105 protein-coding genes and 3 pseudogenes (1 of these 108 only partly in view) are annotated in these 115,343 nt (G+C 46.2%); 81 read left to right on the plus strand and 27 right to left on the minus strand.

The features are described 5' to 3' along the window. Window positions 1-105: 105 nt before the first annotated feature. From AC0LWF_RS13960 to AC0LWF_RS13985, 6 genes are all read left to right on the plus strand, one after another. Window positions 106-462, plus strand: a complete 357-nt coding sequence (locus tag AC0LWF_RS13960; protein ID WP_474652133.1) for a TIM-barrel domain-containing protein — start codon at window positions 106-108, stop codon at window positions 460-462. Further along, window positions 459-1,142 carry a hypothetical protein gene (locus AC0LWF_RS13965; protein ID WP_474652134.1) on the plus strand — a complete coding sequence of 228 codons (684 nt, stop codon included), beginning with the start codon at window positions 459-461 and terminating at the stop codon, window positions 1,140-1,142. The genes AC0LWF_RS13960 and AC0LWF_RS13965 overlap by 4 nt, the downstream gene beginning before the upstream one ends. 157 nt (window positions 1,143-1,299) lie before the next feature. Then, window positions 1,300-3,432 carry a GMC family oxidoreductase gene (locus AC0LWF_RS13970; RefSeq protein ID WP_474652135.1) on the plus strand — a complete coding sequence of 711 codons (2,133 nt, stop codon included), beginning with the start codon at window positions 1,300-1,302 and terminating at the stop codon, window positions 3,430-3,432. A gap of 249 nt (window positions 3,433-3,681) precedes the next feature. After that, on the plus strand, window positions 3,682-5,772 hold the full coding sequence (locus tag AC0LWF_RS13975; protein ID WP_474652136.1) for a catalase: 2,091 nt from the start codon (window positions 3,682-3,684) through the stop codon (window positions 5,770-5,772). Between the two features lie 145 nt (window positions 5,773-5,917). After that, window positions 5,918-6,103, plus strand: coding sequence for an amidohydrolase family protein (locus AC0LWF_RS13980; RefSeq protein ID WP_474652137.1), 186 nt, complete (start codon window positions 5,918-5,920; stop codon window positions 6,101-6,103). Between the two features lie 11 nt (window positions 6,104-6,114). Then, window positions 6,115-6,405 carry a Rieske (2Fe-2S) protein gene (locus tag AC0LWF_RS13985; RefSeq protein WP_474652251.1) on the plus strand — a complete coding sequence of 97 codons (291 nt, stop codon included), beginning with the start codon at window positions 6,115-6,117 and terminating at the stop codon, window positions 6,403-6,405. Between the two features lie 420 nt (window positions 6,406-6,825). Here AC0LWF_RS13985 and AC0LWF_RS13990 read toward each other — a convergent pair whose 3' ends face one another. Both AC0LWF_RS13990 and AC0LWF_RS13995 read right to left on the minus strand, forming a co-directional pair. After that, entirely contained in the window at window positions 6,826-7,320 is a 495-nt protein-coding gene (locus AC0LWF_RS13990) for a ferritin-like domain-containing protein (RefSeq protein ID WP_474652138.1), read from the minus strand. A gap of 119 nt (window positions 7,321-7,439) precedes the next feature. Further along, entirely contained in the window at window positions 7,440-8,060 is a 621-nt protein-coding gene (locus AC0LWF_RS13995; protein WP_474652139.1) for a TetR/AcrR family transcriptional regulator, read from the minus strand. 181 nt (window positions 8,061-8,241) lie between these two features. On the opposite strand from AC0LWF_RS13995, the gene AC0LWF_RS14000 reads away from it, so the two are divergent. Next, entirely contained in the window at window positions 8,242-10,482 is a 2,241-nt protein-coding gene (locus tag AC0LWF_RS14000) for an MMPL family transporter (protein ID WP_474652140.1), read from the plus strand. A gap of 403 nt (window positions 10,483-10,885) precedes the next feature. Further along, window positions 10,886-12,607, plus strand: coding sequence for a P-loop domain-containing protein (locus tag AC0LWF_RS14005; protein ID WP_474652141.1), 1,722 nt, complete (start codon window positions 10,886-10,888; stop codon window positions 12,605-12,607). 408 nt (window positions 12,608-13,015) lie between these two features. On the opposite strand, the gene AC0LWF_RS14010 is transcribed toward AC0LWF_RS14005, so the two are convergent. Together AC0LWF_RS14010 and AC0LWF_RS14015 are read right to left on the minus strand one after the other, a co-directional pair. Next, on the minus strand, window positions 13,016-14,275 hold the full coding sequence (locus AC0LWF_RS14010) for a sensor histidine kinase (RefSeq protein ID WP_474652142.1): 1,260 nt from the start codon (window positions 14,273-14,275) through the stop codon (window positions 13,016-13,018). Next, window positions 14,268-14,951, minus strand: coding sequence for a response regulator transcription factor (locus AC0LWF_RS14015; protein ID WP_474652143.1), 684 nt, complete (start codon window positions 14,949-14,951; stop codon window positions 14,268-14,270). Before AC0LWF_RS14015 ends, AC0LWF_RS14010 begins: the two co-directional genes overlap by 8 nt. Window positions 14,952-15,094: 143 nt before the next feature. On the opposite strand from AC0LWF_RS14015, the gene AC0LWF_RS14020 reads away from it, so the two are divergent. The 7 genes from AC0LWF_RS14020 to AC0LWF_RS14050 all read left to right on the plus strand — a co-directional run bounded on the left by AC0LWF_RS14020 (window position 15,095) and on the right by AC0LWF_RS14050 (window position 19,689). After that, complete coding sequence (locus tag AC0LWF_RS14020; protein ID WP_474652144.1) at window positions 15,095-15,559, plus strand: FMN-binding protein; 465 nt, start codon at window positions 15,095-15,097, stop codon at window positions 15,557-15,559. Window positions 15,560-15,566: 7 nt separating this feature from the next. Beyond that, window positions 15,567-16,151 (plus strand): FAD:protein FMN transferase, encoded by a 585-nt coding sequence (locus AC0LWF_RS14025; protein ID WP_474652145.1) that lies wholly within the window; start codon window positions 15,567-15,569, stop codon window positions 16,149-16,151. After that, complete coding sequence (locus tag AC0LWF_RS14030) at window positions 16,085-16,453, plus strand: FAD:protein FMN transferase (protein ID WP_474652146.1); 369 nt, start codon at window positions 16,085-16,087, stop codon at window positions 16,451-16,453. Before AC0LWF_RS14025 ends, AC0LWF_RS14030 begins: the two co-directional genes overlap by 67 nt. 1 nt (window position 16,454) lies before the next feature. Next, window positions 16,455-17,300 carry an RnfABCDGE type electron transport complex subunit D gene (locus AC0LWF_RS14035; protein ID WP_474652147.1) on the plus strand — a complete coding sequence of 282 codons (846 nt, stop codon included), beginning with the start codon at window positions 16,455-16,457 and terminating at the stop codon, window positions 17,298-17,300. 5 nt (window positions 17,301-17,305) lie between these two features. Next, the gene (locus AC0LWF_RS14040) at window positions 17,306-17,965 is read left to right on the plus strand and encodes a hypothetical protein (RefSeq protein WP_474652148.1); all 660 of its coding nucleotides are present in this window, start codon (window positions 17,306-17,308) and stop codon (window positions 17,963-17,965) included. A 72-nt stretch (window positions 17,966-18,037) separates the two neighbouring features. Continuing rightward, complete coding sequence (locus AC0LWF_RS14045) at window positions 18,038-18,742, plus strand: VIT1/CCC1 transporter family protein (RefSeq protein WP_474652149.1); 705 nt, start codon at window positions 18,038-18,040, stop codon at window positions 18,740-18,742. A 212-nt stretch (window positions 18,743-18,954) separates the two neighbouring features. Then, entirely contained in the window at window positions 18,955-19,689 is a 735-nt protein-coding gene (locus AC0LWF_RS14050) for a YheC/YheD family protein (protein WP_474652150.1), read from the plus strand. 107 nt (window positions 19,690-19,796) lie between these two features. Here the strand turns inward: AC0LWF_RS14050 and AC0LWF_RS14055 are convergent, their stop codons facing one another. From AC0LWF_RS14055 to AC0LWF_RS14070, 4 genes are read right to left on the minus strand one after another with little or no spacing between them, the layout of a single operon-like run. Next, window positions 19,797-20,909: a GerAB/ArcD/ProY family transporter gene (locus tag AC0LWF_RS14055; protein WP_474652151.1), complete on the minus strand. Its 1,113-nt coding sequence runs from the start codon at window positions 20,907-20,909 to the stop codon at window positions 19,797-19,799. A 16-nt stretch (window positions 20,910-20,925) separates the two neighbouring features. Continuing rightward, the gene (locus AC0LWF_RS14060; RefSeq protein WP_474652152.1) at window positions 20,926-21,147 is read right to left on the minus strand and encodes a hypothetical protein; all 222 of its coding nucleotides are present in this window, start codon (window positions 21,145-21,147) and stop codon (window positions 20,926-20,928) included. After that, window positions 21,144-22,346, minus strand: a complete 1,203-nt coding sequence (locus AC0LWF_RS14065; RefSeq protein ID WP_474652153.1) for a Ger(x)C family spore germination protein — start codon at window positions 22,344-22,346, stop codon at window positions 21,144-21,146. Before AC0LWF_RS14065 ends, AC0LWF_RS14060 begins: the two co-directional genes overlap by 4 nt. Before the next feature lie 5 nt (window positions 22,347-22,351). Further along, window positions 22,352-23,962, minus strand: a complete 1,611-nt coding sequence (locus AC0LWF_RS14070; protein ID WP_474652154.1) for a spore germination protein — start codon at window positions 23,960-23,962, stop codon at window positions 22,352-22,354. A gap of 246 nt (window positions 23,963-24,208) precedes the next feature. Between AC0LWF_RS14070 and AC0LWF_RS14075 the strand changes: the two genes are divergently transcribed. Next, window positions 24,209-25,312 (plus strand): ATP-binding protein, encoded by a 1,104-nt coding sequence (locus tag AC0LWF_RS14075; RefSeq protein ID WP_474652155.1) that lies wholly within the window; start codon window positions 24,209-24,211, stop codon window positions 25,310-25,312. Window positions 25,313-25,349: 37 nt separating this feature from the next. On the opposite strand, the gene AC0LWF_RS14080 is transcribed toward AC0LWF_RS14075, so the two are convergent. The 4 genes from AC0LWF_RS14080 to mprF all read right to left on the minus strand — a co-directional run bounded on the left by AC0LWF_RS14080 (window position 25,350) and on the right by mprF (window position 32,018). Continuing rightward, window positions 25,350-26,351, minus strand: coding sequence for a Ger(x)C family spore germination protein (locus AC0LWF_RS14080; protein ID WP_474652156.1), 1,002 nt, complete (start codon window positions 26,349-26,351; stop codon window positions 25,350-25,352). A gap of 86 nt (window positions 26,352-26,437) precedes the next feature. Beyond that, a complete protein-coding gene (locus AC0LWF_RS14085) occupies window positions 26,438-27,568 on the minus strand; it encodes a GerAB/ArcD/ProY family transporter (protein ID WP_474652157.1) in 1,131 nt (376 codons plus the stop codon). Between the two features lie 4 nt (window positions 27,569-27,572). Further along, on the minus strand, window positions 27,573-28,997 hold the full coding sequence (locus tag AC0LWF_RS14090; RefSeq protein WP_474652158.1) for a spore germination protein: 1,425 nt from the start codon (window positions 28,995-28,997) through the stop codon (window positions 27,573-27,575). A gap of 372 nt (window positions 28,998-29,369) precedes the next feature. After that, window positions 29,370-32,018 (minus strand): bifunctional lysylphosphatidylglycerol flippase/synthetase MprF, encoded by a 2,649-nt coding sequence (gene mprF, locus AC0LWF_RS14095; RefSeq protein ID WP_474652159.1) that lies wholly within the window; start codon window positions 32,016-32,018, stop codon window positions 29,370-29,372. A 177-nt stretch (window positions 32,019-32,195) separates the two neighbouring features. On the opposite strand from mprF, the gene AC0LWF_RS14100 reads away from it, so the two are divergent. From AC0LWF_RS14100 to AC0LWF_RS14135, 8 genes are all read left to right on the plus strand, one after another. Continuing rightward, a complete protein-coding gene (locus AC0LWF_RS14100) occupies window positions 32,196-35,279 on the plus strand; it encodes an efflux RND transporter permease subunit (RefSeq protein ID WP_474652252.1) in 3,084 nt (1,027 codons plus the stop codon). Window positions 35,280-35,318: 39 nt separating this feature from the next. Further along, complete coding sequence (locus AC0LWF_RS14105) at window positions 35,319-36,620, plus strand: VTT domain-containing protein (protein WP_474652160.1); 1,302 nt, start codon at window positions 35,319-35,321, stop codon at window positions 36,618-36,620. Between the two features lie 44 nt (window positions 36,621-36,664). Then, window positions 36,665-37,198 carry an RNA polymerase sigma factor gene (locus AC0LWF_RS14110; RefSeq protein ID WP_474652161.1) on the plus strand — a complete coding sequence of 178 codons (534 nt, stop codon included), beginning with the start codon at window positions 36,665-36,667 and terminating at the stop codon, window positions 37,196-37,198. A 6-nt stretch (window positions 37,199-37,204) separates the two neighbouring features. After that, window positions 37,205-37,690 carry an anti-sigma factor family protein gene (locus tag AC0LWF_RS14115; RefSeq protein ID WP_474652162.1) on the plus strand — a complete coding sequence of 162 codons (486 nt, stop codon included), beginning with the start codon at window positions 37,205-37,207 and terminating at the stop codon, window positions 37,688-37,690. Between the two features lie 14 nt (window positions 37,691-37,704). Continuing rightward, window positions 37,705-38,538 (plus strand): hypothetical protein, encoded by an 834-nt coding sequence (locus AC0LWF_RS14120; protein ID WP_474652163.1) that lies wholly within the window; start codon window positions 37,705-37,707, stop codon window positions 38,536-38,538. Between the two features lie 396 nt (window positions 38,539-38,934). Next, entirely contained in the window at window positions 38,935-40,041 is a 1,107-nt protein-coding gene (locus tag AC0LWF_RS14125; RefSeq protein WP_474652164.1) for a GerAB/ArcD/ProY family transporter, read from the plus strand. A 12-nt stretch (window positions 40,042-40,053) separates the two neighbouring features. After that, window positions 40,054-41,658, plus strand: a complete 1,605-nt coding sequence (locus AC0LWF_RS14130; RefSeq protein ID WP_474652165.1) for a spore germination protein — start codon at window positions 40,054-40,056, stop codon at window positions 41,656-41,658. Window positions 41,659-41,672: 14 nt separating this feature from the next. Next, window positions 41,673-42,893, plus strand: coding sequence for a Ger(x)C family spore germination protein (locus AC0LWF_RS14135; RefSeq protein WP_474652166.1), 1,221 nt, complete (start codon window positions 41,673-41,675; stop codon window positions 42,891-42,893). Between the two features lie 284 nt (window positions 42,894-43,177). On the opposite strand, the gene AC0LWF_RS14140 is transcribed toward AC0LWF_RS14135, so the two are convergent. From AC0LWF_RS14140 to sigV, 6 genes are all read right to left on the minus strand, one after another. Continuing rightward, on the minus strand, window positions 43,178-44,320 hold the full coding sequence (locus AC0LWF_RS14140; protein ID WP_474652167.1) for a DHHW family protein: 1,143 nt from the start codon (window positions 44,318-44,320) through the stop codon (window positions 43,178-43,180). Between the two features lie 21 nt (window positions 44,321-44,341). After that, window positions 44,342-45,724, minus strand: coding sequence for an MBOAT family O-acyltransferase (locus tag AC0LWF_RS14145; protein ID WP_474652168.1), 1,383 nt, complete (start codon window positions 45,722-45,724; stop codon window positions 44,342-44,344). Between the two features lie 7 nt (window positions 45,725-45,731). Beyond that, window positions 45,732-46,670, minus strand: a complete 939-nt coding sequence (locus AC0LWF_RS14150; protein ID WP_474652169.1) for a DUF4358 domain-containing protein — start codon at window positions 46,668-46,670, stop codon at window positions 45,732-45,734. Between the two features lie 176 nt (window positions 46,671-46,846). Beyond that, entirely contained in the window at window positions 46,847-47,818 is a 972-nt protein-coding gene (locus AC0LWF_RS14155; protein WP_474652170.1) for a stalk domain-containing protein, read from the minus strand. A gap of 90 nt (window positions 47,819-47,908) precedes the next feature. Next, entirely contained in the window at window positions 47,909-48,787 is an 879-nt protein-coding gene (gene rsiV / locus AC0LWF_RS14160) for an anti-sigma-V factor RsiV (protein ID WP_474652171.1), read from the minus strand. Beyond that, window positions 48,780-49,295, minus strand: a complete 516-nt coding sequence (gene sigV / locus AC0LWF_RS14165) for an RNA polymerase sigma factor SigV (protein ID WP_474652172.1) — start codon at window positions 49,293-49,295, stop codon at window positions 48,780-48,782. Before sigV ends, rsiV begins: the two co-directional genes overlap by 8 nt. Before the next feature lie 384 nt (window positions 49,296-49,679). Here sigV and AC0LWF_RS14170 point away from each other — a divergent pair, with 384 nt between their 5' ends. The 10 genes from AC0LWF_RS14170 to AC0LWF_RS14215 all read left to right on the plus strand — a co-directional run bounded on the left by AC0LWF_RS14170 (window position 49,680) and on the right by AC0LWF_RS14215 (window position 58,435). After that, entirely contained in the window at window positions 49,680-49,868 is a 189-nt protein-coding gene (locus tag AC0LWF_RS14170; protein ID WP_474652173.1) for a hypothetical protein, read from the plus strand. Between the two features lie 173 nt (window positions 49,869-50,041). Next, window positions 50,042-51,058: an SDR family oxidoreductase gene (locus AC0LWF_RS14175; RefSeq protein ID WP_474652174.1), complete on the plus strand. Its 1,017-nt coding sequence runs from the start codon at window positions 50,042-50,044 to the stop codon at window positions 51,056-51,058. Window positions 51,059-51,161: 103 nt separating this feature from the next. Further along, the gene (locus AC0LWF_RS14180; RefSeq protein WP_474652175.1) at window positions 51,162-51,905 is read left to right on the plus strand and encodes a histidine phosphatase family protein; all 744 of its coding nucleotides are present in this window, start codon (window positions 51,162-51,164) and stop codon (window positions 51,903-51,905) included. 39 nt (window positions 51,906-51,944) lie between these two features. After that, window positions 51,945-52,790, plus strand: coding sequence for a phytanoyl-CoA dioxygenase family protein (locus tag AC0LWF_RS14185; RefSeq protein ID WP_474652176.1), 846 nt, complete (start codon window positions 51,945-51,947; stop codon window positions 52,788-52,790). Between the two features lie 537 nt (window positions 52,791-53,327). Beyond that, window positions 53,328-54,188, plus strand: a complete 861-nt coding sequence (locus AC0LWF_RS14190) for a DUF6454 family protein (RefSeq protein WP_474652177.1) — start codon at window positions 53,328-53,330, stop codon at window positions 54,186-54,188. Window positions 54,189-54,327: 139 nt separating this feature from the next. After that, window positions 54,328-54,540, plus strand: a complete 213-nt coding sequence (locus AC0LWF_RS14195) for a CDGSH iron-sulfur domain-containing protein (RefSeq protein WP_474652178.1) — start codon at window positions 54,328-54,330, stop codon at window positions 54,538-54,540. Window positions 54,541-54,646: 106 nt separating this feature from the next. Further along, window positions 54,647-54,916, plus strand: coding sequence for a DUF2642 domain-containing protein (locus tag AC0LWF_RS14200; RefSeq protein WP_474652179.1), 270 nt, complete (start codon window positions 54,647-54,649; stop codon window positions 54,914-54,916). Between the two features lie 70 nt (window positions 54,917-54,986). Further along, the gene (locus AC0LWF_RS14205; RefSeq protein WP_474652253.1) at window positions 54,987-55,184 is read left to right on the plus strand and encodes a stalk domain-containing protein; all 198 of its coding nucleotides are present in this window, start codon (window positions 54,987-54,989) and stop codon (window positions 55,182-55,184) included. Between the two features lie 272 nt (window positions 55,185-55,456). After that, window positions 55,457-56,551: an L-dopachrome tautomerase-related protein gene (locus AC0LWF_RS14210; protein WP_474652254.1), complete on the plus strand. Its 1,095-nt coding sequence runs from the start codon at window positions 55,457-55,459 to the stop codon at window positions 56,549-56,551. A 741-nt stretch (window positions 56,552-57,292) separates the two neighbouring features. After that, window positions 57,293-58,435, plus strand: coding sequence for a zinc-dependent alcohol dehydrogenase (locus AC0LWF_RS14215; RefSeq protein WP_474652180.1), 1,143 nt, complete (start codon window positions 57,293-57,295; stop codon window positions 58,433-58,435). Here AC0LWF_RS14215 and AC0LWF_RS14220 read toward each other — a convergent pair. Continuing rightward, window positions 58,389-58,856, minus strand: a pseudogene (locus AC0LWF_RS14220) (transposase); the annotation flags it as partial. The gene AC0LWF_RS14215 and the pseudogene AC0LWF_RS14220 sit on opposite strands and share 47 nt — an antisense overlap. A 300-nt stretch (window positions 58,857-59,156) precedes the next feature. On the opposite strand from AC0LWF_RS14220, the gene AC0LWF_RS14225 reads away from it, so the two are divergent. Further along, window positions 59,157-59,414, plus strand: coding sequence for an ATP-binding cassette domain-containing protein (locus AC0LWF_RS14225; RefSeq protein ID WP_474652181.1), 258 nt, complete (start codon window positions 59,157-59,159; stop codon window positions 59,412-59,414). Window positions 59,415-59,531: 117 nt separating this feature from the next. On the opposite strand, the gene AC0LWF_RS14230 is transcribed toward AC0LWF_RS14225, so the two are convergent. Then, a complete protein-coding gene (locus AC0LWF_RS14230; RefSeq protein WP_474652182.1) occupies window positions 59,532-60,191 on the minus strand; it encodes a C40 family peptidase in 660 nt (219 codons plus the stop codon). 310 nt (window positions 60,192-60,501) lie between these two features. Between AC0LWF_RS14230 and AC0LWF_RS14235 the strand changes: the two genes are divergently transcribed. From AC0LWF_RS14235 to AC0LWF_RS14310, 16 genes are all read left to right on the plus strand, one after another. Continuing rightward, window positions 60,502-61,704: a COG4705 family protein gene (locus AC0LWF_RS14235; RefSeq protein WP_474652183.1), complete on the plus strand. Its 1,203-nt coding sequence runs from the start codon at window positions 60,502-60,504 to the stop codon at window positions 61,702-61,704. A gap of 117 nt (window positions 61,705-61,821) precedes the next feature. Further along, entirely contained in the window at window positions 61,822-63,510 is a 1,689-nt protein-coding gene (locus tag AC0LWF_RS14240; RefSeq protein WP_474652184.1) for a DUF6044 family protein, read from the plus strand. Window positions 63,511-63,598: 88 nt separating this feature from the next. Next, window positions 63,599-64,564 carry a glycosyltransferase family 2 protein gene (locus AC0LWF_RS14245; protein WP_474652185.1) on the plus strand — a complete coding sequence of 322 codons (966 nt, stop codon included), beginning with the start codon at window positions 63,599-63,601 and terminating at the stop codon, window positions 64,562-64,564. Then, on the plus strand, window positions 64,545-64,997 hold the full coding sequence (locus AC0LWF_RS14250; RefSeq protein ID WP_474652186.1) for a GtrA family protein: 453 nt from the start codon (window positions 64,545-64,547) through the stop codon (window positions 64,995-64,997). The genes AC0LWF_RS14245 and AC0LWF_RS14250 overlap by 20 nt, the downstream gene beginning before the upstream one ends. Beyond that, the gene (locus AC0LWF_RS14255; RefSeq protein ID WP_474652187.1) at window positions 64,981-66,429 is read left to right on the plus strand and encodes a hypothetical protein; all 1,449 of its coding nucleotides are present in this window, start codon (window positions 64,981-64,983) and stop codon (window positions 66,427-66,429) included. Before AC0LWF_RS14250 ends, AC0LWF_RS14255 begins: the two co-directional genes overlap by 17 nt. A gap of 245 nt (window positions 66,430-66,674) precedes the next feature. Further along, window positions 66,675-68,033: a sensor histidine kinase gene (locus tag AC0LWF_RS14260; RefSeq protein WP_474652188.1), complete on the plus strand. Its 1,359-nt coding sequence runs from the start codon at window positions 66,675-66,677 to the stop codon at window positions 68,031-68,033. Then, on the plus strand, window positions 68,030-68,716 hold the full coding sequence (locus AC0LWF_RS14265; RefSeq protein ID WP_474652189.1) for a response regulator transcription factor: 687 nt from the start codon (window positions 68,030-68,032) through the stop codon (window positions 68,714-68,716). Before AC0LWF_RS14260 ends, AC0LWF_RS14265 begins: the two co-directional genes overlap by 4 nt. Window positions 68,717-69,063: 347 nt before the next feature. Next, window positions 69,064-69,894, plus strand: coding sequence for an undecaprenyl-diphosphate phosphatase (bacA, locus tag AC0LWF_RS14270; RefSeq protein WP_474652190.1), 831 nt, complete (start codon window positions 69,064-69,066; stop codon window positions 69,892-69,894). A 19-nt stretch (window positions 69,895-69,913) separates the two neighbouring features. Continuing rightward, window positions 69,914-70,708 (plus strand): COG4705 family protein, encoded by a 795-nt coding sequence (locus AC0LWF_RS14275; RefSeq protein WP_474652191.1) that lies wholly within the window; start codon window positions 69,914-69,916, stop codon window positions 70,706-70,708. Window positions 70,709-70,875: 167 nt separating this feature from the next. Continuing rightward, window positions 70,876-71,967, plus strand: a complete 1,092-nt coding sequence (locus AC0LWF_RS14280) for a glycosyltransferase family 4 protein (protein WP_474652192.1) — start codon at window positions 70,876-70,878, stop codon at window positions 71,965-71,967. A gap of 15 nt (window positions 71,968-71,982) precedes the next feature. Next, complete coding sequence (locus AC0LWF_RS14285) at window positions 71,983-72,723, plus strand: YheC/YheD family protein (protein WP_474652193.1); 741 nt, start codon at window positions 71,983-71,985, stop codon at window positions 72,721-72,723. Between the two features lie 109 nt (window positions 72,724-72,832). Beyond that, window positions 72,833-73,189 carry a DedA family protein gene (locus AC0LWF_RS14290; RefSeq protein ID WP_474652255.1) on the plus strand — a complete coding sequence of 119 codons (357 nt, stop codon included), beginning with the start codon at window positions 72,833-72,835 and terminating at the stop codon, window positions 73,187-73,189. Window positions 73,190-73,281: 92 nt separating this feature from the next. Continuing rightward, on the plus strand, window positions 73,282-73,701 hold the full coding sequence (locus tag AC0LWF_RS14295) for a divergent PAP2 family protein (RefSeq protein WP_474652256.1): 420 nt from the start codon (window positions 73,282-73,284) through the stop codon (window positions 73,699-73,701). 27 nt (window positions 73,702-73,728) lie between these two features. Next, window positions 73,729-74,637, plus strand: coding sequence for an alkaline phosphatase family protein (locus AC0LWF_RS14300; RefSeq protein WP_474652194.1), 909 nt, complete (start codon window positions 73,729-73,731; stop codon window positions 74,635-74,637). 30 nt (window positions 74,638-74,667) lie between these two features. Continuing rightward, entirely contained in the window at window positions 74,668-75,585 is a 918-nt protein-coding gene (locus tag AC0LWF_RS14305) for an ABC transporter ATP-binding protein (protein ID WP_474652195.1), read from the plus strand. After that, window positions 75,582-76,796 carry a DUF2705 family protein gene (locus AC0LWF_RS14310; protein ID WP_474652196.1) on the plus strand — a complete coding sequence of 405 codons (1,215 nt, stop codon included), beginning with the start codon at window positions 75,582-75,584 and terminating at the stop codon, window positions 76,794-76,796. The genes AC0LWF_RS14305 and AC0LWF_RS14310 overlap by 4 nt, the downstream gene beginning before the upstream one ends. A gap of 38 nt (window positions 76,797-76,834) precedes the next feature. On the opposite strand, the pseudogene AC0LWF_RS14315 reads toward AC0LWF_RS14310, so the two are convergent. Next, window positions 76,835-77,008 (minus strand): annotated as a pseudogene (locus tag AC0LWF_RS14315) (ATP-binding protein); the annotation flags it as partial. 67 nt (window positions 77,009-77,075) lie between these two features. Continuing rightward, entirely contained in the window at window positions 77,076-77,732 is a 657-nt protein-coding gene (locus AC0LWF_RS14320) for a phosphatase PAP2 family protein (RefSeq protein ID WP_474652197.1), read from the minus strand. 243 nt (window positions 77,733-77,975) lie between these two features. On the opposite strand from AC0LWF_RS14320, the gene AC0LWF_RS14325 reads away from it, so the two are divergent. The 6 genes from AC0LWF_RS14325 (at window position 77,976) to AC0LWF_RS14350 (ending at window position 82,049) form a co-directional block, all read left to right on the plus strand. Next, complete coding sequence (locus AC0LWF_RS14325) at window positions 77,976-78,260, plus strand: stalk domain-containing protein (protein WP_474652198.1); 285 nt, start codon at window positions 77,976-77,978, stop codon at window positions 78,258-78,260. After that, window positions 78,218-78,373, plus strand: a complete 156-nt coding sequence (locus AC0LWF_RS14330) for a hypothetical protein (RefSeq protein ID WP_474652199.1) — start codon at window positions 78,218-78,220, stop codon at window positions 78,371-78,373. The genes AC0LWF_RS14325 and AC0LWF_RS14330 overlap by 43 nt, the downstream gene beginning before the upstream one ends. A 179-nt stretch (window positions 78,374-78,552) precedes the next feature. Then, window positions 78,553-78,996: an ASCH domain-containing protein gene (locus AC0LWF_RS14335; protein ID WP_474652200.1), complete on the plus strand. Its 444-nt coding sequence runs from the start codon at window positions 78,553-78,555 to the stop codon at window positions 78,994-78,996. 682 nt (window positions 78,997-79,678) lie between these two features. Then, window positions 79,679-80,668 carry a tRNA dihydrouridine synthase gene (locus AC0LWF_RS14340; RefSeq protein ID WP_474652257.1) on the plus strand — a complete coding sequence of 330 codons (990 nt, stop codon included), beginning with the start codon at window positions 79,679-79,681 and terminating at the stop codon, window positions 80,666-80,668. Between the two features lie 272 nt (window positions 80,669-80,940). Next, window positions 80,941-81,831 carry a hypothetical protein gene (locus tag AC0LWF_RS14345; protein WP_474652201.1) on the plus strand — a complete coding sequence of 297 codons (891 nt, stop codon included), beginning with the start codon at window positions 80,941-80,943 and terminating at the stop codon, window positions 81,829-81,831. 92 nt (window positions 81,832-81,923) lie between these two features. After that, window positions 81,924-82,049: a hypothetical protein gene (locus AC0LWF_RS14350; protein WP_474652202.1), complete on the plus strand. Its 126-nt coding sequence runs from the start codon at window positions 81,924-81,926 to the stop codon at window positions 82,047-82,049. A gap of 348 nt (window positions 82,050-82,397) precedes the next feature. Here the strand turns inward: AC0LWF_RS14350 and AC0LWF_RS14355 are convergent, their stop codons facing one another. After that, window positions 82,398-83,168, minus strand: coding sequence for a glycosyltransferase family A protein (locus AC0LWF_RS14355; protein WP_474652203.1), 771 nt, complete (start codon window positions 83,166-83,168; stop codon window positions 82,398-82,400). Between the two features lie 18 nt (window positions 83,169-83,186). Further along, the gene (locus AC0LWF_RS14360) at window positions 83,187-83,954 is read right to left on the minus strand and encodes a glycosyltransferase family protein (protein WP_474652204.1); all 768 of its coding nucleotides are present in this window, start codon (window positions 83,952-83,954) and stop codon (window positions 83,187-83,189) included. A 148-nt stretch (window positions 83,955-84,102) separates the two neighbouring features. On the opposite strand from AC0LWF_RS14360, the gene AC0LWF_RS14365 reads away from it, so the two are divergent. The 5 genes from AC0LWF_RS14365 (at window position 84,103) to AC0LWF_RS14385 (ending at window position 89,616) form a co-directional block, all read left to right on the plus strand. Further along, entirely contained in the window at window positions 84,103-84,870 is a 768-nt protein-coding gene (locus AC0LWF_RS14365; protein ID WP_474652205.1) for a hypothetical protein, read from the plus strand. Between the two features lie 207 nt (window positions 84,871-85,077). Next, entirely contained in the window at window positions 85,078-85,686 is a 609-nt protein-coding gene (locus AC0LWF_RS14370; protein WP_474652206.1) for an SDR family oxidoreductase, read from the plus strand. Between the two features lie 18 nt (window positions 85,687-85,704). Continuing rightward, window positions 85,705-86,709, plus strand: coding sequence for a glycosyltransferase family 61 protein (locus AC0LWF_RS14375; protein WP_474652207.1), 1,005 nt, complete (start codon window positions 85,705-85,707; stop codon window positions 86,707-86,709). A 31-nt stretch (window positions 86,710-86,740) separates the two neighbouring features. Continuing rightward, window positions 86,741-87,991: a glycosyltransferase family 4 protein gene (locus AC0LWF_RS14380; RefSeq protein ID WP_474652208.1), complete on the plus strand. Its 1,251-nt coding sequence runs from the start codon at window positions 86,741-86,743 to the stop codon at window positions 87,989-87,991. Further along, window positions 87,988-89,616 carry a glycosyltransferase gene (locus AC0LWF_RS14385; protein WP_474652209.1) on the plus strand — a complete coding sequence of 543 codons (1,629 nt, stop codon included), beginning with the start codon at window positions 87,988-87,990 and terminating at the stop codon, window positions 89,614-89,616. Before AC0LWF_RS14380 ends, AC0LWF_RS14385 begins: the two co-directional genes overlap by 4 nt. A 451-nt stretch (window positions 89,617-90,067) precedes the next feature. On the opposite strand, the gene AC0LWF_RS14390 is transcribed toward AC0LWF_RS14385, so the two are convergent. After that, on the minus strand, window positions 90,068-91,300 hold the full coding sequence (locus tag AC0LWF_RS14390) for a glycosyltransferase family 4 protein (protein WP_474652210.1): 1,233 nt from the start codon (window positions 91,298-91,300) through the stop codon (window positions 90,068-90,070). 202 nt (window positions 91,301-91,502) lie between these two features. On the opposite strand from AC0LWF_RS14390, the gene AC0LWF_RS14395 reads away from it, so the two are divergent. From AC0LWF_RS14395 to AC0LWF_RS14475, 17 genes are all read left to right on the plus strand, one after another. Beyond that, entirely contained in the window at window positions 91,503-92,780 is a 1,278-nt protein-coding gene (locus AC0LWF_RS14395; protein WP_474652211.1) for a nucleotide sugar dehydrogenase, read from the plus strand. 32 nt (window positions 92,781-92,812) lie between these two features. Then, entirely contained in the window at window positions 92,813-93,781 is a 969-nt protein-coding gene (locus tag AC0LWF_RS14400) for an NAD-dependent epimerase/dehydratase family protein (RefSeq protein ID WP_474652212.1), read from the plus strand. A gap of 42 nt (window positions 93,782-93,823) precedes the next feature. Then, complete coding sequence (locus tag AC0LWF_RS14405) at window positions 93,824-94,990, plus strand: glycosyltransferase family 2 protein (protein WP_474652213.1); 1,167 nt, start codon at window positions 93,824-93,826, stop codon at window positions 94,988-94,990. A 13-nt stretch (window positions 94,991-95,003) separates the two neighbouring features. Beyond that, window positions 95,004-95,732, plus strand: a complete 729-nt coding sequence (locus AC0LWF_RS14410; RefSeq protein ID WP_474652214.1) for a GT-D fold domain-containing protein — start codon at window positions 95,004-95,006, stop codon at window positions 95,730-95,732. Between the two features lie 17 nt (window positions 95,733-95,749). Continuing rightward, a complete protein-coding gene (locus tag AC0LWF_RS14415; protein WP_474652215.1) occupies window positions 95,750-96,532 on the plus strand; it encodes a glycosyltransferase family 2 protein in 783 nt (260 codons plus the stop codon). 20 nt (window positions 96,533-96,552) lie between these two features. After that, entirely contained in the window at window positions 96,553-97,566 is a 1,014-nt protein-coding gene (galE, locus tag AC0LWF_RS14420; protein WP_474652216.1) for a UDP-glucose 4-epimerase GalE, read from the plus strand. A 13-nt stretch (window positions 97,567-97,579) separates the two neighbouring features. Beyond that, window positions 97,580-98,347 carry a GT-D fold domain-containing glycosyltransferase gene (locus AC0LWF_RS14425; protein ID WP_474652217.1) on the plus strand — a complete coding sequence of 256 codons (768 nt, stop codon included), beginning with the start codon at window positions 97,580-97,582 and terminating at the stop codon, window positions 98,345-98,347. 147 nt (window positions 98,348-98,494) lie between these two features. Then, window positions 98,495-99,154: a hypothetical protein gene (locus tag AC0LWF_RS14430; RefSeq protein WP_474652218.1), complete on the plus strand. Its 660-nt coding sequence runs from the start codon at window positions 98,495-98,497 to the stop codon at window positions 99,152-99,154. A gap of 35 nt (window positions 99,155-99,189) precedes the next feature. After that, window positions 99,190-100,047 carry a hypothetical protein gene (locus tag AC0LWF_RS14435; protein WP_474652219.1) on the plus strand — a complete coding sequence of 286 codons (858 nt, stop codon included), beginning with the start codon at window positions 99,190-99,192 and terminating at the stop codon, window positions 100,045-100,047. Between the two features lie 23 nt (window positions 100,048-100,070). After that, window positions 100,071-102,383, plus strand: coding sequence for a sensor histidine kinase (locus tag AC0LWF_RS14440; RefSeq protein ID WP_474652258.1), 2,313 nt, complete (start codon window positions 100,071-100,073; stop codon window positions 102,381-102,383). A gap of 55 nt (window positions 102,384-102,438) precedes the next feature. Next, window positions 102,439-103,098, plus strand: a complete 660-nt coding sequence (locus AC0LWF_RS14445; RefSeq protein WP_474652220.1) for a response regulator — start codon at window positions 102,439-102,441, stop codon at window positions 103,096-103,098. 151 nt (window positions 103,099-103,249) lie between these two features. Then, window positions 103,250-104,047, plus strand: a complete 798-nt coding sequence (cas6, locus tag AC0LWF_RS14450; RefSeq protein ID WP_474652221.1) for a CRISPR system precrRNA processing endoribonuclease RAMP protein Cas6 — start codon at window positions 103,250-103,252, stop codon at window positions 104,045-104,047. Further along, window positions 104,044-104,805: a hypothetical protein gene (locus AC0LWF_RS14455; protein WP_474652222.1), complete on the plus strand. Its 762-nt coding sequence runs from the start codon at window positions 104,044-104,046 to the stop codon at window positions 104,803-104,805. The genes cas6 and AC0LWF_RS14455 overlap by 4 nt, the downstream gene beginning before the upstream one ends. Next, window positions 104,802-106,940 carry an AAA family ATPase gene (locus AC0LWF_RS14460; RefSeq protein ID WP_474652223.1) on the plus strand — a complete coding sequence of 713 codons (2,139 nt, stop codon included), beginning with the start codon at window positions 104,802-104,804 and terminating at the stop codon, window positions 106,938-106,940. The genes AC0LWF_RS14455 and AC0LWF_RS14460 overlap by 4 nt, the downstream gene beginning before the upstream one ends. A gap of 899 nt (window positions 106,941-107,839) precedes the next feature. Then, window positions 107,840-108,478 (plus strand): NAD(P)H-dependent oxidoreductase, encoded by a 639-nt coding sequence (locus tag AC0LWF_RS14465; RefSeq protein ID WP_474652224.1) that lies wholly within the window; start codon window positions 107,840-107,842, stop codon window positions 108,476-108,478. Between the two features lie 22 nt (window positions 108,479-108,500). Continuing rightward, window positions 108,501-109,184 carry an NAD(P)H-dependent oxidoreductase gene (locus tag AC0LWF_RS14470; protein ID WP_474652225.1) on the plus strand — a complete coding sequence of 228 codons (684 nt, stop codon included), beginning with the start codon at window positions 108,501-108,503 and terminating at the stop codon, window positions 109,182-109,184. Between the two features lie 698 nt (window positions 109,185-109,882). Then, complete coding sequence (locus AC0LWF_RS14475; RefSeq protein ID WP_474652226.1) at window positions 109,883-111,022, plus strand: zinc-dependent alcohol dehydrogenase; 1,140 nt, start codon at window positions 109,883-109,885, stop codon at window positions 111,020-111,022. 126 nt (window positions 111,023-111,148) lie between these two features. Here the strand turns inward: AC0LWF_RS14475 and AC0LWF_RS14480 are convergent, their stop codons facing one another. Next, on the minus strand, window positions 111,149-111,337 hold the full coding sequence (locus tag AC0LWF_RS14480) for a heme-binding protein (RefSeq protein WP_474652259.1): 189 nt from the start codon (window positions 111,335-111,337) through the stop codon (window positions 111,149-111,151). A 38-nt stretch (window positions 111,338-111,375) separates the two neighbouring features. Here AC0LWF_RS14480 and AC0LWF_RS14485 point away from each other — a divergent pair, with 38 nt between their 5' ends. Then, window positions 111,376-111,921 carry an NUDIX hydrolase gene (locus AC0LWF_RS14485; RefSeq protein ID WP_474652260.1) on the plus strand — a complete coding sequence of 182 codons (546 nt, stop codon included), beginning with the start codon at window positions 111,376-111,378 and terminating at the stop codon, window positions 111,919-111,921. Between the two features lie 312 nt (window positions 111,922-112,233). On the opposite strand, the pseudogene AC0LWF_RS14490 reads toward AC0LWF_RS14485, so the two are convergent. After that, window positions 112,234-113,335 (minus strand): annotated as a pseudogene (locus tag AC0LWF_RS14490) (IS110 family RNA-guided transposase); the annotation flags it as partial. A gap of 767 nt (window positions 113,336-114,102) precedes the next feature. On the opposite strand from AC0LWF_RS14490, the gene AC0LWF_RS14495 reads away from it, so the two are divergent. Beyond that, window positions 114,103-115,343: the 5' portion of a fibronectin type III domain-containing protein gene (locus AC0LWF_RS14495; protein ID WP_474652227.1), read on the plus strand. Its footprint extends 202 nt past the window's final position; only the first 1,241 of its 1,443 coding nucleotides appear in the window; it begins with the start codon at window positions 114,103-114,105; its stop codon lies off the right edge, out of view.

Below are 115,343 nucleotides of genomic sequence, written 5' to 3' on the forward strand. Positions count from 1 at the left end.
AGCAAATCAAGATCAAGTGGAATGTCTGCTGGAAGAAATTCAGAAAGAACAAATGCCTTTTTCAATGTTAGGATTGGAACCTGGCTGGCAGAGTCGCGCATATTCGTGTTCATTAAGTGGGATTCGAATCGCTTCCCAGACCCGGAGCGCCTAGTACAGAACGTAAAACGTGCAGGTCTGGAGCTGAATCTCTGGGAGCAGGCGTACGTTCATAAGACTGCCGACTTCTATGAGGAACTGCGTCAGTATTCCGGTGACTATGAGGTGTGGGAAGGGCTTGTCCCAGATTTTGCTTTTCCAGAGGCAAGGAAGATTTATGGGAACCGGCAAGACGAGCTGATTGATACTGGAATCGGTGCAGTCAAATTGGATGAATGCGATGGGTCCAGCAACAATTCGAACAGCGGAATCTACGTTCCTATTCTCAGGTTCGAGCCGGGTGGAGCTATGGGTCGCCAATGAGTTTTGTATTATATAGTGATTTATATGATTACGGGCATTTTGTACGCGGTATTCTGAACGCCGGATTCTCAGGGCTACTATGGTCTCCTGAGGTTCGACAATGTGGCAGCGGGGAAGAATTTATCCGTAGGATGCATACCGTCGTGTTTTCGCCGCTTTCAATCATCAATGCTTGGATGGTGCCAAATCCGCCTTGGAAGCAGTATGACATTGATCAAAATGCACAGGGAATTCTGCTTGAGAACAGTGTACTTCAGGATCGATGCCGTGAGCTGCTGCAACTGCGAAATGCGTTCATTCCTTACTTGTATGAAGCGTATGCCCGTTATGAGAGATATGGGACCCCGCCTTTTCGGGCACTGGTGCTTGATTATCCCGATGATACACAGGTGCATACCATTGATGATGCGTATATGATGGGGGACAACCTGCTCGTGGCTCCTATTTTGAATGAAGGTACGGGGAGAACCGTATACTTGCCGGAAGGCGGCTGGTATGATTTCTGGAGTGGTACACGGTATATAGGCAAGCAGCGCATCATTGTCGAGACAACTCGGATCCCTCTCTTTATCAAGGAGGGAACGATTTTACCATTAGCGATCAACCAAAGTATTACGAAGGATACGATATTTGACCTTGAAATCCGCATATATGGCAGCCAGCCTCGCAAACCTACCTAATCGAGGATGATTGGATCAGTCTGAGTTATAAGAACGGTGAACAGAACTGCTACGAATTAGAGGTGGTTGATGGTGAATTAATTATTCCGAAGATGGAGCGCTACCTTATTCATTCTCAATCGAGCTTTTAATAATTTCACTGGGCGGTGTATATAGAATGAAGCCTCGCTGGCAGAAGTCTTTTTCATTAGAGTTAAGGGTAGTTTTGGAAGCGGTTTCCGATCGTATGATTCCGGAAGATGCATGGCCGTCAGCGACAAAAGCTGGTGTACTTACATACTTGGAGCGTCACATACACGAGGATCCTGGTACTTGGACGGACCTTTTGGAGCCAGGCCTACTCGCGCTAAATGCAGAAGCGATAAAGCGTGATGGCAGGTCTTTCACCGATCTGTCTGCAGACGAGAAGGACAGTCTGCTCCATAAAGTCCAGCAAGATCATGTTCAAGACTGGCCCGTTCAGTCTAAGCTATTTTTCGAAACGTTATTGAGCTTGGTCATCGAAGGTTACTATGGAAATCCTGAATCTGGAGGGAATCACGGGAATAAATCTTGGGATATGATCGGCTTCCGGCCTGGACCGGTATCGGGAACGAAGTCGCCAGTCGAAGAATTCGATTTGCCGCAGCGGTCATTTGATGGGCTTCGCGACCGCTATGATGTTGTCGTGATTGGAGCAGGCGCCGGCGGTTCCGTAGCTGCTGGCATTCTTGCTGAAGCGGGACTTGACGTGCTCGTCATAGAGCGTGGAAGCTGGCTCCGATATGGAGAGGTTGGCAGCGATCACTTACGGAACCACCGTTTGAGTAAATATGGTCATAACACTGGCCCTTCGCCCAAAGGCAACCCTCGGACGATACTTTTGCCAGGTAGAGAAGAGCGGGTCACCGCGCCTTTCGAGGGTGACTATCATAATAACGCAATGACTGTGGGCGGAGGAACAAGGGTATACGGGGCGCAGGCATGGAGATTCCATCCGGATGATTTTCGCATGGCAACACGCTATGGCATCCCTGACGGAAGTTCGCTAAGCGATTGGCCGATTCGTTATCAAGACCTTGAGCCCTATTACGAGCGCGCCGAGTGGGAAATCGGTGTTTCGGGGGATGGGAACGCCCACTCCGGACGCGGCATAAGTAAATATGCCTATCCAATGCCAGCTTTGCCAAGGACCAGGGAAGCCAATCGTTTGGCCCAAGCAGCGGAGAAACTAGGATGGATTGCGGGGCCAGTACCTCTTCTAATTAATTCCGTGGAACGCGACAACCGGCCAGCCTGCGGACGATGCGGTCAGTGTGTCGGATTCGCGTGCCCTACTAATAGTAAAAATGGCGGTCACAACACGATGCTAGTAAGGGCTATCTCTTCCGGCAACTGTGAGCTGATCTGCGATACCATAGTAGAGCGTATTGAAACAGAAGGCGGGAAGCGTGCCACCGGAGTACATCTAGTACGAGAAATAGACGGAAGGATCGATCGTCTCTATGTGAAGGCAGGGCATGTGGTGGTCGCCGCCGGAGCTATTGAGAGTGCGCGCCTTCTTCTTAACTCGGCATGCGATTCAGAACCGAGCGGGATCGGCAATCGGTATGGTCAGGTTGGTCGACATCTTCAAGGACATGTTTATTCCGGTGCATACGGCCTTTTCGATGAACCGATTCAAGACGGTCTTGGCCCTGGGGTAAGCATTGCTACTTTCCGTTTCGAACATAGCAGCGAAGCAGCAGTTATCGGGGGAGGATTGCTGGCTAACGAATTTACCAGGCTGCCGCTCGTTCACTGGTATCGCGCACTTGCGCCAGATGCTGCGCGTTGGGGAATCGCAGGAAAAGAAACCATGCGCGAAACCTATCTGAGGACAAGCCACATTCAAGGCCCTATCCAAGAGATCCCGACTTCCGAATCCAGAATAAGGCTCTCTTCCTCAGTAAAAGATCGCTACGGGATTCCCGTTGCACAGCTCTCCGGAAGCGTCCATCCTGAGTCTCTTCGAGCATCTGCAATGCTGGCAGAGCAAGCAGAGAAGTGGCTTTGGGCAGCAGGAGCTCATCAGGTTTGGCGAACAAAGGCCGGCAATGGACTAAGTGGCGGGCAACACCAATCAGGGACACTGCGCATGGGCAGCGACCCATCCGCATCCGTCACCGATCCGAGTGGCCGCGTGCATGGATATGATAATCTCTGGGTAAGTGATGGTGCTGTGCATGTAACCAATGGCGGAGTTAATCCCGTGTTAACCATTATGGCTCTAGCATTCCGCACAGCAGAGAACTTAGTGAAACAAGGGTAAAGAAGTACTTATTAGCTATAACAATTTATTTTATGAGTATCAGGCTCTTGTCCAATCTGTAGGATAAGAGCCTGATTTTGTAAGAGACAAGAATAAGTGCGGTAACATTGCGATAGAAACTTTCATATTGAGGCGCATCGTTAATCCGATTTGTTGCTGCTGTAAATGTACCCGATGAGTAAACTCTACTGGATAATTAGGGATGAAACAACGGATACTATCCCAAATCTTGAAGTGGAGGTATAGCAGATGAACGAGAAGGATAACGTCAAGCAGAAGCAGTTGGATGCTTATCGCGTAATAGATAAAGGCGAGTTTCTAACGACGAATCAGGGCTTGCGGGTCGAGGATGATGAACACTCCCTGAAGGTTGGTCCCCGTGGTCCGACTATAATGGAAGACTTCCACTTCCGGGAGAAGATGACTCACTTTGATCATGAGCGTATTCCCGAACGTGTCGTACATGCGAGAGGCTTTGGTGCGCATGGCGAATTTGAGCTGTACGAATCGCTCGCCCAGTACACAAAGGCAAAGTTTTTAAACGATACGTCGGTGCGAACTCCGTTGTTTGTTAGATTCTCCACTGTGGCAGGGTCACGGGGCTCAAGCGATACGGTAAGGGACGTACGCGGTTTTGCTGTTAAGTTTTATACAGAGGAAGGGAACTATGATCTCGTTGGCAATAATATGCCGGTATTCTTCATTCAAGATGCGGTTAAGTTCCCCGACTTTATACATGCTGTTAAGCCCGAGCCGCCCAACGAGATTCCGCAAGCTTCATCGGCACACGATACGTTTTGGGATTTCGTAGGAACGAATACGGAAACCGCCCATATGATTATGTGGGTCATGTCGGGACGAGCCCTGCCTCGCAGCTTTCGCATGATGGAAGGCTTCGGTGTCCATACCTTCCGTTTCATTAATGAGGAAGGTAAGTCCCATTTCGTCAAATTCCACTGGAAGCCGAAACTAGGCGTGCACTCGTTGGTATGGGATGAGACGCAGAAGGTAGCCGGTAAGGATCCGGACTTCAACCGCCGCGATTTGTGGAATGCAATCGAGCAGGGCAACTACCCTGAATTCGAGCTCGGCGTTCAAATCCTGAAGGAGGAGGATGAATTCAGCTTCGACTTCGATATATTGGACGCGACTAAATTATGGCCGGAAGAAATTGTTCCGGTGCAAATCGTAGGAAAAATGACTCTGAACCGAAACACGGATAATTTCTTCGCGGAGACGGAGCAGGTGGCATTCCACGTAGGCCATCTTGTTCCAGGTATCGACTTCACGAACGATCCATTGCTGCAAGGAAGGTTATTCTCGTATACCGATACGCAGCTACTTCGCCTCGGAGGCCCTAATTTTGCAGAAATTCCGATTAATCGTCCGATCGCGCCCGTACATAACAATCAACGAGACGGCATGCACCGGATGGCAATCAATCCGGGACAGACAAGCTATCATAAGAACAGCTTGGAAAATAATGATCCGGCGCAGGTACCGCCGAGCGAGGGCGGTTATCGCCATTACGAGGAGAAATTAGAAGGGCGAAAGATCAAGGCTAGAAGCCATAGTTTTGATGATCATTTTAGCCAAGCGTCGATGTTCTGGCATAGTATGTCTCCGATTGAGCAAGGTCAGATCGTAGACGCATTCCGTTTCGAGCTAGGCAAAGTGATGTCAACACAAGTTAGGCAACGCGTGGTTGATGTGTTCAGCCATGTGGCAGAGGAACTCGCGGAGCGGATAGCCGAAAGCATCGGAGCAACTCCAACCAAAGGCGTCGCGGCAGCACCGACAGCAATATCTCCTTCGCTTAGCATGATGACAAAGACCAAGACAGCTGCTACACGCAAGGTTGCGGTGATCCTCGGGACGGGTTACCACACGGCAGAGATTCAAGCACTGTTAAAAGCGTTGACCGAAGCGAAAGTAACAGCGGACATTGTGGCTAAAAATCACGTACCGGTAAGAGGCGATGATGGTACGCTTATCGAGCCACAGCAATCTCTGCTTACGGCTGCGTCAGTGTTGTATGACGCTGTCTATGTTTCCGGCGGAACGCAAGGCGTGGACGAATTGCTCAACGACATTGCATCAGCGGGATTTGTTCGGGAAGCGTTTCAGCATTATAAGACTATTGCTGCTACTGGAGATGGCATGCGTCTGCTTACTGCGGCAAACGCAGTATATGCTGCAGGAGGCGATGGGGCGCAGCCTATTGGCGTTTTGCTTACCGCGCAAGAAAACGTTGACGCTTCATTCTTCACGTCATTTATTGAAGCGATCGCGCAGCATCGTCATTGGGATCGAATATTGCAGAATTATCTGGTGAAGTAAGAGGTTAAACCAGAAAAGGAACAATACTGCGAAAGTCCTCGCCTACAGAGATCACTGAAAAAGTTGAAGAAGGAGTAAGCTCTCCATTTTTTAGAGGAGCTTGCTCCTTCTTTGTTAATAATTAAATCAACATGAGAGAGTGCAGGTGACGAGCGGTTCCTTTTTGCTCAAGCGAGGCGCTGGGCTGTTCGACGCCGAGCATATTCTTATGTTCTCCAGCGATTATCCGCACTTGGATTTCGATTCCCCGACCCGCGCTTTCCCGAAGCTGCCGGAGTCGCTGCACCGCCGGATATTTTTCGATAATGCGAAAGAGTTTTATAAGCTTTAGTAAAGGAGGCAATCGCCCTCAAAAACAGCTGCCCGCATCAAGGAGCGCCTCTTTGCGTCGGTACCGTAACCGGTATGACACTTCCATCTGCCCCAGGGGTATATTTATACGGCCGGGAGGGCGAGATCGTACGCTGCCCATGGCATGGCTGGGAATTTGACATCACCACCGGCAAATCGATTTTCGACCCGCACGAATGTCTGGTCAAGACATATGATGTGACGGTTGAAGTGGAGGAAGTCCCGGAAATGGAGACCTATCCTGTCACCGTGGAATCCGGAACGATCGTTGTGCATTTGTAAAAGGGCAAGAACATATATATTACATGCAGCGTTCTTGGTATTATCCCCTTCAAGTAGGCACTCAAAAAAAACCGTCATGTTGTTATCATGGAGGTTTGAGTGAAACATTAGAGGGGATATTTATATTTTTATGGCTATAATGGGACAAACATTTCATTCGTATTCGGATGAATTCAAAATGGGGATTCGTAACTGTTCACAACTGAAGGGGTGGGTGAAGAAATGGCAAAATAGCGAGCTGCAAAGCTACAGAGCGAGGCGAGACAAGACCGCGATCACAAGCTGTGGAAGATTACATCTCCCCTTACAACTACCGTCTCTTTCAAGCCAAATTAAAACAACGCGCACCGGTTGAATACCGGTGCGCGTTGGCAGCTTAGCTTTTTCAATTGTCCGGGTTTTGTTCTGAGCACCGATATTTTATGACCACGTACTATGATAGTGCCTAATACTCATATTACGAATTAGCAAGTTATTATACTTAGCAGCATGCTTCTGTTCATCCACGATGATGCCGTACAAGGTATCTTTATAGATACCGTTCGGGAGAGCAAACCAGATCTTTCTATATTTCTCAACCGCGGCTAATTCGCCGTCGAATGCTTGTTGCAAGCCGTCCATGTAAGAGTTCACGATAGGAGTTTCTTCGTTCAATGTCCCTGTGACTTCATAGCCAGTTAAGTCCTTGTACATTTGCCTGAACATACGATTATGACCCCGTTCATCGTCTCTTATCGAGGCGATGATGGCAGCTTGTTGCGCATTCGGTGCCAGCCTGATCAACTGATCGTAAAATAGCTCGTCACTTCGTTCTCCTTGCACAGACTCCTTAATCAGTTCAACTGCTTGCTGGGGGGTGGTGAGCCAGACGGGAACAAGAGAAGGGGCTCTCCAATAAGGATTCACATCATTCATAACTTTCCTCCAAGGTGGGCAAATAATAGGCACATGTCATCATATTCACTACACCATAAATAGGTGAGAATAACCGAATAGCTAATGTGCAAAATATGGATATACTGAGATGAAGCCATTTATTTAGGATACAATCCGTACCAGAGCAAGGAAATCACCTGTTGTGCCGCTTCTTCTTTACTTTGGAAAAGAGACGTCCCACTCGCGTTCTTCGCCTGCCCCAGCATGAGAAGACTCATGTAGGCATGAGAAGCAATTATTGGATCAATATGGCCGATTTCTCCGGCATCCGACGATTTCTTAAATTCATCAGCTAACGTAAGAGCAATTGCTTCTTCAGCTTTGCGCATAGCTAATATTTGTTCCTTTGTGAGGATACCTTCTAATTTACGCATAACCGTCTCAAAATCGAAGGAGGTCACTCGCAAATGAATGGTTGTGATTTCTAACAGTCTTGCATCCAAAGATACTGGCTTTTGTAGAATGGCATAGGTTGCATTACGAATATTCTCCATCATCGACAGCAATGCCGCAGCCACAAGCTCTGCTTTCGTGGGGTAGTAATAATAGACAGATGCTTTTGTAATCCCGCACGCTTTTGCGATCTCATCCATGCTCACATTTTCATATCCTCGTTCAAGAAACAGTTTATTAGTAGCTGATAAAATTTTTTCCGTAATTGGTGTTTGCGATTCGGAAAGGGGAGGTCTTCCCAAACGTCTGCTGCCTGAGTTCTTCATAGATAACAACCTTTCATGACTTTTGTTCCTTGTAAATCCATTCTCCAATATATTTAACATTTTAACTAAATAACGATGGAAATAGTACATGAAATTCGGAATAAAGCATTGATTAATTAACTATCCAGTATATATAATTAAAGTGCAAGGAACAGATTTTTTGGGAGGGGTTTTTTTAACTATGCACGAGAGCTCTCTATTCAACAAACTTGGGGGATTTGTAGCTGGACGCCGAGGCAAGTGGATTACCTTATTGGTATGGGTGATGTTGACAGTCATAGCATCTGTTTTTTTGCCAAGCGTCAACTCTCAGGAAAATAACGCAGCGCAGCAATTACCAAGTAATTCCTGGTCATTGCAGGCGAGTCAGACCGTTCATGAGTATTTTCCAAACGAAGAGGGAGTCCCCGCACTCGTTGTTTGGTACCGAAGTCAAGGATTAACTGAGCAAGACTTGATTTCCGTTCAAAAGGTGACAAAGCAGCTTTCGGATACACCGCTTCCAGCTCAACAAGCGCTGCCGCCTTTTCATGAGATGCCTTTATTATCAATAAAATCTATGATTTCCAAGGACGGGAAGCTATTTATTTTGCCTATTGCCTTCGAGGAAGGAACGGAAACAGAAATTCTTCAATCCAGTATGACGAAATTAAAGCAAATGGTTGCTAAACAATTGGGCAATGATCCGTTCTCGGAAGTGAATCTTGAGGACGCTAAGCTGCATTTAAGAATTACGGGTCCTGTCGGAATCGAAACCGATGCGACAGAATTATTCAAAGGCGCGGACTTTGCACTGCTGATGGCTACGGTATTGCTTGTACTGGTTCTTCTTATTTTGCTTTATCAATCTCCAATTTTAGCGATTGTACCTTTAATCGGCGTTGGATTTGCGTATGGGATTATTTCGCCGTTGCTGGGTTTGCTTGCGCAGCAGGGATTAATTGTAGTAGATGCTCAATCGATATCTATCATGACCGTATTGCTATTTGGCGCAGGTACGGATTATTGTCTTTTCCTTGTGGCTAGATATAGACAAACGTTGTTGGAGACACAGGATAAGCATCAAGCATTAAGAATAGCGATTGGCGGCTCTGCTGGAGCTATCGGAATGAGCGGACTCACCGTCATTGTCTCGCTACTTGGGCTATTGTTTGCTCATTACGGTTCAAATCACCGATTTGCGATTCCCTTCAGTCTGGCAATTCTTATTATGGCGCTGGCCAGTTTGACTCTCATTCCTTCACTACTTGCAATCCTTGGTCGCAAATCCTTCTTTCCGTTTATCCCGCTAACACCTGAGATGAGAGTGAAGAAGGAAGCGCGCAAGGGAAGACGGATAAGAGAGCAAAAGAAGATTGGAAAAGTAAGCTCTGCATTAGGACGCCTTGTTATAGCGAAACCACGGATTGTTTTATTGGTTAGTTTTATCGTTCTCATCGGGCTCACGGCTTTTGTTCCTCAAATCAAGTTCACCTATAATTTGCTGGAGTCATTTCCATCATCAATGGCTTCTCGAGAAGGTTTCTCTATCATATCCAGCCACGTTTCGCCTGGTTCACTCGCACCTGTGAAACTCGTGATTGATACAGACGGGAAAGACATGAATCTGAAGCCCCGGCTCTCAAAGCTTACGTACTTAGCTGAAGTTTCGGAGCCCGCAACAAGCAAGCAAAATTCAAAGTACCAAGCTTATGAACTCGTTTTCAATCAAGATCCATATGCGATGGATTCTATTCGGCGCATTCCCGAGATTCGGACATTCGTTGAACACGAGTTGTTTCAAGCCGGCATTGACAAGCCAAGCGTGTGGGTCGGGGGAGAAACAGCTGCTCAATATGATACAAAAACAATTGTTGACCGCGACACGCGAATTGTAATTCCTGTGGTTATAGGCGTCATCGCACTATTGTTACTTCTATACCTGAGATCGATAGTAGCGACCGTCTATCTGATAGCGACGGTACTGTTATCTTACTTTTCCGCGCTTGGGGCTGGATGGTTCATTCTCCATTATTTTATGGGGACAACCGCGATCCAAGGACTGATCCCGCTTTATGCTTTTGTATTTCTTGTTGCGCTTGGTGAAGATTACAATATTTTCATGGTATCTAGTATTTGGCAGGAGAGGAACCGTCTAGATCTAAAGAATGCGATTCGATTAGGAGTCAGTCAAACGAGCAATGTCATTACTTCAGCAGGTTTGATTCTCGCAGGCACATTTGCCGTTCTGGCAACATTGCCTATACAAGTATTGGTGCAGTTTGGTGTTATCTGCGCGATTGGTGTTCTTTTGGATACTTTTATTGTGCGGCCTTTCCTTGTTCCAGCAATTACGTTGCTGCTGGGAAAATTGGCCTTCTGGCCAGGGCGTATTTTAGTTCAGGAACAACAGCTGCAAGTTCGAGATTTAGAGAACAAATAAAATCAGGGTTCATAACCGGTTAATCGACTAAAGACAGATAAGGTGCAATGGCGAATAGAGTAGCCACTGCACCTTTTTCAATTACGGCGGTCCTTCCGGCGGTAAAATCTTGGCGTAATGCCGGTTAACTTCTTGAATTCTTGATAAAAATGCGGAAGACCCTGGAACCGCAAATTTGTGCGATCTGAAGAACCGTGCCTTTGGCACGGTTCTTTTTCTATTTATCTCTCGATACACTCTGCTATGAAAATTGGGCATGGTCTCTTCAGGGTTTTCTTACATGCTCGACTAGCTTTCTGAGTCTCGGAAGGAACATGATGATAAAAAACGGTTAAATAAAAAAGTTACTTTGTAATGAAATGGGGGAAATGTCACAATTATAGCCATAAACAACAGGAGGCGAATGGCTATTAACAGACTCATCAAATTATTAAGCTCATGTGATCTCTCCGATGTGACTTCATTAAGAGCCTTATATAAAAACGATAACGTTTATTCATACAATGGAGTCACGATAGTTTGCAATGAAACGCATAAATCAAAACCTGAATTTGTAAAGTTTACGCTTCAGATTCCCGCCCAGATGTTAAGCCTAGAACGCCGCGACAGAACTTTAGATGCATCAACGGCCGACTTTTGTTTGCGGGCTTTTGTTTCTCTTATCGAAAAGATAGATTTGGCACAAGAGCATAAGACGGGGAAAGAGAAATTTACGGGCAAAATATACGTTCATGAACCTAACCAAAAAGTAATTGTCCGCAACAGCTGTTTTTTTAAAGATGACATGCTGAATCTCGCGATGGTCATCCGTTTCCCTGTGCACATGATGGAGAAACGGAATGTTGTTGCAGGCAAATTATCCGTGAAGATCGCGAGAAAGGAATTAGGAAAGGCGATCAGAGATTTTGTTGACTTTTTCGACAATGATGCCTGCGCTCAATTTAATACCGTGTATAGAAGACAGATAGAGATCAGAGGTTTATTGCAGGAGCGGAAGCTGACATGCTTTATAGCCAATAACAGCGTTCTCCCACGGGGGCAAGGAGACAAACCGCTAGGCGAGGCTGTTCCATTTATTTCCCCGACTGAAGATGAAATCGAATTTACATTATCGGACGGCTTTGTTATTAAAGGAATGGGGATCGCCGAAGGCGTTACCGTTATAACTGGAGGAGGTTATTCAGGGAAAAGCACTCTGTTAGACAGTATGCTATCGGGCATTTACAATCATGTTCCTGGGGATGGGCGCGAATACTGCATAACCGAAGAGAGAAGCTGCAAAATCATTGCGGAGGATGGTCGCAGTGTAACTTCCCTGGACATTACGCCTTTTATACGGGATATTCCGCATTCCAATACCAAGGCTTTTAGTTCCAAGCATGCCAGCGGAAGCACCTCGCAAGCGGCCAATATTATCGAGGCCGTATCCTTCGGATGCAAAGCATTGCTGATTGATGAAGACCGAACAGCTACCAACTTTATGATACGCGATTCCCGAATGAAGCAAATTATTCAAGATGATCCCATCGTCCCTTTTACGGATCGCGTCCGTCATTTGTATGACAAAGCGGGGGTTTCGACCATTCTTATTATTGGCGGAACCAGTGAATATCTGGATTTGGCTGATAATGTGTACATGATGAAAAACTATACCCTGCATAACTTTAATAGCGAATTAAAGCCATTCAAGCAACATTCATATGAATTCTACGAAAGAGAAGATGAACATGAGGTGCAGTGGAAGCTGGAGAGATGGGTGAAAACGGACTCTCTTTCCACCTTCAAAAGGGATGCGGAGAGTAATCGGATCTTCGAATATGTGAATGTCGGCGGTAATACGATTCATCTGGGCAAAGATACGGTGGATGTTTCTCGCTTGGATACGATCATTTCACAGCAGCAATTAGCGACAATTGCATATATAATCCGATATTTGGCCAACCGGACGAGGGAACCGAAGTTTAATCTATATCGTTCCGTTCAAGAAGTATTCGCCCTTCTCTTCGAACAAGGCCTTGATGCCATATATTCAAACAGCTTTGACATTCCTCATGACCTGGAATTACCCGCATTGCACGATGTTTTGTTTTCTTTCTCCAGAATGAGTTCGCCGGTATATGAGTAAGCAGAGGGTGTCTGGTTAAAATATCCGAAAAAGGAGAATTGTTACCCATGTGCTTGCGATCTTGATGAATGTGCAAAGAATTAATCATATTCTCCTTAATTCAGATTATGCCCCTTCGGTAAAAACAAATCGGTGTTGGCAGCACACTAGAAGAATTGAAACGGACATATAGACAATATCAAAGACCGCGAAATCGCCGCTTTTTTAATTATGGGATCAAGTTCTTGTCAAAACCAAATGACAAGAACTTGATCCCATTTCCTAAATTGACAACAACTTGATCTCGTTCCCGACGAAAGGTAGGGAATCGCATACTGATGACATCCAGATGTTAGATTCGGCTCTTGAAAACAATTCTAGTCAATATACATTAAAGATTTCAAGGAAAACCACAAGGCAATCTTGGATTTACAAGACTGCCTTATTTTTGCGAGGAAATCGCAATTCAAATCGCGTACCCTTGCCAGTTCGGGAATCGGCACGGATGGTACCTCCGTGGGCATCGACAATCCATTTGGCTATGGAAAGCCCAAGCCCGGTGCCGCCTTCTTTTCGTGAACGTGCCTTGTCCCCTCGGTAAAATCGCTCGAACAGATAGGGGAGCTCTTCCTTCGGTATACCTCTGCCGCTATCTGAAACGGTAACCGTTACGTGATGAGCGGAAGATTTGCCGGTCACCTCGATTTTTCCGTTAGACGGCGTATATTTCAGTGCATTGTCCAAGAGGATGACTAGGAGTTGCCGGATGCGACCTTCGTCCCCAAAAAACGGTAGCGGCTCCTTGAGCGATACATCGATACCGATCTCTTTGGTGATCGCGAGCAACTGGAATTGCTTCGTCAAATCCAGCAGCACACGGTCCAACGAGAACATCGAGCATTCTAGTTCTAACTGATTGGAATCGGACCTAGCTAAAGTCAGCAAGTCTTCGAGCAGCTTACTCATGCGGGTGCTTTCTTTCAGAATGACGGCAATATTGTCGCTTTCCCTCTCGATCGAGTGAGCTGGGTAACGGAGCAACAGCTCGGCCTGTGCACGAATGACTGAAACCGGCGTGCGGAGCTCATGGGACGCATCCGCAACGAATCGCTGCTGCTTGTCCCAGGCTTTTCGAATCGGAATCCATGCTCGGCCCGCAAGGAAAAAACCAGCGAAAATCGAAATTAGGACTCCAGAGCCTACGCCCGTGATGATGTCGAGCAGCAGGGAATGGAGCGTGCTATCGTCGTCCTCGAGACTCGTGAGAACTGTGAGCGACTCGATTTCACCTCGAGGCGCTTGAGGAAAGGGTGTGAGAAAACCGCGATAACGGTCTCCACCGACTTTGAGCGTTTCATATGAGAAAGTACCTTTATGATAGAGAAGAGTGTCGATCTGTGCTTGCGTGAAAGTTTGGGTGGGTGACTGGCCTTGAATTTGACCCTCAGCATCCCGGAAGATGTATGTTATTCGGTCATCTTGCTCCAGTACACGGTGCTCCTTTCTCAGAATCGCTTCCGCATCACGAGCAGAGTCGATCTGTTCAGCTGCGTTCCGCAGCACCTCATCTGTTTCCTTATACAATCTGTACCGCATGTGTAAATAGAGGGTGGAACTGAGCACAACCAGGATGATAAAGAGTACAGCTGCATTCAGAACGACTAATCGTACGCGGACGTTATTAAACATCAACTTCTCCTTTCAGCATGAACCCGATTCCCCGTATGGTTCGTAAACAGTGCTCGGCTCCAGCGGCAGCCAGTTTTTTGCGGAGGTGGTGGACGTAGACATCGACCGCTGAGATGCCCGCTCTCGATTCAAATCCCCACACTCGGTCAAATATCTGTTCGCGTGTAAGAATTCGGTCTATATTGCAAACCATAAATTCCAACAACTCATATTCGGTTGAGGTGAGGGCGAGTAGAGTTTGACCGATAAAAGCTTCGCGCGAAGCCGGCGAAAGACGGTACGGACCGTAAGTAAGATTCCCCTCCGCTCCAAGAGTGCCACGACGTCGCAGAACGGCTCTAGAACGGGCGAGCAGCTCTTCTACGGCGAAAGGCTTCGTGATATAGTCGTCTGCGCCTGCGTCTAATCCGGCCACGCGATCTTTCACAGCGTCTTTGGCAGTCAGTAAGATGATTGGAACCGTATGACCATTGCTTTGAAGACTACGAACGATGTCAACGCCACTCATTCCTGGAAGCATGACATCAAGCACAATAAGATCGTAGATGGCTTGCTGCGCCATGAAATAGCCGTCGTCGCCCGTTTCCGCTGTATCGGTTTGAAACAATTCGCTTTCGAATACGCCTCGTATTATACCGAGTAGGGATGGATCATCTTCCACCACGAGAACTCTCATGCAACTATCAGCTTCCTTTTTATGGGTATTTGCTTATCCGTATGCGGCTGTTTTTTAAAATTAATTTAAGCTTGCAGTATTATAATAAGTCTTACATTAATCAATGTGAAGTTAAGAAACCTTGTCCGAACGGAGGCCATACGATGGCGAGAATGAACAAAAAGTGGGTGGTACTGTGCTCAACAGCTATTGCCGCTGTCTATGCCGGTGGTTATTGGACGACGGAGATTGATAAGTCTAACATGCTGGTCAACACGGTTTATAGCGGTCCGTCGGTATCAAGCAGCACCTTGGAAAGCGACTCTGCACAGGTGTCCGATTCCCAAAGCCAGATAACCACGAAGTACAACAATGGAGCTTACATCGGAATGGGGAGCAATCGACGCGGCACAATCCAAGTGACAGTTGCCATAAAGAATGATCGGATCACAGACGTTGAGATCAGTGATTTCGCTATGCACTATTCCATCGACGACGTTGTCGGAATGCCGGAAGAGGTATTGAAGATTCAAAGCGCGAACGTAGATAACGTCTCAGGCGCGACATACAGCACTCGCGCGTTCTCGGACGCCGTACAGGATGCTCTGAATCAGGCGCTTCGAGCTTGAGGCACCGATGAAGAAAGCCAAATTATTCATGGATACGATTGTCCAGATCGAAGCCCGCATCGGAAACGAGATGTCGGAGGAAGAGCTCGATTCCTGCATTAACAAAGCATTTGATGCCTTTCGGCAAGTTGAAAGGGCGTGCAGCCGTTTCAGTCCAGAGAGCGAGTTGATGCAAGCATGCCGCAGGATCGGAGAAGCGACAGCGATCAGCCCGTATTTGTTCGAGCCGCTTAAGTTTGCACTGGAAATGGCAGAATGGACGGATGGCTCATTCGATCCCACCATCGGTCGGCTATTGGAGTCGAAAGGGTTCAACCGCCATTATTTGACGGGTGAAAGGACGAACAGCAATGTCGACGGCTCTGCCACTTACCGGGACATTGAGCTGAGTGAAGCGAATCGTACTTTATGCTTGCATCAACCACTCATTCTGGATTTAGGCGCCACTGCCAAAGGGTTCGCATCGACTTGGCAGCTAGAGAACTCAGCGGATGTGCCGGATTCGTCGTTAACGCTGGAGGCGATTTGTATGCGGGTGGTACTAACGAACAAGATGACAAGTGGACCATCGGCATCCGCAATCCCACGATAGCAAACGGCATTCTGCAGTCGCTCTTCATTACCGACGCCGCAGTATGTACCTCTGGAAGCTATGAGAGAAGAAGCGAAGTAGATGCAGGTGAACATCACATCGTTCGCCCCGATACAGGACAATCGCCAAACGAATGGATTAGTTGCAGCGTAATTGCTCCTTACGCTATGATGGCGGATGCATTTTCTACCGCGGCATTTGCGATAGGTGGAGAAGAAGGGATCGCTCTGATTGCGGATGCTGGCTTGCAAGGACTGATCCTGACGTCGGATTTACGAATCAAGAGGATCGGAGGAATTTAGAATGAAAACGGCCCAATGGATCAAAACGCCTAAAGCTTATGTCCTTATTGCCATCGTGGTCTATCTCTCGATCGCTTCTTGGGCGACGCACAGCCTGATCGGTATTGAAAATGGAGGAATAGCAGCTGGTACAGCAGTAGTCGTTGACGTCATATTCGCACTCATCAAGAAGCGGAAACGCATCATACCAGACGGCGCTGCAATTACAGGACTCATCGTCGCGATGATATTAAGCCTGAATACCGCTTGGCCAATTATTGCAAGCACGGCAGGCCTTTCGATTATTTCTAAACATCTTCTTGTATCTAAGAAGAAACCGATATTTAATCCAGCCGCATTCGGACTTTTCTTGTCTATTCCCATCTTTCACGCCGAACAGAGCTGGTGGGGCGCCTTCGGGGACCTTCCCGGCTGGTATATTCCGCTGTTGCTGATCGGAGGATATGTAGTAACGAATCGCGTGAATAAGTATCCCCAAGTATTCGTGTTCTTCATGACCTCATTCACGATGCTGCTGGCAATGGCGTATTTTCATAAAGGAGATGCTTTTGATGCGCTTCGACCGCCGTTCATCAATGCGTCCTTATTCTTCGGTTGCTTCATGCTGACTGATCCTCCGACATCACCGGCCAAGATCAGGGATCAAGTCGTGTTCGGTGTAATTGCTGCCTTTACCGGATCAGTCATATATGCGCTTTATGGAGGCTTAATGTATCTCTTTATCGGGCTGCTAGCCGGAAATCTATTTCATTTGCTGATGCAGCGCTTAACCGCGAACCGACCGAAGTCGACCTCGAAACCATCATCAAAACAGAAATCGAAACCATTATCTACTGTACAGAGGTGACTGCCATGAGCAAAAGCAAAAAAGTTTGGATTCCTGCGGCCATTGCCCTCGTCGCAGCGGTAATTCTTGTCGTGTGCTATTACGTTTACGCTCCATCTAGGGAAGAGCTCCATCAGCGCTTTTCGCAAGGTGTTAAAGGGGGGCAACCTCTTGCTGGAGGCCATCGGCCAGAAAGAGGAGATGAAGGCGCATTTGACGGTTATTTTTCGACTTTCGGCACGATAGCTTTATTTGTTGGAGCTGCAAGCTTCTCCTGGTTCTGGTTTAAGAAAAAGCGGAAGTCTCCGTCGATGCTTGTCCGAAAGGCTGGTAAGCTGTTTTACTCACTCCATAAGCTGCTTGGCTGGGGAACGTTCATCCTGGTTGCGGCCCATGGCATCTATTTCTTATTTACAAAAATAAACGATGAGCATATTTATACGGGTCTTGCTGGCTTTGCAATTTTGATCGCATTGGCAGGTTACGGGTATCTTATCAATAAGATACGAAATAAATGGATGCGAACCGTACACCGTACGCTCGGGGTTCTTTGGGTTCCGGTGCTCTGGCTGCATGCCGGAGGCTCCGCTTTCCTGGCCACGGCGGCAACCCTCGCCGTCGGCGGTCTCGTTTATCTAATGGATAAATCTGCTAGTCGTGCCAACCAGACCGTGCAAGAGCATTAAAAAACAACTATTAAACAGCGTAAACGTGGTGAGATTGGAACGACGGCGCGCTAGTGTAAGGAGAGAATCGTTTTGAATCATTTGGAAAATTCAACGCATCGTGAACAACACTTCACCGCATCAGATGCGATTCGAGATATCGTGATTGGAATGTCGGATGGGCTGACGGTTCCGTTTGCACTTGCCGCCGGACTTTCCGGCTCGGTGTCTGGTACAAATATCGTCGTCATAGCGGGTCTTGCCGAGATCGCAGCAGGTTCTATCGCCATGGGACTAGGCGGGTATTTGGCTGCAAGAACGGACCGAGAGCATTACTTGAACGAATTGGAGAGAGAAAAACGAGAAATCATTGAAGTTCCGGAACGTGAAAGGGAAGAAGTGGCCGAGGTTCTGAGGGGCTGGGGTCTACAGGAGCAAAATGTTGAACAAGCGGTAAAAGAGATAAGCGCTGATCCGAATCTATGGGTTGCATTCATGATGAAACTCGAGCTAGGACTTGAAAAGCCCGAGCCCAAGAGAGCTCGGAACAGTTCCTTGACGATCGGTTTATCTTACATTGTGGGTGGAATTATTCCGTTAATTCCATATATGCTCATCCATCGCGCCATTTCAGCTTTATTAGTCTCCGTTGTCGCAACCTTAATGGCTTTGTTTATATTTGGTTACGTCAAAGGGAAATTTACGGGTTCAAAACCACTCAAAAGTGCCATTCAAACCGCACTAGTCGGAGGAGTTGCGGCGGGAATCGCCTTTTTGGTTGCCAAGATCATTTCGTGAATAAATTTCAATATTAAATGCCGTCATGAATGAAATCATTCAATCGGCATTTTTTGCTTTTCTTCGATAAAAAGATCGTCCGATTTTCTTAAATTTTTATTTTTATGCAAATAGTCCAGTTCTCGAATTACTAAGGTGAATAAATTGTTGCAGGAATTCAGTCACCTAATAACAAGTCAGGAGCATGACATGTCATAGAAAGGAGATAAGAAATGCCACGACACGTATATAGTAAGTGGGTAAAAACCAACGCAATACGCAAACATGCAGCAATCGAAGCTCATGTGCCTGATACGCGCAGAATGACTAAGTCATCGTTATTCAATAAGTTGAAACGCTATAATATGGTATATGTTAAGCCCGACGTTGGAACGTTCGGAAATGGTGTTATGCGGGTTGAGCGTAGATCAGGTGGTTATAAGTTTCAAAAAGGGGCAAAGATCCATACATTCGTAAGCTACGATGCTATGTATAAATCCCTTTTACGTCACACTGGCGGAAAACGGTATTTGGTGCAGAAGGGCATTCATCTACTCAAGCATCAAGGGGGGAGATTTGACCTTCGTGTCATGGTTCAATATTCTCCAGATCGTAGGTGGAAGACAACGGGGATTATTGGAAGGGTTGCAGCCAAAAATAAAATCGTGACTAATTTCCATAATGGCGGAAGGTTAGTCCAGGCAAAACGGCTATTGACTCCGCATACGAGTAAAGCAAAAAGCTTGTTGAAATCACTCTCCAAACTAGGCGTTCGAGTCGGGAGAGCGATGAAATCTGCATTTCCGGGCGTTTACGTTGTCGGACTTGATGTGGCGCTGGATAAAACCTTGCATCCCTGGATCCTTGAAGTGAATACTAGTCCTGATCCGTATATCTTCAAGAAACATGAGGATCCAAAAGTGTTTAAGACTATCATGAGATATGCACGATCCTATCCTCGGGCGTAATTCTCCCCACAACTTCATACCCGTTGCCAAAAAAATAATATCAGCAGCAGCTAGTTTTTTGACACAACTCGTATTCGGTCGAGGCGAGGGCGAGGCTATTGTGCCAACTAGCTCAATAACTTGTCTACTTTATCAATCTTTCTCCCCTTCCTGGAGCGCAGCCAGTCTACGAGAAAGTAAAGCGTTGGCAGCGACCCCTTCAGAATAAGAATGGCGGATTCGCTGTGATTCGTGATCCTCTCGATATCGGCCATCGAATCAAAGAGCAGGATGGAGAGGAAAATCATGGCGCCGGCCATGCCGAAGGAAAAGGGCTTATGGTCTTTCAGGCCGAATACGTGGGCGAGCAGCATGGTGCCGATTAGCAGGAACAGTCCGATCTTCAGCAGCATGCTGAACAGCCAGAAGACGATCAGCATCGGATCGAGATTTTCCAGAAAAGAGCCTGCTCTCATGTACCGAATCAATTCAAGCGTTGGATACGTCATGCCGGCCGTAAGATCGGAACCGAACAAGAGAAGTACGGCAATCATATTCGCAATCGTGACGATTGCGGCAGTCAAGCCAGCCCACATGAGCGTCCGAAACGTATTTTCCTTGTGTTCAAAGCAAGGCACCAAATAGATAAAAACCGTCATTTCGCTGAAGAGTGCGCCCGACAGAATCGCAGCTTCCCATATCCCATGCGGCTGGAAATCCGTCAGTAATGCCGCGAGCTTGTTATTATCGAGTTGGGTGATCGAGAACAGCGGGAACGAAAAGACGGCAATGACACTGAAGAGGAATAGTCCCTGCGCACCACGAAAGAAGCTGACCGGGCCCGAACGCGTGCCGCGAGCGATGCAGATGCCGAATAATAAAGCGACCGCCCAGCCCGGCGTCCCTGGCAAATAAATTTGCACGATGAAATCGGTCAGCTCGCGAAGAATAAGCGCGGCCATAAACAGATTAATCAGGATGGCGATGCCGACGATGAGATAATGAGGCCATTTGCCAATGATCTCTTTGCCGTATGTGCCGAGAAACTCATCGGGTCTCTTCAGAAGAAGCCGATACGTGAAGAACCCGAATAGCAAACCGATCCCGAAGCCGATGATGACGCTGATCCATGACATGAAACCAGCCGTCCGGACGATCGGACCGATGAAGAAGCCGATCGCCGTCGAGAAGAGAAACTGCGTGAACAACGTATAGACTTGGAGCTGCGTAATGGTCTTCATTGTCCAGCCTCCTTCATCAAGTTATGAATAGCAACCGCTGCAACGGCTCGAACAGGCTTGCGATCGCCGGACCCAGCAAGAAACGGCTCCGCGCCATAGCGACTGCAAACACGATCACCCACAGTAGCGAGAGCATGCCGAAGACAATGCGAATCGTGCGCTTGCTCCGATGATGCTGACGGAGGTACCGCCATTCGAAATACGCGATGCAACCAAAGACGACGGTAACGGCGATCATCCGCTCACCTCTTTGTCGGATAGATCGATATTCCAGATCGGTTTCTGCGCGCCGCCGAACCATTTGATTTTGATCGCGACATTGGCATCGACGGCAACTTGTTTCTGATAAATGTCCCGCCAGTTACCTTTGATCCGATTCCAAGTTCTCGGCTGCCGCCACCGAATCAGCTGTCCGAATCCGAAAGCATCCGATCGCTCAGATTGCGTTTGCGAAACGGTACGGAGAATACGCTCCTTCAATGTCTGATTGACCCGCTGCTCAAGCGTCGCTAGGTTCTTCCGGTCGGTGACATCCAATGCAGATTCGCTGGCAATGATTTTCGCCGAACCTTTGCAGGAGATAACGAACCGTATCCGGTTTCCTTTCAAAACCGGTTTAACACGCGATTCATTGCTAAACAGCAGAAAGCTGATTATCTTGCCGTCCGATGGAGATTTGACCCGCATAACTCCCTTCCCAATTTCATCCATGATCCACAAGGCCGCCCTCGTTTCTTGGGAATCGAGCTGCGCCACGAACTTCCCCTGCCGGAACAGTGCAGCCCCATCCGTTCCCATCCAATGCTGTCCCCCGCGCTCCGACTCCGCGCCAAATTGGCCGAATACGAGCATAGGAAGCACGAAATCCCCGCCTATCGTCGTGGTCATTAATACGTCTTTAACGGTTGTCCTCAACGTAGTTTGCTGTTTCGCATAGGCGGTCAAGATATCGGTAAGAAACCGCTCGAAGGTGAGCGGAATACGGCCGATTTGCTTCGCGGGACCGTCTGTCACATACATGTTGGCGTTAATGTGAATGCTCGTATCGCGCATCAGGAAATCGACGATCGGATATATCCCGTCTTGCGCGAATGCTTTGCTGATCAGAATGTTCCGCAGCTGGCCATAGGTGATCTGACGCGACAAATCGGCCTGAATGAGCCGGTAAGCTTCTCCGAGGTCGCGGCCAATCTTCGTAACGAGCGCGAACGGCGGCTCCGTCGATGCTGAAGATCCGCTTGTAATGCCTCCGCTTATGCGGTTAGGCAGCGGGAAGCCGAGAGTAAGTTCAATACCGTCCTTGGATTTGTCCAAAATCATGACTCGAGCAAACGCCCGTTCGTTGAGTTCGACGCTTGACCAGCAGCCGCACAACGCTGCGGCCATTGCGATAACGAGAACACCGGTGCTGAGTATGCGAATCGTCGATTTCTTCATCGCCCTCATTCCTCCTCTTCATTGCCCGAAGCCCAGTTCCGGCCGCCGGTGCGCTGCCCGTTCTTGTACGCGCCTGAGAATGACGGATTTGACTTCATGGCCCACCATGGCGCCCGGACGAACACGTCTTTCAGGTCGCCCTTATTGCGCGGCGTGAGCGGATCCAGATAAGGAAGGCCGAACGACCGCAGCTCGATGAGGTGGAAGTACAGCAGGATCATGCCGCAGGCGATGCCGAACAAGCCGAATAACCCGGCAAGCAACATAATCGGGAAACGTATCAGCCGAAAAGCGAGCCCTAGATCGTAGTGCGGGATAATGAATGAAGCCATGCCGGTCATGGAGACGATGATGACCATGCTGGCGGAGACGATGCCGGCTTGCACCGCAGCGGTTCCGATGATCAGCGCGCCGATGATCGAGACGGCTTGACCGATTACCTTCGGTATGCGCAATGACGCTTCACGCAAAGCTTCGAAGGACAATTCCATGATGAACGCCTCCAATAAGGCGGGGAAAGGAACGCTTTCCCTTGCGGCGGAGACTGTTACCAAGAGACGCTCCGGAATAATATCGGGGTGAAACGTCGTGATCGCTATGTAAAAGGATGGCAGCAGTATCGAAATCAGCAGGAAGACATAGCGGATCAACCGAATCCAGGATGCCGCGATATAACGCTGATAGTAATCTTCGGCGGACTGCATCAGCATGAACATCGTTACCGGAGCCAGAATAATAATCGGCGTGCCGTCGACGATCAGCGCGAAGCGCCCTTCCAGCAGCGCGGCGCAGGCGACGTCCGGGCGTTCGGTATATTGCAATTGAGGGAAAGGCGAATACGGATTGTCCTCGATGTATTCTTCAAGATAACTGGAACCGAGCACGCCGTCGATTTCGATGGAGGAAAGCCGTTTCTTCGCTTCGTCGACAAGCTCCCGCTTGCATACGCCGGACAGATAGACGAGCGCGACGGCCGTGTGCGTCTCCTTGCCGAAATGCATCGTTTCGATCGTAAAGCGATTCGTCTTCAGCCGCTTTCGGATCAGGGTGATATTCGTCTCGAGGTCCTCGATGAACGCTTCGCGCGGCCCTCGAATGACCGATTCATTCGGCGGCTCGTCGATGGAACGCTGCTTGGACGAGCCTATGGAAAGGCTGAGCATTCTCGGCTCGCCGTCTGCCATCAGCACGGGATTCCCGTCCAGAATGCTCCTCTCCGCATCGGTCATCGAATTGCAAATCGTCTGCTTCGCGATCGGCAATTGCTTGCTGGCGAATAGCATGGCGTACAGCTCTTCGTCCTTCATCCCGGGATCGATGCCAACCAACGCTTGAAGCACGGTTTGTTCCACCGTTAATTGATCGATCATGCCTTTAATATAAATAAGAGCACAGGACAAGCCGGATGGCGTTATTAACGTATGGTAGACAACATCCGAGCTCTCCGAGAATCTGCATCGCAAATAGGCGATCCGGGATCCGATGTCAGAGCCGGTTTCGGCCTGTGCTCCGGTCTGTTCGTCGCTCAGTTCGTTGCTCTGCTGCGTTCTGACGAGCGTTTTGTTATGGGGTATAGGGATTACCATCGATTTGCGGAGCCACTTGAATCTGGGCACTTGCGGTCCTCCCGACCTTCTTTCTGCTTAGTGTGCCGCCTCTGCATAGGAGTATGTATAACACTGGAAAAAAAGGCAAACCAAACGCCAAATTATTCGTTTTACAGGAATTCTAACGGGGCAGTTGAACGCAACCTTTCTCTCTCCTCAATGGATTTGATGATACAATAGAGCGAAGATAGATAAAGCGCTGGCAGAGCCAGGTCTACTCGCGCTAAATGAAATGTTCTATAGGAGGAGAAAGGTGTGACCAAACCATTATTTGACCCAATGAAACATCCCGATTGGACCCCGCCACAAACGGCTGAGAAGTATCGTTTTGTTGCCGAATATACCCAGGATTTAGTCGGTATCGTGGATATGGAAGGTATAGTTCTATACGCCTCGCCGTCCCATGAATTGGTCTTGGGGTTTCCGTCCAGCGAATTTGAAGGAAATACTGCTTTTAATTTCGTTCATCCTGATGATCTTGCGTACGTTAAAAGGCAATTCGATGACATGGTTACATTAGAATCAACGTTCGATTTTGAGTGGAGGTGTAAAAAAGCAGATGGCAGTTGGGTATATATCGAGACCAGGGGCACTCCTATATTTGATGAAAATCGCAAAGTAGTGCAATGCGTGTACGGGTCTCGTGATATTTCGGAACGAAAGAAGGCAGAAGAACTCCTTCTACGAACTGAAAAGCTTTCGATTGTAGGTCAAATGGCGGCAGGAGTTGCACATGAGTTTAGAAATCCTCTAACCTCGATCAAGGGATTCGCCCAGCTGTTACACCAAGGCAACGAAAAACCCGAGTATATTGAATTGATTCTATCTGAGGTTCGGAGATTGGAAGCCATATTATGGGGATTTTTAACACTTGCCAAACCTCAAACTCCGAAAATGCAGGAAGTTGATGCGGCGGTTGTTTTACAACGGGTGGTGTTGATATTCAGTACACAATCCATATTAAACAACATTGAAATTATTGAAGAACACGACTCGGGAGTACCACGTATCTACTGCGATGAGAATCAAATCAAGCACGTGTTCATTAACATTCTCCAGAATGCGGTTGACGCTATGCCAAACGGTGGAATCATCAAAACACAGATTCTATGCCATGATTCAGAGTTTATCAAAATTCGATTTATAGACCAAGGAGGTGGCATTTCGGCGGAACGAATTAAATCCATCGGAGAACCCTTTTATAGTTCCAAAGAAAAGGGGACGGGATTAGGCCTAATGGTCAGCAACAAGATTGTCCACGAACACGGAGGGAGTATTCACATCGAAAGCACGCTCAACGAAGGAACCATTGTTGATGTGATTTTACCCATCTACTCGCCATTCCTCAAAAGGGATTAGAAGTTGAAACTATTTTGAGGGCAAAGATTCCAACTTCCTATTTCACCTTCGTCAGAGGCTCTAGATGTAGCCGCACTTTTACATTAATCTTCATAGTAGACCAATGGCGATCCCATGTATCTCTGGTTATTGGTTTGGAGAACGGTTTAGCAGTCAACGCCCCGATTTGGAGGGGGTCAATCTGCAATTTTTGCATTCGGGATAGCAAACGGGTTACATTCTCCTCCAAGTACCGTTCGATTTTTTGTGTGAGAGCGGCATATTGGAAGTTATCCTCGATTCTTGCGAGCGAATCCAATTCATCAATTCTTCCCTTCACGTCGACTTCGATGGTCAGGGATGATAAATCCGGGGCTAGTTTCTTACGGGTATGCGCGCGAATATGGCCTAGCGTAACCGCGAGGTCAGGAAGGACTAAATATCGTACGTATCTGTCCCTATATAACAATTGGTTGATTTGATCGTTCTTTCCTCGTATCTCCGCAACCATACTGTCCCGGTCGAAAAATGCTGTTCCTTCGTACAGGAACTGTTCGCCCTCCGCACGAAATACTGGTAGCTGGGGATCGGAAACATGAGAGTACAGCATTTTCATAAACTGGTGCAAATTGACGACAGTAATTTCGCCTTGTTTTTTCTTCTCGTAATGTTTGAACATGCGATAAAGGTAATAATCGATATTATCTGTTTCACCCAAGTGCTTGGCGAGGAATTCATTAAAGTTGCCTTTCGTAATGACTAAGTACAGCCGTTGCGAAATGTTCGGATCGGTCAGGACGGTATTGATAAGACGGGTCAGTCCCCGTTTCGCATAAGCTTCGTCCACGAACAGCAAGCGGATTTGACCGGCTTTCAGTTCGTTATAATAGGTCAAATTAAACCCCTTATTGCCTTCATTCAATAGCGAGACCTTAAGGGTAAGGACTCGCTTCTTCTCCTTGATAAGAGGAGGGACGAGCGTGCTGATTGTTATCTTTCCGTCTTCTTCTCCTCCACCTTGTACGGACCAGAAAATAATCGGCGTGATTTCTTCGATCATATTGTTTTCTGCTAAGGGTACGCAACCGCATGCGAATGTCAACAAAGAAAACGATAGCAGCACAAGCGTTGCTCGTACGAAGCGTTTCATGACGTTGTCCTGGCTTTGCGCTTGATCGCGATCCAGATGAGGAGAGGTGATAACAAATAAGTGGCGGATCCTGCCCACATCTGCAGGTCGAGCCAAAAGGCCTGTTCGAGCCCAGGCTCCCAAAACCATTTACTGATCGGAAGAGTGACGGCCATCGCCGCACAGCCGCTAACGATCAGCCCAATACGCGTAGTGCTTGTCTTCGTCTTGCCTAGCTTGCCTAGCAAACGAAAAACGCCATATAGCATTAACATGAACAAGGCGATCGAGTAAAGAAAGCTGAACATATATGCCGAGATCAGGATAATATCGACCCTTTCGAATATAGGAGATTGCAGATATCGCCCCATCTCCACGTTCGGATATTTGATGGTTGGCAAGTATTTGGAGCCGTAGAAGAGCAAGGACGCAATGGAAATAAAGAGATACTCGCCGACCGAGATGGCGTTAGCGATCGTCAAATATTTTAGCATTTTCCGTTGCGGATTCAGCCAGTACGAAATAGCGATTAAAAATTCAGGTCCGGAGAACGACGAAAAAACGAGCAGTAGGGATTTCCATGCAAATGGCTCTGGACCAATCGGAATGAGAGGGTATAGATCGTGAATCGAATTTGATTGCACCAAAAAAAACGGAATATACAAAAAGAAGATCCAAATCGTTCCAAAGAACACGACCGTTACGAAACGAACCATGTTTTCCATTCCAAACAGCGCCAAATAGCAGCTAAGGATAAAAGGAAACACGATGTGCCATTCTCGGTCCATAGAAGGAAAAACAAATTTCTGCATGATATCGGCATAACTGACTGAAATGAAAGAGATCTTGAGCAAAAGGAGCGGCAAGCTTGCCAAAGCTAAAATTTTGATGCCTGTTTTTCCGAATAATCTTTCAAAACCCTGGTACCCTTGGGCAGAGTAGGGGGTTGCGAACCACTTGGACAGCATATATAGGCAAGATTGGGAGGCTATGCCCATTGCTACAATCGCCAACAACATATACGGTTGAACGAGGGCTGAGGGCATGACAATCATGTAATAAAGCATTTGAATCCTATTGGTGAGGAAGAGCGCGTAAAAACCGCTTTCTTGATGTGAGGTTTTTCGAAACAGCGATACAGCTTGCATGGGTTCATTTACTCCTTCGGCTAATACGATATTTGTTCAAAGGACGCAATGCTTCAGGACGATTGCGCATAGCGTGTAACGGCCCTCGGACGAAAAGATCGACCCAATCTCTCCAATAAAACGGAGATACCGGCGCCAAGTAGGGCTGATTCAAGGACGTAAGCCCGTTCAGATGGGCAAACATGCCGATGAGTCCAAGCAAGATACCGGGAACGCCCAAATAGGACGCGAGAATCAAGAATATGAATTGAAGCACTAAACTGGATTTGGTGACCAGATAGTTTGGAACGAGAAAAGTGGAAATCGCCGAAATGCCTGCCAATACGATTAGCACTTTGCTTGCGAATCCGGCTTCTACCGCTGCTTGTCCTATAACGATTCCTCCAATTACCCCCAAGTTTTGGCTCGTTTTGGTCGGCATTCTTAGGCTGGCTTCCTTGATAATTTCTAGCGTAATAAGAATAATTAACGCTTCCCAGAAAGGGGATAGCGGTAGTTTGCTTCGAGACTCGATGATTACATATAAAATTTGCAGGGGAAGCATTTGATAATGATGAGTCGTTAGTGCCACGTAAATTGGAATTAAAGTAATGGAAAGAAAGAAACTGAGATAGCGTAACGGCCTCAAAAAGCTAGCTACCAACCATCGGTTAATATAATCCTCCGGCGACTGAAACAAGTGAAACAGCGTAATCGGAGCGACTAACGCGAAAGGAGTATTATTGACGAGAATGACCAATTTTCCGATGCCTAGCGAATACGCGCAGGAATCCGGTCGATCGGTCTGAAGATATTGAGGAAAGATGCTGTGATAATGGTCTTCCATAAACGCTGCAACATGTGAAGAGTCCAAAAATATATCGAAGTCTATGCTGGAAAGCTTTTTTTTCGCGACCGCTACAAATTCTGGATTGGTTAACCCGTCGATGTACATAAGGACTACGGTTGTTTGGGTTAAGGAGCCGACGGAGTATCTCTCTGTTTTGAGCGCTGTTAAAGGCAGCCTTCTTCTAATCAGCAAGATGTTTTGCTCCAGCTGCTCGCTGAAACTGTCTTTTGGGCCGAACATTATTGTTTCCGTCTCTGAGGTTTCGATGGGCCGGCTGAGCGATTTGGGGAGCATAATAGCGTGCCATCGCCCGCTGGATGAGTCGTGAATTAGCACTGAACCCTTCATGAGATACTGGATGGCTTGCTCCAAATTGGATAAACGCGTAATTTTTGCGGTGGTCAAGCTCTTTTCCACCGAACTTTGAAATGATCGAACGAGAGGCACAAGAATCGATTCGTTAAGACGCTCCTGATCGATTAAGGTTCCAAAATAAATAAATGTCAAGCGAAGTCCGTCGGTAGTCTCTCGATCAATTATCTCCGCGTCCTCCATTAGGGCGAGGCGCTGCTTTAAAGCTTCTAAAGAAATTGCTGTCATCGTTTCACCCCCTGAATCAGCGCGCGCTGAGATCTCCTTTATTATGCCTTTCTGTATCGCGATTTAAACTAACAATCGGAAACCTTGCCGCGACCACTAGACAAACAATTAACTGCTGCAATCGAACCTATTAAAGAAGATGAAAAATTCGAACCAAAAAACAAAATCAGATAAAGATTGGAATTGGTTGATCCAAAATAATGAAGAATTTAAAATCAGGTCACCCTTGAATTCGAATCTTATCTAACGTAAAAGGAAATGCTCCCTCAGGAAGCATTTCCTTTTACGTTAGAATCAGCTTTAGATTTTGTGAGAGGATTATGGACCATAAATTGCTTCATCTAAGTCTTCAGTAATCTTAATATATTTATTTCACCCTTTTTTTGGTCGGCGCGCAATAAGCCGAACTAGTTCAAGCAAGAGTATCGGCAATGATACCGAGCGCGGATAAGCAAGATAACGGGGCTCCCAGACCGGATAGAATTTTTCTTTGTATTTCCGAAGCCCCTTGAATCCATACCAATAACCACCATGCTTAAAGACAAAATGCGCAAGCTTTTCTTCCCGGATGGCCGCCTGAGCTTGACCAACGCTTGAGAGCGGAGCCATGCCCAAATTAAAAGTTTCATACCCTGCCGTTTTAGCCCACTCCAACAGACAGACGAACAATTGATCCATCGTTCCGTTCGGCGTATTCGGAAGATGTCGCATGAGGTCGACAGAAATACTTTTGCCACTGTCATAGCTGGGTGCGAGCGTTGCGAAAGCGATAATCTCATTCTGGGGATCGATCAAACGAACTATTGGAGACAACTGCAAGTAGGACTCGTCGAACCAGCCAAGCGAGAAGCTCTTCTCTTTTTTGCCATGTAGCCATTTCTGCGAAATCGGGCGAAGCTTCTCCAGCAATTGCATGTCATGGGGCGGCGTTGACACCTCGAAGCGGAACCCTTCACGCTCAAATCTGTTTTTGACGGTTCGTAAGTTGGTCATTCGTTTCCCGCTTAGAGTAAACGCTTCTAATGGAACCAATGCCTCTTCACCCAATTTAAAGAAACGATACCCGTTTTCATGATAAATCGGAAGGTAACTCGGAGAAACCTGATAGAAGACAACCGATAAGTCATACAGATCCGCAAAGCGCTGACATTCCTGGATGGCTTCGCTAATCTTTTCTATTGGACCTATGGGGTCGCCGAGGACGACGAGTTTATTTCTAATCATGGCATAAGGAATCAAGACGCTGTCGTTACTCGCCCAGAAGAAGTTCTTGTCGCCGGTAAATAATACATGCGTCAATAAGTTCCCTTGCTCGTGTTCCAAGAACAAGCGCAATTTCGCTGCTTCTTCTTGGGATGACCCCCTATTCACCAAGCGACTTGGCCGTAGCAACAGGATTAGCGAAAGCAATAACCATGTGAACACAATTCCGGTGATCGCAACAAAGCCGTTCAACTTCGGGTTAATTAACCACGTTAATTTAGTTGCCGAATGCGATGGATTCAGGAGAGCAGGGTGGATCCCCGTTGCAATGAGATCGTACACATAGCCGAGCACAAGCGTAAGACTCCCCCACAAAGCTGCCCTTTCCCTGCTGAAACTTGCGGATATTCTGTAAAACCGGTCCCGGGATATCCAGAGCAACAAGGCAACAACAAGCAGGAATAAGGCTTCTTCGATATCGAATGCCTTGCTGAATGTAAATAAAGCACCCGCGCACAGAAGAAAGAGCGTCAATTGATACGCACGCTTTACACGATGAGAGATCCCCCAGGAAAGTACGATCAACAAGAAACCGATGACGACGCTTAATTGATGAGACAATTTCATAAGCGGAGCGGCCATCAGCTCCTTTGAAAGATGTAACCGAAATAACAAGCCGGGCAAAGCTGCGGAGAGCAACAGAACAAATCCGCTTGCGAAGACTAGCTTGCCGAGCGACCATACGCCAAGCTCGCCTACTAATTTGAACTGGTTAGGGAAGTGCCATATTCTTTGCCAGCTATTCAAGCCGTTCTCGAAATGCTCGTCATCCGGATCAATCGTTTTGTCGCGATCCATGGCGACGTCGGACGCGGCGATAACGAGACCGATCATCCAGGGAAACAGATAGTACATCAGACGGAAGAGAACGAGGACTGCTGCTGTTGTATCCGCAGGATAGCCCAGCTGTTGCAGCCCGAGCAGTGCGGTCAGGTCGAAACCTCCTATACCTCCGGGAGCCATCGTGACAAGTCCAGTAATCGCCGAGACGGTGTAGATCCCCAACGCATTTGCCAGTGAAAGACCGGGAAGTAGACAGGTACCGATGAGCCAGAAGCAAATTCCTGCGCAAAGCCATTCCAGCAAGGACGCGCCGATCGAGGCTGCGATGATAGCTCCGTTCATCCGAGGCAAATTACGATTCAGCCATTTTGAATAGAACGAGGTTCGCTGCAGAAATACGTATCCAGGCAAATACAAAGCAGTTGCCCAAACCGCAATTAACGTCCAAGGATGGATATGTACAATCGTATGTACCGGTAAAATACCGAATATGCCTGCCCATGAGAGTATGGAGAGGCCGGTAATCGTAATCGTGGACAGGAAGACGATCGAAGCCGTAATCGTCTGATTCGGAATTTTGCGCTTCCGGTAAAAGAAGGTCCGGAAAGCCGCGCCTGCGATGCCGGAGAAACCGATTACGCTATTCGACGTGTTTGCGACCCATGCATAACGGAAAGTATCCCAGAGACTGATGGGGATTTTGAAATGACGCCGGAGCACGAAGTCATATAAACTAACCGCAGAGACCGCGATCAGTGCAGTCCCGAGCAAAAGAAGCACCGTCGCCGGCTTCATATGGTGAAGCTCGTGAACGGTACCGGTCCAATCGATTCGTCGAAACTCGTTTTTACCTTCCCAGTAAATGAACGCAATCACAGCTGCCGGAATCAAGATTTGCAAGAGCTTGTAACGATGAAGCGCCTTGATCAATTGGCCGATCTTTATGCGGTGAAGAACTTCCTGGAGACGTATCATTCGTAATTCAGAACTCCCTTAGACGAAAAATCAATATATGGCTGTTAGTCAACTCATGATAGTATTCCCAAATTTTATTTTTCAGTGTCGATGAACAATCCAGCCCAGAACGAAGTCTTTCCCTATATAGACAGGAGAGAGGAGACTTCAATCATGAAACGGATTATCGAATCAGTTATGCAAAGATCGACCATCATTTTAGTCTGCGTTGTGCTTATATTGGGATGGGGGGCAGTCTCGGCCTTGCAAATGCAGAGAGACTACCTGCCTGGCATCAATAACACCACATTAATGGTGTCGCTACGTGCTTCATCATATCAGGCGGATCAAGTTAAGAAGGATATTACGGCACCGCTCGAGGATGCCATCCGCAAGACCAACGGAATAACCAACCTGGAAACGACCTCCTACGACGGCGGGGTATTGATGAATATCTACTACCCCATGGATTACGATATGAACAAAGCGGAAAGCGCGCTTAAACAGGCATTGAATGATGCCGCATTGCCAGATGGGGTCAACAAACCGGCCGTAACCCGATTAACGTCGAGCACGTTTCCAGTCTTGAGCTACAGCCTAACGGCCAATACCGACAAAGTAGACGATCTAACACTGCAATCCACGTTGCAAACCGACATCGTCAAGCAATTGAAATCCGTACCCGGCGTCTCGGATGTCCAGACCGTCGGCGGAGCAAACCGAGGCTATGTTGTCGTCCTGCGCATGAAAGATCTCGTGGCGAATAACTTGACGCTGGACGACTTCAATAAATCCATCACGGCAGACGTACCCAGCCTGCAAGGAAGCATTGCAAATGTGAAAGCTTCGTTCCCGATCCGAGTCGAAGGATGGGATCTCACGGAACAGCAGCTGAACAATCTTGCGATTAAGAACAAAGACGGCAGCAGTATCCCATTGTCGGCCGTTGCTTCGGTTGTTCAATCCCTTACCGATGTGAAAACAGTCTCAAGAACGAATGGCAAAGCAAGCGTGATGATCAATGTGATCAAGACGCCAACGGCAACGATCACGGATGTAGCCAAACATGTGAAAGAACGCGTAGCCGGCATTTCTGCCGTCCAAAGCGGCGATGTCGCAATGTCGCTTCAAACCGACCGTGCGCAAGATCTGAACGGATCGTTAATGGGTCTGGTTCGTGAAGGTTTGTTGGGCTGTCTATTCTCCATGCTCTGCGTATTGTTCTTCTTCAGAAATGTACGTTCTACGCTATTGATTGCGATCACACTGCCGATTTCGCTGCTTGCTACGACAGCGATCTTGAAATCCATGGGCGTTACGCTGAACATCTTGACCGTATCCGGACTGATTGTCGCAATGGGACGTATCGTCGACGATGCGATCGTGATTTTGGACAACATGTATCGACGCGTTCAGCAAAACAAAGACAAGCCAGTTCTGAGCGTATTATCTTCTTCGGTGGTCGAGATGCTTCCAGCCATCTTCGCTTCTACCGCCACAACGGTAGCCGTATATGTACCGATTGCCTTAGTCGGCGGTATCATCGGTGCATCTTACTCCGGCTTTGCCTGGTCGGTCGTCATTGCCTTAGCCGTATCCTTCCTTGTCGCCATGCTGGTGATTCCTGCATTCGCCTATGTGGGATGGAGATCATCGAAGACGGAAGCGGTCACGCTCGAACCGCTCATGAAGCCGCTGCTGCAATCTGCGTTGAAGCACAAGAAAACCGTGATTAGCATCTCGTTGCTTCTGTTTATTACCGCGGGGATCTTCGCATCGCAGCTTCCGTTCAGCCTGTTGCCAAGCACGGCAAGCGGCCAGGTCGCCGTCAAAGTGGAGCTGCCGAAAGGAACGCCGTTGTCCGAAGTGGATAAAGAAGTCAAGCAGGTGGAGAGCGTCTTGCATAACAATGCTCAGATCGCTTCCTATTCAGCAACGTTTGGATCGACTTTCACGCCGACGGCAGATGACGTGTTTGACCAAGGCGGAGGTTTCATTCAACAACCGAACGTGGGTAATCTGTCCATCCAGCTGAAAAACAACAAGGATGTCACTACCATCATTCCGGCATTGCAGGCCGATTTGAATCAAGTGGCCAATAATTCGGCGATTACGGTAACGAATCAGAATATCGCCGGCGATGATTCCACAATCAATATCATGTTAAGCGGCGCCGATCAAATCACGCTTGAAAACACGGCTCAGCAAGTCCGCACGAAACTGGTGACTATTCAAGGTCTGAGCGTGACAGGGAAAACGGATCTCACGAACGGGATACCGAAATATGCGATCACGATTGATAAAACAAAGGCGCTACAGGCTGGCATTACTCCTGACGCTATCAATAAACTGTTGGCGCGTTACACGTCCAAAGCGAAAGACTTTGACATTTCGACGTCGACCGGCACGATTCCAGTCGACGTGTATATCGATTCCGTTAAGACAGGCGTTTCGAACGAAAATGCAGTACCCGTGTATACGCCCGAACAAGTATTGGCATCGATGGCTGCCGAAACGGTTACCGGAAGTAACGGACAGACTTATCGTCTTGACCAATTCGTATCGATTCAGAAGAGCGACGCCGTTTCTTCCATTCAAGAACGCGACGGTCAACCATTCTCCGTCGTGCAAGTGCAGATTACGTCAAGCGACATGAGCAAGGTGTCGAAAGAAGTTTCTCGGACCTTGAAAGAAATGAAGCTCCCGAATGGAGTCACGTATTCGCTTGGCGGCATTACGCAGCAAGTGACGCAAATGATCATTGAAATTACGGTCGCCCTCATTATTTCCATTTTGCTCGTGTTGCTCATCACCAGTTTTGTTTTCAAAGGTTGGAAAGCACCGCTCGCTGTATTGATCAGTATTCCGCTTGCATTGTCAGGTGTCATACTCGCCTTGTACGCCATTCATGGCCAATGGAATCTCGCCGCATTTATCGGCGTATTGATGCTTACGGGAATCGTGGTTACGAACGGAATTGTCCTGATCGATAAAATCGAACGAAATCGCAAAGAAGGCATGGGACTTCGAGAAGCCGTCATGCAAGGCAGCCTCTCCAGAGTTCGTCCGATATTCATGACTGCGGGCACGACCGTTCTTACTTTGATCCCGTTGGCGTTATCGCATAGCTCAGATACCGTCATTTCGCAAGTGCTTGGCATTGTGGTCATTGGCGGTATGATTACGTCCACGCTCAACAGCTTTATCGTGATTCCGATTCTATACGAATGGATGCAGGGCAAGGTTGTACGGAACGCGGATGCAGACAACCGGATGAACTGACAATCTCGGGTTAAAACTACAGGAAGAGGAGGGGTAACAATGTGGGATTGGACAACTTGGCTCGAACAATATGGATACGGACTGATTGGATTAGCAATATTCCTTGAAGTACTCGCTTTACCTCTTCCTGGCGATATGATGTTGAGTTATACCGGACTTTATGTGTATGAAGGGAAAATGAACTGGATTCTGAGCATTCTATCAGCGGGTGCTGGCGCAGCAGCCAGCATCTCGCTATCCTATTGGATCGGATCCCGTCTAGGTAAACCGTTCATTGTCAAGTATGGACATCGCATCCACTTGGGTGAAGAACAATTGTCACGAATTACGGTCTGGTTCGAGAAATACGGAGCAAAGTTATTGTTCATAGCTTATTTCATTCCTGGATTAAAGCATATTACCGGTTATTTTTGTGGGGTAACGAGAATGCCATTTCGTCGTTACGCCATCTTTGCTTATACAGGAGGACTGTTCTGGGTCAGTTTATTCATCTCGCTCGGTCGAGTGTTAGGCCCGAAATGGGAGGCCTATCATTCAACGGTTAATCGATATATGATTATGTTTGGCATTGCCTCAGCATTGTTGGCGCTGGCGATTTATTTTTACCGTAAATATAAACGACGCGTGCTTGCTTCAGTTATGGAATTGCTTATCAAGGGAGTACGCCACTTCAATTCGCTGGGTAAAGTAAAATTTCTAGTGCTAGCTTCATTCGCATTACTGATGCTGTTTGTCTCTTTGATGCTGGGGATGATTCAGGATTTTCTTGCGCATGAATTTAGTCAATTCGATGAAGTGACCTCTTACGTGGTACGAACGGTATTTGGTCCCGAGTGGCATGATCAAATGCAGCTCTTCGCGAAACTGGGAACCTTGTATCTGTACGGGCCGCTTATTCTTATTACATCGATGTGGATTATATTCAGAGGCCGTAACAAGGTCTTAGAGCTTCTATTTCTTCTCTGGGTCGTATTTGGCGGGGAATTGCTTGATGACGCCTTGCGAATCCTGTTTCACCGTCCTGGACCGTTGGTAATCGGAATCGAGCTCACCAATACTTTTCCAAGTGAAGAAACGCTTACGTCGATCACGATATGCGGATTCTCAGCCTTTTTATTGCTTAGACACTACAGCCAGAGCTTGATCCGAATTTTTGTCTTTCTGTTTGTTATTCTTGTTTGCCTTCTGGTCGGCATTAGCCGTATTTATTTCAATGTGCAGTTTCCAAGCGATGTCGCTGCCGGTTACGTTTTCGGCGGTGTATGGATAACTTTGAACGTCATTTTTCTTGAAGTCCTGAGGAAGCTTCAAGATAATGGAGCAGCGATATTAGCGAATTAACGTGAATCCTCCTGGTTCCGTTTCGGTAGGAGTTGAATACGCGAGTGGTGGATGAGGAACTAAAGCATATCATTCATCGAGCCAAACGTGGCGACCGGGAAGCATTTGCGAATCTAGTCCAACGTTTTAAAGGCCATGTCTATCGATATGCAGCGGGGATGTTAGGCGATCGAATGGATGCAGAAGACGTTTCGCAAGAGGCATTTATTAAAGCCTATTACTCCTTCTCAAGTTTGGATAACGAGTATGCGTTTTCTTCTTGGATCATTCGAATTACTGCTAATCTCTGCAAAGACCGATTAAAAAAACGCACGAAAACGCCAGAGCAAGAAATTCATGAGGAACAGAACGAGTGGATATCGCATCAACATGCAGCCGACCCGTTAGAGAAGTTATCCATTGAAGAAGGACTAAGCAGACTCTCAGTAGGTCATCGGGAAGTTCTATTATTACATGAAATCCAAGGCTATAATTATGAAGAAATCGCCGAAATTATCGATGTTCCTCTTGGAACGGTGAAGTCAAGGCTGTTCGCAGCCAGGATTAATTTGCGGAACGAATTAAGAAGGGAGGACTGACTGGGAATGACCAAACATCAAGAGGAACTGTTGTCGGCCTACCTCGATGACGAGCTGACTCAAGAGGAAAGAATAGAAATTGAAGAGCATCTTGAGTCATGCCAGTCCTGTCAGGCGTTGCTGGAAGACATGTCAAAGCATAACTATGACCTCGTACAGATATTCGGCCTCATCGAAGCACCTAAGGATTTTGAGGTTCGGGTTATGAAATCCATCGGAACGGAAGAAGTAAGACAATTCGCAGGCAAGGAGCGGATTATTGCTTTTCTATTAGGTTTATTGACACTTGGAGTAATTTATCTGCTGACAGGAGCGGTTATCGGTAAGCTCATTCATGGATGGTCTAAATTGGTGATCACACTGATTTATGCAAGTTCGCATTTCATTCTCAGTGTACCTGTCTTAACTGGAGGGACGATTGTCCTTTCGTTAATTATCCTCGTGACCTCCTTAATTTCACTCAAGCGGCTGCTTCAAACCTCAGCGAGCTGAAAGGGAGGGTCACTTTGAAAAAACTAACATACACCATTTGCTTCGTTATGCTGTTCATGCTGCTCATCCCTGGCATGGCATCGGCAAAGAGTATTTTTGAGCATCAGAACACCACTGTGCCTGCAGGCCAGACTGTTGACGACGTGTATGTTGTTGGAGGCGATGCTGATATCTCTGGCCAAGTACAAGGTATTGTCGTCGTCATTAACGGCAACCTGCATCTGAACCGCACGGCCAAGATTGCCGGTGTTATTGTCGTGATCGGAGGAAAGGTAGACCAAGATCCGGGGGTAACTTTAGGGGACGATATCTACGACATTTCGCTGGATAACGCTACGCAAAATAGTTTCCTGATTGGCGGCGGACTCGTTCTGAGCTTATGGGTGCTGCAGCTGGCTGGAAGCCTGCTTATGGTTCTTGTACCTGTCCTGATTAGGGTTCTCGGTAAGAAAAAAATAATCACTTTTACCGAACGTTATCAACGGGAATCCGCAGGTCGGCTCTTATATGCCGGTTTTCTAAGCGGCTTGCTTATCGTTGCGTTAAGCGTACTACTGCTCGTAACCGTTATAGGCATTCCGATTCTTATTCTGATTCTACTAGCGATACTCGTTGCATTTGCTATGGGAATGACTGTAATTAGCTACCGAATTGGCGATATGATTAAAGGTGCTGAACAAATGCCTGATTGGTTAAAAGTGCTTATCGGCGCCAGCATTTTAACTGCGTTTTCGAGTATACCTCTTATTGGGTGGATTCTCTTGTTGGTCTCTGGATTTGTCTCTTTTGGAATATGCACACAATGGATTGCAGAGAAAAGCAAGAAAAAACGAAAGTCTAACAGTTAACTAGATAGCTCGACGTAAAGAAACCGTGATCAAAAAGATGTCGGGTGACAAGAACATGATCTCTTTGAAGGGCGAGGGAGCGTGCCTTGATGCAACATGTGGTAACTAATATCCAAGCGGATGTCATTTGAGTGCCGCGGCAGATGTAAGAGGACAAGAACATATATCCATTAGATTCCGCGTAAAACGCGGTTTTTTTTATTTTATGGATACAACTTCTAAGCTGCTACAGTTGCTTGTAATTTTAAGTGGATACTGAAACCGCCTGCGATAACGGGAGGTTTCTTTTCTTTTTTGCGACAGCTGAATTCGTCTTTTCGTGACTGTGAGGTAGCGACATACATATCATCTGGAAAATCGGGGAAATTAATACAATCCTATTAAGATTGCAGGTGAATGATGGAGAAAATATCACAATCTCAGCTTTCAGCGCTCATTATTATGCTCCAGATCGGAAGCTCCCCATTGTTCCTACTTGGAAAAGAGGCCGGAGCGGACGCTTGGATCGCTATACTTATCGCCATGTTGACTGGTCTTATGTTATTGCTGTTGATATTGCTTATACACCGTCTGGAGCCAGACAAGGAACTCATGGAGATTATTACAGGCTATTTCGGCAAGTATCTCGGTTACGTGATTGGCATTGCTTATTTCGTCTATTTCTCCTATGAATCTGTACGGAATGTACGGGAATTCGGGGATCTCATCGGCATATTTCTGCTTCCCAAAACACCATTATGGGTTTTGGTCGGGAGTATTGTGCTTATATCAACTTATGCGGTTTGTCATGGCTTGGAGGTATTTGCAAGGGTGGTACAGATTATTGTACCTGCAATTGTTTTAGCCTATATTGGTTTTCTCGTCTTAATCTATGTATCAGGATTAATTGACCTGCACCGGATAGAGCCGGTTTTGAGTAACGGGTTGACTAAGGTAACAGATGCTGCTTTACCTGAATTGGTGTCATTCCCATTCGGTGAGATGGTGCTTTTTCTGATGTTCTGGAAATTCGTCACTCCGAAAAAGAAAATAGTTCGGACTACTCTCCGCTGGTACATATGCACGGGACTGTTCATTACACTGTCCAACATGATCATTTTGACCAGCTTAGGTCCGCTCTCTCAGATGAGTGTCGTTCCATTTATTCAGATGACGAGCCTAATCAGTTTCGGCTTCCTCGAACGACTTGATCCAATCGCTGCAGGTTTACTATTTGCAGGTGTCTTCATCAAAATGACGCTGTACTTCTTTGGTGCGTCCTTCGTCGGCAAGCATCTTGTGAAAACGAATCAGCGATATATTATCGTTGGTGTTGGCTGCATCATAATCATCGGTGCGCTTCTTTTCAAAAGCTACATGCAGCTTCTTTGGTTCGGTTTTGTATACAATGTGAATAACTTTTTCCCTGTTTTTCAAGTATATATTCCAGCACTGCTTCTCTTCGTAATGCTGGTCAGAAGCAGCTTGCGCCGCCCGGATACCGGTAATTCTAAACATGGATAGGGAGGGCTTAATATGACATTGTTCTGGGGCAGAAGGAAGGCGAGCAAGGTTCGCCAAGGCACGAAAGAGAAGAAACAGCTCATTTCCTCCCAGATGAAGTCCAATTTAGGATGGCTTAACACCAAACTCGGTGCTAGCTCTGATATCGTCATGCGCAACTTTTCTGATCAAGGAGAAGGTACGGAAGGGGTTCTTATCTACATCGACCACTTGGTAGATCAACAAACGGTCAACCAGATGATCGTACAACCGATTCTAACCGAAATCGGTACGAATTCGGGCGTATCGCCAACAGACTGGTTGAGGCAGTTGAAGAATAAGGCGTTGTTCGTAGGTAAAGTTACTGAAGTTCATACTTTAGACGACGCGCTCACACAGCTCCTTGAAGGCAATACAGTCATTCTCCTCCAAGGCTGCCATTTTGCGCTGTCCGCTAGTTCTTCTGGCGGGGAGAAACGAAGCGTGGAAGAGCCGTCGTCGCAGACCGTCATTCGGGGACCCAAGGAAAGCTTCACAGAGAATATCGATACCAACCTGTCATTAATTCGTCGTCGACTTAAATCTCCGATGCTTAGAATTGAGTCTCTGCAAATCGGCAAGCATACCATGACGCGAGTAGCGGTCATGTACATGAATGGAATCGCCAAGGAAAGTATCGTGAAGGAAGTTATGACAAGGCTGGAACGAATTGAAACGGACAGTATATTGGACAGCGAATATATCGAGGAATTCATTCAAGACGCTACCTTCACACCATTTCCGACAATGATGAACACAGAGCGCCCTGATGCAGCTGCATCGAGCCTTCTCGAAGGTCAGTTCGTGATCATCGTGGATGGATCACCCTTCGTACTGATCGCTCCAGTCGTGTTTACCGAGTTCTTCCAGTCCAGTGAAGATTACTATCAGCGATACGATATCGCTACATTCCTTCGTATCCTTCGATTTGCTGCATTCTTTATTTCGTTGACGGTTCCTTCGCTGTTTATAGCCCTAACGACCTTTCATCAGGAGATGCTGCCTTCGCCACTATTAATTAGTCTGGCTGCTCAACGCGAAGGCGTGCCTTTCCCTGCAATCATCGAGGCGCTATTGATGGAGCTTACCTTTGAAGTGCTCCGAGAAGCGGGCATCCGAATGCCGCGAGCAATAGGTCCTGCTATATCAATTGTAGGTGCACTTGTACTTGGGCAGGCAGCCGTTCAAGCAGGCATCGTTTCCGCTGCGCTTGTCATTGTTGTCTCTATTACGGCAATCGCTAATTTCGTTATGCCGTACACCAATATGTCCAATGCGGTAAGGTTGATCCGTTTTGTCATCATGCTGCTCGCTGCTACTCTTGGTCTGTACGGTATTTTATGCGGACTGATGGTGATTCTCATCCACTTGGCGAGCTTGCGATCGTTCGGAGTCGCCTATCTTAGGCCCCTCTCGCCGCTCAACTTTTCTTATTGGAAAGATGTTTTCATTCGTGTACCTCGGTGGAATATGAACAAGAGACCCGTCGCCGTGACATCAAGCGGCAATCGATCGAGACAACGAAGTAATCAAGGGCCACAGGTACCGCAATTTCCAGGTCACGAGCAAGAACCAGATCCTGATGATTCGAACGGATAGGGGGCAATAAGGAGATGACAATCGGTTCAAAACAATCAGTCTTATCGCGTCTCTTCCTGTGCATGATCATCTTCAGTCTGTTAACGGGGTGCTGGGATAGTATTGAACTGGATCGGCTGGCGATTACGGCAGCGACTGCCATCGATTATAAAGACGGCCAATGGACGGTCTCCTACCAAGTTGTCATCCCGGCAGCCATTTCGCCTACTTCAGTGGGAGGGCAGGGAAGACTGCCAATCGCCGTTTATTCAACGCAAGGCAAGACGATTAAAGAAGCCGTCTGGAAAGGTCAGCTCGAAAGTACGAGACGACTATACTTTGCACATACGCGGGCTATTATCGTCAGCGAATCGGCTACAAAGCAGGGGCTATCACCGCTATTAGATATTTATTTACGCAATCTCGATTCCAGAGAGACGGTGAGTGTGCTGATTTCCTCAGGAGAAGCACGCAAGATATTGGATCAGCTGATACAGCTTGAAATATTACCGGGAGAAGGAATTCAAGACATGATAGCTGGCGAATCAAGCGAACTGTCGATCCTTTCCAATGTCACGATGTATAAGCTTGGATTATCCTTATTGGGGACTGCCAAAAGCGGTTTCCTGCCGGAGATTATCGTTTCCGGTTCACCTGCTGTGACGAAATTAGATGATATCAATCAAACAGATCTGGGGTCTAAACTTAAACTCGGACGATTAGCCGTACTTAGTCATAACAAGCAGGTAGGTTGGCTGCCGCAAAAGCATGCGCTCGGGGTAAGTTTCATTCGAAATGAAATTCACCAAACGACTCTCGCATTCCGATGTACAGAGCAGTCGAAGGAATTAGACTCCACATTTCGATTCATGCATAGTAAAACACATTTAACTCCACATCGGGCCGGCGATCATTATGTGATCAATATCGATGTGAGAGGTGATGGTGTATTGGAAGAGACGAATTGCTCAATTGACTTTAATAAGCCGAATGCTGAGCTTGAGATGGAGCGACAACTGGAGAAAGAAGTTACGGAGAAGATCAATGAATCGTGGGTGGCTGTCAAACAGCTCGAAACAGACATACTCGGCTACGCCGATCTTATTCATCGGAAATACCCACACGATGCAAAACCGCTAAGCCGTGGTTGGAAGAATGAATTCGTTAAGATTGAGATCCATCCAAAGGTGGACATAAAGATTAAAAAGACGGGTTTGATCATGAAATCGTACACCAAGCAAGCCGAGGAAGAATAGCGGTCCAACTGAAAAATGAATCAGTCCAATAGTGTAAGACGACAAGAACATAAATACAACGGAAGTCGCATATACTGCGGCTTTTTTATTTATTGTATAAAAGTTCTTGTCGTTTGGCCAAGACAAGAACTTCTATACAAAGCCGTGGATGCCTCAAAGTAATCAAAGATAAAAATGTAATTACGGGAGGGCACAATGAGAATACTCGTCCCTGACTGCCGCTATTTCTTTACGAAGTTCATTCTAAACGTTCGATCCCAGTCTAAAATGTAAACGATTCGATTCTACCGAAGCTTGAGCAAATCGGCGCCGTTCTGAACGAGCGTCTCCACATTATAGAGCAACAGAACCTCTTTAATACCATTCTGCTTCATATAGCTTCCAACTCTGCCGTTAAAGTAGCGCAAATCGATGACATGGATCTCGGCTACATGTGCAGTTAGAAACGGAATGAAACAGTGTGCATACGAATCCTTTATGACAAGCATCTTGTCTAGCTTCTTATCTCCTGGTGCCGGTTCGGTCTTGATAATACTTAATGCATGCACGCCGCCGAGGAAATAGGAGTACTGATCCTTCTTCTGCAGAAATTCAGGCGCGTACAAGCTGGAGTACGTCTTATCTGTATCCAAGACATACATCGAGGATTTTACCGGTTTCTTCGGCGTAAACACCTCGATCTTATCCGGCTGTATCCCTGCAAATTGGCTTTTGGTATGATAGCTGCCGAGGAACGAATCGGTTACGATCGATTTGTCGAACGCCGATTCGGGCAATGGTTCCCATCCCATACGCTGCGCATAGGCTTGATAAGCCAAGAAAGCGCCGTAAGTCGTCCAGTGGTGATCCGTGCGGTAATAGATGTCCTCGTCTCTGTACGGGGTCAGAATCTCCAGTCCACTCAAGAAGGAGATCTCTACGTTATACCGCTTCTCCACTTGGGAGATCGCTTTATCCTGTGATCCTGTAGGTGCCTTCCAAGGAAGGAGGTCAGGGTATACACCTATCGAAGTTGGAGCAAGCAAGAACGAAACATTCGTACTGGGATGGGACAGAGCAAATTTCTTGACTGCATCAGCATGCGATGCTAACTTCGCGTAATCGGGTTCATCGAACTTTTTGAGCAAGTAGCCTTCTTTTCCTTTGTAAATCCCATTGTTCTCTTGCTTCAGCCGCAGCTGCTCGATCGTTGATTTCACCCATACCCAACGGTCCCGGAAAGGGAAGTGGTCAATGACATAATCTTCGGCTTCTTGTGTCACTTTCTTCGACCAGAGGCGATTCCAAGACAGCATCGGAAGCTTCTGCAAATTCCGATTCTCTGTCTCCGAGAAAGCAGATTTCGGCAGGACAACGAACAGAATGGATGCCACGAACAAGACGGACACGAAACCGACGACGAGCATTTTATCCACTTTACCTTTCATATGTTGACACTCCTTGCATGATTAGAACCGGAAGTATAGGAACGGGTTGAACGTAGCATCCACCAAATAAGCGACACTCAGGAAGAACAGCACAGCCAGGCCGATCAATCGAATCGGTGCGGCATACTCGCGCCGCCAAACGCCGCCAGGGACAGACGCCATGATTAGAATCATAATCAGAACCGCGTTCGAGTAGAGCATGTAGATTGTCATATCGGTCCAAGCCGGTTGCCCGTTAGCCCCGAATAATGCTTGAAAATAGTGCCCCACAAGTGGCAGCTGGTCGAAAGCAAACAGCACCCAGCCGAATAGAATGAGCAGAATAGCATAGGCGTGTCTGAACACGCGAGGCCAGCGGCTAAGCTGCTTAAGCAGCCACATTTTCTCTACAATCAGCACGACTCCGAAGTAGAGTCCCCACAAAAGGAAGTTCCAGCTCGCCCCGTGCCATAGTCCCGTCAACAGCCAAACGATCATAATGTTACGAAGCTGCTTATAGAGTCCGTACCGGTTACCGCCGAGCGGAATATAGACATAATCGCGGAACCAGCTGCTGAGCGAGATGTGCCATCTGCGCCAGAAATCTGTAATGCTTTGCGCTGCGTAAGGCTTATTGAAATTCTCGTTGAATCGGAAGCCGAACATGAGACCAAGTCCGATAGCCATGTCGGAATAACCGCTGAAATCAAAATAAATTTGGAACGCGAATGCGATAAGACCAAGCCACGCCGTTAACGCGGGAAGTGATTGAATGTCAGAAGCAGTCACCGCATCCCAAACGAGCCCGACGTTATTGGCGAGCAGCACCTTCTTGGCGAGTCCAATGATAAATCGCTGAATGCCTTCCGAGAAGCCCGCTATCGTGACTTGCCTATTCTTCAACTGTTCGGCAATCGCGTTGTACTGCACGATAGGACCAGCAACTAGCTGCGGGAATAAGGCGACAAACGTTCCGAAGTCGATCCAGTTACGCTGTGCTTCTGTACGCCCTTTGTAGACGTCAATAATATAGGACATCGATTGGAACGTATAGAACGATATACCGATCGGAAGCGCGAGCTCGGTTAGGGGGATGGACGTCCCCAGCAAGTCGTTCACGTTATGAATGATAAAGTCCGCGTATTTGAAATACGAGAGCAGGCCAAGGTTGACGACGACCGATAAGGCAACAATCGCTTTGCGCGCGGCTGCGCCTCTGTTTCGGTTCCCGAGTAGGAGGCCGAAGCTATAATCGGTCACTGTTGACAGAAGCATAATGCAAATATAGACCGGCTCACCCCAAGCATAAAAAATAAGGCTAGTCAGGAACAAGACGAGGTTGCGCGCTCTCTTCGGAGATCCGAAGTAGAGCGCGAGCACTGCCGGAAGGAACAGAAAAAGAAAGAACAGGCTGCTGAATACCATAAGCTGTTTATTTATCCAAAGCGCTGTTGAACGCTTTTATGATAGCGTCAGCTTGATCCGAAATGACGAATAACACATAATTCCCTTTAACAACGATCTTGTAGTTCTTAGCGATTTCGTATTGGTCCGGCAAATAGTGCTCGAATGACGACATTACGAAAGCTGCGCGTTTCTCGATGCCTGCTTTGACCATATCGATGTCTTTCGCGTTCTTTACTTTGAAGATACCGATCTCATTCACTTTGATGTTAATCATCGGCGCGTGCACGATGAATTCAGCGAGCTGGCTTGCGTCGAGCTCATAAGCTGCTTTAAGATCATCCGCTGTAAACTCCATCGTCATCGACTGCTCAATTCCGCTCGTAATTTTCGCATAAAGATCAGATACCTTCGGTGCTGGCGCTTCCGGTATCGGAGTCGGTTTTGTTACAGGCTTTTCCGGCTTCGGCTTCGGGGTCGGTCTCGGCTTCGGGGTCGGCGTTGGTTTCACCGTAGGTTTCTCATTTGGTTTAGGAGCTGGTTTACTCTCAGGATCTGGCTCTGGCTTCACAGTAGGTTTCTCGGTAGGCTTGGGAGCTGGTTTTGCTGCAGGTTTCGAAGCGGGCTTCGAGCTGGATTGGTCATCTGGCTTGTCCGTTGTCGGGGTAGATGGTTTCGCTTCTTCAGGCTGAGAAGGGGCAGAATCGCCAGCAGGTGTTTCATTGGCATTAGAGGATGCATCTGAACCGGTTTCGGGAGATGTATTCTGAGACTCATCCGCAGCTGCATTCTGAGTTTCATCTGCAGGATCTTGGGCGGATGTTCCAGTATCCGTTGATTCGGCGCTGTTGCTCACATTCGAGGTTGATTGGTTTGCTTCGTTCGAATTACTGCTGCAGCCTGCTAACAGGCCTCCAATAATTGCGCTTGCAAGAATAAGGCTGAGAAGACGTTTCTTGTTGGTCATGATCATGTACGCTCCTAGATGTAAGGTAATAGTTGTTCGCAATAGACTAAGACGCGGGGTTCCCAAGAAAGGTTGCACGGTGCTGCGCGCGCACGGAGACTTAATCCCACGCTTGACATGACTAAGGGAAGGGTGCCGATTCCATTAGAATTAAGCACCCTTCTTGTTATGGATTTCTATTTATTTCGAGTGAACGTTTGACCGGCCAACTTCAGTGTATCTCCGTTTACAACAAATTCGACCGTACTATCAGACATGTCCGCTACGATACGGATATGCGAAGAGTCAACGATTAAGTAATTTCCCACCGCTTGACCAGCGCGATAGAAGACGCCATCCGCGGTCAGCTCCATTACCGTTCCTTTGCGTGATTCGGTCCAAGAGCCGACCAGCTTGGATACGATATCCGCGCTTGCCGAAACGGCAGGGGAGAGAACAAGATCATAGCCTCTCGCTGTCAAATGATCGACGATTGCCTTGTAGCTGGCGTTGTCCGGTGTGCCTGCTCCGAACGGATTTTCCTTCGCATCTCGGAGAACGTACACATACTCGCCTTTGGTTCCCAACACCGAGTCTTTAACATCGTGGGTCTCCGCGCTCCATTTTGCCTGATCCATAACCTCTACGGTAGCAACAACTCGTGCTTCAGGTGATGCTGCATCTTGTGGTAAGTAAAGTAAGTCGATCGCGCTAAGTGCTCCCGCTGACAATGCTCCGGATTTAATTCCGTCCGCGACCGATTCCGCTGGCCATACAGTCGGGCGAAGCTTGCCGCCAAACGATGCTGGAATCTGCAAGGAGTAACCGTATTTGTCCAATATCAATTGCTCATCTGCTCGATACTCGAGATACTCGCTTTTTTGGGTGAAATATGCCGTCTGTGACGAGCCTTCCCAATATACGTCATATCCGAGTTGTCCGGCTACGCTGCGAACGGGCAAATACGTATGGTTGTTATAAACGAGAGGCGTTACTGCCGAGCCATCTTCATCCTTTAATTCGACTTGGCTGCCGCCTACATGGACGTGTACGGAAGGATTTAAGAAAGCCTTCACTTGGGTCAATTGCCCAGATGCGTAAACACCAACCGCGAGCCCTAACGTCATGGTTGCGGTTAACCCAGCAGCAATAACGGTTTTTTTCTTCATGGAAGTTACCTCCGTAAACTTATTGTGGTTTGCACATAGCTATGACGGGCAACCACATCAGAAAGTTTGGAAGAATTCTTCGAGACTGAATTATTTTACGTATTCATGATTAACAAGATCATGAACTAATAGCTCCGTTGGTATAACGAATTCGACAATGCCCATTGATCCGGGAGCGACAGCGTACTTATCGAAGGAAATGACCAGTTTGCTTTCCTGATTAATATAGAAGTTTTGATCCTTCTCAATCGTTCTGAAATTCATGTCCGACTCTTGCTGACCATTTCCGGAAACCCAGAAGAATGCGTTCTTGTCTTGTTTCATTCTCGATAGCATCTGCTCCTTAATGTTATTGCTGATGATCTCGATATACCGGTCGTCTGTAAATAGACTCGGCAGCTTAATGAGTACATGGTTCACTTTGTCGACTGTATCGTATTTGAATGTGGTGGAGGAGGAACCCACAGTATTCGTGACATAGCGCCCAACGGATAACAGGCGATCCGTATCCGTTTTGACAACATAACCGCTTTCCACCCCAGCTTCTCCACCGCCGGCTTTCTTCAGATCTTCCACTTCCGCCATAAATTCAACGTAAAGCCGTTTGCTCTCTGCAGAATATTTGACGTTCAACTGTTGTTCTAAGAACTTGTCGCCTAGATCGGTAATTGCCGGCACTTGAATATGGGCTTTATAGGTTGGTTCTTCAACCTTGTATTCGCGGATAGTAAGCACTTTAGCAAGAGGGCCGATTACTGGCCACTTCGAAGATGCATTCGCAAACGAAGGACTTATGTTTAACGCGGAAATAAACAAGGTAACAATTGCTGCCGCAGCAGCGATCCATCGAATTCTCAGCGCCTTCTTATGAAGATGATTACGAAATGCTTCATCCACAATAATGTCCAGACCCTCGGGGACAGGTATTTCTCTATATTGTCGCTTCAGTTCGGTCATCTTGTTAACCATTGCCATCCACCTTATTCAAGTTTTCATCGTTCATGAACAAGCGCAATTTTCGAATAGCTTCGTATAATCGCGTCTTGATCGTATTGACATTTTCGTTTAAGACCTGGGCGATTTCTTCAATTTTCATGTCTTCGAAGTAGCGCAGCACGACAACGCTTCGATAGAGAGGAGGGAGCAAATTCATTGCAGACTCCAAATCAAAGTCCATATAAGCATCATTTGAGCTGAGCCCAAAGGTTTCGAGCGTCTCCTCGTCTAGCGTAACAACGTTTTTCTTCTTTCTCAAAAAGTCTAACGCAGCGTTTATGACGATGCGATAAAACCAGCTCTTCGCCTGGGAAACATCTTTGAGTGACTTTGAAGCGGCTAGAGCTTTCTGAATGGCTTCTTGAATAATGTCCAGCGCGTCATCGGGATTTCTGACGTATGTATATGCCAAACGATAAGCGTTATCTTTGTGTTGTAAGATGCATTGCAGCACTTCCTTTGAAGAAGGGGAAGCAAACATGATGAATTAACTCTCCTTTACGATAAGGGCCGTAATTCTAAGACGTACACGGCTAGCAAAAAGTTTGGCGTGGATGTATTTACCTTGAGTTTGTGCTTAAGCCCAAATAGAGACTGACAGAGACTAAAATTTCTAACGTTGCAATTGCTATTTCTAAAGAGTTCTCATGGGTTATAGATGAGGACCGGGGATTGAACTAACGGGTAACGATAATTCAGATGAAACCGCCCCCTACGGCGGTTATTTTGTTATTTCCAGCCGGTTCATAATGCCCAACTGTCAACCCGATGCTAATGTTGGTATTGGTGGAAGATAAACCAATGCTTTTTCATAAAGCCGAGGAAGTTCCTGTTAGAGATCGATAGAATCGATGGAGGCTACAAAATGAAGATGTTCCTGTTATGGTTGGCGCTTCTTGTGATTGGTGCTTGTTTATGTGGAGGCGCTGAAGTCCTTCACGCAAAAACAAAAGGTAGAAAGGGCGGCATTTCCTGGCTCGGAAGATTTGTAGCGAGGTTATTTAGGGCTTTAGCAAAAATCGTCAGCGCCATTTTATATGCATTTTCTCCATGAACAGTTGCTTTAAGAAAGAGGCTTATATAAGAATCCGCCGAAGGAATACGATAAGTAATGGCAAGTTTTATTCACGCTAAAGGAGTAATGAATCCAAAAGAGAATACTAGTAATGTCTAACTATGTACGATAAGGTCATGAGCGATACTTTTCATAATTTGCGGAGGTGTGATATGAAAGCATTATTTATTGGAGGTACGGGAACGATTAGTTCGGCAATTACAAAGCAGTTATCGGATGAAGGGTGTGAACTGTATCTCCTGAATAGAGGCAATCGAAACGAGGACCTTCCGGCTAACGTAAATATCCTTCAAGCGGATATCAACGACGAAGATACAGTATCGCAGCTAATCAGTAACTTGAACTTTGATGTCGTGGCGGATTTTATCGCGTTTCATCCCGCGCAGTTGGAGAGAGACTTCCGTTTGTTCCACGGTAAGACGAAGCAGTTTATTTTTATTAGTTCCGCTTCTGCTTACCAAAAGCCTCTATCAGATTATCGCATTACAGAAAGCACTCCACTTTCTAATCCCTATTGGGAATATTCCAGAAACAAGATCGCTTGCGAAGACTTTTTGATGAAGAAATACCGGGATGTTGGGTTTCCCGTTACAATCGTAAGGCCTAGTCACACCTATGATGAACGGTCCATACCACTTGGCGTGCATGGAAAAAATGGAAGTTGGCAGGTAGCCAAACGCATGCTGGAAAACAAACCTGTTATTATCCATGGTGACGGAACTTCCCTTTGGACGATGACTCACAATAGCGATTTTGCAAAAGGCTTTATCGGTTTAATGGGTAATATTCATGCAATTGGGGAATCCGTTCACATCACTTCCGATGAAACGGTTACTTGGAATCAAATCTACGGGGCAATAGCCGATGCTCTTGGGGTAAAGCTTCAAGCGGTCCATGTTTCATCTGAGTTTCTGGCAGCCTGCAGTAAACAGGATTATCGTGGCGGGTTAATTGGAGATAAGGCTAACTCCGTTGTCTTTGATAATTCTAAGCTGAAAAGACTAGTTCCAGGTTTTGCAGCAACAATACGCTTTGACCAAGGAATTAAGCGTACTGTGGATTACATAATAGCCCATCCTGAACATCAGAAAGAAGATAATGAATTCGATATTTGGTGCGATAAGGTGATTCATGTGTTGCAGAAGGCTGCAGCATCCATGTCAGAATAGCTCCTTCATCAAAGCGGAATAAATATCTCAAGTTCAAAGTAGCGCGTACGATAGCAAACCATACCGAGGCACTCTATAACCAATAGGAGGTCTACGAACACCAATGTCGATGCGGCTCTATTTAGTCAGACATGCCCAGCCTGCGGATCAAGAACCGAATTATCCCGGCCATCCGAACTCTCCGCTTGGGCAACGCGGTCTAGCTCAGGCAGCATTTGCGGGGGAGCAATTTGCAAACTGGGGACGCTTGGATGCGATCTACTCCAGTTCTTTACAGCGGGCGCTGCAAACGGCGGAAGCGATTTACAAAAGGCAACCAGAGGTTCCTTGGCATGTGTGGCCAATCCTGTGTGAAACAGATCGTAGAGGCTGGCCAGCGATGCGTCAATTGGAGCTGGAAGGGACATACAAGGCCCACTTAGATCATGCAACTGCAATAAAAGAGGCTCAAAGTGAGCATTATCCAAGGCTGTCGCAACTGGGAAACGTATATCAAGGGGCTCAGGCAAGCCAGCTATTTGATTGGCCGGACGTATGGCAGGGAAGATTGGAAGCAGACACACGGGAGAAAACCTATGAACGGGCTAGACTGTCGATAGAGGCTCTACGTAAGACATACGAAGGGGAGGATGCCCGCATCGCCGTTGTATGTCACGCTGCATTTGGTTCCGTCTTTCTCAACGTACTACTGGGATGCGAGCCGTGTGACCATAACCGTTTCGCCTTCTCGCATGCTTCAATTGCGCGGGTCGATGTTGAGGATGATGGAGCGGTAAGCCTTCGAATGGTTAACTACGTGGGCCATTTACCGCATGACATGATTACTGAAGGCATTGAAGATTTGTAGAAGACACTTGAGGCCGCAAAAGGGGAAGGAAGAGGACTCATGACAACAATTATTTCGAAGGAAAAACGTGAACAATTACTCACACAAGGGTATTGTATCATCCCCGATGTGCTCGATCCGTCCTTGCTTCATACAATCCGGCAAGTAACAGAAGAATTGCTTGCTCAACAATCGGCGGAGGAAAGTAAACGACAGCGTTCGACGGGCAGTATGATAAGTGTAAGTGTGGATCCTGTTTTCGCAGAATTAATTGCGTGGCCGAAAGCTTTAGAAGGACTGGCGTCTCTAGGGTATGACGACCCCAAATTCACAAGTGGGTATGTAATCAGTAAACCGCCGCAAAGTCCCCGATTATTCTGGCATTATGACTATGCATGTTGGGATGATCCAAACGGATTCGGTGAAGTGCCCCAGCAATTATTCCTTATGTATTATCTGGTTGATACAACACCAGAAAACGGTTGTTTGCGTGTCATCCCTGGTTCGCATATTAAAGACAATCCGCTTCATGCTGAGCTAGAAGAAGCTCATTCGAGACAATTGGCTGAAGCATCCAATCTGGAGCTGCCAGCATTCTCCCTTCGTCCAGATGAAATAAATGTGGAAGTAAAAGCAGGTGATTTGGTCATCGGAGATTCCAGAATATTACACGCTTCACATTCCAATGAATCAAATGAACGCAGAACAGTAATTACGTTATGGTTCCATCCAGATATGCATGCTCTAACTGAACCTGTTCAGGGATTTATTGCGGGGATGTCGACTAAGGTTCCTGAGCATTGGCCTCAGGCTGCAAAAGACATGATGGCACCATTATTGGCACGATATGATGGAGATGTAGAACCGTTGAAATGGAATCGCCATCGTCCCGCAAGAGGATGTTGATAGCTGCACTGGGCTCACCAATTCCTGTTCATGTCGGGTGATAAAAACATGATCTCATAAATACAAAAAGCCGCGATTTTCGCGGCTTTTTGTACAAAAGTAACGCAGAAACGTTATACATAATATAACTCCGTAATAAAGCAAGTGGATCACCCCCATGATCCAAGGATTTAGGATGAACAAACAGGTACAGGAGAAAGACTTTGCGGGTCTTCCATTATGGTTATATAAAACGATGTCCTTTGTTGTAGGTGGTTTGATGATTTTTATTGGACTGAGATTTTTAAAGTTGTAGCACCCAGTAATTAATTCTCGAAAGATAGTAGATCAAGAACCTCTGAGATTGAAACGGCATATCCTAAGCTTTCAAGTCTTCGAACAGAATTCCTGACAACGGCAGCTTGCTTATTTATCTAGAAAGAAATGTATGTGGACCTAGGCGAAGATTATTTTGATGCGATGGCACGTTAGATTTCGTATTCGCTTTAAAGAATGACATATATTTCGATTTACGACTTAGTGAGGAGTGACTTGATTATGACTAACCAACAACTCATAGACCAGTTTCAAAAAGTATCAAGAGACACAAAGTGGGAGTTGAAAAATAAGTTTGATTTACAATTTAATAACTGTCACTCGCAAGGCATGGTTCGAATCGGGGACTTGTTTTATTTATCCTCAGTCGAACTTATCGAATGGCCTGCTAGATATGAGCAGCCTTGGGACGGTTATGATCGTACCCCCGGAAGAGGAATTGGCCATCTTTTTGTTTTTGACGGACAGGGAATGCTTGTTCATGATTTGCACTTAGGAGAAGGGGATATTTACCACCCCGGCGGCATCGATTTTGATGGCTGTCATATATGGATGCCTGTTGCCGAATACCGGCCTAACAGTCAAACTATTATTTACAAAATAGATCCTCATTCAATAAAAGCAGAAGAATCGTTCCGGTTCAATGATCACATCGGAGGGCTGGTACGCGATGGTCAACAAGGAAAACTTATCGGCAATAGCTGGGGTTCGCGCAAGTTCTATGAATGGAACCCAAACGGAGAGCTTTTGTTAATGAAGACAAACTCGAGCCACTATGTGGACTATCAAGATGGGCAATATGTAGGCGATGGCAAAATGATTTTAAGCGGGGTATCCGAGCTGCCACATCCTGCCGGAATCAATTCCAACTCTTACGAGCTAGGGGGTATGGCCCTGATAGAGACGAAAACGTTAGAAACGATTCATGAAGCGCCCATTACTGTAGTTTCTCCGCAAGGTAATGTCATTACTCGTAATCCAATGTTCATTGAGAGCGCTGATCAAGAGTTGCGGCTATACGCTGTGCCAGATGACGATCGCGGGTCATTACTGATATACGAAACTACCAATTTGCGGAATTGATTAAGGGCTGCGAAAATCGCGGCTTTTTTATTTATGGGATCGAGTCCTTGTCAAAACCAAACTTATAGCAGGTGCTCGTCTTTTTCCAACGATCGCTGGATATACTTGTATTAACTTAGTATACATAGGAGGTAATCTCATGGAAGAAAGCAAAGTGACGATAAAAGTGAACGACAACGGATCACTTCGGTTAACAGGGCAGGTCGAATTAGTTGATGCAGAAGGCAACCTGTTCGAGCACAAAGAATCGTTCTCGCTATGTCGGTGCGGAGCATCGGGCAACAAGCCGTTCTGCGACGGCACGCACAAGTCGATCAACTTCGAAAGCGCACCGAGAGCGAAGAAGGCTTAACGAACTGATGGGCACGTTAAGCTCCGATAGGGGAGCGATCGCCCAATCCCCCAAATGGGCAGCTGCATATGATGAGTTCGAACCTACTTAAAGGAGTGGTCACATTTTGTACCAATATCAACCAACACAGGTTAGTCCAACACAAGTTAGCCCTGCTCAGGTCGGTCCGAACCAAGTGTATACCGTTTCGTCAATTGACCCCTATGTCGTAGAAGCTCTTCGTCGTTTAATCGGCCACTGCGTCTTATTAGAGACAACACGAGGAGCCATTGAAGGAACTATCATCGACGTCAAGCCCGATCATGTGCTGCTTCAGCTCCACACCCGTCAAGCATGCGTGCGCATCGCGGAGATTGTTTGGACGATGCCTTTATAAAATTAATAAGCAGTCCATTCTAACTAAGGATGGACTGCTTTTTCATGTCAGGTGACAAGAACTTGATCCCATTAAGTTCACCGAAGTATCCAAAACGGCTCTGGTGGCTGGAAAGGCAGTTACACTGACAATTGCGCCGGAAACAAAGAACGGACGCTTGATGCTGCCTCTGAGGACATTAGGAGACGCACTAGGTACAGCGGTTAAATGGGATGCGGGGGATCAGCAAGCCACGTGGCGCGAGTTGTCGAAAATTGTAAGAGGATAAGAACATATATCCATTAGATTCCGCGTAAAACGCGGTTTTTATATTTTATGGATACAACTTCTTGTCCTTTTCAAAAGACAAGAAGTTGTATTGTTTAGACCGCAAAGAGTTATACACACAAACCAGACTAGCAGCAATAAATTTCGTTCGATGTCCATGACCATAGCTTGTATAAAGGGGTTCCCGTAATAATATTTTATTATCCAGGCAATTGAACCACATTCAGTCATATAAATAGGTAATAGCAGTTCGAACCTGTTGAGGAGGATTTTATACAAGTGATGTTACCGAGTGAAAAGTATTTCGGTAAGTTTGAGGCCGTTTTTTTATTTTACGGAGCCATGCCTACAGGCGTTGCTGTTTCTGAAACCGGGCGTATTTTCATTTGCTTTCCGAAATGGGGAGACGACGTTAAATTTACGGTGGCTGAAATCGTTCACGATACATTACAGCCTTATCCTAGTTTAGACGCTAATGTGGTAAGCCCATCGAATATCACAACGTCCCTCATTAGTGTCCAAAGTGTCGTTGCTGATGGAAATGGTACGCTTTGGATATTGGATACGGGAGCTCCTAATTTCTCAGAACCCATCAAAGGGGGGGCGAAGTTAGTCGCTGTAGATTTAAATTCAAATACTATAAGAAGGGTATATACATTTACGGAAGATGTTGTCCTGCCAACCACATATCTGAATGATGTCCGAGTTGACTTCCGTGTTGGTAAAGCAGGTTATGCTTATATAACGGATTCGTCTTCCCGAGGACCAGGAGCCATTATTGTCGTTGATTTAGAAACCGGTTATGCCTGGAGACGGTTAAACGGAGCACATTCAACTTCGCCCGATCTCTGTCTCTTACCGAAAGTTGAAGGTAAAGTACTGATGAATCGAAACAAAGACGGATCCACTTCACCTTTTAGATTGGCATCCGATGGCATAGCGATTTCCCCGGATGGCAAGATGTTGTATTTTTGTCCTCTCTCCAGTCGTCATCTGTACTCGATTTCAACGGAATCCCTAAGAGACCGAACAATACCGGATATGAATTTACAGTATCACGTGAAGTATTGGGGAGAAAAAGGTGCTTCAGATGGAATGATCACCGATGCAAAAGGAAACGTTTACGCTGGAGACTATGAAAACAATAGTATTCGAAAGATATTGTCGGATGGAATAATGGAAACCATCGCACATGATCCGAGAATTTTATGGCCGGATACTTTTTCTATTGGTCCAGACCAATACTTATATTTCATTGTCAATCAATTACATCGGCAGTCAAGATTTCATTATGGATATGACCTGCGGCAGAAGCCTTACAGTTTACTCCGTATGAGAATAGACGAACAACCTGCTTCTACCTTTTAGTAAATATCTCGCTTTCAAAGTTGACCGGCAGCCTTCGAATGTTCCGCTAACGGATACTATAGCATTCATGTTTGGTTAATATATTTATTGAAATCATTCGTTGAGAATTGTTAAATGAGCCGCAATAAACCGCAATAAACCCGGTCATGTAGACCGGGTTTATTGCAGCTCATCCTATTTTACTGTCCCATATCTGTTTTATTTCGATTATTTTTGCGCATTTGGTTTTCCTTGATCGTTCGGGTTGTTAGATCGTGACTGACTTTTCTTTGGGTTGTGGTCCTGTTTGGCTTTAGTGCTCATTATTGCTCACCTCCTAAGTTATATTCATAAAAAGTATTTCAATAATCGGATATCCTTATTAGAAAATGGATGTATCGCATTGGATGATTTCCCAACGAAAGTTAAGTTTCAATGATTCACGAAAGACAAAAGGCTGAGTCACCCTACATTTGCATCGTTTATTGTATGAAGCTGCCTGAGATGCAGCTTTTTTTATTTGCCCATCTTGCAGCCTCCGGACAAAACGATCGGCTGCCCCCTAATAACGTGAGGGCACGAGATAACACATGAAAGTAACCACCTTAAGCTTTGTTATTTTGAGTATAGCCTTTCTCGCATGTGGTAATGATCCATTCATGCCAACCATTTCTCCGGCCATTCGATCTGCAACATTAATGATTGTCCAAGGCGATAAAAGGGAATGCTTTTGACGTTATTATCAAAGGAAGAGGTGGCATTATGAAGGCTTTAACTTATCAAGGAATGAAAAAAGTGAAGGTAAAAGAAGTGGAGGATGCCAGACTTAGCAAAGCAGACGATGTTCTTGTACGTATAACGACAACAACCATCTGTGGTTCGGATTTGCACATTTACAATGGCGAAATTCCCAATATGCCGGATAATTTCATCATCGGTCACGAACCTATGGGAATCGTTGAGGAGGTTGGGAAAGAGGTTACACGTGTCAAAAAAGGAGATCGTGTAATCATTCCCTTTAATGTCGCCTGCGGTCAATGCTGGTACTGTAACCATCAACTCGAAAGCCAATGCGACAATTCAAACGAATTTCTACATGGTGACACAGGTGGCTATTTCGGTTATTCCGAAACCTATGGCGGATACGCAGGCGGACAAGCTGAGCTTATGCGCGTGCCGTTTGGTAATTTCATTCCTTTCAAGGTTCCTGAGGACGCGGAGATGGAAGACGAGAAGATATTGTTTCTATCCGATATTGTTCCAACTGCTTACTGGAGCATTGACAACGCCGGAGTAAAACAAGACGACACCGTCATTATTCTTGGTTGCGGGCCTGTTGGTCTTCTGGCGCAAAAATTCGCATGGCTAAAAGGTGCAAAAAGGGTCATTGCCGTGGATCATGTAGACTATCGTTTGGAGCATGCTCGGAAGACCAATAAAGTAGAAGCGTTCAACTTCAAGGAAAAGGATGATCTTCTTGGCCATTTGCAGGAAATAACAGCAGGTGGAGCGGACGTCGTGATCGATGCAGTAGGGCTGGATTCCGAGAAGACGCTCTTGGAAAAAGTGGAAACGCTGCTCAAGCTTCAAGGAGGTGGACTCGGTGCATTTCGAATGGCGACAAAGTTAGTCCGCAAAGGTGGCACAATCCAAGTAACCGGGGTGTATGGAATGAATTACAATTTCTTCCCTTTCGGCGATTTGTTTGCACGTAACATAACAGTGAAATTGGGGCAAGCGCCGGTTATCCATTACATGCCGGAACTTTATCGACAAATAAAAGTTGGTGTGTTCGATCCAACTGATATTATCAGTCACCGGATCAGCCTGAACGAAGCTGAGCACGGGTATAAAATCTTCAATAATAAAGAGGAAAACGCGATGAAAATAATTTTGAAACCGTAAAACTTATTAGCGGGATTTTCATGGGTGAAAGAACGTGATTCCTATAAAAAATCCAGTGGATTAACTTATTTACGCAAGCAATACGGCTACTTTAAACGGCCTGCCTTCGGCACGCTTCATCTCGTAATAGGCTTTGAGCTTCTGGTTACGCGAGCTGAGTAAACCGCAGCGTACGGCCAGATATAAGGTTGTTCATTGCCTTCGTGAACCGCGTTTGGTAATCGAGTTTCGAGTGGCTGTAAACTTGCCGGAAGAGCAAACGCTTGGATCCACAACGGCAAATGCGACTCAGCCAGAATTGTTGCAGCAATTCTGGTGCCAAAATGCCGGGTATCGATTGGATCAACTCATACTCATGTAATTCTGCAGCCAGAGCATCTATCGACTGTTCGAGTTTAGCCAGATGCTCTTGGTACTGTAGATGACCTCGTCATTCGGAGCGCGGACACGGGCGACGTCGACACGATACGTGATGTCTATCGCCGAGCTTCGCAGACAAACTTAGCCGACCACGCTCTAATCGCCGCTCATCCCGAGTGGCTCGTGTTGAGTCCCACGGGCAGGAACGTTCGATCCCCGGCTACCGCAATCTTACGACCACATAAAAATGAGGTCGACCAGTAAGTTCTGGTGACCTCATAATACGAATGGGCAGGATAATGCTGTGATCTTAAGGATAAACTTGGTTAAAGAGCACATTGTTTTAGAGGATATGAAGTGCTTGGAAACTGAGCAAATCAATAATAAAATCAATGAAATTGCGAATACAATTCGCAATCTCCGAACGAAGAGCGTTGTTATCGTTGGACCAAACGCTTGTGGCAAATCAACTTTACTCCGTAAGCTCTCCAAACTGCTTAAGCCTACTGAGGGACAGGTTTTATTGGACGGGAAAGGAATCTCATCTTATAAGTCCAAGGAAGTTGCCCGCAAGCTTGATTCCTTATCCGGTAAAACATGTTCCATTCGCGAAGTCTGATTCAAAGTTTATGCCTACAGCGCTTAAAACGGCCACGACATTTGGCGATTTATTAAACACGGAAGTAGGGAATCTTGTGTGCGTTATGTTCTTCATAAACATGAGATCATTTTCTATTTAGTTGTCTTCTTGACCCTGATCCTCATGGTAATGACCATGGCTCGTCGTAGTTCCGACATGAGTTGGCCGAGAGGGTTTTACAGGTTGAACCGGAATCGAAGGAGTACTAGGCTGAACTGGCTGAGTTACATTCGCACCACTTGAATCACCGGGTAAGATATGACGAGCCGTAACAAACGTATGATCCCATGTGCTACCTGCAAAATTAGAAATCGTTACACCAATGCCGACACGATAAGTCTGCAGTAACTTTCCATCTCCAATATATAGACTGACGTGGTTAATGACGCCATCGCGATTTGTATCAGAGAAGACCAAGTCACCTGGCTGCAGCTGATTCTTCGCAACCGGTATACCTACCGTAGCTTGCTGTCTAGATGAACGAGGCAGATTAACACCATTTTGCTTATAGATATATTGGATGAAAGATGAACAGTCGAATGTACTGGTCTGTCCGGATTTCGCACCAAATTTATAAGGTACGCCTAAAAATTGTTTACCTGTCGTAATAACATTATCCACTACCGAATTACTTGCAGTTGCAGCGTGTGTTGTCTGAGGTTTGTATAGAATACTTCCCGTAAGTGCGATTGACAAGCTCAACGTAATCCCAATTAACTTTTTTGATGCGCGATTAATTCGAAATGTATGAATCATGTAGATTGCCTCCAGTGCAATTCATATTAGGCTGTGTTCGTTGCCTGGAGACACTATATCACAGAGAATTTCGCCTACGGATTCCCAATTAGCCGGATAACCCTTTAAATCCAATAGATAGAATGAGTTTGTTAGAATGATATGAGAAAATACTCATATATAAAGTTGAAAAAGAGTCATGACTGCGGTCATGTCCTTTCTTTTATATACAGACCTAGCAATTATGAAGAATTTAATCACCACTTAAGATTTTTTTTATAGTTATCGTTTAATCTACGAATGTTCACAACGTTCAAAAAGGGGGAATAAGATGACAGCAAATCAGAACCAACTCAAATCATTGCTAAGCAAGGTGCCGGAAGTTACGGTTTTCTTCTGGATCATCAAGGTATTATGTACGACAGTGGGAGAAACCTTTTCGGATTTCTTAAATGTTAACCTCGGATGGGGATTAACGCTCACGACCTTCATTATGGGCATAGCGTTTGCAATTGTATTGTATCTTCAATTCAAAGCTACGAAGTATGTACCTTTCATTTACTGGCTAACCGTCGTCTTAATAAGCGTATTTGGTACGCTTGTTACCGATAATCTAACGGATTCTATGGGCGTGCCGCTTGAACTCAGTACGATCGTCTTCAGCGCACTGCTCGCTCTAACTTTCCTGTTCTGGTACCTAAGTGAAAAGACGCTATCCATCCATTCCATCTTCACGAGAAGAAGAGAAGCCTTCTATTGGCTTACCATTCTGTTCACATTTGCACTTGGAACTGCAGTAGGAGATCTCTACTCCGAACAGCTTGGCCTTGGTTACTTAAAAACGGGAATCACCGTTGTTATCATCATTGCTGCAGTGTTTGTGGCATGGAAGCTGAAGCTTAATGAAATCCTAGCCTTCTGGGTCGCATATATCCTAACTCGTCCGCTGGGTGCTTCACTTGGCGATTACTTATCACAATCGAAGAAAAACGGCGGCCTTGAGTTAGGTACAACAGGTACAAGCATCATATTCCTTATCGCAATCGTCGCCATAATCGTATTCCTAGCCATAAGTAAGATGGATATTATCATGAAGAATGATTCCATACCAACAGCCAAAGCAAATGGCAGCCACAAAAACGTGCTTACTCAAACTGTCGCTGTACTTTGTGTATTTTTGGTTCTAGGCATTGGCGGCTATTACTGGTGCAATACTAACATCGTGCCAAAAGTCGATTCATCGCAAACGACGTTGAGTGGACAATTAAATGACTTTATTGCAATCGAGAACGATATGGTTACTGCAGTCAATGCGAGTGATTTTGCGAAAGCGAAATCAAGAGCGGATGATCTGGAGCATGATTGGGATGTTGCTCAGGCGAAGCTCCGCAAGATCGATCGAAAAATGTGGACGCAAATCGATGGAACGATAGATGATGTGCTAGCAGCCAATCGATCAAAGAGCCCTAGTGCGGACAAGTGCAAGACCGTACTTGATGAGTCGCTCCAAGCTTTGAACGAAGCAAATAAATAACCGGCTTTAAACGTTATACAGGAGAAAAAGCCGCATGAACTGCGGCTTTTTCTCCTATTCATGTAGATCGAGCGAGTACGATTGACAGCAACCGGCATCAAGTGGGGGAAGACGTCTATGCAGCAATTATCAGCAAAGTTATCTCGAGAAAAACGCTCAGTCCTTGCTGCTTTATTTATTATCCTTTTATATTTGTCGCCGCTTTATCTTCTAGGTGACAACGCTACGATTCGTGTTCACGATAATTTAGATTCCAATATTGCGTGGTATAAGGTGCTTCTACAAAGTAACGAACTGTTTGGTTCCCTCCATGCTGTTATTCCCCAAGTCATAAATGGATTACCTCGAGGTGCTTACGGAACAGAATTTAGCGGAATCGTGTGGCTGCATGCTGTGTTCCCAACGATGTTCGCCTATGCGCTCAGCCAGAGCATAACGAGGGTTGTAGCATTTCTTGGTATGTATCTGTTACTTAAAAAACATTTCGTTCAGAGCAAGCAAGCGACGTATATTCGAGTGGGAGTTTCACTTGCGTTCGCCCTGACACCTTTCTGGCCTTCAGGCATGTTAAGCACCTTAGGTCAACCTCTCGCGTTGTGGGCATTCATGAACATACGCAAACGCGAAGCTTCTTGGCGAGAGTGGATGATTATTACCGTACTGCCGCTATACTCGAGCTTCGTATTAGGTTTTTTCTTCTTCTTAACGGCAGTAGGTTGCCTCTGGTTATATGACCTAATCAAGAAAAGAGATTGGAATCTCAGACTCCTTGGCAGCATTGTATTCATGACGTTTATTTATCTTGCCATTGAGTATAGGCTGGTCTTTGGACTTGTACTATCGGATGCACCAAATAGCCGATTGGAGTTTGTAAACTCTACGCTTAGCATCTGGCAATCCATCTCTCTTGCTTTCGTGAATTTCGTCTTGGGACATGGACACGTATTAACGATGCATACATTGGTCATCCTGCCGATTCTGTTCATTGTGTTCCGAATTGTAATCAAACGCAAAGGGCGCCAAGAGAATAAACAATTTCTATTCTTACTTGTACTTAACTTTCTATTATCGGTTTGGTACGGCTTCTGGTATTACAAAGGATGGGAACCGTTAAAAGAGCAATTTAACTTACTGGATACATTTAATTTCGCTCGGTTTCATTTTCTACGGCCGCTTGTCATCTATTTAGGGTTTGCTATTGGACTTCAAATCCTATGGAGAATGGGAACGAAATGGAAGAAGTGGGTACGCCTCAGTCTTGTTCTGCAACTCATCATTCTATTTGCGAGTAATGACGAAATCGTTTATCGGGTCTACGGAGAGCCGACGGTCAAACAGTTCTATGCGGTCGACCAGTTCAGAGAAATTAAAGATTACATTAGCCAACCACAGGACACTTATCGAGTAGCAAGTATCGGGCTGCACCCTGCAATTGCTCAATATAACGGCTTTTTCACACTTGATACCTACAACAACTACTATCCTCTCGCTTACAAACACGAGTTTCGTCAAATTATTGCGAAGGAATTAGATAAAAGTCAGGATCTTAAAACGTACTTTGATGATTGGGGAGGCAGATGTTATTTGTTCGTAAGTGAATTGGGACAGAATTATGAATATAAGAAGAATTCGACCGTGCAGATCCATCATCTAGAGTTGAATATAGATGTGTTCAAGCATATGGGCGGCAGATATATATTTTCAGCTGTGCCCATCACGAATGCCAATGAAGATGGTCTGCAATTATTGAAAACCTTTGATAATGCGGATTCAGCATGGAGAATTTATTTATATGAAGCAAGGTAATGAGTTCTGGACTGACTTAAGAATTTATTAATTATTTTGAGATAGCATCTTAATTGCATAAGCGCTGTCGCAGGAAGGAAGTGTGTAGTTGGATAAGCCCGCTTTAGCCATCGTGGTCCCATGTTATAACGAGAGAGACGTGCTGCGTGAAACAGCCACCCAACTCAAAGAGGTGTTGATTGCACTTATTGGTGAGGGACTCATTTCGTCAAATAGCAAGATTGTATTCGTCGATGATGGAAGCAGAGACGAGACCTGGCGTTTGATCGAGGGAGAGAAGTGTGGAAGTGATTACATTTCAGGGGTCAAGCTGTCTCGAAATTTCGGTCATCAAGGGGCGCTCCTGGCTGGCATTCACTCAGCAAAGCTATGGTACGACTGCGTTATTACCATCGATGCCGACTTGCAAGATGATATCAGTGTCATTCGTGATTTCGTCATTGAATATCAGAATGGCGCAGAGATTGTATATGGGGTACGCAAAAGCAGAACCACAGATTCCTTCTTCAAGCGAGCAACGGCACAAGCTTACTATAAATTCATGCGTAAGCTTGGGATTGACCTGATCTATAACCATGCCGATTTCAGGTTAATGAGTAAGCGGGCAGTTCGTGTGCTTGAGGATTTCGAAGAGCGTAATATGTTTCTTCGCGGCATTGTACCGATGTTAGGTTTTAAGAGCGAAGTCGTTTATTACGATCGTAAAGTACGTTTCGCAGGAGAAACCAAATATCCGTTGAAGAAAATGGTGGCATTCGCATTTAATGGTCTGACATCATTCAGTATTGTTCCGATTCGGCTCGTATCAATCATTGGCGTATTGTCATTCTGTTTAAGCTTTCTGACCGGAGTGTATGCACTGATTCAGAAATTGCTTGGCCATACCGAATCAGGCTGGACATCCATCATCATTTCTGTATGGATCATAGGCGGCCTGATGCTAATGAGTGTGGGGCTCATCGGTGAATATATTGGCAAGATCTATTGGGAGACGAAGCGTCGGCCGTCATACATCATTGAGACGGATCTTACAAATGATGATCAACAATCATAATGGGCTGCTTGGAAAGCCGTTTATCAGATTTTTAATCATCGGCGTATTTAATACGCTAGTCGGGCTTAGTGTCACATATGGAGCTTTGCATCTGCTCGCATTTTCCTATTGGGGATCTACATTTACAGGTAATTCGGTAGGGGCTGTTGTAAGTTACATGCTGAACAAGAGGATTACATTCAACAATCGCGGTAAAGTCCCCCGAACGTTCTTGCTGTTTGTTGTTGTAATCCTTTTCTGCTACGTTTCTTCTTATTATATTGGACTCAAAGCTGTACAGATGACAGGGAAGCAATTGCTGCATATGAGCGAGAATTATTCTAAGGATGTCGCTGTGATGATCAGCACAGGGTTGTATACTATACTCAATTATTTCGGACAAAAGCTTATTGTGTTCCGGGAAACGGAGAATGAACATGAAGCTTCGAATTAAACAGAGATTACCAATTCTATACTTGCTCTTAGCTGTGATCGCTATTGTATTGATGTTCCCCAAAGAATCTTACAATGATCCGGATACGTTCTGGCATATTGAACTTGGCAACTATATGCTCAAACACCATACGGTACTCCATCATGCCATCCATACGTTCTATAATGATAAGCTTCCTTATGTACCTCATGAGTTCGGATTTCAATTAATAATTGCTGTGCTTTATAATACATTCGGTTGGCAAGGTACTTATTTGTTAACTGGTACTTGTCTATTCCTGCTCATTCGAGGTTTGTACAGGCTAACTCGTATCTCCCGCAAGGAGTTGGGACTTGGAGAGCATCACTTTTTGCTATTCGTTCTTGTAATGATCGTGTCGATATGCGTTTTTTATTTCTATTTTAAGACTCGACCGCAGATTATTTCTTCATGCTTAATCGTGTGGTTCTTCGTTTACTTGAGGGAGTTTAATCTCTCATTATCTAAACGATACGCATACGCAATGGTTGCCATATCGATTGGGATCGCTAATATTCATGCTGGCGTTTGGCTGGTTATTGCAGTATTCACCGCAATGGCTTTCGCGGAGTCCATTTTTGAGCGAAGTTTAAGCAAAGTAAAAGGTTGGACTTACCTGTCAATCATTGCGGTGGGATTCATTAATGTAGGCGGAACCGATAACATTCTGTACATATTCACGGTTACGAAGCACCACTTCAATTTGATGATTAACGAGTGGCAGCCCATAAATTTTGCGAGTCCAACCGAGCCAAGAACCATTCTGCTGCTTGTTTTTGCAAGTGTTTTGCCATTTGCCATACACCGTAAGTCATTTCGATTTATGCTGATGCTCGGCATTCTGTTCCTTGGCGTGTCGTCGTATAAGCAAAATTTGTTCATGTGGCTATTTGTTCCTTATTTCGCTGGTACAGTCGTAGAACTTATCCCTTATAACCAGATTGTTCAAATTCCGTTTAAGAAGGCATGGTTCATATTAGGTCTAGTCATCGGCCTCTCAGCAAATCTGGCGGTTGTATATATCTGGCCGCCAACCATAGATGATACGAAATATCCCGTCGCCGAAATGAACTATGTGATGTCGCAATCTTCTTCAGGTATTCGGCCAAAGGTGCTAGCTCCTTACGGCAGTTCGGGTTATGTCATGTCACATGGGGCAGATGTACTCTGTGATGGCAGACAGGATCCATTTGTTACGGATGCTTCCAAGGGAGTTTTCGGTTACACGGCATTCGAACGATCCATGAAAGGTTTCTCCGAGCTATTGCCCGATATCGTTCAGTACGATAAGCCTGACTATGTGTTAGTTAGGAAGAACGTCTCCAATCGCATGTACCAGAGCTGGTGCTCGGCTTTCGGGAATCCAGTATTCCAAGGGAAATATGGCAATGTGTTCCGAATTAAAGCGGTGTAGCTGTCAAACTTCGCACACTTACCAACGTAATTAATACATTCTTAAGAAATGGTTCATTAATAATTCAGAACCCTTTTGTATGCTTATTTAAGAATGAAGGAACTTACTTGGGCGAGGTGAACTGCTTCATGTCGATCCGATTGAAGTTATTGTTATCTTATGCAGCGATGCTTATCATACCTCTCATCTTAATTCTACTCATTACTTCATTGTTGCTCGTTTCATTAAGGGGGGATATGCCCTCGATGAAAGGAGCTTATGAATCAACGGAAAATATGTTTGACCACGATGTAGTTGACCATATAGCAAAGGGAATTTGGCGTTCTGTTCAACGCGATCCTGAGTTATTGACAGATCATTCGTACTTGGAAGAAATGACGGCAGAGCTTCATAAAACCGATGCCGGTTTGGTCATACGCAAGAATAATATTCTCGTTTATCATTCTGCCATTTTCGATCAAGCGTCAGATTTAACTTCCATTCTGCCGGCATATAAAGGGCCTGGTACGGTTACGCATGATATCCTCCGAAAATCCGGAAATGTGGATTATGAGATTATGCAGTTTGACCTGCGCAATGACATTGCTCAGAAGAGTTCATTATTTATCGTTCTTAAAATTAATCCGATCGTCTTTTTCATTCATCGATATTTTACGGTCATGTTCTTTACCTTGCTCGTCATCCTAATCGGCACGCACGTGCTTCTAACCACGTATATGTCGAAGAATATTATTAAACCACTTCAAGCTCTTCGGGGTGCAGCCCGCGAGATAAAGGATGGACGGTTGGACTTCACACTAGGCGTAGCACGTAAGGATGAAATCGGACAGCTGAGTACCGCATTCGAAGAGATGCGTTCTAGGCTGCAGGAGTCGCTTGAGGTTCAGAAACAATATGAGACGAACCGTAAAGAGCTAATTGCAAGCATATCACATGATTTACGAACGCCGCTCACTGCTATACGTGGTTATGTCGATGGCATCATTGAAGGAGTAGCAGATACGCCTGAGAAGAATCGCAAATATATGCAGACGATTGCCTTGAAAGCCGATGAATTGGACCACCTCATCAATGAACTGTTCTTATATTCAAAACTAGATCTTAATCGGCTGCCTTTCCAGTTTGAAACCGTCCACGTAGTGCCCTTTCTCAAAGATTGGACGGAGGAGCTTATGTTCGAACTGGAGAAGAAGGGAATTTCGCTTCTTACCGAGATAAACCTTGCTTCATCGATTTGCGTTACGATGGACCGAGACCATTTCAGGCGAGTTCTCAATAACGTTATTCAGAATAGTGAGCGCTATATGGACAAACCGGCCCCAATTATTCAGATTGCTGCTAATCAAGTCGAAGATTCAGTGGTTATAGAGCTAACAGATAACGGGTCAGGTATTGAACCGAAGGCGCTACAGCATATATTCGAACGCTTCTACCGCGTAGATGAATCACGTAATGCCAATACTGGCGGCAGCGGACTTGGCCTCGCGATCGCGAAACAGATCATGGAAGGCCACGGAGGCGGAATTGACGCGAGAAGTCAGTTATTCGAAGGGACGACAATTATTTTAACCATTCCCATAAAGCAAGGGGGGACAAGTGAATGAAAGCCATTTTATTAATTGAAGATGATCAAACCATCTCTGAGCTCCAGCGTGATTATCTTGAAATTAATGGATTCAAAGTCGATATCGCAGCAGATGGTGAGAAAGGACTTCATATGAGTTTAACGGGTTCATATGACCTGATCATCCTTGATTTGATGCTGCCCAAGATGAATGGATTTGATGTTTGCAAACGGATCCGGGAAAAGAAGAACATTCCCATTCTTATGGTTACGGCGAGACGAGAAGACATTGATGTCATCCGTGGGCTTGGACTTGGCGCGGATGATTATATCACGAAGCCGTTTAAACCAGCTGAGCTCGTCGCAAGAGTCAAAGCCCATCTTGCCAGGTATGACCGACTCACCAACTCGTACTTACCCAAGAATGATATTCAAATCCGGGGCTTATACATCGATCCAGATAAACGGAGTGTATTGGTAGATGAAGTGGAGACAGTACTAACCACCAAGGAGTTTGATTTATTGTACTTTTTGGCTTGTAACCCGAACCGCGTGTTCACCAAAGAGCATCTGTTTGAGCGAATCTGGGGAATCGATGCCATGGGGGACTTGCAAACGGTCACCGTGCATATCCGAAAAATTCGTGAGAAGATCGAGACTGAGCCTGCCAATCCCACCTACATTGAGACGGTATGGGGAGCCGGTTATAAATTTAAAGATTAAAATCGCAACTGACGCAGGAATGATGATTAACTATGCGGAAGCCTAATTATTCGGCTGGGCAAGGCCTGTGCCGCAATCGGATGTTAGCAAGTACGGGATCGCGCGAATGGCGAATATCAGTTGACGGATGCGCTGCTGCTTCGTTGAATAGGAGCATGCGGCGAAGTATTGGGGATGGTCCAGAAAGTCAGTGAGAACTGACTAGAGGACTCCCCTTCTTTGTATAAATAGGACAAGCTAATTAAGAAAAAGTTAAGAAACGGTTTATGGTTCGTTGAGGATTTGGTACTACACTAGCTAAGACGTGTTCATGATATTCACTTTTCGAAGGGAGCGTAATTAATTTTATGTTGCAATATGTAGATGCGGTTATTCAAGGCATTGTAGAAGGTCTAACCGAATTTTTGCCTGTCTCATCAACAGGTCATCTCATTCTTACTGGCAAATTACTTGGTTTCACTGGCGAGAAAGCAGATACGTTCGAGATCATCATCCAGCTTGGTGCAATTCTCGCCGTAGCCGTCATTTACTGGCGCCGAATTCTTAATCTTCTCGGCCTGATGCGGATTAAACCGGAGCTAGGGAATACGAACCCTCAGCAGCCAAATCACAAACTTAATCTGCTGCATGTCATTATCGCCTGTTTCCCAGCCATGGCGCTCGGGCTGATCTTGCACTCCTTTATTAAGGATTACTTGTTCTCTCCGTATACCGTTCTTATTGGTCTCGTGCTTGGCGGTGTGTTCATGCTGATCGGTCAGCGCAATCAAGCGGCTGTACAAGCTGAAGGAATGGACCAAATCACGTATAAACAAGCGCTGCAAATCGGCTTGTTTCAATGTTTGGCGCTATGGCCAGGCTTCTCGCGTTCAGGCGCAACGATTGCAGGCGGCCTGTTAACAGGGATCAGCTATAGAGCTGCAACGAATTTCTCATTCTTGATCGCCATTCCAATGATGTTCGCAGCAAGCGGTTATGAGCTGCTGAAAAGTTACGATACGCTGACTGCATCAGATGCCGGCTATTTTATTACAGGCTTTGTCGTTGCCTTTGTAGTCGCATTGCTTGCTGTCATTACATTCTTAAAGCTTCTCGAGAAACTTAAGCTTGCACCATTTGCCTATTACCGGTTCGTGCTTGCTGCCGTTTTCCTCGTATATCTAGTTATTAACGGCTAAAAAGAAAGAGGTGGACCTGGTGCCAAACCAAAAAACAAAATTGAAAGACGTATCGAAAGCAGTGTTCGCTAAAGTGCCGGAAATAACGCTATTCTTCTGGATTACAAAACTAATAACAACTGGAATGGGCGAAGTTGCTTCCGATTATCTGTTCGAGAAACTGAACCCGATATTCTCCGTTCCTGTCAGCCTCATTATCTTCATTGTAGCCATGATAATGCAGTTCAAAGTTCGCAAGTATGTGCCAGGTATCTATTGGCTCGTTGTTATCATGGTCAGCATCTTCGGCACAACAGCAGCTGATGCAATCCGAGTAGGTCTAGGCATCCCATATATCGCATCGACCGTATTCTTTGTTGCTGCGCTTGCTGCGATTCTCATCACTTGGTATGTAAAGGAAAAGACTCTCTCCGTTCATAGTATCAATACAAGAAGAAGAGAAGTCTTTTATTGGTTAACAGTTGTAACCACTTTCGCGCTCGGTACGGCTGCTGGTGATATGACAGCTAACAGTATGAACCTCGGTTATTTATCATCGGGTATTATGTTCTCCGTTATTCTTCTGGTCCCAGCAATTGGGTATTGGTTCTTTGGTTTAAAAGAAATTGCAGCGTTTTGGTTCGCTTATATTATGACGCGGCCTGTCGGTGCTTCATTCGCGGATTGGCTGTCGGCGGCTCACAGCAGCGGAGGACTTGGATACAGCAAGGGAGCCGTAACTTTCGTATTAACGGTGCTCATCGTTCTCCTTGTCATCATGAAAGGTGGAAAGCCCGCGGAAAGTTCAGACTTGGAAACCAAAATGGCAAGTTAAACATAGCTGTTAGGCGGATCGTGATTCGCTTAACAGCTATTTTCTTTGAAATGGGCTCATTTTGTTTTCATTCCTTAAATTTTTATGCCAATTATAGATGCCTGCAACGCACTGACTAGTGGCGAATACTGTAGTAACAACTATAACGGGCATGAAGGGAGCCTCAAATGAGACTGTTAATTTTTGCCCCGGAACAAATCCCTGTCCCCCCGAAGAGGGGAGGTTCAGTTGAGAATTGCATCTACCAGATTGCTAAACATATGCCTGATTCACATCGAGTAACAATTATCAGCAAATGGAGAAAAGGTCTTCCTCGGAAGATGGAAGCAGGCAATATGACCATTCTAAGAGTGTCTGGTAATACGAAAAAAACGTACCTGATTCATGCAATAAAGAGAGCTAAACGTGCAGGAAATTACGATTTTATCCAAATTGATAATCGTCCCAACTTCGTTCGCTCTATTCGCAGTGCCTTTCCTGGAATTCCAATCTCCGTCTTCTTGCATTCTATGACATTCGTCACTTCTCCCATGACAACACGGCGCAATGCTAACTTAGCACTCCGCTACGCAGATGTTATCGTTGGCAATAGTAGTTCGCTTGAAGATACTTTAACGAAACGATTTCCTGCCCATCGAAAAAAAATGAAGTACGTGCACCTTGGAGTCGACACAACTAAATTTCTCCCGAACGACAGAAGAGCAGATGGAAAGTTTCATATTCTCTTCGCAGGAAGGCTTATCCCGAGGAAGGGAATCCCCGTGCTGCTCAAGGCTTTCAGAATTGCAAGGAAAGAAGTACCTGGATTACGGCTTTCCATTGCTGGGGGTTCACTGAAACGCGCATATGGATTGTATTTGCGAAAGATCGCTCGAGATCTTAATGTTCCGGTACAGTTCAAAGGGAACTTGTCTCGGTTGCAAATGCCGGATTTTTACCGCTCAGGAGATTGTTTTGTCTGTCCTTCTCAGAAACATGAAGCATTTGGACTTGTCAACGTAGAAGCTATGGCTTGCGGTTTACCGGTGATTGCTTCGGATAATGGTGGAATCCCCGAAATTGTTGAGCACGGACGAAATGGATATTTGGTAGAAGAGTACCATAAGCCAATCCGCTTCGCTAAGTATCTGATCAAGCTTGCACAAGATAACGCTTTACACAAACAGCTAGCCGCTCAAGCAAGGATAGATGCTAAAAAACGATTCACTTGGTCACGAACAGCAAAGAAATTGATAAAGCTTTATAAGAAAGAAATATAAGGATGGAGGATGAGCATGCCCCGTCGCGTTAGCAGCAAATGGAAGAAAACAGCTGCACTCTTGAAGGATAACGTTTTATCGGATTATGTTCCCGAAACCGTTCGTATGAGCAAAGGGTCACTGAGAGCTTTGTTGAAGAAATATGAGATGGTATATATAAAGCCTGTGGTGGGTTCGTTCGGAATCGGCGTTATGCGTGTAGAACGTAGAGAGACGGGATATCAGTTCCAAGTCAAAAAACAAGTCCATTCCTTTAAGGAATTCGATGACATGTACCGTACCATTCTAAAGCACACAAGCAAGAAAAAGTATCTCGTACAGAAAGGCATTCACTTGCTTAAGCATAAGGGAAGAAGCTTCGATCTTAGTGTTATGTCACAATATGCGCCTAATCGTCGATGGGAGACGACAGGCATAATAGGCCGGGTTGCCGCTAAAAATAAAATCGTAACCAATTTCCACAGCGGAGGTACGATTGTTACTGCAAATCGGTTGCTTGCGGGTTACACAAAAGATGTTGATGAAAAATTGAAATCACTCTCGAAGCTGGGCATGAAGGCAGGCAGAGCTATGCAGAAAGAATTCCCGGGCGTGTGCGTGGTTGGGCTTGACGTCGCACTTGATCAAACATTAAGACCATGGATACTAGAAGTGAACACAAGTCCGGATCCGTATATATTCCGTAAACATCCGAACAAATCTGTGTTTAGAACAATCATGCGATATGCCAAATTGTATCCGAAGTCGAGAGCCTGATCTTATAGGCTCTTTTTGTTTGGCGTCACTTAAGAAAATGTTAAGAATCTGTTCATAAGAGATTTAGGAATTCAGTCTACATTAAGATTAGTTATTCTTCTGTCGTTGGATCGGTCATTGCTTACTATATCGGAGCTTATTTAATGCCTCGCACTTTGAACAGTTTCAAAGATGGTTTGCGCGCTATGGTCAGAGTACCGTCTTTTTCGCCAGAAATTTACCGTTCATCCGGACCTTTATTTCATTGCCTGCCGGTATTGCTAGGATGCCATTCATGAAATTTATGTTGTTCTCCTTGTTAGGCTGTATTCCATGGAATATGGCGCTCGCATTTGCTGGGCTCAAACTCGGTGCGAATGCAAATTCAATTGAAACTTATCATCATCCGATTAGCTATGCCCTTGCAGGAATAGCATGTTTGTTGATTGTGTACTGGCTATTGCGGAAGAGAAGGAGAGATGCCTAATGACTCCCGCGAAGAAGAAGCATACTAAAAATAAACGAGACCATTCGAATGTAAGCTAGCCCCATCACGAGGAGTGACCTATCATTTTTAATATTCCGCTACAAACTGCGTTAATATCTATTGTCGCTGCGCAAACGTTGAAGATACCCATCAATTTACTGACGAAGCGGTCATTAAATATAAAAATTGCGGTTAGCACTGGGGGAATGCCGAGTTCGCATTCCGCTGCCGTCTGTTCCCTTGCTGCTTCAGTCGGATTGGTGGATGGATTCCATTCCAGCATGTTTGCTCTTGCTGTACTATTCAGTGTAATTACGATGTACGACGCGATGGGTATCCGCAGACATGCTGGGACACATGCGACAATATTGAACCGGTTGATTCGTTTATTCCCGGCTCATTCCAAAGAACTGCAAGAAGAGGGAACGCTGAAGGAGATGCTGGGTCATCGTCCTATTGAAGTATGTGCAGGAGCTTTGCTTGGAATCGCAATTGGTGTATGGATGAATTAAGTAGGAGTCGATCATTTGAGGAGTCGTATGAACAATATAAAAAGTAACTTCGTAATATTATTGCTGCTTGTCGTACTAACAGGATGCAGTGAAGCGCCTGCAATTTTGGGCAAAGGACAACCACCATCGGCAAATTCAATCGAAACGGATGTAGAACCAGCCGCTGTTAAGACATCGAAATTCCCTAATATAACGGTTAAGCACATTGTGATTGTTATTGAAGAGAACCATTCATACAAACAAATCGTCAACCGTTCGAATGCTCCGTTTATGAACAAGCTGATTAAGCAAGGAGCATTATTTACGAATGCATACGCGATTACGCATCCCTCTCAACCCAATTATATCGCTTTATTCTCAGGCTCCACGCAAGGAGTGAAGGATGATTCCTGTAAGAAGCCGTTTCAGACTGACAATTTGGGGCGTCAATTATTGAAGTCGAAACTGACGTTTGTCGGATATTCTGAAGATTTACCTAAAGCAGGTTTTACGGGTTGCACCTATAAAGGATATGGCCGCAAGCATAATCCTTGGGTTCAATTTACGAATATCCCTGCGAAACTCAATCAACCTTTTAGCGCATTCCCGCAACAGTTTGACAAGCTTCCAACGGTATCTTTCGTCATCCCAAATCACCAAGATGATATGCATGATGGAACGGTCAAGGAAGCGGACGACTGGTTGAAGGGTAATTTGAGTGCTTATGTGGACTGGGCAACGAAGCATCAGAGCTTACTCCTCCTAACATGGGATGAAGATGATTTTTCGAAGAAGAATCAGATTCCCATTGTTATGATCGGTTCAATGATTAAGCCCGGCAAGTACAACGAACGGATCAATCACTACAATGTCTTGCGCACAATTGAGGATCTCTACGGTCTGTCTCGTCTTGGAGCGAGTCGCAATGCTGCGCCAATTACAAGTGTTTGGAAGTAATTGTTGGCATAAGAACTGGAGGCGATAATAATGGCTGACGTATTGAAAGTCAACGGGTTAACGAAACGAATTGATCAACGAACCATCGTGGAGGATATCTCATTCTCCGTGCAAGAAGGAGAAATTTTCGGCCTGTTAGGGCCGAATGGCGCAGGGAAGACAACGACCATTCGAATGCTTGTCGGACTTGCTAAACCTACTGCGGGAACGGTTCATATTTGCGGACACGACGTACAGACATCAAGGCGACTTGCGATGCAAGAAATCGGAACGATTGTAGAGAACCCTGAATTATACCCTTACTTGTCGGGATATGAGAATTTGATACAGTTTGCAAGGTTGTCCGGTGAAGTCGATATTGAGCGCGTTCAAGCAACGATACGACTTGTCGGATTAGAAGAACGCATCCACGATAAGGTTCGCCGTTATTCCCTGGGAATGAGACAACGACTCGGACTTGCCCAAGCATTATTGCATGATCCATCGCTGCTCATACTGGACGAACCAACGAATGGACTAGATCCTAGCGGTATCCGTGAATTCCGTGATTTATTACTGCAATTGACTAAACAGGGTAAGAGCATCTTAATCTCGAGTCATCTTCTTGCAGAGCTAGAGATGATTTGTGATCGGGTAGGCGTCATTAATCGAGGAAAATGGGTGACGACAGCAACACTTGCAGATTTGCGCAGGGGCTCGATGAATGATCGTTTAACAATAGAAGTAAACGCACCTGAAGTCGCACTTCGCGTCCTAAAATCTGTACATCCGGAACTTCAGCTGTTTAGAGGGGAAGGCAATGAGATCGACATCCTTGAATACGACGAGATTCTTAATCATGTCCTGTCCACGCTCATTCAGAACAATGTTGAAATCCATAATATTGAACGCAAGAAACAGACATTGGAAGATGTATTCTTGCAAATGACGGGAGGAGCTACGGCATGAATGAGCTGATCCGAATTGTTCAGAATGAATGGACGAAGTTAATTCGCCGCAGGCGCTTCATGGTCGTATTGTTGCTTGGGGTCGTGCTCGTTTCGATTTATACCTATGCGGAGCACTATCAATCCGTTAGTCAGAGACACAATTCAGACCCTGCGGTTCAGAAACAAGAGATATCTGATCGTATACAGAGGCTTCAGTCCAGACTATCAACGGACACCAGTATGACGGAAGCGGATAAAGCAAATATCAATGATCGGATTAAGGCGCTGAATCAAAGTAAGGATCAGCTTAATCAGCCGCAGCCTGATCCGTCGGTTTTTGATGCGACTCGAACACAGCAAGCAATTGATTCTCTAAACAAAGAAATTGCGGCACTGACACCTGATAAAGAGGTAGAGCTTGGCGATCTCCAGATGCAGGTACAATTGCAGCAGTACACGATTGATCATAAACTCCCTTTGGTCGTGAATCACGATCCGCAAATAACAGCCTGGAGTGCTATTAATGACTTGCTGAATATAGGAAGCCAATTGTTTATCCCGCTGCTCTGTGTACTGCTCGCAGCTGACATGGTGTCAGGAGAGCAAACTGGCGGCACGATCAAGTTACTACTCACACGTCCAGCTTCTCGAGGCAAAATCTTACTAGCGAAGTACTTAACATCAGTGACTGCTTCGGTACTGGTAATCGCAATTATACTTGCAGTATTGACCGGTTTGTCCGTACTAACTTTTGGAACTGGCGGAGCGAGTCAGCCAGTTGCAGTAGGTGTGACCTATCATGGCGTAACAGAAATGATCCGTGGTTCAATGACACATACAGCCGCAGCGAATCCTGCTAGCCTGTCTATTGTGACTGCAGCTCATTTCAGCTTCACGGCGATGTTGCTTACACTTGTTGCAACTATTGCGATGTGTACGCTTGGTTTCTTCTGCTCCGTGCTACTGCGTTCCGCTGCAGTAAGTACTGGGGTGGCCATGGCTGTTATTATTCTAGGGACGATTGTGGTCCATATTATATCTGGCGTGAAGTGGATGCAATATTTCATTACCGCTAATTTCGGACTTTCATCGGCTTGGACTGGGGATCTGTCTTCACAGTTTGGTTTCCCGGTTAACTTGAGCAGCAGTTTAGCAGTCTTGCTAGGCTGGACAATCGCCCTTTATGCGATTGGATATGCTTTGTTTACTCGTCGTGATGTTCTGGGTTAGATCCATGATGAAGAGCCTGTCGCAAGACAGGCTCTTTGCTATAGCTTTTCTTTTGGAAAAGACACTGTCACAACCGTCCCTTTTCCTAATTCACTATTCAGTTGAATCGTGCCAGAGTAAGCTTCGGTTATTCGTTTGGCTATGGCAAGCCCAAGGCCAGCACCACCGCTCTTTCTCTCTCGTGAGGAATCGACACGATAGAAGCGTTCGAACGAGTAGGGGACACTAGGGAGTTACAACTAGTGGTATTTCCGAGTATGTAATGAGACCGTTTCGAATTCAGATTCTCTGCTGCTTCTCCCAACGCTTTTCTAAAAAATACTGATATAGCGCGATTGTAACCCATAGCCAAGCACCGCTTGCTAAATATCCGCCCAACACATCGCTTGGGTAATGGACACCCAGATAGATGCGACTTGCACCGATCATGACGACGAAGCCGATACCAGTGATAATCATTAATGAACGGGCCACTGGTCCTCGTACATGCTTCCATAGAAAAAAGGCAGTCAGTCCGTATAAGGTAAAAGCCGACATCGAATGTCCACTGGGAAAACTATATCCGTTTGCCTCAATGATCCGGTGCACGATCGGTCTCGCGCGATGGAAAATAAGCTTTAATATCGTGTTGAGAAGTGCGGATCCGACTATAATACTGACAAAAACGATTAATTCCTTACGGTGCCCCAGAAATGCGAACATGATGGAAATCCCCAGTGTAATTAAGGTGACCGGCCATCCTGAGCCAATCATTGTAAAAAATTTCATCACCTTCGTTAAAGGGGCGGATTCCATGTTTCTAACGATACCCGTAATCCTTGTATCGAAAGAGGCAATCTGATGTTCGCCAATTAGAAATGCAATGACGATAAATCCGCAGATGCATAGGCTGGATGCAAAAATTGATCGGCTCAGTACACTTTTATACAATTTCATGCTGTCACATTTCCTCTGATAATCATGACCTGAACATTGTCCAAGAAATGAATAAGATGTAAAAAAATTTCTATTCCAGTATGAATCAATTGTGCGCATTGGCTTTGACATTCATACATTTGAAAATAATATATTAACCAACCTAACTGGAATAACTTACATCGTAACTAACCTATAATCCGTGCGTCTCATAGAGGTTACGAAGTAACGAATCCGCAAATTGGAAGAGGGATTATACTTTACATGAACCAACGTGTAATTTTGTTTGCAGCAGTTCTATTGTGTCTGTATATCCATGGTTCTCTGATGGTTCCACTTCGGTTTGTTTCCGAATCTCTCGATTGTACAGACCGATGGGATGGTGAGCAAAATCAAATTACGATTATTAATGAAAAAGAATTTGCTCCACAAAAGCTTATCGTAAACGGCAATCCCGCGAAAGAAGGCGTTTCAGTAGAAAAATACGTCAATACTGTACTGTTGGCGTGTTCGGGCATTCCGCCGGCGGGCATCTGGCGGCATTGCTAGGTACGACTGGACAGGTAGAAGAAATGGAAGGCTGTAGTGGGAAGCCCGGTATTTCCAGCTCCGTGCAGGCGGTTTCGTACCGAGGCGCTTTTCTTTTTCAAAGACGAAATTAATCCATCTACAGGAATGCTAACGGAGAACGAGAGACGCATATTTAACAGTGAACAAATAGCCGACGCAGCTGAAGCTGAAGACAGCTTTTTCTTTTTGAGGTTTTTTATGAGGGTATGGAAAGTCTGGTGAATGTTTGGGGAATAGTACTTCATTATGAACAGTAATGGAGCGTAGAGGAATGAAAGTATTATCCATGATTCAACCGTGGGCGACTCTGCTTGTCCAAGACGAGACTCTCTATGAAACAAGATCCTGGAAGACCCTGTATCGCGGTCCGTTGGCCATTCATGCAAGCCAGAAAGTCGATAAGCAGGCCTGCAAATATGAACCCATTCGTTCTTTACTCGCCAAGAATGGCTATACGGAACAAAACCTCCCTACGGGGGTTATCCTTGCTACTTGCGTGCTTACGAATTGTTATCAAGTCATCGACGCTAATCATACGTCAGCCATTCTGGATTGCGGGAAGGTCGTGACGGGGGATGACTTCCTGTTAGGCGATTACAGGCCAGGTTATTTTGCGTGGGAAATAGCGGGTTTCCGTCTGCTGAAGCCCTATATTCCAGTGAAGGGAAAACTGGGACTTTGGGAATATCCGATAGGCGAAGAGTTAATGATATGACCTATGTAAACAATCAATTAATGGAGGTTCAGACTTGACCAATCACTTATTTTCTCCTTAAAGGTTTACAATTGAAAAATCGGGTAGTCATGGCCCCCAGATTCAAATTGCTCATGCTGGCCGAAAAGCGGAAGATTGTCGGATGACAAGAACATTATCTCATTAAAGGTCGCGAAAATCGCGGCTTTTTTTATTTATGGGATCAAGTTCTTGTCAAAACCAGATGACAAGAACTTGATCCCATTACCGAAATTGACAAGAACTTGATGTCATTGCAGACGAATGGCTGGGATTCGTATATTGAGGCAGTGCGCGTCAGAGGTGACCGACTACACTTCGTTCAGCAAGAGGTTGACTGTGGCGAACTTGGAAGAAATGAAAGCTAGTCATTTCTGAGAATAATAAATTGTTGGTCGTTGTCGTTAGGTGACCTGATCCGCAGCCAGTTTTTATTCGGAGACATTCCCAATTGCAAAAAAACATGGTGTAATTACGAAACATTGTTGAAGGTACGAAGGGGACATACCCATCATGACGTTATTCAGTTTATAATAAAATCGTGTACTTTATGGAATGTCTGTTGTTAACCTGTGATGGTGTTTGAATAATGTTCCACTGGCAGCAAGTATTTTACTATTCTAAGGACAACGATTGTTCTGATAGGTAAGAGGGGTTTTTAATGATGCAAGAAAACTTTTGGCGCGATTTACCACGACCTTTTTTTGTACTAGCACCCATGGAAGATGTGACAGATGTTGTGTTTCGCCATGTGGTAAGTGAGGCAGGCAGACCGGATGTATATTTTACGGAGTTTGCGAATACGGAGAGTTATTGTCACCCAGAGGGGAACAAAAGTGTACGTAGGCGCTTGACTTTTACCCCAGATGAACAGCCCATTGTAGCACATATCTGGGGAGATAAGCCGGAATTTTTCCGTGAAATGAGCATCGGCATGGCGAAAGAAGGATTCAAAGGCATCGATATTAATATGGGTTGTCCAGTGGCGAATGTAGCAGAGAATGGGAAGGGCAGCGGCCTGATCTGCCGACCTGAAATCGCAGCGGATATCATCCAAGCCGCCAAAGCCGGGGGACTGCCTGTCAGTGTAAAAACAAGGCTCGGTTTTAGTGACCTAGACGAATGGCGTGACTGGTTAACCCATATTTTGAAACAAGACATTGTTAATCTGTCCATTCATCTTCGGACACGAGAGGAAATGAGCAAAGTAAAAGCTCATTGGGAACTGATTCCGGAGATTAAGAAGCTTCGTGATGAGGTGGCGCCAGATACACTTCTGACCATTAACGGGGATATCCCTGACCGTCAGACCGGCCAGCAGCTTGCAGAGCAATACGGTGTCGACGGTATTATGATTGGACGCGGTATTTTTCAAAATCCATATGCATTTGAGAAAGAGCCGAAGGAGCACAGCGGTGCGGAATTGCTTGATCTGCTGCGGCTCCATCTGGATCTGCATGATCAATACTCAGCAGAGGAACCACGTTCGTTTAGTGCGCTTACCCGTTTCTTCAAAATCTATGTCCGTGGGTTTCGAGGGGCAAGTGAACTCAGAACCAGCTTGATGAACGCCAAATCAAAAAGTGAAGTGCATGTATTGCTGAATAAATTTGGAAGCAATGAGCATGATGGGGCTGAGGAACATGGAAATTAGATTGCCGAAAAAGCTTCTTTTGATAATAGATTAAGTGAGTGAATTTTGTAGAAGTGATTAAGCTAACTGGACACGATAGTTCAACTAGAAGGAGCAGATTGCCGCGACAGCTGCTCCTCAGTTGCCGTTCTATTTTGCGTTCGTTTTTGAAATGGGCGAGATTATCGAATTGAAAGTGTGAGGACTCTGCATAATTGATGTTCTAAAGATAGAGGCTTGCACATCTCCTATATATCGAACGCATTATTTTATACATATAAAGGAGGACGTGTATGGCGAAATTAAAGCAGCTATTCGCAAAGCATTCGTTCGTAAAAGGTGTTCTAATTGGTGTGTTAGTGATGTCTACATTCTTTGGAGTGACAACCGCTCTGGGGGACAGCAACAGCTTGACCTACTATGCTTGCGTGAATAACAGCTCTGGCACAATTAAAATGATAGACTCATCCAAGACTTGCGGCAGTAACGAATTGCGAATTGTTTGGAATCAAAAAGGTGATCCTGGCATTGTTGGGCCACAGGGGCCAGTTGGTGATCAGGGTATTCAAGGTATTCCTGGTCCAGCTGGTCAACAGGGTGAAAAAGGTGATACCGGTGCAACTGGTCCAGCGGGACTGCAGGGTGAAAAAGGCGATACTGGTGAGCCTGGTCCGCCGGGGGATTCAACGGAACTTGCAGGTCTTCCAGCCCAAGTAAATGTTCTGCAACATCAGATGAATAGCATGTTAAGAGAAATTGTATTGGTAAGCAAATTCCCCGGCCATGGAACTCCTGCTGGCAACGGTATAGCTACATTTCAAGGCACATTCAAGTTAACAGACCTAAATGGAAAGCCGATCAAAATAACACCAAGTTCCTTCTATCAGGTAGCGACCGTAAAATTGGACCAAGAAGAAATTATCCAAAGAAGCCAACTCAGCCCACACCCACTCCCAGGACACCCAAACCCAGCAATTAGCTATGAGTTTTCGAACGCTGTAGATGATCCTAATACCGCTGAAGATGATTCCAATAACTTTTATATTACTTTTTATAAAACAGATGGACCATTCCTTGATCATAACATCATGAACTTTACGATAGAATTACAAAAAGAAATTGATCCAGTAGGAATGGAGAACTTTGCAACAATGATCGCACATCCCATAATCCTCCCTAACTAAACTTTGGAAGAAGGCTGCCCACTTGATATGCTCCCCAAATAGTAGACAGGTGAAATAATAAAAGCCTGATGCTATGAGGGGAGCATATTTTCGTGCCCAAAATTCAATACCTTGCCGAAGAAAAACTGGCCATTATTGAAGAGGTTGACCGTGGCGGGCTTGGCAGTATGGCCGCTGCATACAAATATGGGATATCAAAATCAACTTTGGTTAAATAGCGGCAGCGTTATGAGGTCTATGGTCTCGACGGGCTAGCGGTTCGAACAGGCAACCGTACTTATTAATCCTTCTCCTTATCTGGTCATTTAGACACACTTTGGAGCGGGCAAAATGCACAAAACCAAACCCAGAATGAGTGAGAAAAAAGCTGCCAGGTCACACTGGCAGCTTTTTTATTGTTCTCGATGAAGTGGTGATCATGTAACTTCAATCATTTAGTTTCCGCGCGAACCGTTGGAGCCACGCGAACCGTTAGAACCGCGGGAACCATTGCTGCCTTTAGTGGCTAATCGCTGATGTACCTGGTACGAATAAAAGCCTCTCCAAAAGATTGGAGAGGCTTTATCTTACTCCTTTTTGCGAAACAACAGGTCTACAAGCTCGTCAAAACGATTCCTTTTTTTTGAATTGTTTTTCGATAATTCCGTTATGCCTAAATACACCTTTTCTTGCCGGTTGTGTTTAGCTTGAATGGAGTTGGCATGATACCGATGTTCGTCTGATTCATAATCTACGGGATGAAAGCTCCAGTGAGCAGCCAATTGCTGAAAAAATACGGCATCGGCCCAAGCCCAAATCGTCGGGTCGTCATTCCATCGAGGAACAAGTTCAAAGCATAATGTTCGGTGCATAATTGAATTATGATCTATTTTTTCGGCAGGCTCTCTGGTTATGCCCACCAGAGGTCTTATCCCGCTTTTATGAATCTGACCATCATCTGCCACGACGGCAAAGCATTGCTTGCCATAGACAATATGAATGTGTTCATCTGATTCAAACACTTCTACCATCTTCTCGAATCGTTCAGGATAATAGATATCGTCATCCGTAAGGTACGTAACTAAATCGCCTGTTATGTGTGGGATGGCCAAATTAATGCAGGTCGCATAGCGTGTCGTCTTTCGCCTGTCTTGCCTACTAACACCTGATTGGATGATTTGAATTCTGACATCCGAGCTTGCAAAAGCGTATAGCACTTCTTGCGTTTCTCGGTTAGAGTGATCATCCACGATCAGCAGCTCCCAATACGGATACGACTGATTCAATACGCTCGCAATGGCATCCCGGATCATTACCGGACGGTTATAGCTGGTTAAGATACAGCTGACTTTAAGCATAACGAAGCTCCTCCAGACCTAATTGAAAATCCAGCCGCAACATAAATCCATGCTCAAATCTTGAGTATTCATCGCGCGTTCGCGGTACATTTCTTCCAATCTGCGCCTGTCTACGTAGTGCTGCCAGCCTAACCCATTTTCTCTGTATTTCTGAGGGATCCTTGTTTGTATGAACAGCTTACGCCGTATCATCTCTTCATTCCAAGGGCTAAATTGAAAGTGCAGCGTATAGGCATCCTTCAAATAGATGTCATGCCCGGGATTGTGTGTGGAACGATGCCTCCCAATCTCGTAAGCGCCGTCCGGATGCCTATGAATGAAGCGATCTCTGTGGAACGATTCCATTTGAATGATGCCATGGTGTCTTTGCTTGACAAGAGGTACATTCGGATTCGGTTCCGGATAGCAGTTGCCCAGCGGGTCAAGCATCGTAATCCCGGTCGTTCTACACATGGAAAGACCCTTAAGATTCAATTGCTTCATGAATGCAGCTTTATCTTGAATACATAGAAATTCAGTCGTATTCAATACCATTTTCCAGCCGTGTAACTCACGTTCAATTTCCATCACTTCTTGATCGCATCCCACCAGATCGAAATCTTGGTTTCGCGACTTGCGTATTTCCCACGATGGAGCGAACGTGCGAATGAGCTCATTGGACCGGTCTATAGATCCATAATCGATCATAATTCCGTGATCAAACAACGTACAATGGTGCTTGAGCCACCACTGCAGCATGTAACTCTCGTTATAATAATGACATAGAACGGTCAGTCCGGTTGACATGAGTGATCCCTCTTATCTAGTAGCTCCAAAAACAGATGCTTTACTTTACTCATTTCGCCAATAAATGGATTGGGGAAATGTCACATATAGCAAATTATCTTCAGTTCGGATCTGAAAGTTCAGCAAGTGTCCAAGCAGTGAAAGAGAGATGGAATACTATGAAAATAAATCATTGGAAATAAATGGGTATTTAATTTTCCAGGATTTAATTATTAATAGAAATGAGATGCGATTGCCGATTAACAAACTAGCAACATTGGTAAGCAATTCCGGTACAACTTGGTACTCGACGAACAGCAGATCAGACGCGATTTTAGGAGCGATTACCGGAATTCCAACCGCAACAAGAAACACGGTCGAAAGTTTTTCCAGACAATATCCTTTATGGCCAGAGCTGCGCTTCTATCCTGCTGTAGGTGCAACAAACCCTGAATATGTCTGGAGTGTTGAACAGCCTCCCGATGCGTCGTCAAATACTCCAGGTACGTTATTTTTTGCTCAAGTCCACGAAATCGGAGGATCTTTGTTACCCAACTTGGCTCTTAACCATCTGGCTACAGCCGAAGTTTTTAGCGATAACGCCGCTGCACTTTATATTGATGAGGTCTTTGCTGTCAATGTATTAGGTGTTATCAATCTTACTTTTGTGAAAAGTGTTGTGAGCGGCACCATTAATGGATCGTTAAATGATGCTGGTCAAGTAAGCAGTGCTCCATTTCCTTGGCAAACGATTTCTAAATTTTCCGAAACTTACACGACTATTCTACCGACTACTATCCCTCTTCTAACCGAGTACTTCTTCGTCGTGTCCTTCGAAGCCGTAAACTATTCACCGAATAGCAGTACTATTGACCCTGCAGGTCTTCAGTATATCGTTGAGCTGTATGACGATATCGGAATCGGTAACGGAATCTAACTCCGCACGAAGAAACGGCTGCCAAACGGCAGCCGTTTCTTCGTGCGTCACCTGTACAGGCAAAAGCCAAATTTGAACGGTGAGGGTAATCGTCCACTAGTCATCCGATTAGGATGCATATCATAGCAGCATGGTATTATCTGAGATTGTATCTCGAAATCGAAGAAATAAAGGAAATAGCTTCCGAGTGAAGGAGGAAAGGGACGCATGAACATCTTTATTACGGGTGCCGGTGGGCATCTCGGACGAGATCTGCTCCGTGTTCTCGGGTCAACGTTTACGTGTACGGCTTTTACCTGGCAGGACCTCGACATCTGCGATCTGCGGGCTGTGCAGAAGATGGTTGGCGATGTGAAGCCCGACGTCGTTATCAATGCGATGACTTACTCCAATGTGGATCTGGCCGAGGAAGCTGCTGAGGAGGCTTACCGGATCAATGCGCTCGGAGTTAGCCATTTGGCAATTGCCGCGGAGTCAGCCGGTGCGAAGCTGGTACATGTCAGTACGGAATATAGGTTTGACGGTAACATTGGAGAGCTTTATAACGATATGGATCGGACCAATCTCAATATCTATGGAAAATCCAACCTGCTAGGGGAGCAGTTCGTGAAGGCGGTTTGTCCCCGACATTTCATTGTACGCTCGCTCGCCGAGAATCAGGAGATGAATCAGTCGGCTGACAATCAATTCAGCTCCCCTGCGAATAGGTTTGACTTAGCCGAGTACATTGGACGGTTAATCACGACGGAGCGGTATGGAACCTACCAGGTTTCCAATAGCGGCATTTTCGAACGGATGGGATTCGTCCAAATCTGAGAGGGGGTATTCATTTTGATGAACAGGCCAACGGATTATTATTATTGGATGAAAGATTGGGCCGTCAGCTCGGGTTACGCTTTATCGGATGTCTACTGCGAGGTCGCCGTGAATGCCCAGTTCCCGACCTTTGTAGCTACGATTCCCCGGGGCAGGGTGTACGGTGACAGCGGAACCGTGATTTCTCCTAATAATGTGCTGATATGGGAAGTCTCCTATGATTGGAGCAATGATCCACACAAACATCCGATTTTTCTCACTCAAACGTTACCGCCGGTCGAATATATGCCTGGAAACATAGCCGTCCTTACGAAAATCGGCTCCTCCAACTACTATCATTGGATGTATGACGTCCTGCCCCGTATCTATATGCTTTCTTGCAGCAGGATACCTGTAGATAAATACATCGTGAGTCAAGATTTGCAGCCCTTTCAGTATGAAACGCTTGGGATGCTTGGCATTTCAGCTGATCGTTTGATCTATAGCAATAAGCAATCTCATATCGAGGCTGAACGGCTAATCGCGCCATCAATCGGATTCGGACAGAAATGGGTCTATCATTTCTTAAGAAGCGAATTCCTCTCGCAGGAGCCAAGACCTTTAAGAAGATTGTATATAAGCCGCGGACATTCGGTCGGAAGAACCTTAACGAATGAAGAAGAGGTCATTCAGGTCTTACAATCGTATGGGTTTGAAATCATCTATCCGGAGCATTTGCCGGTAAAAGAACAAATCAAACTGTTCTCGGAAGCCGCATATGTAATTTCGCCTACCGGAAGCGCGTTGACGAATCTGACCTTCTGCAGCTCGCAGACAAAGGTGCTTGAATTCTTCTCTCCCAATTTCATTGTCCATGACATCAAGCGAATTTGCGATTACGGAGGACTGCAGCATGTTGCCTATACAGGAATCGGCTCTCGGCCTCCTAGCTATGAAGGGATTCCGTGGTATTGGGAGGGTCTTGACAACATTTACGTCTCGATTCCTGACCTTAAGCACCTTTGCAAACAGATGGGATTATAGAATCCGTACCGGAAAGGAAGACAAGAAAGCCATGAAAATACTGCTGGCCACCTTCTGGGGTCTGCCTCATGTTGGAGGAGTTGATCTCTATATTCGGCAGCTGAAGCTGGGGCTTGAACAACGCGGCCACCAGGTGGATATTCTGTGCAGGTATCCGGATGGCAGCGGGTATTCAATCCTGAACAAAAAACGGCATTTGTCGAGAAAATCGCTTTACTCCTTAGTAGAGTCGAAGATAAAGATGTATTTCAAGGAGAGCCTGCTCGGCTTGGATCCGATCATTCAGGATGCTGAAACGGAACAGTATTGCTATGAGCTGGGGGCAGCCTATTTGGGCGTGGATTCTTATGATCTCATCCATGCACAGGATGTCATCTCCGCACGGGCTTTGTTTCGGATTAAAAGGCCGCGCACCGCGCTTGTTACCACCATCCACGGGCATCTAGCAGGCGAATGGTTTCTTACTTTGCTCAGACAGGGGGAACTGGAGAACCCGGAACGCAAGGAGAAGCTGTGGCAATATGCCGTGCTGCGTGAACAGCTTGGATTGAATAGCGCAGATGCCGCTACGTTGCCGACAGAGTGGATGAAACAGATGTTGGCCCACGAATTTTCCATTCCCATGGATAAGTTAACTGTCGTCCCTAACGGTATCGATATTAGAGGATTCACGGACCAGCTGCACGGCGGAACAAATATGCGTGCGTCTTCAGGGAAGATGGTCATCATTTGTCCGGCACGCTTTGATGTGATCAAAGGCCATAAGTATCTCATACGGGCGCTAGCCAAATTAAGACGGGAGAGAGACGACTGGGAATGCTGGCTTGTTGGCAGCGGCGGGCTGGAATTTAATTTGCGCGAGCTCGTGAAACTGCATGGTATTGAGGCAGACGTCGCGTTTCTGGGGACGCGCAGAGATGTGCCGGCACTGCTCAAGCAATCGGATATATTTGTGCTTCCGAGTCTGCAGGATAATCATCCGTACGCGGTCATGGAAGCGCAAGTGGCCGGTAAAGCAGTTGTCGTGTCGGATGCAGGAGGCATGCCCGAAATGGTCGCTCACGGAGAAACGGGTTTGGTGTTTCCGGCAGGAAATGACGAGCAGCTCTATCGATATTTGCGTTTGCTCTTGAGTAATGAACAGCTGCGCCATCATCTCTCTGCGCAGGCGAGGCATGTCGGTAATGAACGATGGTCGCTGGATCTCATGATGTCCCGGATGGATGCGGTTTACGGAATGGCGCTGAATCGGAAACGAGAAAGGATTGAGGGGGGCTCATGAGCGGGAAAACAGCGGTTGCGATTAGAATCGGGAGGCTTAAGCGCAAAAAGAAACTCGCAAAAAAGAAACGTTACTGGGTCCCTGCTCCTCCAGGACAAGAAGCCGGATCAAACCGCTTGAAAGTTATGCTATTCTCGCACATCTGCGGTCAAAGATTCATTACTGGCGCGGAAAAATATTTATCTTTGCTGGCAAAGGAGCTGTCTCCTCACGCGGAATGTACCTTGGTCGTGCCAGAGGACGGTATTTTGAAGAGGGAAGTCGAGGCAAACGGGATCCGAACTGTGATCGAACCTTTCTCTTTACTATGGTCAATCTATCGTCCCGATGGTGAGCTTGAGCGGACGGAAGCCTCCATCTTAGCGGAAGGTAAGCATGTCATGCTCATTCAATTGCTTCAGCTTCACAGACCCGACATCGTTATTGTGAACAGCTGCGTGAACGCGCTGCCCGCCATGGCGGCTAAGTCGCTAGGTATACCGGTTGTTTGGATGGTCATGGAGAAAATACATGAGCATCCAGCAGCCTGGCAATCCTCTCATTTGATCAATCGGTATGCCGACCTAATCGTTGGGGTCTCCAATCATTCACTCGTCCTGTTCCGAGAATTCGTGCCGGATGGGAAGCTTATGCTTCTCCCCCCGTCCTCTGCGGTTTGTGAGTCCAGCTCGTTGCCGCAAGCGAATGAGGAGTTAAAGAAGAGATTCCGATTCCCTGATCACAAACATCTGATTGGTTATATTTCGGCAGGCGTGCAGCGGGAGAAAGGATTGGAGCATTTTCTGCTCATGGCCTTAAAGCTTTGCGCTGAGCAGCAGGACCTTTGTTTCCTATGTATCGCAAGTCCTGCCGGCGATGCTGATTATGAACGTTACTGCCGGTCACTGGTGGAACAGTCGGAATTCCGAGATCGCTTCCGGATGCCCGGATTCCAGCCCGACATCGAGAGCATGTACCCTTTAATGGATGTAGTTGTCGTTCCGAGTTTAATCGATGAAGGCTTCGGCATGATCGCTCTGGAGGCTTTGTTATCCGGAATAAAGACGGTTGCCTATCGTTCGGGTGGGTTGGAAGAAGTTTTAACGGCGGCAGGCCAGGAGAGCATGCTTGTTGATAAGGGAGATTTCCGCGGGCTAGCCGCCAAAGTAAAAGAAGGGCTTCTTACGCAGCCCGCAGATGTGGATGTCGACCTTGTGACACGGGTCTTCGGTATGCAAGCCTATCGGGTCAGATTGGCCTCTTTCTTGAGCATGCTCGGTCTGTTGGCGGCAAGGGCAGATATGCAAAGAGCAGCCGAGCATATAAGGCATTTAAAGCCAGGGAGATTATATCGGGGCAATCAAACCCCGTCCGTGTATCTGCTGGAGCTGGGAACGAAACGGCCTTTCTCTTCGCCGGAAGCCTTCAGGCGGTACCGCTTCCGGCAGTCCGATGTATTTGTTGTGTCGGAGCGAAGACTCTTCGCATATCCCGTTGGGTTGGAAATCCGGCATGACCACCTATCCTATCCCCCTTTGGGCCGAGTAATAAGGAAGAGGCGCGGGAAGAGAAGGGGGAAAAAGAATCACAAAGGGAAACCGGCACGAACATACAAACCGCGCAAAAGGATGCGGAAATCCGTCTAAGCTTGCACCTTCCTGTTACTAGGGGGGCAAGCTTAGACGGATGATGATGCAAGATGGACAAGCCTGCGAAATAAAAGCTGACCGGTTCCGAATCATACGCGAGGAGCGCACCCGGGACCGATCAGGGAGATTTAGAGACTGGGAGAATACTGTTTCATATGATGCACGAAATCGATATCAGGCGCCAGGTAAGACGGGGGGAGTTCGGCAGCGATACGATCCCAAATCCGGCGTTCTACTTTTAAACGAATCGTTCGGTGTGGCGGGAGAAAGAACCGGTTATATCTGTTAGCGGAGACGAGGGAGACGAAGCGGCGCCTTCTCCTAAGCTTCTTCCTTCTGAGACGAATGGGACGACTTCGTTTTCTGTTCGTGCTCTTGCGTCGCCGCCCCCGGGATTCCTTTCTCGTTACTCTTCCGATTTTCACTATTTTCCGTTCGGTCATGCCTGTTACCTCCATCTCTTTTGGAGTGCTCTATCGTAGATCGCTAAGATTCTCTCGGTCATCGCTGGAAGAGACCAGTGAAGCAGACCAAATGCTTTAGACTGTTCCCCGAGCCGGCGCCTAAGATCGTCTTCGCTGAGAACCGCAAGCAGGTTGCCATATAGATCCTGATCGTTCCCTGCTGGAAAGATCAGGCCGGTCTTCTCATGCGCCACCATTTCCGGTATGCCGCCGGCATTGGAAACGACAACCGCTTTCCCGGCAACATGAGCTTCCATAATGGCGTAGGGGTGATTATCCTGCAGGCTCGGAAGCACGAAAATATCCGACTTGTTTAAAAGAGCTGGAATGTCCTCGCGGTTTCCCAGGAAAACGACTTCGTTTTGAAGTCCGTAGGTTGCAGCTTGCTCTCTTATCCTTCCTTCCAATTGCCCATTCCCCGCCAGCCAGCACACCCAATCGTTTCTGGCCTGCTTTAATCGGACTAGAGCACGAAGTAAATGAAAATGCCCTTTGACCGGGTCGAAGCGGGCTGAGCATAATATGACCTTCTTCCCGCCGGCGTCGGGCGTAGTGGCGGGTGCGTTCATTTTTAACAAAAACTCCTCAATATCCATTCCGTTCGGGACCGTGGTCATCCGATCATCTGGGACGCGAAAGTCCCGGATCATGATTCCTTTAAGCCACTCAGTCGGCATTATAGTTTCATGGTTCTGCATAATACCGAAGTGCTCGATTAGACCGTAGTAATACCAAAGTGGAGTTTTACGAAAAACGTCGTTCGCAACACCATCTGCTTGATGTCTAGCAAGACTTTCGGTCGAGAGGCATCCGTGGATCGTAGAAACGAGTGCTGTATGCGGATGACGGATCCGAGCGAATGCCCTGGCTGAAATCACGTCCTGCGTATGGATAATGTCATAGGTTGCGGGGCGGAAATAAGCTGCGGCAGCCTCAAAGCAATATCTATCGATTTCCATAGACTCGACTTCGTGATCAAGCCCGGGGAGGTGGTTCGCGAAGTAAGTATCCGCTTTGGCCGAAATCATGGGCCGAATGCTGCTTTTAGCCAATCCCAAGCCCTTGTTTAGAATATGAAAGCCGGAGTCATCAGGCATTCTGCAGAAAATATCCACAACATGACCCCGTGCTTCCAATCCCCTCTTCAGCTGCAGCACATATTTCTCCAATCCTCCAACAGAAGGAAGCCCCCAATAGGTGGCAAGCAGAATGCGCATAGGTAACCTGCCTTTCTGGTCTCAAGTCCTTACATGTGTATGTGTCATCTCGTCTTTCCGAAAGGGACAAAAACCCGTTTTCAAAATTAATAGACCTGGGACAATTTCCTATTTTCATAAAGAGAGGCAGCTATCTAGCGCTTTGCTAGATCAAGCTGCGTACGATGATGGCAGGAGTATTCTAGCTGGGAGGGACTTATTCATGCAGCCTAATGAGCGTTATAAGATCGCCATCATCGGGCTCGGATACGTTGGGCTGCCGCTGGCCAGGCTTTTTTTGGAAAAAGGCCACGCCGTCATAGGCGTTGATACAGATCAGAATAAAATCAAGCAGCTTCAATTGATGCAGCCCTACTTATCCGATTTAACCCGCAAGGAACTCAAAGAAATGTTTGCCGGCGGACGTTTTCATGTAGGCGTTTCATACGAAGCCATTGCTGAGGCTGACTGTATCATTCTCTGCGTGCCGACTCCGACCAATGAAGCGGCGATGCCCGACTTGTCCTATGTGTTTCAAGCCATGAGACAGGCGGTACCCCATTTGCGTCCAGGTCATTTACTGGTATTGGAAAGCTCCACCTATCCAGGTACGACGGAGGAGGAGCTGAAACCATTTATTGAACAACGAGGGTTTCGGGTCGGTTTCGATGTGTTCCTGGCGTATTCGCCCGAACGAATCGACCCTGGCCAGAAGCAATCAGCTTTACAATCGATTCCCAAAGTGGTCGGAGGAGTGACTGCTGCCTGCACCCAATATGCGGCACGGATTTACGGAAAGGTCTTTGATGAAGTGGTCACCGTTTCTAACGCAAGAACGGCGGAGATGACGAAGCTGGTTGAGAACTGTCAGCGTTTCGTGAATATCTCATTTATGAACGATTTGGTTAAGTTATGCGAGGCCATGGAGATCAGTATATGGGAGGTTGTTAGAGCAGCGCGTACCAAGCCATATGGCTTTATGCCGTATTATCCTGGCCCTGGGGTAGGAGGACACTGCATCCCCGTTGATCCCATGTATTTACTTTGGAAGGCAAAGCAATTCAACATCCCTCTGCCTTTCATCGAGCTGAGTCACCAAGTGAATGAAGAAATGCCTAGCTATATCATGGCCCGGACGGCGAAGAGCCTTTACCCGCTTACACTGGACCAGTGCAGCATTATGGTGGTTGGCGTAACGTACAAGAAGGATGTCAACGACCTGCGCGAATCCATGGCATTGAAAGTGTTTGAGCTGCTGATGAAGCAAGGGGCCCAAATGAGCTTCTACGATCCTTATATAGCCGAGCTTCATGTTGCGGGAACAACATTTGCACGGACTCCGCTTACGACTCGAAATGTGAAGAGGAAGGACTGTCTGCTGATTCTAACGGATCATTCTTCCATTCGATACGACGAGCTCGCCAAGCACGCCAAGCTGATCGTAGATACGCGGAATGCGACGGAAGGCGTGAAGGACAAATCGAAAATCGTCTTGCTTTGAAGAGAGAGAGAGACCGGAGGTGATCGGCAACGATGAATATTCTTGTTACTGGAGGTGCGGGGTTCATAGGGTCCCATCTGGTGCGAGCTCTGCTGCTGCAAGGGCACAGGGTCATCACGCTGGATGATTTGTCAGCGGGCCGGAAGGCGTTTCTACATGACGTGCATACTCACGAGAATCATACGTTCATTCACGGTTCCGTGTTGAACCGCCCTCTGATGAAGAAATGCATGGATCAAGTAGAAGCGGTGTTTCATTTGGCGGCTGTCCTTGGAGTGAAAAATACGGTAGAAGACCCTATAAAGGTCATCGAAGGAAATATTGACGGTACGAGGCATGTCTTAGAGCTGGCCTTTCGGAGAGGGATCAAGGTTATATTCGCTTCTACATCGGAAATATACGGCAAGAATACAAGTCTCCCTTTCTCGGAAACCTCGGATCGGGTGTATGGAGCGCCGTCCATCCATCGGTGGTGCTATGCGACGGCCAAATCCATTGACGAGCACTTATGCTTTGCTTTTGCCGAAAAGGGGCTGCCGGTTACCGTTCTTCGTTACTTTAACGCTTACGGACCCTGCCAGACGAGTTCGCTGTACGGAATGGTCATCCCTCGGTTCATTTTTGCTGCGCTCAGAGGCGAGCCGCTCCTCGTCTATGGAGACGGATCACAATCCCGCTGCTTCACCTATGTGGACGATATGGTAAGAGGCACGATAAGCGCGCTTAGCCGGCAGGCGGATGGACTCGCTTTCAATATTGGATCGAATCGGCCGACTACGGTGCTCCGATTAGCACGCATGATAATTAAAATGACGAACTCGGATTCCATGCTCCAATTCATGTCCTATGACGAAGCCTATGGAAAGGGCTATGAAGACATGCCGGCCCGGATCCCTGATTTAACACGTTCAGGCTCTGTCTTGGGATTCTCTTCGTTCGTCTCCTTGGAAGAGGGGCTGAGGCGTACGATTCGCTGGTCCCAAGGGCACGGAAGCGAATAACCATCACAAGCCGTCTGTCCAAAGGGAGGTTTAAATGCAGCCATGCCTGATGTTCCGCTCATTAGCGTCGTCATTCCATGCTTTAACTACGGGCAATTTTTGGGAGAAACGATTGATTCTGTATTGAATTCGACGTTCCAAGACGTTGAAATTATTGTGGTCGACGACGGTTCGACCGATACGGCAACGATTGCCATGTTATCCGCCTTAACGAAGCCGAAAACCCGTGTAATCAAGCAGAAGAATCAAGGAGTGGCTGCGGCTAGAAATAGCGGGATTTTAGCAGCGAGAGGCACTTATATTTTGCCGCTTGATTCAGACGATTTGATTCACCCGACGTTCTTGGAGAAGGCATTCTGGATTATGGAGCTATTTCCGAAGGTCGGATTTGTATCCCCGTGGGTTAAGGCTTTCGGTACGGAGAATTGGGTCCATGACGCCCCTCAATACAATTTCTACACCCAGCTGTCTCACAATATCACGTGCGGAACGTCCTTGTTTCGTAAAGAAGCCTGTATTCAAGCTGGAGGTTATAAATCCGGGTTTGTGGTCATGGGTTACGAGGACTGGGATTTCTGGATTTCTCTAGGCGAAAAGGGATGGCACGGTTATCAAATATTCGAGAGGCTCTTCTTGTATCGAAGGCATGGACGGTCCATGGTTCATGAAGCGATCGATCACCATGATCAGCTGGTCGAGCAAATCAAGGCACGTCATCCAATGCTGTATCAAGAGGATTATTTGAAGGCGCTGAAGCGGAAGTGGGAGCTCTCACCGCTGCTGGATATGAGCCCGCGCATCTTGAAGGGAAGCTCCTGGCATATTTATTCGACCAAACCGCTGTCCACAAGGCTGCCGAAGTGGATGCTGATCGTGCCCCAGACACGAAGAGACCGGCTGAGCGCCCGATGCTTGAATTTTATAGATGGTCTTCATGCCGACTACTATTCGGTCACTATGGTTGCTACCGAGTATATAACGGATTCGGATGTGGATGAGTTTAGCTGGTTGACAAGCGATGTGTTTCATCTGTCGCTGTACGTTCCCAAAATTGAACTGAAGCTTGACATCATGGAGAGGTTAATCTCCAAACTTATCGTTACTCGCGGGATAGACCGCATTTTTCTGCTCGGAGCACGTCAAGGCCATTATTTATTGCCCTATATTCAGAACGGGTTCCCGCGCGTTCCGATCGAAGTCATTGAATGAAAGGAAGATGGCCATGGAGTACAGGGATAATCGATATTTCTCGAATGATTTCAGCTACGAACGTTATCTTCTTACTACGGAAGAAGTAATGGGCTGCATCGATGATGCGGTAAGGGACGGCAAACCGTATTCGCTGGCCCGTTTTGGTCACGCCGAAATTGCCGAACTGCGGATTTTTCCCGATTTTTATAATGGCATGACCTATTATCGCAGGTATAACGGCCTTGCCGGCCAGAACATTCGCTCGGAGCTGATTAAGGCTTTTACTTCCGCGACGACGGCAGGCATTCTCCCAACTAGCGAGAACGCCTCAGGTGCGGAATATTCGAAAAGCACGTTTCTGGATCTTGGACTGGGCTTCTATACCATTTGCTCGGCCTGGGTTACGCATCATATGACAAGACTCCCTTATTTCTGGCAGTGGATGCAGCAGTACCGTGTCATACTGGTTGGCCGTAGAGCCGCGGAGGCTGCGACAGTATTTCATAGGAATGGCGTAAGTGTTGTCGATACCGTGAACCTGGAAGGCTACGATCAGTTGGAGACGGCGTATGAGCAGCTGCGAGACAACAAGGAGTGGCAGATTGCGCTTATCGCGGCAGGCATTCCTGCGACGATTCTGGCTCCGCGCTTGGCGAGCGATACCGGCAGGGTAGCACTGGATTTCGGCCATGCGCTGGATTTGCTTATCGACGGCCAAGACGGATTTGATTTTGAAGCATTAGTCAGGAACTTGAGGTGAATGCGGTGGAGTCGGAAGTGACGGTAATCATCCCTACGTATAACGCGGGAAGCTTCTTGAAGGAAGCAATATTAACCGTATTTAGACAGACCTACGAGCATTGGAAGCTCATTGTGGTTGATGATGCATCAACGGATGAAAGCATTGCGCTCGCAAAGCCGTATCTCGGGGATCCTCGCGTTACGTACTTGTGCAACGAGCGGAACGTCGGTCAATCGAAGACGATGAATGTCGGTTTGGCAGCCGTCACAACGCCTTATGTCATCCAGTTGGATGCGGACGACTGGTTCTTTCCGTACACGCTTGAGGTTTTGCTCGCCGAAGCCCATAAGCAGCCTGAGCAAGTCGGATTGATCAGCGGTAACATCAACTCCATCTCAATTAATCCGAGCGGCGGCTTGTTTTTTAATATCGTAACGAAGAATCGCTCCTTCCGGGATAAGTACGATTTTCTGCTATCCAATATGTCGCAATGGCCCCGGTTTTACAGGACTTCCACGTTGAAAGCAATTGGCGGCTGGCCAACGGATGACCCTTATGAAGGCAGGTATATGGAAGACAAACGGGTGCTGATGCGATTGATCGAGGTTAGTCACTTCCATTGGATAGACGTACCGCTTTACATCCACCGACGGCATCATCACAATCAAACGAATTTGGTCGATATCTACAGCGAGATTACGGAATGGAATATACGCGATGCTCTGAAGCGCTGGGGAGATGAATATGAGCCCGTGTTCGTAAGACACAACGGTTGGATCAAAATCGTCGACTTGCAGCACAAATCGTTAAGCAATTGAAAAGAAAAGGAGGGGATATCATGTCGATCCTTCTGACTGGGGGAGCGGGCTTTATCGGGAGTCACACTTGTGTGGAGCTTCTGCATGCAGGCTACGACGTCATTGTGGTTGACAACTTGTCCAATAGTAATCCGGAGTCTCTTAACCGCGTACAGGAAATCGCAGGAAAGCCGCTGCGATTTTACAATGTCGATTTACTGGACAGTGAGGAGCTAGGCCAAGTGTTCGCCGAGCATGAAATTGAAGCCGTGATCCATTTTGCCGGATTTAAGTCCGTAGAAGAATCTATAAGGAAACCTCTGAGCTATTACCATAACAATATTACCGGTACGCTTATTCTTACGAATACCATGCTGAAGTACAATGTAAAGAAATTAATATTCAGTTCTTCGGCTACCGTGTATGGGTATCCTGAGCATGTACCGGTCAAAGAGGAAGAGTCTCTTAAGGCTACCAACCCTTACGGGCGGACCAAACAGATGATTGAAGTTATATTAAAGGATCTAGCGGCAGCCGACCCGTCGTGGAGTATCTCTTTGCTTCGTTACTTTAATCCGGTAGGAGCTCACCCAAGCGGGCTTATAGGAGAGGATCCAAAAGGCATACCTAATAATATTATGCCGTATCTTACGCAAGTTGCGGTGGGCAAGCTTCAAACACTTCGCGTGTTCGGCAGCGATTATCCGACGGCGGACGGCACGGGGATCAGGGATTATATCCATGTGGTTGATCTTGCCCGGGGCCATTTGAAAGCTTTAGAACGTTCTCTGCATACGGAAGGAATAGCAGCGTATAACCTGGGGACGGGAACAGGGTATAGCGTGCTCCAGCTTGTGCATACGTTTGAGAAGATTGCAGGCTGCAATGTGCCTTATCAGTTGGTGGACCGTCGGCCTGGCGATGTCGCCGTCAGTTACGCAGACCCGCGGAAGGCCGAACAAGAACTCGGCTGGAAGGCTGAAAAGGATTTGGAGGCGATGTGTGCAGACGCTTGGCGCTGGCAGTCCCACAATCCTGGAGGATATGCATCGTGAGGGGGGCGGATGATTGGCATATCAAGAACTGACTACCGGGCAAGTCTTGGATCGAATCCTATATTCGCTTGACAGGCGGTTGCCGCTCTCCGTCATCTCCGTAGGGGTGACTGAAACGCATGTGCTCGCTCAATATGAGGTTTATTCGGAAGAGCAATTTATGAACCATCCGGAAGCACATGTTGCGAATGACTCTAAAGTAACGAGAGGACATCAGCATCGCGGCATTACGTTTCCAAACGTAGAGGCTCGCGACGCCGTGTTAGTAGCGGTACGAAATGCAGATATCATAGGAATCAACATTCGAGTATCAAAGTCAGGGGAATTCACCAGAAAAGTATTCGATTTCTATGGCATAGCTCCGCAGTTCGTATTTGAAGCTTATACCAGGCGAGTCATGATGATTTCTAGGCAGCAGAAGTTCCATGACATGTTAACAAACAGAAAGATCGCCATCGTGTGCGGCTATGCGGAGGAAGTAAAGAAAGCCTTGGAAAACCAGCTGCAAGCTACGTTGAATTTCCAAATTACGGGAATGATTAAAATCGAGAGATATGAGGATATTCCTAGGGTAAAGCAAGAGATAAGCGCATGCGAATTTGATTTGTGTCTGCTAGCTGCCGGTACTAATGCAGTCATTTTAGCTCCGTATATTGCACGAGAGCTAGGAAAAGTTGCGTTTGATCTCGGCCAAGGCATGGAAACGTTAATCACTGGCAAAATCGAAGGGGAAGAGTGGCTCTCGACACAAGTAGAAATAGCTAAACTCTTGGAAATGTAAGGCTGCTGCCCGGCCGGCACCGGTCTATATTCGGTCGCCGGTTGTTTTATTCTATAAACGGAACGTTCTCAAGATTGAATTGAGGACGGCGAATTCATGTCATGTTAAGTTTTTATCCCGAGTATTCTATACGGGAGGGATTCTCAAATGGATATGGACACTCCAACTTGCTTATCCCGCCTCGTATTTGACAACTTCAGAAATGCGGACTTGGAGCGGCGGCTGCGTCTGACATCTCCTCATGAAGGAGAAGTATGCGCTTATTGTGGAAACTGTTTTGATTTCATGGTGCCGATGAAGCAGTTGGAGCTGTCACGTTATACCGATTGGCATCTGCATCAAGTCCGAACAAGCGAATCGTTTTGCCTGCCCTGTATAACCGTTCTCCGAACGGATGATTTCCGGCGCAAAGCTGTCATTGCCGTAGCGCAAGCGGTCCAATTCTTGACAATGGCAGAGCCTCGCGACAGAGAATCGCTCATCCAGTCGCTTTTTTATTCGCCCCCTTCCACACCTTTTGCAATCAGTATTCCATCCGACTACCGGAAACACATTATGCTTCGCGCAAAGCTGAATTATGATCAGTCACAGTTTTACGTGCAATTCGGCGAACAATCCGTTTTACTAATACCGGATTTACACCGAGACGTATATGAGTCGGTAAGGCTGCTCAAGCAAGCCGGCATATCCGCCGTTCAAATTGAAAGAGGCACCTATGCACAATGTTATCTTCAAAACCACGAATCCTTCCTTTCGTCAATTCGACCATCGCCTTTATTATCGCTTGTACTGGAATTAACGAAGTAGAGCCAAGCGAATCTGTAAGGGCAGGGGGGATCAGCATGTCAGCCATTGTAACGATTCAAGGCACGGTAAAATCACTCCAGCCGATTGTTCATGGAGCTGACATACCTGATGAAGGCGTGGTTGCTCAAGGGAATGAGCGTTTCCACCGTAAAATGAAAGTGTGGTATGAAGGCAAAGCAGTACATATACCCGTGATCAGTGGAAACAGTATCCGAGGCATTATACGCCGGTTAGGCGCACAAACCTATTTGGAGATGCTAGAACTTGATCCGGACAGAATCGGGCGGAAATTGCACTATCTGCTATTTTCTGGAGGATCACTCGAGACAGGTGCGGCGAGAGGGCGGCAGAAAGAAAAGCAGGAAGTGCATAGGCCATTCGTAGAGGAGCTCCGCGAGCATATCCCGCTTGCTTCCTTAATGGGTTGTTCATTTAATCGGCAGCTGATTAGCGGTAAATTGATTACCGACTTCTTAGTACCGATCGTAGACGAAGTGGCTGAGCTATATGGGCAACCGAAACCAGGCATTCGCGCCGCCGAAATTACCGACTGGCTATTCTACACAAGGCAAGACCATTCGGATAATCCGAAGACGGAGCGGAATCAAATGATCTATAAAACCGAATATATCGTACCGAACATGACATTCATGCACGCTTTCACTTTAATGGGAGCAAGCAGCGTGGAGACGGCCTTGTTCTATCATTTATTGGAGGAGCTGAACCGGTACGGTAGGGTCGGCGGTAAAGTAGCGCAAGGCCATGGTAAAGTCGAGTTCCATTATTCATTGGAGGCGAACCGTTCAGCAGATCCCTACATCAGCTATATAGAAAAAAACAAAAATAAGATACTCGCGTTTCTGCAGTCGAATTGGAACAGCGGGGATAGCTAGACTTGAAAAGAGGGATACCCGTGATGGTACGTTTTCATATTAAATATGTGGGTATATCCATTCTTATTTTTGTGGCATTTATATTTATCCTGACCATGCAAAATCCTTATATCGGTATCAAGCTTCAGAATACGGAAAACGGTGAATGGCAAGTAGCCGGTATCGACGCGGATGGTTGGGCACATAAACAAGATATTAGGGAGGGAGATTATGTAATTCTGGTCGATGGAAACGAACCGGAACTTTCGTTTACTGTTACAACCTACGGTATTCTTGAGCAGGCGCACAGCATCACAATTGAACGAAACGGGACTGACATGTCCTTCAGGATCCCAAGTGGACTGACTGAAGAGCAGTTCAAATTATTCATTTTGTATCCTGGTGTTATTTTCCTTATTATAATGGTCGTTTCGGGTTTTATCTTGTTGAAAAAGCCCGACACACCTTGCTATTACAGTCTTTTTTTCTTTAACGTTTCGGTTGGATTGAGTTATGTTTGCGGTGGGGCGGCCGCCCAAGGATATGTTTTGCCTGAGTTATTCTGCAGCGTAGCTTTCTTGTTCGTTCCATACCTTTTATTGGTTTTTTTGAACAGCTACATCCGATCGATCGGTCTAGTGAGCATCGTTCATCCCTTGATTCTTCAAGTATTCGTTTTGGTTAACGGACTTCTAATCGTCTTCGAAGCCGTTGTCGTATTCATGCGTGTAGGTTCTTCCTATGAAATCGTTTCGTGTTCCCTGCTGGTCTGGTTCATACTCGAATGCACCGCATGCGTACTGGTTTTGTTTATTGCTGCCCTGAGGGATCGATCTCTAATACATAAGACCGAAATTAAAATTATGTTCCTCGGCTTATTTTTTTCGTTTGCTCCGTTTATCGTTCTATACGCTATCCCGAAACTCGTTATCGGCTTTGGATGGGTATCGATGGGACACACCGCGATATGCATTGTATTTCTCCCTGCAACGTTTATTTATTTGATTTCTGCCAAACGGCTGCTTGATATTGATTTTTATATCGGTCGATTTCGTTATAATGCCGGACTAACCTTCATTTTGTCGTTCATTCACTGGCTTCTGGATTCAATTCTGAGCCATTCGCCGGATCTGGAAATCGAGTCGCTGATCTTCTTCCCCATCATTGTTATCTTATTGTTGTATATCAAGGAAATGCTGGATTACCGCTTCCGGTCCAAGCTCTTAACGATGACCAACTATTATCAATTGAAATTGGACCAATTCGCATCCCACATCTCCAAAGTAATGAAGGTTAATGATTTGGAAGAACGACTCATTCGGGAAATCAAACAGGTGCTGGGCATTAATGCCGTTTCATTATTGAAGGTTGACTGGCAGACATTTTCGATTCGGTTAATTATGGGTTACGAGGATTATCCGGCAGAATTATTGATGGACGTCATGTTTAAAAAACCGCTGCCTGCTGGAGTGATCGAAGTATTAAGTGATGGCGCAATCCTATCAGCCGGGGAGAGTAGGGAGAACAAGTATGTCGTATGGATCGGTGACAAACAAAACGGCACCTCGCTGAACATCGATGAAATGATATGGCTTCAAACTTTATCTCGTTACGTCAGTATCGTTTTTGAAAATCTATACCTCATTCAAGGGCTTACCGATGAGTTCAAGGATACGATAAAGAAACAGCCCGAGAATAATACGCCGCCTTGGTTAATGCGATTCATTTTTAATTTGCAGGAAAATGAAAGAAGCCGGTTTGCGCTGGATCTGCATGATTCGGTCTTGCAAAATCAACTGTACTGGTATAGAAGACTCGGAGAAACAATGACCGACTTTGAGATGTCGGATGTCCTGCAGAAGGAGCTGATCGCCATCAGGGAAGGACTGCTGGATGTCATTCATGAAACTCGTTCAACCTGCAATGAGCTCAGGCCATCTTTGCTGAAGGAGATCGGGCTCGTTGAATCGTTAAAGCAGTTGTTCCATACGATTCAGCTGCGCGAGAATTTCACCATTGAGTTCGATTACGATGAATTTGTTACGGAATTGGACTATGAATACACGATTGCGATGTACCGCATTTTGCAAGAGCTTCTCGGAAACGCGGGGAAGCATGCCAATGCATCGAAAGTTAAGGTTTACATTTCCATCATGCCCCATGAAGTATCATTATTTTATAGGGACGACGGAGTAGGACTAGGTAATGCCACGGAGCAAGGCGAGTTAAACCATCGTATCGGACTTACCGGCATTAAAGAACGTGTCGCCAGTCTTGAAGGTAGAATCCAATTCAGCGGGAGCAAAGAGACCATTGTCAAGATCAGGCTTCCAAGAATGTCTTCGATAGTAGAATGACCATCAACCGAAAGTAGAATGACCATCAACCGAAGATCAATGAAAGGGGTGCCTCATGATCAGCATATTGCTAGCAGATGACCATCCGTCGGTTCGTGAAGGAACCATTCATATGCTTGAGAGGGAAAGCGATATGTCGATTACTGCCGTATCTACAGGTGCGGAAGTACTGGAGAAGCTACAGCGTGAAACCTATGACATTTTACTCCTTGATATGATTATGCCCGGCATGAACGGTCTTGAGATAGCTCGAAGCATCAGCAAACTAAATCTGGATGTAAGGATCATCATCTATACCGGTTATGAGATTGAACCCCATTTTAATCTGTTGGTAGAGAGCGGGGTTTCCGGTTTTATCAGCAAACTGTCAACGCGTGAACAAATGATCCAATCACTCCGGTGCGCAGTTAACGGGGAAGCGATAGTCCCGATTAAGTTTCTCAAGCAGCTTAGAAGGACCGACATCCAGGTTTTGCATGCCAGAGGGGAAAAGTCGCTTGATCGAATATCGATCAGTTCCAAAGAACAAAGCATCCTGAATGAAATCGGCAGTGGAAAAAGCAATAAGGAGTTGGCCGAGATTTTTTTTATGAGCCAGCGAACCATCGAATATCATTTGACCCGCATATTCGAGAAGTTGAATGTCAGCTCCCGAGGGGAGGCCATCGCGGAAGCACAACGGCTGGGGCTGATTTCCGGTTTGGACAACCGGTAACGGACTTGCGGTAACGGACTTGCGGAGTACGTGGAGGCACCGAACATTAAATGCGTTACATTGCAACCGTGTTGGCGTTCAAAAACTGGAAACGGATTACATATCCTTAAGATGATACAGATGCTTATACGGCAATTAAGGATGTGTTGTCTTGATCGCGAATACGGTCTTGCTGTTGAGAAACAGGCAGGGTTGCCAGGTCCGGCACGTCTATCCGAATTACATTCATGGATGGGTGTATAACGAAATCCGCCACACTCCGATCGGCCAATACTATCATGAAGCACAGAAATCCCCTTTTTCGATTAAAGAGATCCAACAAGATCGCAATGGCTTATTGCTTCTCCATTTTGTATTTTTCGATGAGAGGGTAATGCTGTCATTTTTACGCCATGTTGAGAAGGGAAAGGAAGTGAGGCTCGGACAGCACTATTATTTGGTGGAAGAGACCGTCATGCACCATGACGATCATCCGAAGGCGGGGATCGTCAGCTATGATGTCTTTTACAAACTTCCTATTGCCGAGAGCATAGAGATGAACTTTCAATATACGGCTTTCAACAGCGGGCGCCAAACGGTGACGCTCCCGCTCCCGGACAAAATCGTGAACAGCCTCCTGAGCAAATGGAATGAAGCGGCACCCGAATCGATCGAATCGACCATGGAGTATAGAAAGCGCCTGGCATCCGGCCTGATGATTACCTCCCATCACATTCATTCCGTGTCCTATCCGATCCGCAAGGAAGTTAGCTTGAACACCTTTTCCGGAAAAGCGGTATTTCGTAATGTGCACGAGATCGGCAACCTGAGGGGAGTTCTTAATCAGCTGCTTCTTTTTTCGCACTATTCCGGCGTCGGCTGGAAATGTTCTTTCGGTATGGGACGCGTGAAACTGGACCCTAACTCGCTGAAGCAAGCAGCATCCGGGGAGAGGAGGCTGCTACTATGATCAGCTACAAAAACCTTCAGATTACATTTACGTTATGCACGGAAATGATTATTCCCGACTACCCGATTGGATTTGATGCGCTGCTATTGAAGGCATTAACCTTGAAGGAGAACCGCTCGCTAGAACAAGGTAAGGGAATTTCCCATTCTCCGGAACTGCCGATTGAACGTCATAAAGGCTCTTCCTTGTATTTGGCTAGCGTAGGGTTCACTCGTTCAGCAGGGAGAAATGTGCAATTTTATACGAAACGTTATTCCGGCGACGTTCCGCATGACCTTGATTTAAGCGGCGGCTATTTCAAGGCGTATCACCAGAATGTATATACGCTGGCTTGCCCGGTTGAAGTCACATTTTACTGCCGGGGAGTTATTGCTGCGATACAGGAGCTTATAGCCTTTATTCCTGCGTTAGGACCGAAGCGCTCACAAGGATACGGAAAGGTGGCGGACATTCAGGTTGCTGAAATCAAGGAGGACAAGAGTTGGACTTATCAAGATGAACCGATGAGAGCAATTCCCATCCGATATTACGAGGATAAATTACAGCAATGGTACTATGCGTTTACGTCGCCGGTTCCTCCCGGCTATAATCCCGAATCTAAGGAAGTTTGTTACTTGCCGCGCCCGAGTTCATGGCTTTGCATTACTGCTGGCAGCGATAAGGAGCAGGGCAAGCAGCATGCAGATTCAAGCGGACCCGCATCATTTAAGAAAAAGAAAAGCTTGCGAAATATTTGGCGTGAACGGAGCACAGAATGAAGGATAACCATAGCTACTCAGGACGTCTGATGAAAATCAAATCCAGGGGACAGGAGAAGGAAGGCTGGTTTCAGCCCGATCAGGGTTCGCCGTTCCGTGTCCGTGCTAGAGCGCTCCCGACTGTTTTCCACAACCTTACTATAGAGGGACTGTACACAACGGAGCATACATTTATCATCACTCGTTACCGTCTCCTTGCGTCTATCTCCGAGATGCTCCCAAGCCATTTCGCTTCTCGACATCCCACTACTTTTCAACGCCTGCATCCTCATCTTGACGAAAATATCCAGACGCTGATCGAACAACCGGAGTTGTTGGACCGATGGACAGCCGGTGACAAACAGGCATGTGATCTTATAAAGAATAATCTGATTGAGCAATACACCGTGCCAAATCTCCTTAATTTTCTGCAACGGTTCGAACTTTCGCGAAAAATGCTTCACGAGATCTGCGACATATTGGGCTTTCCGGCCATTGATTTGATCGAAGGGCAGCCATACTTATTGAACCGCGTCCCATCCGTTCCCTTCCGGGTTGCCGATATGCTTGCGCTGGAAGCGGGGATCGCGGTGAACAGCCCCTACCGGATCGGCGCAGCCGTCCAGTATGTGTATATGCAGTATTTAAACGGGGGAAACAGCTACATTAGCGCTGCCGAATTCGAGAATAGAGTCAATGCCTTATTGGGGAAGTCATTGCCGAAGGATAAAATTCGCCTCGAAATCGAACGATTCGCGCTGGAGCAGGATCATGAGCTCATTTGCAGAGGGAATCTATATTTTGACCGGCACTTATACTTTGCGGAAATTCAAATTGCACAGCGTTTAGCAGACTTGATATCGTGCCCTACGTCGAAGCAGGGAAGTTTAAGCAGCACGATTCGGTCCTTGATTAGCGAAGGCCGTCTTCCTGATCTGGATGGGGATCAACATAGGGGTATTGAACAATTTTTCGATCACCCGGTTCTTTTGGTTCGCGGAGAAGCAGGCACGGGGAAGAGCAGTTGGATCGCATATCTGCTTATTGTATTACAGATCCTGCTGCCGGGAATTCAGATCAAGCTGGCTGCTCCTACAGGAAAAGCTGCGAGACAGTTGGAAGTGGTGACCGGTTATCCGGCGCAGACTATTCATTCGCTGCTGGGGAAGGGAAGGGAGAAAAACAGCCGTATTTGGTATCACTATAAGAGGAATCCGCTGAATGCGGACGTGTTAATTATTGACGAAGCCAGCATGGTCAACGAATATCTATGGCGCGACTTGCTCTGGTCTGTGGAGCGGGGGACGCGGCTGGTCTTTGTAGGAGATGCGAACCAGTTGGAGCCGATCGGTCCGGGACGGCCGTTCTTGGATATGATTTCCCTTGGATTCCCGACTGTCACATTAAAACGAAATTACAGGAACGACAGCGCGATCCTTTCATTGGCACGAGCCGTCCTTCTGGGTGAGGTAGATTATTCGCAATTGGAAGTGGCGGGCATTCGGATGATTCCTACTGAAACCGTAGAGGAAACCAAAGAAAACATCGTCCGGATGTATCAGGATAAAGCGAAGCAGTATCCGGTCATTACCATGTATAGGGAACAATACAGTCTTGGTACAGACCGATTGAACGTATATATGAAGCAGCGAATCAACCCGGTTGAATTGACGGAAGGAATGGGGATAGGAGATCCTGTCATTCAAACGACCAATACATCAAGAGCCGACAATGGAGAAGTAGGCGTAATTCGATCGTTTCACGCATCCCAAAGCAATCGCGTTTTTTTTGAACCGGATAAGGAAGTTCTTTACACCCTGCCGGAGTTAATGAGCGAAATGGAGCTTGCCTATGCCATTACAACGGCAAAAACGCAGGGTAGTCAGTATGAAGGAGTCATTATTCCGCTTACTGACATTGGACTTGAAATCCCGCATCGACAATCGATGTGGTATAAGAATTCTTTGTACACGGCGCTGACGAGAGCGCGTAAAGAGTTGATTCTTATCGGCGATCCAGACATTCTTATCAAAGGAGCACAAAGAAAAGGAATGACGCGTAAAACGATGTTGGTAAAACGAATACAGCATGTATTCAAAGGAACCGGGATACTCCCGGACACCAATCCCCCTGCAAAAGGGATGACAGACAATTAAAACTAGAGAAGGTTCTATCTTTGTTCCAATTCCCTGCTATAAGGGATGGTTTTATGTCATGGACGACCGGCTGAAGCCATTTCAGCCGTTTTTTTTTGGAATTTGTGGGTTGTGTTCATTCGCTTATCTAAAGAGGATGAAGTCCTCCTGCATTCGGATCGAGGGTGGCACTATCAGATGAAACAATTGGTGGATACGAGTTCGAGACGGTGTACCGTCTATTCAACACAAAGGTGTTGTTGTGAGCACCTGGAACAGCGCTCTAGGCGCAGATGATGTAAATGATACAAGCATCAATAAATAAAAACTCTCTTTTTCGGCAACCATTTGGAACGACAGCACGCAACGTTCCTATATTAAGGATGTGAGATTAAAGTTGTCTGAATCGCTGAGTACGCATGTACTCTCAGGTGAGACCTTCTTCTTTGTGAACCAATTCTTATCTCCAAATGCTTCCTATCAAGTAAAAGGAGAATTGATTCTAGATACTAAAGGAATGACGAAACAGGAAATCGTAAATCTCGGTAATATCCAAGGGTTTACTATTGAGCAAAAATAACCCCCAGCTAACGGGAGACGAGAGCGTTCTCCCGCTTTGTAATACCAGAATTCAGTATCAACCAGATTACCTTGGATAAAAGATCAATACCATTAATCAAATCATTTTTTTGTCGGGTTTACGGATTTTAGCGTACCATTTTTAAGACTAATGAAACGGATGGCGTTCAGCCGATCCGTTTTTTTTGCGTTGTGCAATAAGGGATAAATTGTATTTGACGCTAACTATTATTATATAGTAACATACAAAAAGTAAGAAGCTTAATATTTTAAGCGCGTTTTTCAATAAAACCGTAAACGGAGTAAATCCCGATTAAAAAAATGAAAGAAGGATTAAGATTATGTCCACAGTTTTGTATATCACCGCACATCCGAATGAAACCGAAGCTTCTTATAGCTTGGCGGTTGGCAAACAATTTCTTGAAGCATACCAAGCAGCCAACCCAAACGACGATATTGTTCATCTAGACCTTTTCAAAATGGATATCCCACGCCTCGATGCTGACGTATTTAGCGCTTGGGAGAAGTTGGGATCCGGGACGGCATTCAATGAACTCTCGATCGCGGAACAAACGAAAGTCGCTCGACTCGGCGAGCTGGTTGATCAATTCGTAGAAGCAGATAAATATGTATTCGTTAACCCGACATGGAATTTCTCGTACCCTCCAGTACTGAAAGCATACATTGACTCGATTTGCGTTGCTGGAAAAACATTTAAATATACGGATAAAGGTCCTGTAGGTCTTCTAGACAACAAAAAAGCCATCCACATTCAAGCTAGCGGAAGCGTACTATCCCCAGGCTCCGATTATGCTGATTTTGAAATTGGGCACCGTCATCTGGACGTTATTATGAAATTCATCGGTGTTCCTAGCTTTGAGGCTATATTCGTAGAAGGCATGGCGGCAGCGGCAGATCAAGCTCGTCAAATTAAAGAGAATGCCATTCAACAAGCATGGAAACTTGCAAGAACATTCTAAATATTGAGGGAGTCATGTTAACTTGATACAACTTTTAAGAAAAATCTTCGGCTCTAATCATGACAATGGCCGCAAACATAAAGTGTTGTATATAACGGCTCATCCCAAGAATCAAGACACTTCATATAGCATGTCCGTTGGCGCTGCGTTTATAGAGACATATAGAAAAGCAAATCCTAACGACGAAGTCATTCACCTTGATCTTTATAAATCGAACATACCGGAGATTGATGCCGATGTATTAAACGGTTGGAACAAAGCGGGGGAAGGAAAGCCATTATCCGCTGCAGAACAAATTAAAATCGATCGTTTAAACGAACTCGTGGATCAATTTGTGGAAGTCGATAAATATATTTTTGTAAACCCAATTTGGAACTTTTCATTTCCGCCCGTGTTGAAGGCCTATATCGATTCTATCTGCGTAGCGGGGAAGACATTCAAGTATGTCGCAGGCAAAGGTCCGGTTGGATTATTAGATCACAAAAAAGCGGTTCATATTCAAGCCAGCGGAAGTGTATTGTCGCCTGGGTCTGACTTTGCCGCTTTCGAGATGGGGCATCGACATCTGAACGTAATCATGAAATTCCTTGGTGTTCCGAGCTTCGAAGGGATCTTTGTGGAAGGCACGGCATCAGCTTCGGATCAAGCAAAGACGATTATAGACAAAACCATTCGTAAAGCGCGTGAGATTGCGAAGACATTCTAATAAATAAATTAAAAAAGCCGGGTCGACATAATCGATCCGGCTTGATTTATATTCTGAAGATTTATAATGTTTGACTCCAATCTTGAACCGCGTGCCCATCGAGGAACTTCTCGCAGTCAACGGCTGCCATACATAAGATCGTTTATAAATATCAGTCTTGTGCAGAATCAAAACAGCCAGCTGCAATAGAAGATATATTTACGAGCGATAATCAGTAATGCGTTAAAAGAAGTATCCGATTCGTTAGGAGTCACAATCAAAAGAAGTCAAAAGCTGGTTGTGCTGAAGCTAGCCGTTTCGCTGCTGCTTACAATCTCGTTAGGAATAACGTCGTTCGATTACTCCCAAGACTTTGCTGTTGTGCTTGGCGCTATACAGCGAAAGCGGAAACTTGCTAACATGCCGCCGCTTCACTATGAAGACCTAAATGATCCGCTGCTGAAAAAAGCATATGAACGATGGGAATTAACAACCGGTGGTTTTCAGTGGATGCACTCCGCTCTCGGTTATAAAACGCCTCTGGAGTACGAACTACAATCTAGGTGATTCTTTGGTCTTAACTATGTGCCAAGGAGATCGGGGGGAGTCCACTCCGCGGCTGTCGAAAATACCTTACATCGAAAGTATGGTCCTCACTCTCCAATCCCATAATAGAAGCTGCATGCAATTTCAAGGCATGTCATAACAGGAGGTCGATTATGAAGGCTGTAACTTTCAATGGCATGAAGGACATGCAAGTGAAGCAGGTCGCGGATCCGACAATTCAGAAAAAAGACGGGATTATCGTTAGGATCACCTCGACCGCCATATGCGGTTCCGATCTCCATATATACCAGGGGGCGATTCAAGCCCAACCCGGATACGTGGTCGGACATGAACCGATGGGCATCGTCGAAGAAGTGGGCGCTGAGGTGACAAAGGTCAAAAAAGGGGATCGGGTCGTGCTCCCGTTCAATATCTCGTGCGGCAGCTGTCATTACTGCCAGCATGAAATGGAGAGCCAATGCGATAACTCCAACCCCAATCCCCAAGTGGATACGGGAGCTTACTTTGGGTTTACAGAACGTTACGGGAATTATTCGGGCGGACAAGCCGAATTGCTTTACGTGCCGTACGGCAATTTCATGCCGTTAGTTATTCCGGAGTCTTGCGAATTGGAGGATGAGAAGCTCCTGTTCCTATCCGACGTGCTGCCGACGGCCTATTGGAGCGTGGACAACGGCGGCGTGAAGCAGGGCGATACGGTGGTGGTGCTCGGCTGCGGTCCCGTCGGCTTGATGGCGCAAAAATTCGCCTGGATGAAAGGGGCCAAACGGGTCATTGCGATCGACAATCTCCCGTACAGGCTGAACCATGCCAAAAAAATGAATAACGTCGAAATCTTCAACTTTGAAGATTTCAAAGACATGGGGCTGCATATAAAAGAAATAACGAGCGGGGGTGCGGATGTCGTCATCGATTGCGTCGGAATGGACGGCAAGAAGACCCCATTGGAGGAGGAAGAGCAGAAGGCCAAGCTGGTTGGCGGAACGCTCAGCCCGATCAACATCGCGATGAATGCGGTGCGGAAATTCGGCACGATTCAGATTACGGGGGTATACGGTTCTAAATACAACCAGTTCATGTTCGGAAACATTTGGGAACGAAACGTGAAGCTGACCATGGGACAGGCGCCCGTGATTCATTACATGCCGATGCTGTATCAAAAAATTATGGCAGGCGAGTTCGATCCGACGGAGATCATCACGCATAAAGTGCCGCTCGATCAGGCGCATAATGCGTACAACACCTTCTACAACCATGCGGACGAATGCATTAAATTCGTCCTGAAGCCTTAATGATGGCATGAGAAGAGGGGCTGTGCCAGTGGGTATTGTACCCTGATGGACAGCCCCGTGTGTTTAGCCGATTTTTCGTCAATATTGGCGGGACTCAGTTTCGTTATATGGCTAAAACCGCCAGGTTTACAGCAAGCTCCCGGAAGACCCGATCCGCGCCTTCGGATAGGTTTCGAAAGCCCGCACCGCCGCTTTCGCAACCTCAATGTCGTTTGCGACCGTACTGCCGCTTGCGCCGACCGCCCCGACGATTCTCCCTTCGAACGACAACGGAATCCCCCCTCCGAACTTTCTAATAGTGGTGGTGGGTTTTATTTAACATTGGAGGTTCCTAACATGACTCAAAACGGATCATACGTGATAACAAGGTACTTATGGTAAAAGAGAACAAAGCCTCTGTTCAGAATAAGTGGAACTTCCCGTCCGGCAGAATCGAGTATGGCGAAGATATTCTAGCTGCAGCATGTAGAGAAGCTAAAGAAGAAACCGGATATGATGTTATTCTACTTACAGGCACAACAGGCATTTATAATTTCACTAGCAGTTCCAATCATCAGGTTGTTTTATTTCATTTTACTGGTGAGATAAGTGGAGGATCTCTTCAGTTAGATGCAAGTGAGATAGCGATAGTTCATTACAAACACGAAGGCAGCCGATGTCGGACGACAAGAACATATATACAACGGAAGTCGCATAAAATGCGGCTTTTTTATTTATTGTATAGAAGTTCTTGTCGTTTGCGCAGGACAAGAACTTCTATACAAAGCCGTATTAGGACAAGAACTTCTATACAATTCCGTGAACCAAAAATACACGAGTTATTAAACTCCCTCGGTACGATTAAGTTTTCTCGCGAATGCTCGCTTATTCGCAGGATTTCACCCTTGCAAGAAATATAGAAAGAGAGTAAGAGGGATTGCGTAGTAAACCAGGACATCATGAAGGCGTGATGAAATAAAGGGGGGAGATTGCAACCCCATATCCTTCCATATACTGCGCGCATTCTCCACGCCGCCCCTGGAGGTTTTCACTCCCATTTCTCAACGGGTCTATGCCCTCTCATTCCTTCGTTACACCTTTCCAAGGGGTGGAGGCCGGTTATGCTAACGGTACGGGTCGGTGCCCTTTGGTTTAATGGATCCGGTACTCCGTGCTTTCTTTGAAATCCCGCGAATAAGCCAAAATTCGTACGACGATACGGTTGGATGTGCTTAATCAGCTAGCTTTAGTGGCATCGTTTTTTGAGGATTGTAGGCTTCACAGCTGCGAGCCATGCCAACGAGTATGCGTGCTAATTTACCACACAGCTTCATAATGGACCTCATTTTCTTCATCTTCTTCACCTGCACATTGTGTGCGTGCATCGCTTGAAATTCCGGATTATTCATGACCAAACTCATCGTCATCATGAAGATAAACTTTCGGAGGCGAGAGCGTCCACGTTTGCTAATTTTCATCTGTCCGGTCCATTTTCCTGAGCTTGCTTCAGCAAGGTTAAGGCCTGCATGACGGAGCAGGGCATTACCGTGAACAAAACCGCTTAAATCCCCAGCTTCACCTAGAATACCGGCTAGTGAAATAGCGCTAATCCCTTTGACAGCAAGCATAGATTTTGCAAAAGGAATGCGATCTAAAACGGTAATGATCTCGGTCTCAACCGTTTTCAGCTGCTGGCAAGCAAGGTCGTATTCATCTAGCAACTGCTTTAAGTGAAGCTTGTAAGCATGCGTGGCTTGTTTAGATCCAACAGAACGGCTAGCAAGAGAGGTGAGAGCTCGAGCCTTACGCTCCAGAATGCCGTTTCATAAGGGTTTTCCAACCTTTAATAATGTCTTGAGGCTGCAGCTTACTCAAATCTTCTGGTGTTGGGAAGAGATGGAGAGTAGCTAACGAGCCGGCGCACATCAAGCTCTTGAAGACTTGTCGCAGCTCAGGGAAAACAACGTCGACCCACCGATGGATTTGATTCTTGGCACTAACGAGTCTCGTTACGACAGAGTCACGATTTGAGAGATAGACACGTAATTCTTCGAAGGCTTCAGGCGTGTTACGAATGAACGATTAGTAGCCATTTTTGACCATGTCCGCAATGACAAGAGCGTCCTTTTTGTCGCTCTTGGATGGCGTATTATCTCGGTTTTCTTTGTTTTTCTTTACAAGATGAGGATTAACGAGAACGACTTCAACCTGTTGCTCAGAGATCCATTTGGAGAGGTTGAGCCAGTAGTGTCCGGTAGGTTCCATGCCAACAATGGCTGCCGTTAAACCATGTGTTACTTGCAACGAATGAATCCACCGAAGCAAGATGTGAAATCACCAGTGTACCGATGACGTTATTCGAACGGAAAAGTAAGTTGAACGTCATGGCGACCTACTTGGCGACCCTTCCGCTACGGGCATTCATTATGGTGAATAAGCTGGTCACCGTGCAAGACCTTCGGATGGCTTAGAGTGACTTGTTTGCCAAGACGATAAATGAAATGTTAGAGGCCGAGATGGACACTCACCTTGACTCTGGAAGCATGCATGAAACATAGCCAAAGTCTCCTCCAGTAGCCGGAACGGAAAGAGAAAGACCGTCTGAAGAAATCGCCTATTTCACTTCTGCTCTGCAGCGTAAAAGAGTAGACCCTTGATCCAAAATTTTCATTTCAACGATAGTAGGTCGCGAGAGAAGTTTAACCCAATTCTAGGTTTAAGAGGATGTTCGTAACCTATTAAAATATTTCTTAAATAATTAAATCAATCATTGTTTATCATTTCTATCATTGTAAGTATGTATTCCATCATATTGTGTCATCTTCCTCCAGTTCAGTTACATATTTCAAAAAAATTATATATGTTAGTACATGTATCGCAGCTTACATCTATATTGTTCTCAACCAGATTCTAAAAAATTTCTTTTCAGAAAGCGAGATGGCGCCTAATATTGAAATAATTGGATAAACAACATATTCAATCAGAACAAAGACTGAATATAAGAATTTATCATGAATAAGGGATGATTTAAGAATTGATCCTTTTAGAAGGATACTCTTATCCTAATGTCAACCATTACTTAACAAAAGGAGTAAACTGCCATGATTTACATCACCAGAAGCATGAGGAAAATTAAAGAAACGTATATCACATTAAAGAGTAATTACAAATCTATTACTTTACTCATCTTAAGTGTCATGTTAATAATCTTTTTTTCAGAGAGTCGCGTTAAGGCAGAAGAGGATATAGATATATTGGGGCATTATACGCCAAGTATCTCGGTATCTTATAACACGGCACCAACGAGCCAACCTATTACAGTAAGAGTTGATGGAGATACGAATGATGGAGATTTTACTGAAGTTGATTATATTGGTCTTGCAGAAGGTACGTATACGACCTCTACGTTTACAGGTGGCCTAACGGGTACTTTTGTTCCTGATCCAAGTGGTGGTGGTAAAGCCTATTCTACATTTACCATAACTCACAACGGTACCTACACCGCCTATGTTCATGTGAGTAAAGCCGCAGTTTACGTCTTTACCGTAACTAACATGGTAGATGCAACACCTCCGACTGCACCTTCCAATCTGGTAAGTCCCAATAAAACGAGTTCATCAGTAGATTTAAGCTGGTCAGCTTCAACCGATAATGTAAGCGTTTCCGGATACAATGTCTATAAGGATTCTACGCTCGTTGGCTCTACTACTGGGGCCACGACTTATTCTGTAACCAGCCTGACTCCGAGTACGGCTTACACCTTTTCTGTAAGAGCTAAAGATGCGGCCGGTAATATATCCGCCAGCAGTAACGTACTCAGCATAACGACAAATATTGCTGGGGATACAATCCCACCATCCGCACCTACTAATCTGGTGAATTCGAGTAAAACCAGTTATGCGGTGAATTTAAGTTGGAGCGCTTCAACCGATAATGTGGGGGTCACAGGATATGATGTGTACCAAGGTTCGACAATAATCGGCTCCACGACTGGTGCCACGGCCTATTCAGCCATTGGATTAATCCCGAATACTATATACAACTTTTCAGTAAAAGCCAAAGATGCAGCCACTAATGTATCTGCTAGCAGCAATGCACTTAGTGTAACAACCAATCCCGATTCAAGCTTTGTCTCGGAGGCAGGTAATACCGTGGATACAGCATATGCAGTTGGCCTAGATACACCATATTCTGCTTATGTCGATTCAGTATCAGATGTGGATTATTTTAAGTACACCGCAAGTGCAAATGAAATGGAGAAACTTACGCTCAATGTTCCAACAGATAAAAACTATGATGTATATCTGTACAATGCCTCGATGGATATTGTTGCGGTCGGATT

It is taken from the genome of Paenibacillus sp. sgz302114 (assembly GCF_056120345.1).

What these genes read in the sequence shown, in the direction of transcription:
- AC0LWF_RS13965 (WP_474652134.1), top strand. Translation starts at nt 459, where the DNA reads ATGAGTTTTGTATTATATAGTGATTTATATGATTACGGGCATTTTGTA.
- AC0LWF_RS13970 (WP_474652135.1), top strand. Translation starts at nt 1,300, where the DNA reads ATGAAGCCTCGCTGGCAGAAGTCTTTTTCATTAGAGTTAAGGGTAGTT.
- AC0LWF_RS13975 (WP_474652136.1), top strand. Translation starts at nt 3,682, where the DNA reads ATGAACGAGAAGGATAACGTCAAGCAGAAGCAGTTGGATGCTTATCGC.
- AC0LWF_RS13990 (WP_474652138.1), bottom strand. Translation starts at nt 7,320, where the DNA reads ATGAATGATGTGAATCCTTATTGGAGAGCCCCTTCTCTTGTTCCCGTC.
- AC0LWF_RS13995 (WP_474652139.1), bottom strand. Translation starts at nt 8,060, where the DNA reads ATGAAGAACTCAGGCAGCAGACGTTTGGGAAGACCTCCCCTTTCCGAA.
- AC0LWF_RS14000 (WP_474652140.1), top strand. Translation starts at nt 8,242, where the DNA reads ATGCACGAGAGCTCTCTATTCAACAAACTTGGGGGATTTGTAGCTGGA.
- AC0LWF_RS14005 (WP_474652141.1), top strand. Translation starts at nt 10,886, where the DNA reads ATGGCTATTAACAGACTCATCAAATTATTAAGCTCATGTGATCTCTCC.
- AC0LWF_RS14010 (WP_474652142.1), bottom strand. Translation starts at nt 14,275, where the DNA reads ATGTTTAATAACGTCCGCGTACGATTAGTCGTTCTGAATGCAGCTGTA.
- AC0LWF_RS14015 (WP_474652143.1), bottom strand. Translation starts at nt 14,951, where the DNA reads ATGAGAGTTCTCGTGGTGGAAGATGATCCATCCCTACTCGGTATAATA.
- AC0LWF_RS14020 (WP_474652144.1), top strand. Translation starts at nt 15,095, where the DNA reads ATGGCGAGAATGAACAAAAAGTGGGTGGTACTGTGCTCAACAGCTATT.
- AC0LWF_RS14025 (WP_474652145.1), top strand. Translation starts at nt 15,567, where the DNA reads ATGAAGAAAGCCAAATTATTCATGGATACGATTGTCCAGATCGAAGCC.
- AC0LWF_RS14035 (WP_474652147.1), top strand. Translation starts at nt 16,455, where the DNA reads ATGAAAACGGCCCAATGGATCAAAACGCCTAAAGCTTATGTCCTTATT.
- AC0LWF_RS14040 (WP_474652148.1), top strand. Translation starts at nt 17,306, where the DNA reads ATGAGCAAAAGCAAAAAAGTTTGGATTCCTGCGGCCATTGCCCTCGTC.
- AC0LWF_RS14050 (WP_474652150.1), top strand. Translation starts at nt 18,955, where the DNA reads ATGCCACGACACGTATATAGTAAGTGGGTAAAAACCAACGCAATACGC.
- AC0LWF_RS14055 (WP_474652151.1), bottom strand. Translation starts at nt 20,909, where the DNA reads ATGAAGACCATTACGCAGCTCCAAGTCTATACGTTGTTCACGCAGTTT.
- AC0LWF_RS14060 (WP_474652152.1), bottom strand. Translation starts at nt 21,147, where the DNA reads ATGATCGCCGTTACCGTCGTCTTTGGTTGCATCGCGTATTTCGAATGG.
- AC0LWF_RS14065 (WP_474652153.1), bottom strand. Translation starts at nt 22,346, where the DNA reads ATGAAGAAATCGACGATTCGCATACTCAGCACCGGTGTTCTCGTTATC.
- AC0LWF_RS14080 (WP_474652156.1), bottom strand. Translation starts at nt 26,351, where the DNA reads ATGATCGAAGAAATCACGCCGATTATTTTCTGGTCCGTACAAGGTGGA.
- AC0LWF_RS14085 (WP_474652157.1), bottom strand. Translation starts at nt 27,568, where the DNA reads ATGCAAGCTGTATCGCTGTTTCGAAAAACCTCACATCAAGAAAGCGGT.
- AC0LWF_RS14090 (WP_474652158.1), bottom strand. Translation starts at nt 28,997, where the DNA reads ATGACAGCAATTTCTTTAGAAGCTTTAAAGCAGCGCCTCGCCCTAATG.
- mprF (WP_474652159.1), bottom strand. Translation starts at nt 32,018, where the DNA reads ATGATACGTCTCCAGGAAGTTCTTCACCGCATAAAGATCGGCCAATTG.
- AC0LWF_RS14100 (WP_474652252.1), top strand. Translation starts at nt 32,196, where the DNA reads ATGCAAAGATCGACCATCATTTTAGTCTGCGTTGTGCTTATATTGGGA.
- AC0LWF_RS14105 (WP_474652160.1), top strand. Translation starts at nt 35,319, where the DNA reads ATGTGGGATTGGACAACTTGGCTCGAACAATATGGATACGGACTGATT.
- AC0LWF_RS14115 (WP_474652162.1), top strand. Translation starts at nt 37,205, where the DNA reads ATGACCAAACATCAAGAGGAACTGTTGTCGGCCTACCTCGATGACGAG.
- AC0LWF_RS14125 (WP_474652164.1), top strand. Translation starts at nt 38,935, where the DNA reads ATGATGGAGAAAATATCACAATCTCAGCTTTCAGCGCTCATTATTATG.
- AC0LWF_RS14130 (WP_474652165.1), top strand. Translation starts at nt 40,054, where the DNA reads ATGACATTGTTCTGGGGCAGAAGGAAGGCGAGCAAGGTTCGCCAAGGC.
- AC0LWF_RS14135 (WP_474652166.1), top strand. Translation starts at nt 41,673, where the DNA reads ATGACAATCGGTTCAAAACAATCAGTCTTATCGCGTCTCTTCCTGTGC.
- AC0LWF_RS14140 (WP_474652167.1), bottom strand. Translation starts at nt 44,320, where the DNA reads ATGAAAGGTAAAGTGGATAAAATGCTCGTCGTCGGTTTCGTGTCCGTC.
- AC0LWF_RS14145 (WP_474652168.1), bottom strand. Translation starts at nt 45,724, where the DNA reads ATGGTATTCAGCAGCCTGTTCTTTCTTTTTCTGTTCCTTCCGGCAGTG.
- AC0LWF_RS14150 (WP_474652169.1), bottom strand. Translation starts at nt 46,670, where the DNA reads ATGACCAACAAGAAACGTCTTCTCAGCCTTATTCTTGCAAGCGCAATT.
- AC0LWF_RS14155 (WP_474652170.1), bottom strand. Translation starts at nt 47,818, where the DNA reads ATGAAGAAAAAAACCGTTATTGCTGCTGGGTTAACCGCAACCATGACG.
- rsiV (WP_474652171.1), bottom strand. Translation starts at nt 48,787, where the DNA reads ATGGTTAACAAGATGACCGAACTGAAGCGACAATATAGAGAAATACCT.
- sigV (WP_474652172.1), bottom strand. Translation starts at nt 49,295, where the DNA reads ATGTTTGCTTCCCCTTCTTCAAAGGAAGTGCTGCAATGCATCTTACAA.
- AC0LWF_RS14170 (WP_474652173.1), top strand. Translation starts at nt 49,680, where the DNA reads ATGAAGATGTTCCTGTTATGGTTGGCGCTTCTTGTGATTGGTGCTTGT.
- AC0LWF_RS14175 (WP_474652174.1), top strand. Translation starts at nt 50,042, where the DNA reads ATGAAAGCATTATTTATTGGAGGTACGGGAACGATTAGTTCGGCAATT.
- AC0LWF_RS14180 (WP_474652175.1), top strand. Translation starts at nt 51,162, where the DNA reads ATGTCGATGCGGCTCTATTTAGTCAGACATGCCCAGCCTGCGGATCAA.
- AC0LWF_RS14185 (WP_474652176.1), top strand. Translation starts at nt 51,945, where the DNA reads ATGACAACAATTATTTCGAAGGAAAAACGTGAACAATTACTCACACAA.
- AC0LWF_RS14190 (WP_474652177.1), top strand. Translation starts at nt 53,328, where the DNA reads ATGACTAACCAACAACTCATAGACCAGTTTCAAAAAGTATCAAGAGAC.
- AC0LWF_RS14195 (WP_474652178.1), top strand. Translation starts at nt 54,328, where the DNA reads ATGGAAGAAAGCAAAGTGACGATAAAAGTGAACGACAACGGATCACTT.
- AC0LWF_RS14215 (WP_474652180.1), top strand. Translation starts at nt 57,293, where the DNA reads ATGAAGGCTTTAACTTATCAAGGAATGAAAAAAGTGAAGGTAAAAGAA.
- AC0LWF_RS14230 (WP_474652182.1), bottom strand. Translation starts at nt 60,191, where the DNA reads ATGATTCATACATTTCGAATTAATCGCGCATCAAAAAAGTTAATTGGG.
- AC0LWF_RS14235 (WP_474652183.1), top strand. Translation starts at nt 60,502, where the DNA reads ATGACAGCAAATCAGAACCAACTCAAATCATTGCTAAGCAAGGTGCCG.
- AC0LWF_RS14240 (WP_474652184.1), top strand. Translation starts at nt 61,822, where the DNA reads ATGCAGCAATTATCAGCAAAGTTATCTCGAGAAAAACGCTCAGTCCTT.
- AC0LWF_RS14250 (WP_474652186.1), top strand. Translation starts at nt 64,545, where the DNA reads ATGATGATCAACAATCATAATGGGCTGCTTGGAAAGCCGTTTATCAGA.
- AC0LWF_RS14255 (WP_474652187.1), top strand. Translation starts at nt 64,981, where the DNA reads ATGAAGCTTCGAATTAAACAGAGATTACCAATTCTATACTTGCTCTTA.
- AC0LWF_RS14260 (WP_474652188.1), top strand. Translation starts at nt 66,675, where the DNA reads ATGAAAGGAGCTTATGAATCAACGGAAAATATGTTTGACCACGATGTA.
- AC0LWF_RS14265 (WP_474652189.1), top strand. Translation starts at nt 68,030, where the DNA reads ATGAAAGCCATTTTATTAATTGAAGATGATCAAACCATCTCTGAGCTC.
- bacA (WP_474652190.1), top strand. Translation starts at nt 69,064, where the DNA reads ATGTTGCAATATGTAGATGCGGTTATTCAAGGCATTGTAGAAGGTCTA.
- AC0LWF_RS14280 (WP_474652192.1), top strand. Translation starts at nt 70,876, where the DNA reads ATGAGACTGTTAATTTTTGCCCCGGAACAAATCCCTGTCCCCCCGAAG.
- AC0LWF_RS14285 (WP_474652193.1), top strand. Translation starts at nt 71,983, where the DNA reads ATGCCCCGTCGCGTTAGCAGCAAATGGAAGAAAACAGCTGCACTCTTG.
- AC0LWF_RS14300 (WP_474652194.1), top strand. Translation starts at nt 73,729, where the DNA reads ATGAACAATATAAAAAGTAACTTCGTAATATTATTGCTGCTTGTCGTA.
- AC0LWF_RS14305 (WP_474652195.1), top strand. Translation starts at nt 74,668, where the DNA reads ATGGCTGACGTATTGAAAGTCAACGGGTTAACGAAACGAATTGATCAA.
- AC0LWF_RS14310 (WP_474652196.1), top strand. Translation starts at nt 75,582, where the DNA reads ATGAATGAGCTGATCCGAATTGTTCAGAATGAATGGACGAAGTTAATT.
- AC0LWF_RS14320 (WP_474652197.1), bottom strand. Translation starts at nt 77,732, where the DNA reads ATGAAATTGTATAAAAGTGTACTGAGCCGATCAATTTTTGCATCCAGC.
- AC0LWF_RS14325 (WP_474652198.1), top strand. Translation starts at nt 77,976, where the DNA reads ATGAACCAACGTGTAATTTTGTTTGCAGCAGTTCTATTGTGTCTGTAT.
- AC0LWF_RS14335 (WP_474652200.1), top strand. Translation starts at nt 78,553, where the DNA reads ATGAAAGTATTATCCATGATTCAACCGTGGGCGACTCTGCTTGTCCAA.
- AC0LWF_RS14340 (WP_474652257.1), top strand. Translation starts at nt 79,679, where the DNA reads ATGCAAGAAAACTTTTGGCGCGATTTACCACGACCTTTTTTTGTACTA.
- AC0LWF_RS14345 (WP_474652201.1), top strand. Translation starts at nt 80,941, where the DNA reads ATGGCGAAATTAAAGCAGCTATTCGCAAAGCATTCGTTCGTAAAAGGT.
- AC0LWF_RS14355 (WP_474652203.1), bottom strand. Translation starts at nt 83,168, where the DNA reads ATGCTTAAAGTCAGCTGTATCTTAACCAGCTATAACCGTCCGGTAATG.
- AC0LWF_RS14360 (WP_474652204.1), bottom strand. Translation starts at nt 83,954, where the DNA reads ATGTCAACCGGACTGACCGTTCTATGTCATTATTATAACGAGAGTTAC.
- AC0LWF_RS14365 (WP_474652205.1), top strand. Translation starts at nt 84,103, where the DNA reads ATGGAATACTATGAAAATAAATCATTGGAAATAAATGGGTATTTAATT.
- AC0LWF_RS14370 (WP_474652206.1), top strand. Translation starts at nt 85,078, where the DNA reads ATGAACATCTTTATTACGGGTGCCGGTGGGCATCTCGGACGAGATCTG.
- AC0LWF_RS14375 (WP_474652207.1), top strand. Translation starts at nt 85,705, where the DNA reads ATGAACAGGCCAACGGATTATTATTATTGGATGAAAGATTGGGCCGTC.
- AC0LWF_RS14380 (WP_474652208.1), top strand. Translation starts at nt 86,741, where the DNA reads ATGAAAATACTGCTGGCCACCTTCTGGGGTCTGCCTCATGTTGGAGGA.
- AC0LWF_RS14385 (WP_474652209.1), top strand. Translation starts at nt 87,988, where the DNA reads ATGAGCGGGAAAACAGCGGTTGCGATTAGAATCGGGAGGCTTAAGCGC.
- AC0LWF_RS14390 (WP_474652210.1), bottom strand. Translation starts at nt 91,300, where the DNA reads ATGCGCATTCTGCTTGCCACCTATTGGGGGCTTCCTTCTGTTGGAGGA.
- AC0LWF_RS14395 (WP_474652211.1), top strand. Translation starts at nt 91,503, where the DNA reads ATGCAGCCTAATGAGCGTTATAAGATCGCCATCATCGGGCTCGGATAC.
- AC0LWF_RS14400 (WP_474652212.1), top strand. Translation starts at nt 92,813, where the DNA reads ATGAATATTCTTGTTACTGGAGGTGCGGGGTTCATAGGGTCCCATCTG.
- AC0LWF_RS14405 (WP_474652213.1), top strand. Translation starts at nt 93,824, where the DNA reads ATGCCTGATGTTCCGCTCATTAGCGTCGTCATTCCATGCTTTAACTAC.
- AC0LWF_RS14410 (WP_474652214.1), top strand. Translation starts at nt 95,004, where the DNA reads ATGGAGTACAGGGATAATCGATATTTCTCGAATGATTTCAGCTACGAA.
- galE (WP_474652216.1), top strand. Translation starts at nt 96,553, where the DNA reads ATGTCGATCCTTCTGACTGGGGGAGCGGGCTTTATCGGGAGTCACACT.
- AC0LWF_RS14430 (WP_474652218.1), top strand. Translation starts at nt 98,495, where the DNA reads ATGGATATGGACACTCCAACTTGCTTATCCCGCCTCGTATTTGACAAC.
- AC0LWF_RS14435 (WP_474652219.1), top strand. Translation starts at nt 99,190, where the DNA reads ATGTCAGCCATTGTAACGATTCAAGGCACGGTAAAATCACTCCAGCCG.
- AC0LWF_RS14440 (WP_474652258.1), top strand. Translation starts at nt 100,071, where the DNA reads ATGGTACGTTTTCATATTAAATATGTGGGTATATCCATTCTTATTTTT.
- AC0LWF_RS14445 (WP_474652220.1), top strand. Translation starts at nt 102,439, where the DNA reads ATGATCAGCATATTGCTAGCAGATGACCATCCGTCGGTTCGTGAAGGA.
- AC0LWF_RS14455 (WP_474652222.1), top strand. Translation starts at nt 104,044, where the DNA reads ATGATCAGCTACAAAAACCTTCAGATTACATTTACGTTATGCACGGAA.
- AC0LWF_RS14460 (WP_474652223.1), top strand. Translation starts at nt 104,802, where the DNA reads ATGAAGGATAACCATAGCTACTCAGGACGTCTGATGAAAATCAAATCC.
- AC0LWF_RS14465 (WP_474652224.1), top strand. Translation starts at nt 107,840, where the DNA reads ATGTCCACAGTTTTGTATATCACCGCACATCCGAATGAAACCGAAGCT.
- AC0LWF_RS14475 (WP_474652226.1), top strand. Translation starts at nt 109,883, where the DNA reads ATGAAGGCTGTAACTTTCAATGGCATGAAGGACATGCAAGTGAAGCAG.